This window comes from Paraglaciecola sp., from assembly GCF_051252315.1.
In the GTDB taxonomy this organism is placed as follows: Bacteria; Pseudomonadota; Gammaproteobacteria; order Enterobacterales; family Alteromonadaceae; genus Paraglaciecola.
The window spans coordinates 1-84,969 of record NZ_JBPOFP010000005.1 but is presented as its reverse complement, the minus strand read 5'-3'; the positions used below and the strand labels follow the sequence as shown (position 1 = coordinate 84,969).

General features: G+C 40.1%; 61 protein-coding genes. 43 read left to right on the top strand and 18 right to left on the bottom strand.

Annotation, left to right across the window (positions count from 1 at the left end):
- Positions 1-193: 193 nt before the first annotated feature.
- Positions 194-1,102, top strand: coding sequence for an alpha/beta hydrolase (locus tag ACSHXM_RS01825; protein WP_435687014.1), 909 nt, complete (start codon positions 194-196; stop codon positions 1,100-1,102).
- Entirely contained in the window at positions 1,102-1,752 is a 651-nt protein-coding gene (locus ACSHXM_RS01820; protein ID WP_435687016.1) for a DsbA family oxidoreductase, read from the top strand. Before ACSHXM_RS01825 ends, ACSHXM_RS01820 begins: the two co-directional genes overlap by 1 nt.
- Before the next feature lie 71 nt (positions 1,753-1,823).
- On the opposite strand, the gene ACSHXM_RS01815 is transcribed toward ACSHXM_RS01820, so the two are convergent.
- The 3 genes from ACSHXM_RS01815 to gltB all read right to left on the bottom strand — a co-directional run bounded on the left by ACSHXM_RS01815 (position 1,824) and on the right by gltB (position 9,611).
- Positions 1,824-3,500: a malectin domain-containing carbohydrate-binding protein gene (locus ACSHXM_RS01815; protein ID WP_435687013.1), complete on the bottom strand. Its 1,677-nt coding sequence runs from the start codon at positions 3,498-3,500 to the stop codon at positions 1,824-1,826.
- A 219-nt stretch (positions 3,501-3,719) separates the two neighbouring features.
- The gene (locus tag ACSHXM_RS01810; RefSeq protein WP_435687012.1) at positions 3,720-5,135 is read right to left on the bottom strand and encodes an FAD-dependent oxidoreductase; all 1,416 of its coding nucleotides are present in this window, start codon (positions 5,133-5,135) and stop codon (positions 3,720-3,722) included.
- A 9-nt stretch (positions 5,136-5,144) separates the two neighbouring features.
- The gene (gltB, locus tag ACSHXM_RS01805; RefSeq protein ID WP_435687011.1) at positions 5,145-9,611 is read right to left on the bottom strand and encodes a glutamate synthase large subunit; all 4,467 of its coding nucleotides are present in this window, start codon (positions 9,609-9,611) and stop codon (positions 5,145-5,147) included.
- A gap of 588 nt (positions 9,612-10,199) precedes the next feature.
- Here gltB and arcB point away from each other — a divergent pair.
- The 3 genes from arcB to galK all read left to right on the top strand — a co-directional run bounded on the left by arcB (position 10,200) and on the right by galK (position 14,844).
- Positions 10,200-12,545, top strand: a complete 2,346-nt coding sequence (gene arcB / locus ACSHXM_RS01800; protein WP_435687010.1) for an aerobic respiration two-component sensor histidine kinase ArcB — start codon at positions 10,200-10,202, stop codon at positions 12,543-12,545.
- Between the two features lie 79 nt (positions 12,546-12,624).
- Positions 12,625-13,674, top strand: a complete 1,050-nt coding sequence (locus tag ACSHXM_RS01795; protein ID WP_435687009.1) for a UDP-glucose--hexose-1-phosphate uridylyltransferase — start codon at positions 12,625-12,627, stop codon at positions 13,672-13,674.
- A 6-nt stretch (positions 13,675-13,680) separates the two neighbouring features.
- Positions 13,681-14,844, top strand: coding sequence for a galactokinase (galK, locus tag ACSHXM_RS01790; RefSeq protein ID WP_435687008.1), 1,164 nt, complete (start codon positions 13,681-13,683; stop codon positions 14,842-14,844).
- A 439-nt stretch (positions 14,845-15,283) separates the two neighbouring features.
- Here galK and ACSHXM_RS01785 read toward each other — a convergent pair whose 3' ends face one another.
- Entirely contained in the window at positions 15,284-16,009 is a 726-nt protein-coding gene (locus ACSHXM_RS01785; protein WP_435687007.1) for a hypothetical protein, read from the bottom strand.
- A gap of 146 nt (positions 16,010-16,155) precedes the next feature.
- On the opposite strand from ACSHXM_RS01785, the gene ACSHXM_RS01780 reads away from it, so the two are divergent.
- Entirely contained in the window at positions 16,156-16,965 is an 810-nt protein-coding gene (locus tag ACSHXM_RS01780; RefSeq protein ID WP_435687006.1) for a sialate O-acetylesterase, read from the top strand.
- A 23-nt stretch (positions 16,966-16,988) separates the two neighbouring features.
- On the opposite strand, the gene ACSHXM_RS01775 is transcribed toward ACSHXM_RS01780, so the two are convergent.
- The 3 genes from ACSHXM_RS01775 to mgtE form a co-directional block, all read right to left on the bottom strand.
- Entirely contained in the window at positions 16,989-17,339 is a 351-nt protein-coding gene (locus ACSHXM_RS01775; protein WP_435687005.1) for a hypothetical protein, read from the bottom strand.
- Positions 17,340-17,496: 157 nt separating this feature from the next.
- Entirely contained in the window at positions 17,497-18,360 is an 864-nt protein-coding gene (locus ACSHXM_RS01770) for a DMT family transporter (protein ID WP_435687004.1), read from the bottom strand.
- A gap of 1 nt (position 18,361) precedes the next feature.
- A complete protein-coding gene (mgtE, locus tag ACSHXM_RS01765; RefSeq protein WP_435687003.1) occupies positions 18,362-19,717 on the bottom strand; it encodes a magnesium transporter in 1,356 nt (451 codons plus the stop codon).
- A 333-nt stretch (positions 19,718-20,050) separates the two neighbouring features.
- On the opposite strand from mgtE, the gene ACSHXM_RS01760 reads away from it, so the two are divergent.
- Entirely contained in the window at positions 20,051-21,379 is a 1,329-nt protein-coding gene (locus tag ACSHXM_RS01760) for an HD-GYP domain-containing protein (RefSeq protein ID WP_435687002.1), read from the top strand.
- A 37-nt stretch (positions 21,380-21,416) separates the two neighbouring features.
- On the opposite strand, the gene lhgO is transcribed toward ACSHXM_RS01760, so the two are convergent.
- Complete coding sequence (lhgO, locus tag ACSHXM_RS01755; RefSeq protein ID WP_435687001.1) at positions 21,417-22,691, bottom strand: L-2-hydroxyglutarate oxidase; 1,275 nt, start codon at positions 22,689-22,691, stop codon at positions 21,417-21,419.
- A gap of 112 nt (positions 22,692-22,803) precedes the next feature.
- Between lhgO and ACSHXM_RS01750 the strand changes: the two genes are divergently transcribed.
- From ACSHXM_RS01750 to ACSHXM_RS01735, 4 genes are all read left to right on the top strand, one after another.
- Positions 22,804-24,597 carry a sulfatase-like hydrolase/transferase gene (locus ACSHXM_RS01750; protein WP_435687000.1) on the top strand — a complete coding sequence of 598 codons (1,794 nt, stop codon included), beginning with the start codon at positions 22,804-22,806 and terminating at the stop codon, positions 24,595-24,597.
- A gap of 18 nt (positions 24,598-24,615) precedes the next feature.
- Positions 24,616-26,157: a sulfatase family protein gene (locus tag ACSHXM_RS01745; RefSeq protein ID WP_435686999.1), complete on the top strand. Its 1,542-nt coding sequence runs from the start codon at positions 24,616-24,618 to the stop codon at positions 26,155-26,157.
- Positions 26,158-26,341: 184 nt separating this feature from the next.
- A complete protein-coding gene (locus ACSHXM_RS01740) occupies positions 26,342-26,926 on the top strand; it encodes a hypothetical protein (RefSeq protein WP_435686998.1) in 585 nt (194 codons plus the stop codon).
- Positions 26,927-27,152: 226 nt separating this feature from the next.
- Positions 27,153-29,357: a TonB-dependent receptor gene (locus ACSHXM_RS01735; RefSeq protein ID WP_435686997.1), complete on the top strand. Its 2,205-nt coding sequence runs from the start codon at positions 27,153-27,155 to the stop codon at positions 29,355-29,357.
- 117 nt (positions 29,358-29,474) lie between these two features.
- Here the strand turns inward: ACSHXM_RS01735 and ACSHXM_RS01730 are convergent, their stop codons facing one another.
- Positions 29,475-30,740: a hypothetical protein gene (locus ACSHXM_RS01730; protein WP_435686996.1), complete on the bottom strand. Its 1,266-nt coding sequence runs from the start codon at positions 30,738-30,740 to the stop codon at positions 29,475-29,477.
- A 211-nt stretch (positions 30,741-30,951) separates the two neighbouring features.
- Here ACSHXM_RS01730 and ACSHXM_RS01725 point away from each other — a divergent pair, with 211 nt between their 5' ends.
- The 4 genes from ACSHXM_RS01725 to ACSHXM_RS01710 all read left to right on the top strand — a co-directional run bounded on the left by ACSHXM_RS01725 (position 30,952) and on the right by ACSHXM_RS01710 (position 37,014).
- Positions 30,952-32,715, top strand: a complete 1,764-nt coding sequence (locus ACSHXM_RS01725; protein WP_435686995.1) for an aminotransferase class III-fold pyridoxal phosphate-dependent enzyme — start codon at positions 30,952-30,954, stop codon at positions 32,713-32,715.
- Between the two features lie 2 nt (positions 32,716-32,717).
- Complete coding sequence (locus tag ACSHXM_RS01720) at positions 32,718-35,426, top strand: glycosyltransferase (RefSeq protein WP_435686994.1); 2,709 nt, start codon at positions 32,718-32,720, stop codon at positions 35,424-35,426.
- A gap of 2 nt (positions 35,427-35,428) precedes the next feature.
- The gene (gene asd / locus ACSHXM_RS01715) at positions 35,429-36,316 is read left to right on the top strand and encodes an archaetidylserine decarboxylase (RefSeq protein WP_435686993.1); all 888 of its coding nucleotides are present in this window, start codon (positions 35,429-35,431) and stop codon (positions 36,314-36,316) included.
- Between the two features lie 68 nt (positions 36,317-36,384).
- Positions 36,385-37,014 (top strand): hypothetical protein, encoded by a 630-nt coding sequence (locus ACSHXM_RS01710; protein ID WP_435686992.1) that lies wholly within the window; start codon positions 36,385-36,387, stop codon positions 37,012-37,014.
- A gap of 49 nt (positions 37,015-37,063) precedes the next feature.
- Here ACSHXM_RS01710 and ACSHXM_RS01705 read toward each other — a convergent pair whose 3' ends face one another.
- On the bottom strand, positions 37,064-38,689 hold the full coding sequence (locus ACSHXM_RS01705) for a methyl-accepting chemotaxis protein (RefSeq protein WP_435686991.1): 1,626 nt from the start codon (positions 38,687-38,689) through the stop codon (positions 37,064-37,066).
- A 173-nt stretch (positions 38,690-38,862) separates the two neighbouring features.
- Between ACSHXM_RS01705 and ACSHXM_RS01700 the strand changes: the two genes are divergently transcribed.
- The 8 genes from ACSHXM_RS01700 to ACSHXM_RS01665 all read left to right on the top strand — a co-directional run bounded on the left by ACSHXM_RS01700 (position 38,863) and on the right by ACSHXM_RS01665 (position 47,281).
- Positions 38,863-39,168 (top strand): DUF1244 domain-containing protein, encoded by a 306-nt coding sequence (locus ACSHXM_RS01700; protein ID WP_435686990.1) that lies wholly within the window; start codon positions 38,863-38,865, stop codon positions 39,166-39,168.
- A 280-nt stretch (positions 39,169-39,448) separates the two neighbouring features.
- Positions 39,449-40,156 carry an ABC transporter ATP-binding protein gene (locus tag ACSHXM_RS01695; RefSeq protein ID WP_435686989.1) on the top strand — a complete coding sequence of 236 codons (708 nt, stop codon included), beginning with the start codon at positions 39,449-39,451 and terminating at the stop codon, positions 40,154-40,156.
- Between the two features lies 1 nt (position 40,157).
- On the top strand, positions 40,158-41,141 hold the full coding sequence (locus ACSHXM_RS01690; protein ID WP_435686988.1) for an HlyD family secretion protein: 984 nt from the start codon (positions 40,158-40,160) through the stop codon (positions 41,139-41,141).
- Complete coding sequence (locus ACSHXM_RS01685) at positions 41,134-42,114, top strand: HlyD family secretion protein (RefSeq protein ID WP_435686987.1); 981 nt, start codon at positions 41,134-41,136, stop codon at positions 42,112-42,114. The genes ACSHXM_RS01690 and ACSHXM_RS01685 overlap by 8 nt, the downstream gene beginning before the upstream one ends.
- Entirely contained in the window at positions 42,111-43,289 is a 1,179-nt protein-coding gene (locus ACSHXM_RS01680) for an efflux RND transporter periplasmic adaptor subunit (protein ID WP_435686986.1), read from the top strand. The genes ACSHXM_RS01685 and ACSHXM_RS01680 overlap by 4 nt, the downstream gene beginning before the upstream one ends.
- Positions 43,289-44,527 carry an ABC transporter permease gene (locus tag ACSHXM_RS01675; RefSeq protein WP_435686985.1) on the top strand — a complete coding sequence of 413 codons (1,239 nt, stop codon included), beginning with the start codon at positions 43,289-43,291 and terminating at the stop codon, positions 44,525-44,527. Before ACSHXM_RS01680 ends, ACSHXM_RS01675 begins: the two co-directional genes overlap by 1 nt.
- A gap of 82 nt (positions 44,528-44,609) precedes the next feature.
- The gene (locus tag ACSHXM_RS01670) at positions 44,610-45,080 is read left to right on the top strand and encodes a (2Fe-2S)-binding protein (RefSeq protein WP_435686984.1); all 471 of its coding nucleotides are present in this window, start codon (positions 44,610-44,612) and stop codon (positions 45,078-45,080) included.
- On the top strand, positions 45,080-47,281 hold the full coding sequence (locus ACSHXM_RS01665; RefSeq protein ID WP_435686983.1) for a molybdopterin cofactor-binding domain-containing protein: 2,202 nt from the start codon (positions 45,080-45,082) through the stop codon (positions 47,279-47,281). The genes ACSHXM_RS01670 and ACSHXM_RS01665 overlap by 1 nt, the downstream gene beginning before the upstream one ends.
- Positions 47,282-47,386: 105 nt before the next feature.
- Here the strand turns inward: ACSHXM_RS01665 and ACSHXM_RS01660 are convergent, their stop codons facing one another.
- Positions 47,387-48,235, bottom strand: a complete 849-nt coding sequence (locus ACSHXM_RS01660) for a heparin lyase I family protein (RefSeq protein WP_435686982.1) — start codon at positions 48,233-48,235, stop codon at positions 47,387-47,389.
- A 165-nt stretch (positions 48,236-48,400) separates the two neighbouring features.
- On the opposite strand from ACSHXM_RS01660, the gene ACSHXM_RS01655 reads away from it, so the two are divergent.
- Together ACSHXM_RS01655 and ACSHXM_RS01650 are read left to right on the top strand one after the other, a co-directional pair.
- The gene (locus ACSHXM_RS01655; RefSeq protein ID WP_435686981.1) at positions 48,401-48,745 is read left to right on the top strand and encodes a hypothetical protein; all 345 of its coding nucleotides are present in this window, start codon (positions 48,401-48,403) and stop codon (positions 48,743-48,745) included.
- A gap of 49 nt (positions 48,746-48,794) precedes the next feature.
- Positions 48,795-50,879, top strand: coding sequence for a multicopper oxidase domain-containing protein (locus ACSHXM_RS01650; protein WP_435686980.1), 2,085 nt, complete (start codon positions 48,795-48,797; stop codon positions 50,877-50,879).
- Between the two features lie 7 nt (positions 50,880-50,886).
- On the opposite strand, the gene ACSHXM_RS01645 is transcribed toward ACSHXM_RS01650, so the two are convergent.
- Positions 50,887-51,297 carry a cytidine deaminase gene (locus tag ACSHXM_RS01645; RefSeq protein WP_435686979.1) on the bottom strand — a complete coding sequence of 137 codons (411 nt, stop codon included), beginning with the start codon at positions 51,295-51,297 and terminating at the stop codon, positions 50,887-50,889.
- A 244-nt stretch (positions 51,298-51,541) separates the two neighbouring features.
- Between ACSHXM_RS01645 and nlpI the strand changes: the two genes are divergently transcribed.
- The 11 genes from nlpI to ACSHXM_RS01590 all read left to right on the top strand — a co-directional run bounded on the left by nlpI (position 51,542) and on the right by ACSHXM_RS01590 (position 65,109).
- On the top strand, positions 51,542-52,450 hold the full coding sequence (gene nlpI / locus ACSHXM_RS01640) for a lipoprotein NlpI (RefSeq protein ID WP_435686978.1): 909 nt from the start codon (positions 51,542-51,544) through the stop codon (positions 52,448-52,450).
- A gap of 38 nt (positions 52,451-52,488) precedes the next feature.
- Positions 52,489-53,472 carry a hypothetical protein gene (locus ACSHXM_RS01635; protein WP_435686977.1) on the top strand — a complete coding sequence of 328 codons (984 nt, stop codon included), beginning with the start codon at positions 52,489-52,491 and terminating at the stop codon, positions 53,470-53,472.
- Between the two features lie 110 nt (positions 53,473-53,582).
- The gene (gene nadA / locus ACSHXM_RS01630) at positions 53,583-54,641 is read left to right on the top strand and encodes a quinolinate synthase NadA (protein ID WP_435686976.1); all 1,059 of its coding nucleotides are present in this window, start codon (positions 53,583-53,585) and stop codon (positions 54,639-54,641) included.
- 106 nt (positions 54,642-54,747) lie between these two features.
- Entirely contained in the window at positions 54,748-55,470 is a 723-nt protein-coding gene (locus ACSHXM_RS01625) for a CPBP family intramembrane glutamic endopeptidase (protein WP_435686975.1), read from the top strand.
- On the top strand, positions 55,470-56,309 hold the full coding sequence (locus tag ACSHXM_RS01620) for a glycerophosphodiester phosphodiesterase (protein WP_435686974.1): 840 nt from the start codon (positions 55,470-55,472) through the stop codon (positions 56,307-56,309). The genes ACSHXM_RS01625 and ACSHXM_RS01620 overlap by 1 nt, the downstream gene beginning before the upstream one ends.
- Positions 56,310-56,794: 485 nt before the next feature.
- Positions 56,795-58,126: a c-type cytochrome gene (locus ACSHXM_RS01615; protein ID WP_435686973.1), complete on the top strand. Its 1,332-nt coding sequence runs from the start codon at positions 56,795-56,797 to the stop codon at positions 58,124-58,126.
- Between the two features lies 1 nt (position 58,127).
- Positions 58,128-59,534 carry a hypothetical protein gene (locus ACSHXM_RS01610; protein ID WP_435686972.1) on the top strand — a complete coding sequence of 469 codons (1,407 nt, stop codon included), beginning with the start codon at positions 58,128-58,130 and terminating at the stop codon, positions 59,532-59,534.
- A 43-nt stretch (positions 59,535-59,577) separates the two neighbouring features.
- Positions 59,578-60,510 carry a hypothetical protein gene (locus ACSHXM_RS01605; RefSeq protein ID WP_435686971.1) on the top strand — a complete coding sequence of 311 codons (933 nt, stop codon included), beginning with the start codon at positions 59,578-59,580 and terminating at the stop codon, positions 60,508-60,510.
- 114 nt (positions 60,511-60,624) lie between these two features.
- Positions 60,625-62,484 carry a hypothetical protein gene (locus tag ACSHXM_RS01600; RefSeq protein WP_435686970.1) on the top strand — a complete coding sequence of 620 codons (1,860 nt, stop codon included), beginning with the start codon at positions 60,625-60,627 and terminating at the stop codon, positions 62,482-62,484.
- An 82-nt stretch (positions 62,485-62,566) separates the two neighbouring features.
- Positions 62,567-63,526, top strand: coding sequence for a hypothetical protein (locus ACSHXM_RS01595; protein ID WP_435686969.1), 960 nt, complete (start codon positions 62,567-62,569; stop codon positions 63,524-63,526).
- Between the two features lie 233 nt (positions 63,527-63,759).
- Positions 63,760-65,109 carry a DUF6090 family protein gene (locus tag ACSHXM_RS01590; RefSeq protein WP_435686968.1) on the top strand — a complete coding sequence of 450 codons (1,350 nt, stop codon included), beginning with the start codon at positions 63,760-63,762 and terminating at the stop codon, positions 65,107-65,109.
- Positions 65,110-65,373: 264 nt separating this feature from the next.
- Here the strand turns inward: ACSHXM_RS01590 and ACSHXM_RS01585 are convergent, their stop codons facing one another.
- Genes ACSHXM_RS01585 through ACSHXM_RS01575 form a run of 3 tightly spaced genes read right to left on the bottom strand, consistent with a single transcriptional unit; the run spans position 65,374 to position 67,610 of the window.
- Positions 65,374-66,018: a cupin domain-containing protein gene (locus ACSHXM_RS01585; RefSeq protein WP_435687015.1), complete on the bottom strand. Its 645-nt coding sequence runs from the start codon at positions 66,016-66,018 to the stop codon at positions 65,374-65,376.
- 17 nt (positions 66,019-66,035) lie between these two features.
- Complete coding sequence (locus tag ACSHXM_RS01580; protein ID WP_435686967.1) at positions 66,036-66,977, bottom strand: hypothetical protein; 942 nt, start codon at positions 66,975-66,977, stop codon at positions 66,036-66,038.
- Between the two features lie 9 nt (positions 66,978-66,986).
- Positions 66,987-67,610 carry a glutathione S-transferase family protein gene (locus ACSHXM_RS01575; RefSeq protein WP_435686966.1) on the bottom strand — a complete coding sequence of 208 codons (624 nt, stop codon included), beginning with the start codon at positions 67,608-67,610 and terminating at the stop codon, positions 66,987-66,989.
- 124 nt (positions 67,611-67,734) lie between these two features.
- On the opposite strand from ACSHXM_RS01575, the gene ACSHXM_RS01570 reads away from it, so the two are divergent.
- The gene (locus ACSHXM_RS01570) at positions 67,735-68,640 is read left to right on the top strand and encodes a LysR family transcriptional regulator (protein ID WP_435686965.1); all 906 of its coding nucleotides are present in this window, start codon (positions 67,735-67,737) and stop codon (positions 68,638-68,640) included.
- Between the two features lie 82 nt (positions 68,641-68,722).
- Here the strand turns inward: ACSHXM_RS01570 and ACSHXM_RS01565 are convergent, their stop codons facing one another.
- The 3 genes from ACSHXM_RS01565 to ACSHXM_RS01555 form a co-directional block, all read right to left on the bottom strand.
- Positions 68,723-69,253 carry an NUDIX domain-containing protein gene (locus ACSHXM_RS01565; RefSeq protein ID WP_435686964.1) on the bottom strand — a complete coding sequence of 177 codons (531 nt, stop codon included), beginning with the start codon at positions 69,251-69,253 and terminating at the stop codon, positions 68,723-68,725.
- 84 nt (positions 69,254-69,337) lie between these two features.
- Positions 69,338-70,522: an AGE family epimerase/isomerase gene (locus ACSHXM_RS01560; RefSeq protein WP_435686963.1), complete on the bottom strand. Its 1,185-nt coding sequence runs from the start codon at positions 70,520-70,522 to the stop codon at positions 69,338-69,340.
- Between the two features lie 232 nt (positions 70,523-70,754).
- On the bottom strand, positions 70,755-71,750 hold the full coding sequence (locus ACSHXM_RS01555) for a LacI family DNA-binding transcriptional regulator (protein ID WP_435686962.1): 996 nt from the start codon (positions 71,748-71,750) through the stop codon (positions 70,755-70,757).
- Positions 71,751-71,971: 221 nt separating this feature from the next.
- Here ACSHXM_RS01555 and ACSHXM_RS01550 point away from each other — a divergent pair, with 221 nt between their 5' ends.
- The 6 genes from ACSHXM_RS01550 to ACSHXM_RS01525 all read left to right on the top strand — a co-directional run bounded on the left by ACSHXM_RS01550 (position 71,972) and on the right by ACSHXM_RS01525 (position 84,413).
- On the top strand, positions 71,972-73,810 hold the full coding sequence (locus ACSHXM_RS01550; RefSeq protein ID WP_435686961.1) for a sodium:solute symporter family protein: 1,839 nt from the start codon (positions 71,972-71,974) through the stop codon (positions 73,808-73,810).
- Between the two features lie 31 nt (positions 73,811-73,841).
- Complete coding sequence (locus ACSHXM_RS01545; RefSeq protein ID WP_435686960.1) at positions 73,842-75,023, top strand: glycoside hydrolase family 130 protein; 1,182 nt, start codon at positions 73,842-73,844, stop codon at positions 75,021-75,023.
- 12 nt (positions 75,024-75,035) lie between these two features.
- A complete protein-coding gene (locus ACSHXM_RS01540) occupies positions 75,036-76,259 on the top strand; it encodes an AGE family epimerase/isomerase (protein WP_435686959.1) in 1,224 nt (407 codons plus the stop codon).
- 2 nt (positions 76,260-76,261) lie between these two features.
- On the top strand, positions 76,262-77,755 hold the full coding sequence (locus ACSHXM_RS01535) for a beta-mannanase man5E (protein WP_435686958.1): 1,494 nt from the start codon (positions 76,262-76,264) through the stop codon (positions 77,753-77,755).
- Between the two features lie 218 nt (positions 77,756-77,973).
- The gene (locus ACSHXM_RS01530; RefSeq protein ID WP_435686957.1) at positions 77,974-81,222 is read left to right on the top strand and encodes a glycosyl hydrolase; all 3,249 of its coding nucleotides are present in this window, start codon (positions 77,974-77,976) and stop codon (positions 81,220-81,222) included.
- 71 nt (positions 81,223-81,293) lie between these two features.
- Positions 81,294-84,413 (top strand): TonB-dependent receptor, encoded by a 3,120-nt coding sequence (locus tag ACSHXM_RS01525; RefSeq protein ID WP_435686956.1) that lies wholly within the window; start codon positions 81,294-81,296, stop codon positions 84,411-84,413.
- Positions 84,414-84,969: the final 556 nt, after the last annotated feature.

Sequence of the window (84,969 nt, the reverse complement as noted above, 5' to 3'; positions counted from 1 at the left end):
CCATAGGGTTTCGTCAGTCAGAAGAGTATCAAGAATGGAAATCTTTACTTCATCACTTTTACGACCCTTTTCCTGATGTAGAGCATTATCGTTTAGTGGAGTTTAACCGTTAAATTCGTCAAGTTAACTAGATGTAGGTGCAGTTTTATGTTTTTGCCTGAATAATAATAAGTGCATATTTTAGGGGGATTTCATGATCAATCGAATTAAACTTTATTGGTTTGTAGCATTACTAATAAGTATTCAATTGCAAGCAAAGCCAGTTGCTTGGGAAAAGCTGCAAGGTTTAGGACAGGTAGAATATTTTGAATTAAAGAACGCCCATAAAACTAAAAACAATCTGCCGTATCATATTTTTGTACGTTTACCAGAAGAGTATCATCAAGATAAACAGCAACAGTTTCCAGTTTTATACCTTACCGATGGCGGCACTAATTTCCCTCTGTTCGCTGCTAATTATACGCATCTAAGGTGGATGGATGATATTCCTCCAATGATAGTAGTAGGGATAAGTTACGGTACTCATGACTGGAAAAAAGGAAACGATAGAAGCCATGATTTCACTGTGCCTTCGAAAGAACGAGATCATTGGGGAGGAGCGCAAGTATTTGAGCAGTTTTTTATCGATTATTTAATGCCGACTATAAATAATAAGTATAGAGTTCAGACAGATAAACAAATATTGTATGGTCAGTCTCTAGGCGGACAATTTGGTCTTTATTCAAGTATGTATGGCAAAGTACCATTTTATGGTGTGATTGCCAGTAACCCAGCCTTACATCGAAATTTGCAGTATTTTAAACAACCTTTACGGGCTCGAAAAAATAGACCCAAGGTGTTCGTGTCTTTGGCAGAATTTGACGCGAAACAATACAAAGAGCCGGCTGAAAACTGGCTCGATTTCTGGCAAAAACAACCACAAGTGTGGCCAGACAAAATATCTAGGTTGGCTGCTCATAATCACTTATCAGCCACGCCAGATGCGATACGAAATGGACTTGTGTGGTTGTTTGACGAATCCTCTAGCACCTCAGGCAATGTAACGCACATTGATAACACGCCCATTAAGAACACACCAATCAATAACAGCACAGGTAAATGATGAAAACTCAGTTAACCATTGATCTTGTATCAGATGTATCTTGTCCTTGGTGCATTATTGGTTACAAAGCTCTGGAGCAAGCTTTGCAAAATCTAGCACCCGAAATTCAAGCTAAGATTACATGGCAGCCGTTTGAGTTAAACCCCAATATGCCACCAGAAGGCCAGGAAATCGTTGAACATTTAACCCAAAAGTATTCGATAAGCGAGCAACAAGCTGAACAAAATCGACAAACTATAATACAACGAGGCGTGAGTGTAGGTTACGAATTTGGTGTCAGAGGTGGCGGCCGAATTTACAATACCTTTGACGCCCATAGGTTATTACATTGGGCTGATGAAATAGGAAAACAAACTGAGTTAAAACTTGCCTTGTTCGATTTATATTTTCAGGAAGAAGGTAATCCTAGTGATCACCAACAGCTTATAGCTGTGGTGGATAAATTGGGGTTAGATGTTGAAAAAGCGCATAGTATTTTAGCGTCAGATGCTTTCACTGAAAAGGTGAGAAAACAGCAACAACATTACCAAGCTGCAGGTATCAGTTCAGTACCTGCTGTTATCGTTAATAACAAACATTTGATCAGTGGAGGCCAACCCGCTGAGGTATTTGAGAAAGCCTTAAAACAAATAGCGCAGAACGAGTTATAGGTCTATTTAGAATATTAGAGCAACATAGGCAGCTCTAATTTAATGGGCGTTGATATTTGATCAAACACAAGTTAAGGCTCTCTATCTGATTCTGGCGTGGCAAGATCTTGTGCTTTAGATTTAGTCACATTGTTTGTTTCGTTACCGTCCCTAAATAATACAAACCTATCGATAGCGTGGTAATCAGAACGATTGGCTATTTCTATTTCATATTCTCCAGCCTTTTCGAATTCTGCAAAAATGGTGTGTCCGTCACTATCACTAGTAAAGGTTGACCATTTCCATTGGTCGATAGGAGACCCTGAACGATATACTTTAAAGTAACCTAACACCGCTTCTCCAGCTAAAGTTCTGCCAGAAGGTGTACATTTATTTTCAGGTGCGAGTTGTTTTGGACACACGATATTAGTGCCTTTTTGTCCGTAAAATTTATCAGCATGAATTTTTAAGTAACTATCGTTATGTTCGGTTGAAGGAACACCTTCTTTGGTGATTAAGTTACGCCATTGGAATTGATATTTACCAGGGTTATTGATTTTAATTCTTACGTTAATGATCTCTTTTACATTGCTAGGTTTCCAAGCGGCCTGGGCTGCTAACATATTGAGATAACCGGCTCCGGCGGCATCTCGGCCTGTTTCAAATTTCCAACCTTGTGGATGATCAGTTGATTCCATTTCAACCACTAACAAGCCATCTTTTTCAACAAACATGCCGCCATCAATTTTTATTGGAGTTTCGGAAGGCACAGGGGGAGGTGGTGGCAAGGCACAACCGTTATCGTCAATTTCTGCTCCTTCATTTGTACCTAAACATTTGTCATCGAAGTTTAAAATACTGTCTGAATCTTCATCATCCCAAGCATTTAAAAGCCGTTGGATTGAATACGCATTTATTGTGGCATTTTCAATAATGCCCTTTAAAGAAATGTTGAGTTCTCCATCACTGATTTCCACTGCTTCTTGTTGGATTGTATAAGCTGACATAAAGCCGACTTCGGCAAATATGTCTACATCATCGGCAATCAAGTTATCTTCAATGGACACGTCAAATAAACGGGCCCCGCGGCCATCTCGTGTGGTGCCGTTAAACCAAATTTCGGCAAAGTGCAGGTTAACTAAGTAACTGCCATTTGAAACTGTATGGGCTAAATCTATGTTGGCTTGAGAAAGTTCACGAGTGTATAAGCTATCGAATTCGGTGTTAGCTATGTCAGCATCCGCTGCAATATCTATCCATCCGCCTTCTTTGGCAAGATAAGCTATTCCCCCTATGTTGTTTGTTGAGTTCAATTCATATGGTGCATTCTCATGAACATAATTAACCGCTGCATAAGTTGCTAAATATTCCCCATCTTGCCTAAAAGACATATTAATTTTTTGTTCTTTATTATCCACTATGCCTGTTAGCGAAATCTCGTGGTGGCCAATGGGTAACTGAGCTAATTGGCTGGTATTAGTGGCAGTAAATTCAAAAGGAGAGGTGCTAATTGTGGCTATGTCTTCGCCGTTTAAGGTTAAGGTGGCTCTGCTTAAATCAGCTGATTTAGCTGTTATCACTAAACTTTCATTACTTCCTACTAACGCTCCTTCAGTCAAACCTGAAACCGACAGTGGTTCTATCGTTTTAGCTGGTGTTGTTGTATTAGTTTGGGGAGTAGAGGAAGAGCCGCCCCCACACGCTGATAAAAGTAAACAACTAGAGGTAAAAATAGAAAAGCTAAGTGTTTTGGGCTGAGTATTGAGCAAGATTATATTCCCTTATGACTTTGAACTAACATTAGTATTAAAATATATTAATACAATTCGAATAGGGCATTAACCTTACCAATTCGATACATAACTTCAAGTTTAAGTTAAATATAATTAGATGTTTTTGTATATAAACTACATGTTTGATAGTCAGGATCTAAAAAGGGACCTACTTTTTACAGTTAGATCCCTTTTTAATCTTCAATACAAAATGGTTTAGACGTTCAAGTAGTCCATTATGCCTTCAGCTGCTACTCGGCCTTCGTCAATGGCGGTTACCACTAAGTCAGAACCACGTACCATGTCACCACCAGAGAAAATCTGAGGGTTAGATGTTTGAAAAGCAAACTTTCCATTTCTAGGTGCACGAACACGGCCTTTTTCATCTAAGATGATACCGTAATCAGCAAACCAAGGTGCTGGACTTGGTTGGAAACCAAAAGCGATAATTACCGCATCAGCTTCAAGTACATGTTCAGAACCTTCAATCACGACTGGACGACGACGACCTTCTGCATCCGGTTGTCCCATCTCAGTTTTAACCATTTTCACACCAATCGTTTCGCCTTTGTCATTCACGGCTATGTCTAGTGGCATAAGGTTAAACTCGAAGTTAACACCTTCTTCACGAGCATTGACAACTTCACGACGAGAGCCTGGCATGCTTGCTTCATCACGACGGTAAGCACAAGTTACATCTGTGGCACCTTGACGAATCGCAGTTCGAACACAATCCATAGTGGTATCACCACCACCTAGAACGACTACCTTTTTGTCTTTCATATCAACAAAATCGGTAGGTGATTTTTCTAGTTTTAATTCACGATTAACGTTTGCGATTAAATAAGGAAGTGCTTCATACACACCCGGTGCTTTTTCGTTGTCGAAACCACCTTGCATTGGTTTGTAAGTACCCATGCCTAAGAATACGGCGTCGTACTCATCTAGCAGATCTTGGAACGGAATGTCCTTACCAATTTCAGTGTTAAGTACAAATTCAATCCCCATTTCTGCAAAGATTTCGTGACGAAGTGACATTACGTCTTTTTCTAATTTGAATGATGGAATGCCAAATGTTAATAAGCCGCCAATTTTTTCGTATTTATCAAAAACAACCGGTTTAACACCATTTCGAACAAGAATATCTGCACAACCTAAACCAGCAGGTCCGGCACCGATTATCGCTACCTTCTTGTCGGTTTTGACAACTTTAGACATATCTGGACGCCAGCCTTGTTTAAAAGCTGTGTCTGTAATGTACTTTTCAATACTACCAATTGTCACAGCACCAAAGTCGTCATTCAGAGTACATGCGCCTTCACACAAACGATCTTGTGGACAAACACGACCACATACTTCTGGCAATGTATTGGTTTTGCTTGATAACTCAGCTGCTTCAAAAATACGTCCCTCATTGGCTAGTTTTAACCACTGCGGGATATAGTTATGTACTGGGCATTTCCATTCACAATAAGGGTTACCACAATCTAAGCAACGGTCAGCTTGACCTGCTACTTGGGTGTCACTCATCGGCTGATATATTTCAGCAAATTCTTCTTTCCTGATGTGAGACGGCTTTTTTGGTGGATCAATACGTTCTACATCAACGAACTGGTATACATTATTAGACATGATACCCCCTTATTGCACTTGAACACGTAGTTCGGCAGAAGACCGACTAATGTGACCAAGTAAATTTTTAACATCACTGGTTTTAGGTTTAACCAGTCTAAACTTAGGTAAGAACTCAGCAAAGTTGCTCAAAATATTATGAGCATGCTCACTACCTGTTTCTTCGTAATGCTGGTTGATTAGACCGCGTAAGTGTTCCGTTAAAATAGCTTTGTCGCCAATTGTCATAGCTTCAACTAAATCACCGTTTACACGTTGGTCTATATCACCTTGTTCATCAAGAATATAAGCAAAACCACCTGTCATACCTGCACCAAAGTTAACACCCGTGCGGCCTAACACAGCAACGATTCCGCCAGTCATGTATTCACAACCATTGTCACCGATACCTTCAACTACAGCGATTGCACCAGAGTTACGTACGGCAAAACGTTCACCGGCTAAACCTGCTGCAAATAATTTACCGCCAGTTGCACCGTATAAACACGTATTACCAGCAATAACACTTTCATTCGATTTGAAACTTACACCTTTAGGTGGATGAATAACCAGTTTACCGCCTGCCATGCCTTTACCGACATAATCGTTGGCATCACCAGCAATGGTCATTTCTAAACCACCTGCATTCCATACCCCAAAACTTTGACCAGCTGTGCCTTTAAAGTTTAGTTTAATCGGTTGCTCGTCCATACCACGGTTGCCATGATTTTGAGCGATAAGGCCAGAAATAATCGCACCTACAGAACGGTCAGTGTTACGAATGTCGTAATTAAATACACCACCGGTTTTGTTTTCGACTGCAGACTGTAAATCAGTTAATAATTGCTGATTTAAGTCACCTTTATCAGCAGGTTCGTTGTTTTCTTGGCTACAGAATAACTTGGTATGATCGCCTTCTTCTGGTTTAGCCAATATAGGACTAAGATCCAATTTATTCTGCTTAGCAGTCACACCATCAAGTACTTTTAATAAATCGGTACGACCTATCAGGTCATCCAACTTACTTACACCTAGCGAAGCCATGATTTCACGCACTTCTTGGGCAACAAACTTAAAGTAGTTCATGACCATTTCAGGTAAACCAATAAAATGGTTGTCCCTTAGATTTTCGTCTTGTGTTGCAATACCTGTCGCACAGTTATTTAAGTGACAAATTCGTAGGTATTTACAGCCTAGTGCCACCATAGGGCCAGTACCAAAACCAAAGCTTTCAGCACCTAAAATAGCGCCTTTAACAACATCTAAGCCGGTTTTTAATCCGCCGTCTGTTTGTACGCGTACTTTATGACGTAGGCCATTACTAACAAGTGCTTGTTGAGTCTCAGCTAAGCCAAGCTCCCAAGGACTACCTGCATATTTTACAGATGTTAATGGACTTGCGCCTGTTCCGCCGTCATATCCTGAAATAGTGATTAAATCAGCATAAGCTTTTGCTACACCACAGGCGATAGTACCAACGCCTGGTTCAGATACTAGTTTCACTGAGATTAGGGCAGTTGGATTAACTTGTTTTAAGTCAAATATAAGCTGAGCCAAATCTTCGATAGAATAAATATCGTGATGTGGTGGAGGTGAAATCAGTGTGACACCTGGCACTGAGTGACGAAGTTCAGCAATGTAAGCATTGACTTTATCACCAGGCAATTGGCCACCTTCACCAGGTTTTGCACCTTGAGCGACTTTAATTTGTAGAATTTTAGCGTTAACTAAGTAATGAGGCGTCACACCAAAACGACCAGAGGCTATTTGTTTGATGTTTGAGTTTTTCTCATTACCAAAACGTTTAACGTCTTCACCACCTTCACCTGAGTTAGAGTTACCACCCAAACGGTTCATGGCTATAGCTAGCGCTTCATGTGCTTCAGGGCTTAACGCGCCAATCGACATAGCTGCAGTATCAAAACGTTTGTAAAGACTATCTGCTGATTCTACTTCATTAATAGAAATTGCATCTGATTCAGGATTTAAAGCTAATAAATCACGGAAACAAGCAATTGGACGGTCGTTGACTAATGCGCTGTATTTTTCATAATCTGAGTAATTACCACTGACTACTGCTTTTTGTAGAGTAGTGACAACGTCTGGGTTATACGAGTGGTACTCTTCACCATGTACATATTTTAACAGTCCGCCATGATTTAACGGTTTACGTTTTAACCATGCTACACGGTTTAGGTTGATTTGGTCTTGCTCGAAGTCTTCAAATCCAGCCCCTTGAATACGGCTTGGAACACCCTTAAAACAAGTTTCCATCACTGCGTCATTGATACCGACTGCTTCAAATAATTTCGAACAACGGTAGCTTGCAATGGTTGAAATACCCATTTTAGACATGATCTTATAAAGACCTTTATTAATGCCTTTGCGGTAATTCATTATAGCTTGTAATGGTGTCTGCTCGATTTGTCCCGATTCACACATCTGCTCAATAATTTCATAAGCAAGGAAAGGATAAATAGCGGTTGCACCTAAGCCTAATAAAACAGCGTAATGGTGTGGGTCGCGTACTGAAGCTGTTTCAACAACGATGTTGGCATCACAACGTAAGCCTTTGTCGACCAAGCGTTTTTGAACCGCACCTACAGCCATAGCTGCTGGAATAGGAATTAATGAAGGTTTAATACCACGGTCAGATAAGATTACAAATGCTGCACGTTTGTGGTTAACCAAATGTTCTACTTCATCACATACACGATTTAAGGCTTTTTTCAGACCTTCAGTTGGTTTGTAATTAAGCTCAACAAACTCTGCGTAGTAGTGCTGTGGGTCGTATTGACGTAATTGTTTTAGATCTGTGTATGTCATGACTGGAGAGTCAAACAATACACGGTCAGCGTAACCAGAAGTTTCGGTAAATACTGACTGCTCACGGCCAATACATGTCGCCAAAGACATAACGTGATTTTCGCGTAATGGATCGATTGGCGGGTTAGTTACCTGAGCAAATTGTTGACGGAAATAGTCGTAAATTGTTCGACTTTTGGTTGATAACACTGCCATTGGCGTGTCATCTCCCATGGAGCCCGTTGCTTCTTGGCCATCTTTAGCCAATACTTTAATAACCTGATCCATTTCTTCATAGCTAATATTATATTGCTTGAAGTATGTATTCATCGTGTCATCGTTGAACATGCGTTTGCCAATCTCAGGCGTTTCACTTTCTTCAATGGGCACTAAACGACGGATACTTTTATCTAACCACTCTTTATAAGGGTGGCGATTTTTTAAATCGTTATCAATTTCATTTGAACGCCAAATTTTACCTGTTTCAGTATCTACAGCTAACATTTCACCTGGCGCTACGCGACCTTTTTCTACAACGTCTTCAGGTGCATAATCCCAAATACCTACTTCTGAGGCTAAAGTAATTAAACCATCTTTAGTAATAACGTAACGAGCTGGGCGCAAACCGTTTCGATCTAGGTTACAAGCAGCATGGCGGCCATTTGTTAAAACGATACCTGCTGGGCCATCCCATGGTTCCATGTGCATGGAGTTAAATTCATAGAAGGCTTTTAAGTCTTCATCCATGGTTTTGTTATTTTGATAAGCGGGCGGCACTAATAAACGCATAGCACGGAATAAATCCATTCCGCCGGCTAAAAATACTTCTAACATGTTATCTAATGAAGAAGAATCTGAGCCAACTTCATTTACAAATGGTGCTGCATCGGCAAGATCGGGTAATAAAGGCGTTTTGAATTTTCCAGAACGAGCTTTAGCCCAGTCTCGGTTACCACGTATGGTGTTAATTTCACCATTATGCGCTAAAAACCTAAAAGGCTGAGCCAGAGGCCAGCGAGGTAATGTATTGGTTGAGAAACGTTGGTGGAAAACACAAATAGAAGACTTCATGTTTTCATCGGCTAAATCTAAATAGAATTTAGGTAAGTCACCAGCCATGACAAGTCCTTTATAGACAGTCACAGTATTAGACATACTCGCAATGTAAAACTCAGGATCGTTTTCAAGACGTTTTTCAATACGGCGACGAGCCATAAATAATCGACGTCCTAAATCTTCAGATCTCCAACCTAGAGGAGCGTTGATAAAAACTTGTTCAATCTGAGGTACACAGCTAGCCGCTAAATCACCTAAGATAGAATCATCTGTAGGCACAACTCGCCAACCCACTAAAGCTAGGGTTTCTTTTTGTAACTCTTCACTGATAACCTGACGTGCTTCTGCAGCTAATGTTTTGTCTGGGTTTAGGAATATCATTCCAACGCCATACTTTTTACTAAGCTTCCAGTCGTTGTCAGACGCTACTTTTTGAAAGAAAGCATCAGGTTTTTGTAATAATAGTCCACAGCCATCACCGGTTATGCCATCAGCGGCTATGCCGCCTCTATGTTGCATACGGTCAAGACCTTCAATAGCGGTGCTGACTAATTTGTGACTTGGTTCGCCTTGAGTATGGGCAATTAAACCAAAACCACAGTTATCCTTCGAATCATTAGGATGATATAAATTCATTAATGTAAACTCCTTCAACCGTCGACTGGGCGAGTGTAATTTTTGCTGCTACTTAACATCAAAGGTGCGTGTAAAAACGCGATTTGGCTTCTTGCCTAACCCGATGCTTTTTCTTCGTATTTTTTATTGGGAATGCCAGCCGACTATCGAATATTTATACTAAGCAGGTCGTGTAAAATACCGAGTATCAAATTATAAATCAAATTTCATATTAATATGAATTAAAGAAAAAACAAATTTAATATGATTTTATTGATTAAAGTCAATAAAAATCAGTATGTTAATGTGTTTTCTTGTCTTAGTTATAAGCTATGTAAAAAACTGCATTTCAACTAATAAATGTGATCAAAAGGTTAATAAATAGAGTTATTTTTGTTGTCGCGATAAGTTTAATTAGAATAATTATCCACTTTTTGTGCATAAGTAGTGTTTTTGGCTATAGCTTATTTTCTTTAAATTGACGGGAAGTTTTGATCCTAAGGACATTCTTGTTAGCATGTCGCCGCTTAAATGATTTTGGTTGTATATTAGTCAACGTAAATGGCCAGTCATATAAAAGATAATTCGACTATTTTGAGACTCTTAATTATGCCAGAAAATACTCCGTTAGATCCTTGGGTAATCCGCTTTGCAAAATTTATTATTCGTTTTGGAGCTGTAAAGGCTAGTTTGCTGTTTGTTGTTTTTACCTTGATTTTTACTTTTCTAGGGACCTACGTTTTACGTGTTTGGCTAGATGGTGGGGTGCAAACTCAAGATTTTATCGGTGCCACTATCCTGTCTTTGCTGAGTGCCCCTTGGGTGTTATGGTTTTTTAGTGAGCTAGTCAAACAATTAGAACAGTCTAGGCTCAGATTAAAAGACGCAGTAGCGCAGTTAGAAAAGCTTCGTGAAGAAGACGAGTTACTTAATCGAACTTTACAAAACAATATCAAACAATTAAATCACGAAATAGAACAACGTAAAAACGCGCAATTAGAGCGCGAGAATATGTTTACTGATCTAGAACGGGAAATCGAAGACAAGTCAGAAAAAGAACAACAAGCATTAAGGTCGTCAACACTTTTACGTTCAATCATAGATGCTTCGCCAGATCTTATCTATTATCGAAATGAAGAAGGACAATTTGCTGGCTGTAACCGCGTTGCAGAGCAAATGACCGGTAAAACCGAACAGGAATTAATGGGACTCACCCCTCACCAAGTATATGACGAAGAGTTGGCCAGCCAAGTCGTGGCCAGTGACCACGATGTACTTGAGAATAACATGAGTATTACTGAAGAACTGTGGCTACGTTTTTCAGATGGAAAATTGCGTTATTTTGAAATGCGTAAAGTACCTTTCCATAGTGCAGATAACGAGAGATTGGGTTTGCTGGCTTTTGGTCGTGATATTACCGAACGTAAACAAGCTGAAAATGCGGTAGCCAAAGCAAGTAAAGACAAAACTAAGTTTATTGCCACTATTAGTCATGAGTTACGAACACCGCTAAATGGCATCGTAGGTTTGAGTCGAATGTTGCGAGATACCAAGCTTACCAATGAGCAATTTTCTTGGGTGAGTACCATTTACGCCAGTGGTATTACCTTAGGAAATATATTTAATGACATAATTGACTTAGATCGCCTAGATAGAGATAGGTTAGAATTATCTTTAAAGACTGTATCTATTAGAGACTTCACTCAAGAGTTAGGAAGTATTATAGATTTATTGGCTAAAGATAAGGATTTAGCTTTTGAGGCGACTATCAATGATCCTTTGCCTGCATTAGTAGAGGTTGATGGTACTCGACTAAGGCAAACCTTGTGGAACTTGTTGTTTAATGCTGTGAAATTTACTCAAAAGGGTAAAGTTTCCTTAGAAGTATCAGCAGAATCAATTGATTCCCAGAACAGCATGGTGACCTTTAAAGTTTGCGATACTGGTGTTGGGATCCCTGCAGAAGATCTAGAAAAGATTTTTGCAATGTATTATCAAGTTGATTTACCAGAACATCAAAGTGCAACGGGCACAGGAATTGGCCTCGCTATTTGTCAGCAAATGGTGTCATTGATGAATGGTAAGATTAACGTTAGCAGTGTGATGGGTGAAGGCACTTGTTTTACTGTTAATTTACCCTTGGCGATTAGTCAAAAGCCATTACAGGTAGAAGAACTAAAAGTTACTGGCTTAGAAATTTTATTAGTTGAAGATATTGAGCTGAATGTGATGGTGGCGAAAGCCCTATTGGAAAAGTTGGGGCAAAATGTCGATGTAGCTATGACGGGCCAAGAAGCTATAGATAAAGCTAGGGACAAGGATTACGATCTCATTTTGTTAGACATACAATTGCCTGATATGACTGGCTTTGATGTGGCGAGAGTATTACATGATGAGAGTTTGGTTGAGCAGACAAGTATAGTTGCTCTTACTGCGAATGTTATTAAAACTCGACAAGAGTATTTAGACAATGGCATGGATGACGTAATTGCCAAACCAGTGAAAAAGAGTCGTATTATTGAAGTATTCAATAGCTTGTTTTGTGAACCAATATCTGAGCCTCACAGAACAGTTGAAGCGCCGAAAACTGGGCAATTAGAAGCTATTTTAGATTTAGAAATGTTACAGATGTTGGTGGATACCATTGGACATGAAATGGTAAGAACCAGTGTTGGTGTATTTCAGGATAATATACCTGAGTATTTAGAAATACTACAAGTCAGCCTGAGTGCTGATGAAAAAGATGAAGTCTGTTCTCAGGCTCATAAAATTAAAGGTGCGGCTGGTTCAGTTGGTTTAGCGAGAGTTCAGAAAATAGCCAATGAAATTCAGCAAGGTGATCACCCTGCTTGGTGGGAAAATGTTCACGACTGGGTTGAGCAGCTTAACGAAGCCGCGCACAAAGATTTAGAAAAGTTACACAGTTGGCTAAGCCAGCAAGATATTGACGATTAATACCCTATAAAACGACAGCTAAGTTTTGCGAAGATAAAGCAGCTGTTTTATTAATTATTTATTTTAGGTTGCACAGAAAATGTCTACATTTGACCCGATTGATCATTCACATCGTCGCCGTAATCCCCTAACAGGAGATTGGGTGTTGGTTTCTCCACACCGTGCCAAAAGGCCTTGGCAGGGCCAAGTAGAAAAACCTCAAGTCGCAGACAGTGTGGCTCATGATCCAAACTGTTACTTATGTTCGGGCAACACTCGGATAAATGGTGAAGTTAACCCTAAATATGAAGGAACCTTTGTATTTACCAACGACTTCGCAGCGTTAATGAAAGACACGCCAGAATCAGAACAATCTAATGATGATCTGTTTACCTTAGAAGCAGCAAAGGGAACCAGTCGTGTTATTTGTTTTTCGCCTGAACATAACAAAACCTTGCCTGAACTAACGTTACCAGCTTTGGAAGGTGTTATTCAGACTTGGCAGGAACAAGTGGCAGATTTATCTAAAGAATACGTGTGGGTGCAAGTGTTTGAAAATAAAGGCGCAGCCATGGGTTGTTCTAACCCACATCCTCATGGACAAGTTTGGGCAAATAACTTTGTGCCAAATGAAGTGGCAAAAGCAGAAAAGAGTCAAAAAGCTTATTTCGAAAAACATAACAGTTCTTTGTTACTAGATTACGCGCAAAAAGAATCAGCAGATGGCACACGCACAGTGGTTGAAACTGACCACTGGATTGCGGTTGTACCCTACTGGGCTGCATGGCCTTTTGAAACCTTACTTATGCCTAAGTTTGCTTGCCCAAGGTTGACAGATGTCAGCACCGAGCAAAGAGCTGACCTAGCCATAGCTTTGAAAAAATTAACTAGTCGTTATGACAATTTGTTCCAGTGTTCATTCCCCTATTCAATGGGCTGGCATGGTGCACCAAATAATTTAGATAATACGGATCATTGGCAAGTACATGCGCATTTTTATCCGCCTCTTTTACGTTCAGCTACCGTTCGCAAATTTATGGTGGGGTATGAAATGATGGCCGAACCACAACGTGACTTAACCGCAGAACAAGCCGCTGCGCGTTTACAAGAATTAAGCGATGTACATTACAATGAGTCAGCAGGAGAATAATTAATCATGGCTAATATTTCACAAACAATGCTGACTAAATTAGACGAAGTTTACACGAGTACGTTTGGTGCAGCACCTGCGCGTCATTTTCAAGCACCTGGCCGAGTAAATCTGATTGGTGAACATACTGATTATAATGATGGATTTGTTTTACCGTGTGCCATCGATTACCAAACTTTAGTGGCTGTTACCCCAAGAAACGATTCAACAGTGCGCGTAGTGGCAGCAGATTATGGCAATGAGCAAGATGAGTTTGACTTAGATACCGATATCCAAAGCCATCCAAGTCAACTTTGGAGCAACTATGTGCGTGGAGTTGTAAAACATCTCCAAATTCGTGGCCATAAGTTAAAAGGTGCGGATATTGCGATTACCGGTAATGTACCTCAAGGCGCAGGGTTAAGTTCTTCCGCTTCCCTAGAAGTGGCAATTGGTGAAACGTTCCGTCAACTGTATAACTTGTCTTTAAGCAAAGCTGATGTGGCTGTAAATGGTCAAGAAGCAGAAAATCAATTTGTAGGCTGTAATTGCGGCATCATGGACCAAATGGTGAGTTCTTGTGGTTCTGAATTGAATGCATTACTACTTGATTGTCGTTCATTAGAAACACAATTAATATCTATGCCTAAAGACTTATCAGTGATGATTATCAACTCAAACGTTAAACGTGGTTTGGTGGATAGTGAATACAATACTCGTCGTGAGCAGTGTGAAGAAGCGGCTAGTATTTTAGGCCTTAAAGCGCTGCGTGATATCAGTTTAGTTGACTTGCAAGCGAATAAAGACAAGTTATCTGAAGTGGTTTACCAACGTGCTCACCATGTAGTGTCTGAAAATGAACGCACCTTAAAAGCAGCCGATGCATTACGAGCTGGCGATGCAGCGTTATTGTCAAAACTGATGGCAGAGTCACATGCTTCAATGCGTGATGACTTTGAAATCACAGTACCTCCAATCGATTTTGTTGTGCAGACTTTGCATGACTATTTAGGTGACAAGGGCGGAGCACGTATGACTGGTGGTGGTTTTGGTGGTTGTATGGTGGCGTTAATGCCTCATGACATGGTTGATGGCGCTAAACAACTTATCGAAGATAAGTACCAAGCAGAAACCGGCTATAAAGAAACGATTTATATCTGCAGTGCTAGTGACGGCGCAGGTGAAGTGTAAAGTTTGATACTTAATGCCAATCCGCATTGGTATTAATCATGTTGTATTGATAAAAGGGGCACTGTGGTTTACGCAGTGTCCTTTTTAACTTTATGGCTCTAACAAGTTTAATCGGTAGAATATTCTCAACTAATTAGCCAAAAAAAAGCCCAGATAAAAATCTGGGCTAAAACACATACTAGGAACACACATAAAATTAAACACACGCTAAGTATGACTGTGGTTTTTTAAGTAAGTTCAATAAGTCATACAAAAAACTAAATTAAATTTTTATCATTAATTTAGACAATAAGTATCATCACTCTCATTTAACAACACGCAAAAAAAAGCCCAGATAAAATCTAGGCTAAAACACATACTAGGAATACACACATAAATCTATAACACGCTAATTATGACCAGCTGTTTTTCTATTAGTTCAAAATTTATTAAATATATTTCAAATATTTTTAACAAGCTCAATTTTAGTGTCTTGCAGACGAGTTAAATCATCATGTAATAATGAAACCCAACGCTTGAAAACACGGCGCCAAGCCCTGTTTTGAGACGCTTTATTATTACTATCTATCATGAGTGATAAATTTCCGGGAATGTTCATAGAACCTATAGAGTTTACTTCCATTCCATCTTCTATTACCGCTATTAAGTCACCGGTTTGAGAATGTGCAATAACTGCTTGGAAAGTAATGGTACCGACTCCTTTTTCATCAGTAGAAGTGCCGACCGTGCCTAGACTTGCATCTTTATAACGCTTATTGTGAGGCATAAAATCTATTAACCTAAATTCAACAGCTAATACATTATTACCGCCTTTATTTGTCGGAGATAATCCGTCGTGTTCTGCAAATATTTTTTGGGCAAAATCATCAAAATATTGGCAAATGGCATCCATCTCTTTCCATGTAGAATCGTTCCAGCTATCACGTAGAGTTTTATCTGCATTTTTATTGATAGCCATTCGATCAAACTGCATTGGGAAAAAAATAACTTTATCGAATTGATTAAAATTCGCATCTTCAGCGATTACAAACCTATCGAAGTGTGAATTTTCAATCACCTTTAACTCAGATTGTGCAATAGGTGTAACATTTAAAGGAGCATAAGATTGGGAATTTGAGCAACTAGTTAATGTGATGACGAAGGCCATTATGCATATCTTGTACATTTTTAATTTCCTTATAGATAGATCTTATATATTGCTAGAAGGTAAAAATATAAACCAAGAGTACGGCTAGCGCAATTTAATCGCTATCACTTCACCAATTTGCAGTTATTATCTTTGTCAAAATTTATACGGTTTAAAAATTATTTATGAAAAGTATTTTATTCACCTTTGCCATGTTTGCATTTTTAAGTGCCTGTAGTCTAAATAACACAACCCATCGACAGTCACAAAAATTGCCAGCCAATAAAAGTCACTACAGTGGTGAACGACAAGATTTACATGTCTATTTACTGATTGGTCAATCTAATATGGCGGGGCGGGCCCCCATAACTGCAAAGCAATTTAATGTGATTGAAAATACCTTATTACTTGATCAAGAAGGACAGTGGCAGTTGGCCACTAACCCGTTGAATAGGTTTTCGACTATTCGGAAGAATTTGTCTATGCAAAAGTTAGGGATTGGATATTCCTTCGCGAATGTTATGACCAACGAATTATCTAAAGTTGATGAAAAAATAAAGTTAGGACTGGTGGTGAATGCTAAGGGAGGCACGAGTATTACTAAATGGAAGCCAGGTCAAAAGTTTTATGATGATGCGATAAGGCGAGCCAATTTAGCCAAACAAAACGGTACCTTAAAAGGCATATTATGGCATCAAGGAGAAACTGACTTTGAAGATAAAGATTATCTTAGTAAGTTAGTTAAACTAGTTAAAAATTTAAGACGTGATTTAGCCCAACCAAATTTACCTTTTGTTGCGGGGCAAATTAATAAAACACCTTTAATCAATGAACAAATTACCCAACTGCCGAAAGAAGTGCCTTTCACTGAAGTTGTAATCTTAGAAAACCTTAAGGCAATGGATAGATGGCACTTTGATAACGATAGTATTCAAAAGCTAGGAGAAGGTTATGCTAAAGCAATACTTATACTGCAAAAGCCCCTCGGTTATTGATTGAAATTGGGAGTGTATTTTTGTTAGATACTTTTGCTGTCGATGGGAAATCCCTCTGCTTCTAACCATGCTAGTGCTTCTGGCATATCAGGAAAAACTTGGCGCAGATAATCACCCTTTTGGATAGGTGCCGTTTTTTCTAGTTGCACGGATTTTAGAACGCCAGAGCTGTATATATGGCAATCTCTTACACAGCCGTTTTTGATGAACCACTCACAGTGTTTGATAACATGTTTATCCATATCTGGGTGGCCTAATTCCCACTCTTCAAAAATAGATAAAATGGCCCATTTTCCACCAATAAGAGGTTTAACTGTTTTACGAAACTCTCTGATATAGGCGAGCATGCCTTCTTCATTCCAAGATTCATACATTCTCTGAACGACAACATTACCTACTATTTTAATATCCCAACTGCCATGTACGCTAAAAATATGTTCACCAATAAGACCTTGAGATTAGAATAAAGCTAGTTTACAAAATACGTCTAAAATTGCAATTTCGAATTGGCTAAAATTAGCATCGGCTGGTTTAACGTATACGAGAGAGTATCACTAATAGTATTCCACCAAGAATAATTACACTGGATGTGAGTATGTGTAAACTAATCGGCTCAACCACGAAAATCAAACCACCTAAAGCAGCCCAAATTGGCACAGACAATTGGCTTACCGCTGCGATACTGGCTTTTAAATCGGGTAACACTAAATACCATAGGGCGTACCCTAATCCAGAGGCAATTGCCCCTGAAATTATCGTATAAACTAACCCCGCTAAACTAATATCCAATGTACTGGTAAGGTACATAATTGTTAGAGCAATCAGAGCGACAGGGGTTAATCGTAAAAAATTACTGAAAGTATCAGCCAAAGGGGATTCGGATTGACCGCCTGCGATACTGTATAAACCCCAAGCTACGCCAGCCAAACTCATCAAAATAAAGCCAATTAAACTAGGTTGAGTTAACTCTGGATAGACAAAGTAGATAAATCCACATAAGGACAACATAATGCCCAGTTGTTCGAATCGGTTAAGGGTATTACCTGCACGCCAATTTTTAAACAGCATGGTAAATTGTACACAAGCAAATAACACCAATGCACCGGTTGCTGTGTCTAAGGTGACGTATGCATAAGAAAAACCAACCGCGTAAACTAATAAGAATAATGCGCCAGTCCAGCTGCCATAAACCTTTATTTGTTTAATTTTTGTAGGTTGTTTGATGGCCATTATAATTAGTAAGATGACAGTGGCACTGCAGATTCGGATGGCTGTAAAGAGTACCGGATCTACCTTTTCTTGATCTAGGGCTAAGCGGCAAAGTACTGAGTTGGCCGCAAAAGCAAATAAGGCAAAAAGAGTATAAACAAATGTAGTGAGTTGATGAGTAGGCAACTTATAATAACAACCAAGTTGCCGTGCCTAAAAAGGCAAAAATACCTACGACATCAGTAATTGTGGTTAAGATAACACTACCAGCCAATGCGGGGTCTATATTTAGTTTTTTCATAATCATTGGCAAGGTTGCACCGGCTAAACCTGCGGCAATCATATTGATCATCATGGCAAAAGCGATGACTGCTCCCAACATTAAATCTTGTTTCCATAACGCAATGACAGAGGCAATCAGAACAGCCCAAATCACCCCATTAAAAAATCCAATGGCGAGCTCTTTAGTGACTAAAAATCTAGCGTTACTTGAACTAACGTGACCCAAAGCCATCCCTCGAATAACTAATGTCAGAGTTTGGTTTCCAGCAACACCTCCCATACTAGGGACTATGGTGTTTAAAATCGCTAATACTGCAAGTTCACTTAAGGTCGTTTCAAATAAATCACTGACCATAGCAGCCATAAGTGCGGTAAATAAGTTAACACCTAACCATAAAGTACGTCTTTGGGTACTCTTAACAACGGGAGCGAAGGTATCTTCTTCATCGTCTAGACCGGCCATACTCATCATGGAGTGTTCGGCATCTTCACGAATAATGTCTACAACATCATCAATTGTAATTCGACCTAACAAGCGATTGTTTTCATCGACGACTGGAGCGGATAACCAATCGTAACGTTCAAAGAGGTTAGCGACTTCGCCATCTTCCATATCTGCAGGGATAGAAATGGAGTCTTTAATTAATGACTCAACAGGAGTATCTGGGGCAGCTGTGATGAGCTGCGTAATCGCTACTCCGCCCATCAAATTATTTTCATTATCGACTACATACAAAGTGTCGGTATGTTCTGGCATATCACCTTTTAAACGCAAGTAACGTAATATTACATCTACATTTATTTTTGGGCGCAAGGTGATAGTGTCGGTGTTCATGATGAAGCCAGCGGTTTCTTCTCCATAAGACAAACCTAATTCAGCTCTTTGTCTGTCTTGTTCGTCCATGGCTGAAAGTAAATCTTGAGATACCGCTTCAGGAAGACTATGCAGAGTTTCAACGAGGTCATCCGTATCCATCTCTTCGAGAGCGTCGGTGACTTTTTCTGGCAGCATATTATCGATGATGCCGTTACGTACATCTTCAGATAATTCTTCTAAAACATCACTGTATAATTCAGGCTCAATTAGCTGCCATAGATCTAAACGACTTTTAGAGCGGCTTGACTCTAACAAAAGTGCTACGTCACAAGGTTTTAGCTCTTGTAATAATCCCTTAACTTGATTTGAATCACCTTCTAATAAGGCCTCATTAATCGCATTAAGTTGACTTTTAGTACTTTTGGCTTCGAAAGTATCAGGCATGAGTGACGGGTTATTCCAATTTTAGTTACGTACCTAGAAAGCGTTTTAGCATGTTGATTTTGCACCGTTAGTTTAATCGAAGCGTGGACATTGGTCAGCAGATATTTGGTTTCTTTTTAGTTTTGCATGTCCCAGAAGTTAATTTTTTTATTAATTCAGCTTTTGATAAAGCAATCCTTATCTTAAGTTTTAGGTCTTTTGATTTAACTGGGGTTTCTGTCCATATAATTTTTCTAGTAAAAGGTGTCCCGTTCTATGCCTATTTAATTTGGCGCAAATGTCACTGATGATATAATATTCTTGCTACTTTCTTTATGGAACATATTGAATTATATGGAAGAATCCCATGAACACTTTGTCAATCACCTAGCTGAAGTCAGTAAAAATAACAAAGTTGTATTAGAACAAGATATTTATAATCAAAGAGGTGTCTTGGTTGTTAAAAAAGGTACTGAGGTTGATCGAGAATTAGCTCAAAAAATTGCTAAACATAAATTACAGAAACCTTTGGATACCTCTATATCGTTACAGGTTTCTTTAAGCCCTAAACGATCTTTAGAACTGTTTAGTCAGCGCCTTGATACCTTAAACCTTGCAAACGCTGTTCGAAAAAGTGATGTTTTTAAAGAAGCGGCTAAGACGTTTACCTTATTAACTAAATACCCTTTGGTCGCTCAAAAATTAATGGTACTTGCTGAACGCTTGCCAGATGTATTCAGTCGTTCAATAGGTGGAGCGGTGTTGGCAAAAGCATTAGCTAAAGAACTAAAACTACCGATTGACACACAAAATAACGTTTTTTTGGCCTGCATGATTTCTGAAGTGGGTTTGCTGCATATTGATCCTAAGGTTGTGAATAAAAAAGGCCAGCGTAATGCCGACGAAATTAAGTTACTCCAAGGTCATGTGGTTATCGCAAAACATTTCACCGGTTTGATCCCTAATTTTCCCAGCATAATCGGTAGGGCTGTACTAGAGCATCACGAACGAGCTGATGGTTTTGGTTACCCTTACGGTAGAAAAATTTCAAAGCTTTGCATTGAAGGACAAATATTGTCTATGGTGGATAAACTCAGTTTGATCACTCAAAGGCTCGTGCAAAATGGCCCTTATTCTTGGTCTTCTGTTGAATCCGTCTTTCAAATTCCTAGTACTGCTCATACGCCAGAAATGCAAAATGCAATGATTAGACTCATTAAATACTTGAGCTTAGACTACAAGCCAGCTTTTCCTGAGACTGCATACAAAAATATTTTGGCTAGGTGTATAGAAAAACGTAAAAGGCTCGCCTATTGGTTTAAAGAGTATTCAAAAATTTATGAGGATCATCACTTATTACTAGAAGATTCAGAAGTGATTCAGCCTATCGCACTGTTTGAGCAATTAGAATATACCGTTAAAACCTCAGGTATTTTAGTTGATCAACAAGAACATTGGTTAAAAGCCATGTATAAACAAACTGTCAATATTTGTGAAAGCGAAATTGAAGAATTTTATCTAGATCTTGAAGAGATTGAAGAACAATGCTTTTTTGTGATGCAAAAGCTGGTCACTTACAAAGAAGAACTGGTTCGGTTATTTGGTGAGGAAGAATTACCTAGTCAGTATTATGCTGGTTTAATGTTTATACTCGATCCCGACGAAAAACGACGAATAATTTAAAACCGAAATTTTAGGTTCTTAGTTTGAAAACTTTATTTTAGCTAGCTTTTATAGCTGGCATTGCCTCTATAACCTTATCAACAATGGCATCGGCAATTGGCATTGCAGAGGTGGCAGCAGGAGAAGGTGCATTGCCAACGTGTAAACTTCTCGGACTCTCTATAAAACTAAAATCATGCATTAAACTTCCATCTTTATTGACAGCTTGAGCTCGAATACCGCTGGGGTAGGAGAGTAAGTCGTTTTTTTGTATTTGTGGGCAATATTTTTGTACTTTCTTCAGATAACCCTTCACAAAAATTGAGTCTCGTTGTTCAGCTAAACCACTGCTAAGGTGTGTCTTCGCCATGGGCCAAAACCCAGTGTAGGTGAGGGTTTTCCATAGTTCAGAAAAATGAATGTCGGTTTTGTTATAGGCTTGTTTACCCAATGCAAGCACTGCATTTGGCCCCACAGTCACACTACCATCTATCATTTTTGTTAAATGTACCCCTAAAAAGGGTAAATCTGGATCCGGTATTGGATAGATTAAGTGATTAACAATTTGGTTATATTTGGCGGGCAGTTGAAAGTATTCACCGCGAAAGGGCATTAATTTAAAATCAAACTTAAGGCCTAATTTTTGGGCCAGTTCATCTGCATAAATCCCCGCGCAGTTTATTAAATAGCTTGTATTAAAAGTATGAGAAGTGTTTCCTAGTGAAATACCATCTTGTAACTCTTGAACTTCTTCTATTGGGCAATTAAATATTACCTCCCCACCTAATTCTTTAAATAATTCCAAGAGTTTAGAAGTGATTAATGTGTAGTTGGTGATCCCTGTGTCTTTTACAAAAATGGCACCTAGCCCATCTATATTGGGTTCGCGCTCCAACAGTTGGGCCTGGGTCAGTAATTCACTTTCAATGTCGTTTTGTTGGCAACGTAAATACAGGTCTTGCATACGTTTCAATTCTTTTGCATTGGTGGCGACTAATAACTTGCCACATTGATCGTAGGGCAGATTATAGTGCTGGCAAAATTTAATTGTGCGCTTTAACCCTTCTTTGCAATATTGGGCTTTCAAGCTGCCCGGCGCGTAATAGACCCCTGCATGTATGACACCAGAGTTACGGCCTGTTTGATGGCTGGCACATTGTTTTTCTTTATCCACTACCAGAATATTTTTGTTTGGATACTTTTGAGCCAGTGCGTAAGCCGTGGCCGCGCCAACTATGCCTGCGCCCACTATGATGAAGTCGTACCTTTCCAATGCCAATACTCTGCGTGTGATTAATACATCTATCCTACTGCTTTTATTTCGAATAGTCATGGCGATGTGTATGTGTCTTTACAGTATATTTACGTATATGAATCTGTAGTTTTGTATATGATTTATGTATGCTAGTTATTTAACCTACATAAAAATTGGGAAGGTGATGAAATTGGGTTTAATTATATTACGTTTAGCCATGAGTCTGATTGCCCTAATGGTAATTACATTCTCAATTCAAGCCGCACCTAGTAAGCCAACACATACAAATGTAGTCTTAGTTTTAATCGATGATATTAGTCACTATGGGGTAACAGCCTATGGTGCTGATCGCATTAATTCTTACCGTAAACGTTTTAAAGATGTGCAATTTTCAACGCCCAATATTGATCAGCTTGCTCATCAAGGTGTGTTAGTTGATAACGCTTTTGCTTACCAGTTATGTGAAAACACTCGCGTTGCAATAATGAGTGGCAAGGAAAACCGCCGAAACTACCTTCAACCTAAGTCTTTACATCATTCGGATATTACCTTCGGTGACACTTTCCAAAAAGCAGGGTACAAAACGGGGCTATTCGGCAAATGGAAACAAACTAGAGGTACACCCAATCATCTTAGTAAAGATTATTTATTCAAATTTGGTTGGGATGAGTTCACCGCATTTGATGTGGTAGGCGCAAAAAATCGATTTATCAATCCAGATTTAGTCGTCAATGGTAAGGTGACTAATTACAACAATCGAAAAGATATGGATCCACAAACGGGCCGTCGCTGGTATGGTCCCGACATAGTCAATCGTGATGCACTGAGTTTTATTGAGCGTAATAAAAATAATCCGTTCTTTTTGTACTACCCCATGATGTTAATTCACGATAAACATCAACCCACACCTGATACCTTGCCTCATTCTGTTTTCGATAATTTTCAAGAAAATAAAAAACGTAAAGTCCCAATGGAAGTCAGTGGTGATGACCATAAATTTTTACCCGACATGATCGCTTATATGGACAAGATGATAGGCAATGTGGTGAAAAAACTCGACGAACAGGGTTTACGTGAAAACACCTTAATTGTAGTGGTGGGAGATAACGGTACCAAAGAGACGTTTGAACATGTGTTTGCCGATGGTTCTCGATATCCAGGGCGTAAAGGTGGTCATGCCGACAACGGATTACACGTTCCGCTAGTGTTGAATCAACCGGGTACGATTGCTGCGGGTTTAGGTGAAAAACAAAATAATTATCAAGGCATGGTCGACATAGTAGACATTTACCCCACCATTGCAGATGCGGCCAATGTGCCCATTCCTAATCAACAAGATTTAGACGGTATTAGTTTTTGGCCGCAAGTAAGTGGAGCCAAAGGTGCCAAAACTGCAGCTCGTGAGACTATTTATCATTGGGGTAATGCCAACAATAAATACACAGATAATGAAACGTTAGTTAAGTATGCTTTTAACCAAGACTTTAAACGTTATGCTCCGAGTCAACATTTTCCAAAGGGACGTTTTTTTGATTTACGTACCGATTTACTTGAACGAGCTGGTGACTCTTTCAAGGAGTTTAGGTTTAAAGTGTTACGTTACAGTGGATTGCCAATCGACAGTTTAGATAAACAGCAAAAAGCCGCTTATGACAAATTAGGTTTGGTGCTGGAGCAGAATAAACTAGTTGAAATAGAAAATATCCAGATTAGCCCAGCCAATAACACATTAAAGCTGGGAGACAGCATTAGTTTATCAGCAGAGTTAACCCCTGCTAATACTACGCGAAACGGTGTGATATGGCATTCGAGCAACCCAAGCGTTGCCTCAATTAACAAATTTGGTGAAATCACCGCTCATAAAAAAGGGACGGCCAAAATCCATGTGTACTCATGGGCAGATGCAAAACCTTTGGCAGATGGCAAATCTGCAGAGTTTAAGACCTCAGGTGTCACCGATTCTCACACTATTACCGTTTTTTAAATATTTAAGGTTGTTAAAATGTATAAATTAAAAAAGATAAATATACTGGCAATTGCACTATCGTGTTTGTTGCCAACAGTGGTTAACGCTGCTAATCAACCCGCAGCTAGTCAGCCCAATATAGTCGTGATTATGGCTGACGATGTGGGGATTGGAGACATCAGTGCCTTGCACCGTCGTTATACAAATAAACCTGTAGTGGTGGAAACCCCTGCTATTGATTCTTTGGCAGCTCAAGGTATGTCATTTACCGATGCACATTCACCTACCGCTTTATGTGCTCCAACTCGCTATTCTGTGATGTCCGGCAATAACACTTATCGAGCTTATGCAAAATGGGGCGTATGGAGCACCTTTGCTAAAACAGCAGTGACAATGGAAGACGCTACTATTGGTCGTATTGGAAAAGAAGCTGGTTACACTACTGGTTTTGTGGGGAAATGGCACCTAGGCGGAACGTTTTTAGGTAAAGATGGCAAGGTTTACAAAGGAGCTAAAGGAGGCCCTAAATCAAAAAATATTGATTTAACTAAGTGGGTGGCGGGTAATCCCAAGGAACTTGGCTTTGATTATGATTTTACAGCGCCAACAGGTGTGCAAGGGCCAACTTACTCGGTTCATGAAAATGGTCAATGGTATAAGTTTGATAAAGCCTCAAAAATTATTTATGTAGACGAGCACTCGGCTTTGGATAAAAGTTTTGTTGCAGACAAAGGTCCTGGCATGGGTGACAGTCATTGGGATGCCACTAAACTTAATATGATGCTGGCTGACAAAGCTGCCGGATTTATTAAGCGCAGTGCAAAGGCAGACAAACCCTTTATGTTAAATTACTGGAGCCCTGCAACGCATATTCCTCATACCCCACCGAAACAAATTGATGGCGAGAAAATTCTAGGCTCTACTCCCACTCAACATCTAGACATGACTCGGGTTTTAGATTTAGAAGTTGCACGTATTATTAATGCCCTTAAAGAAGCGGGTGAATACGAAAATACCTTAATTATTTTCACTTCAGACAATGGTGGATTACCTGAAAAATCAGAAATCAAAGCCGGGCACAATTCCTCAGCTACTTATAATGGCCGAAAAAACTCACCGCTAGAAGGCGGGCACAGAGTTCCATTTATTGCTGTGTGGCCGGGTAAAATTAAACCGGGCACCAGCAGTGATTCTTTAGTAAATGGGACGGATATAGTGGCAACTATTGCTTCTGTTACACAGGTCAAACTAAATGAAAATCAAGCTAAAGATTCGTGGAACTTGTTACCAGCCTTGTTGGGAGAGTCTTTTACCGGTCGTGATTTCATGATGCAACAAGCCGGTAGTCAAAACCAACTCATGTTGCGTGAAGGGGATTGGAAGTTAATCATTCAGTCAAATAACAAAGTGACTAAGCGAGAAATCGCCGCTTTGTATAACTTAAAAGATGACCCTTCTGAGAAACGCAATTTGGTCAAAGCACCCGAACATAAAACCAGAGTGCAAACTATGTTCAAAAAGTATTGGGATATTCGAGAGTCTGGCCAGCGTACTGCCCCAGTAAACAATAAGTTCTAATCAACACAGTCTAGTTTTTATTTAGCTATTTTATCTTCAATAAAAAATCCGCCGATAGGCGGATTTTTTGTTGGTGCGCGCTGATTACTTGACGTTTACGTTTAGTTTGTTTGGTTTTGACGATGCGAATTTTTGATTATTCGCGTCTAACAAATGAATTGATAACTGAGTTTTGTCAAAATCCATGGTTTTGGATAATGTGATTTTATCTGCTAAATGCCCCAAGGTTGTTGCTAGGCTACAACAAGCTTATCAAAGCTGGTGGAAGAGTATTGAACATGCTGACGATAACTACACGCCGTTTATCATCAATCCTGAAAAACAAAATACAATAATGATCACCACCCAAAATCTCATGGGAGAACGCGTGTATTATAGCGCCCATGACAATAGGGCAGGCAAGTTAGCTACAAATGGTTACACCTATATCGATGTAGAAAAACCGGGGCGCTATAAAATTAGTTTGTACCGCTGGCCAAAAGAGCTGAATTTACCTTTGACAGCCAAAACCCAAGATTTTGTTGTTGATCCTAAAATTCATGATCGAGATTTTCCCTTCTATCATGCTAAAAGTGCAGCGTTATCAATTCAAAAAGCGAGTCTTAATCTTGGTGAAAAGAATTTTAGCGCGAAGGTTTCGCCTAAAAATCATTCCATCGATTTTATCGTCGAATTAGCAAAAGGAGAGCAGCAAATTAGAACCGAATTTGAGTTAACAAATGGTGATAAAACTTGTGCTTATTACACTTATATAGAAGCTGTTAACTAAGTTACCCCGTCTTATTTATCCGTTTTTTATAATGTGTTAATAATTAGCAAAGTTGTACGTAGGAAAATTAATTATTAATATCAGCTATCTCAAGCTAGTATAATAGCTTGAGATAGCTCTAAGATTATTGTCTTTGACCCATTCATAGGGTTTATCCAATGTTTCATATATTTAATATTGCTAGAGCTAGTCAGAGAGTGATTTCGGTAACCTATGGATAATTAACATGCGGATTTTGTTTCTTGTAACTTTGTTGTTACTTTCCTCTTCTTTAAGAGCAGATGCTTCTTTTGAAGAGTTGATGGAAATGAATTTACAGGAACTACTAGAAGTTGAAATCACCAGCCGTCGTTCGAGTGAAAAGCTTGGGAATACCCCATACTCTGTCAGTATTATTAGCCATAAAGATATTCACAAGTATAATTTAAACTCACTATACGATTTAGCCTATTTGGTACCTAACTTTTCTTTTAGACGTAGCTTTGGACGATGGCTAGAGCAGCCTGCAATGCGTGGCATTACTACGATATCGGCCACTAGTACGGTGCCTACTTCTGGTTTAATTATTGACGGTATGGGAACCAGCGGTGTGAGTATGCTGATGCCTTTGTTTGACCTTGAGCAGGTTGAAATATTAAGAGGGGCCGAAGCCGCAATGTTTGGTCGTTCTACTTTTTCAGGCGCAGTCAATTATGTATCCAAAAGACCTGAGCAAAGTAATTACACCCAAGTTAACTTTACGAAAGGAAAGTACCAACAAGATGTTATTAATCTTGTTAGTAATTATATTGTGAATGATGATGTGGCTATCCGAGTGAGTGCCAGTCATGATGCTCGAGCCAATTATGTTAACAATGCTTTAGGTTCTAATGGTGGTGGTTATGGTGCCGAGCAAACTCAATACGCAAAGTTTGCGATTAACTGGCAATACAACTCACGTTTAGAGTTATTGGGTTACGTAAGTTTTTTAGATACTGAAGACGGCCATTTGCCAGTTTATCTCCAAACGGCTAAACAAAATAATTGTTTTCTCGATACTCGCAGTCAGTACTATTGTGGCGAAGTAAATGTTCCTGACGCTTTAGGTTATAGTTTCTATCCAGAACTATGGGATTATTACTTGCGTCAGAAAGCTAAGCGAGCCCATATAGAAGCAAATTATGTCGACAATACGTATGACGTGACCTTTCGTTCTGCTTATACTCAAACAGATCTTGGTAGTAGTTTTGATGGTGATTTTTATGAGTTAGACAGTGCGTTTACTTCACAAATTAATGTTAAAACATCTAGAACCTCAGAACTTTATTCAAATTTTTACTTTGATAACTTAAGAATACTATTTGGTTTAACTTATTTTGATAGCCAAGTGGCCTCTGAGGCTGACAATTACCTTATACGCGCAAGCCAAATATTACCATTGTCTGAATCCACTACGATACAATCAGTAAAAAATTATGCAGCCTTTGGTAGTTTTGAATGGAAGTTTCGAGATACCTATAAATTTATATTTGATTTAAGGATCACAGAGGATGAGGTAACCAATAATTTAGCATTAGATTATAGCCAACAATCATGGACTAACTTTCAGCCTAAACTTACACTTTCTAAACAGTTTCCAAATAATTGGCTTGGTTATTTTTCTGTTGCTTGGGCAGATAAGCCCGGTGGATTTAATTCACGCTTAACGGATGTAAAGGCATTAAATGAAACCGAACAACAAAAGGTAAATGAGAGAATCTTTTATGATCAAGAAGGCCTTAGAAGTTATGAGATAGGGCTTAAAGGTGAGATCATATCAAACTACCTATATATAAATATTGCTGCATTTGATTATCGATGGAAAGACTTAGTATTAAGTCAGCCAATTTCATACATTGATGAAGGAAGCCAACCCATTAGAGCATCTTCATTAGCTAATGGGGGAGAGGCTACAAGTCGAGGGTTTGAAGCCGAAGTAGACGCTAGTTTTTCGAAAGAGATTAAAGCTAAACTATCTGTAGCATACGCTAGTACTGAGTTAATAAATACTTGGACACAGGCCCAAGAAATATTGACTGGTAATGGTGATGTAAGTGGAAACGAAATTCCAGGAGCGCCTAAAAAAATGGCGTCTTTGTCAGTTGATTATAGAAAAGATCTTTCCGCTAACTTGATGATGCAAGGGACTTTAATGATTGGGTATGAAGGTAAACGATGGGCCGCCGTTCATAATTTAGCTGAAATTCCATCAACCACAAGATTGAACATACGTTTCAGCTTTAGCTCAGGAAATAGTACATTATATCTATGGGGCAAAAACTTACTTGATAATGATTCTCCAGAGTCTGTGGCCCGATTTGGTGATGCAGCCACCTTTTTTGTAAAAAGAGGGTTTGCTATGACATTACCAGAACCCAAGATGTATGGACTTGGATTTAAACATCATTTTTAAGTGTTGAGCTAATGATTCTGCACCTTAGTCATTTACAATTATTGCTACTAATTGAAATTATACTAGAGCTGCGACCCGCAGCTCCGATAGCTATTAATTATGCTAATCTGATACTTGCTACTTCACATTCACTTTAATTTTTACCGGCTTAGAATAAGCGATGGTTTTTCCTTTATCTGATAGCAAATGAATTGATAACTGAGTGTTATCAAAATCCATGGTTTTGGATAATGTGATTTTATCTGCTAAATGCCCATAACCTGCTTTTAACTTAACCTGTTTACTAAAAACCGTTTTGTTACCTTTAGTGATTTCGATAAGCGCCTTAACGTCTTCATCAGTTTCATATAAATAGGTGAATTCTAAAGTGTCTCTTACTAATTTGGTGGATTTAACTATGGTTGATTCAATAAAGATATCGTCAGCCTTACCTATACGTTCTAATTGTTGTTTAGCTTCTTTATCTACATCCACATAATAATAGGAGCGAACCCAGTCGTAATATGAGGTGTTAATGGCATCGTCGGCTAATTGTTGTGGGGTGGGTAAGGGGCGACCCCAATCGTAAGTTTCAGTCAATAACTGCATGCTCATTGGTCGGCTGTAAGGTTTTTCTAACAAACTAGTGTCTACTTGAATGCGGCCTGCAAAACCGTCATTTAGGTAAAAGTCGACTTCGTTTTCGTTTTTCCACCAAGCTGCATAAGTATTAAAGTTGGTCCAGACTTCTTCACCTTTGGGTAATTTATTATTAAAGGCTTGCGTGCCATCACCTTCAGCTACGTTTGCTCCCTTGGAAAATCGAGAGCGTGATCTTTTTTCGCAGCCGCTATACCAAACGTGGGTGTTGTATTGCATACCTTGGCGAAAATTTACCCCGAAAGCTTTGTCAATAACGCCACCTACTGCTTCAACTATGTCTAATTCCATTGACCAGCCATCGTTACTGCAATCTTGGCCTAAATGATTTTTACCTTCATATGGAACGTTGCGATTAGATAACCAAAAGGTAGTAGACATGTTGATACGAGAAGCTTTAAAACGAGATTCGTAAAACCCATGATATGCAGTTTGTCCAATAGACTGGACAGCACCGCCGGCAATGGAAAACTTTTTATTTGGTTTATCCATCATCTTATTTTTTATCTGCATGTTGCCGTTTTGTACGGATACAGTTGTGGGCTCGAACATAGCGGGTGGACGCCCCTTCCAGGTGCGGTGTTTATCTAACCATTTGCGTTTATCTAATGTAGAACCATTAAATTCATCTGAATAGGCATTGTTGATAACCCAACGTTTACCTAATTCTGGTTCAGGTGGTTTTGCAAACGTTAAGGGTGAAGAGAATAGACTGAGCAATAAGGCTTTGTTAGTGAATTTCATAAGTGTATTTTATATTTGAACTTTGTTGTTTAAATATACTTTAAGTGGGTTTTATTGTGAATACTCTTTTTTGTAAAGAAAAGTAAATATGTTAGGTAGCGAGAAGTTAATTAGGGTGTTTTTTTCGCTGTCATCAAAAAGTCTAAAAACTGAAATAAATGCTTCAAAAAGCCGTGTTAGCTTGTGACAAACTTTAGTCATAACGTCTCAAATGAATTTTAACTACATTTATTACACGTTTCTTATTAGCTTAACTTGTTATCTCTTTTACAAGTTAATCGTTCGTCTGCACCTGTCTCGAGCTAAACATGGGTCTTTGCGAGGGCACAGTAAATGGTCTCGTCGTATTGCCAAACAAATTCCCTATTTTTCATATGCAGAAAAAGATTATTTTAATTCTGATGGTGCGCCAGAGTCTATTGCTAATCAAAGAAGCGTCGCTCTGCAAAAATTAAGAAAGCAAATTAAGGAATCTTCACCTAACACTTTACATAAAAATTCTGAAATTGAATCCAGTATTTCAGATGTGCAATTTACCAGTCACTATCGTGTGCCATTTCCTTATCGAGAGGTGTTAAGCCCTGAATTTAAATTAGGCTCAATGGCAGATAAAACCGAGGGTGTAAAGGTAAGAGATTTAGACGGAAATTGGCGTTATGACCTATCCGGCTCTTATGGCGTCAATGTTTTTGGTTACGACTTTTATAAAGAATGTATGGCAGCCGGCACAGAAAAAGCCAAAGAATTAGGGCCTGTTTTAGGGGCTTATCATCCGCTAATTGCTGAAAATGTGCAGATGATAAAAGCCGTGTCTGGACTAGATGAAGTGTCGTTTCATATGTCTGGTACCGAAGCCGTAATGCAAGCCGTGAGACTGGCCCGATACCACACAGGAAAAACCCATTTAGTGCGATTATGTGGAGCCTACCATGGCTGGTGGGATGGTGTTCAACCTGGCATTGGCAACGGTCGTAAAACCCATGATGTTTACACGTTAGCAGACATGAGTGACCACACTTTGCATGTATTAAATACCCGCAAAGATATTGCTTGTGTGTTGATCAATCCTCTGCAAGCTTTTCATCCAAATGCAGACTCAGCGTCAGACGTGTCCTTGGTAGCGAGTGATAGAAATACCCACTTCGATAAACAGTCTTATTCATTATGGTTAAGTCGTATTCGCGCCGTGTGTAGTAAACGTAATATTGTGCTGATATTTGACGAAGTGTTTACTGGTTTTAGGTTGAGTTACCAAGGTGCACAAGGCTTTTTCGGCATTCAAGCTGATATGGTGACATACGGTAAAACCTTAGGGGGCGGCTTTCCTGTAGGAGTGTTAGCGGGCACTCACAGTTTAATGAAACGTTTTAAACAAGATAAACCGGTAGACGTGTCGTTCGCCCGTGGCACTTTTAACTCACATCCTTATGTTCTTGGCGCAATGCATGAGTTTTTAAGCCGTATTCAACAGCCTGAATATCAGCTGATGTATCAACAATCGGAACAAGTTTGGGATGCACGAGTGGCCCGCTTTAATCAAAAGTTAACAGCAGAAAACATCCCTTTATGCATTACCAATATGCATTCGATTTTGTCGGTGATTTATACCCGCCCTAGTCGTTATAACTGGATGCTGCAATTTTATTTAAAGCAGTCGGGTGTTGAATTAAGTTGGACCGGTACTGGCCGTTTAATTATGAGTTTTGCTTTTAGCGAACAAGAATTTGATGAGGTGATTGAGTGTTTTGTTCAAGCTGCTAAACAAATGGAACAAGATGGCTGGTGGTGGCAATCACCTTCATTGACCAATAAAAGCATCAAGCGCCAGTTCTTAACAGACATGTTATCGGCTAAGTATCCTATTTTGGCAGGCGTGTTAGCTCAGCCCTTACATCAAATAAATAGTTCAGAACTGACTGAAGACGCATCTAAGTCAACCGCAGATAAATCAAATACCATTCAAAAGGCAGGGTGATCATGTTGCTAGATGATAACAATCAAATAAATAATGAATTTCGCCAATCTTTAGGAAGTGAATTTGGTCAATATCTAGATCAACAAAGCCAACGTTTTGATCGCAGAAATTGTCTTAAAATTGATTTTCATTGCCATGATCACAACAGTGATGTGCCTGACGAACTTTGGGGTCGAATTTTACGTTTACCAGAAACGTGGTTAAAAACTAAAAAGTTGGTCAAGTTATTAAAAGAAAACGGTAGCTCGGTCCTTACAGTGACTAACCACAATAATGCGCGTTCTTGCTGGGCGTTGAAAGAGCAGGGCATAGACGTACTAGTGGGCGCTGAGTTCACTTGTTTTTTTCCAGAGTACGACTTGTTTATCCATGTACTCACCTATGGATTTAGCCAGCGGCAAGAAATCGAGTTAAACGAAAAGCGTCAGAATATTTATGAGTTTTTGCGGTATGCCGCCGAACAAGATATTCCGGTGATCATGCCCCATCCTTTGTACTTTTATACCCGTAACGAAAAAATTGATTTAGGCCTTTTTGAAAAGTTGGCAGTGCTGTTTGCTCGGTTTGAAGTGTTAAATGGCCAACGGGATCTATGGCAAAGTGTATTAACCTTAAATTGGGTACAAAGTCTAACGCCAGAAAAAATAATCGCTTACGCTAAAAAACACAATTTACACCCTGCAGACTACGGTGTTGACCCACAAAAACCAAAGGTTTTAACCGGTGGTTCAGACGATCACACTGGGATATTTGCCGGTCAATGTGGTTCTTATTTGCATATTGAAAACTTAGAAGAACGTTTAAAAACCAACAAGCCATCAGAGTTAGCGTTAGAGGCAATTAAAGCAGGTAATATAGCGCCATTTGGTCAAGTAGGTGAAAACCAAAAATTAAACATAGCGCTACTCGATTACTTCTCGCAAGTGGCAACCAAAATCAAAGATCCTGGTTTGTTTCGTATTATGTTACACCGCGGGTCGACTTGGGACAAAGTCGGTTGTTTTGTGGTGAGTAATTTGTTGTTAGAAATGCAAAAACATAAAAAAACTATGAAGTTTTTTGGTTTTGTACACGACGCGCTACAAGGTAAAAAACCGAATAAACTGCTTAAGTGGCAGGTGAATAAAGATTATAAGTTTTGTATTAAACAGTTAGAGTTAATTGCAGATAGTAAAAAAGCCTCGCCCGAGGCATTTAGTAACACAGTCAACTCTGCTATCAATGAATTGTTTAATCATCTCAATAAATTGATTGCATCGAGAGTGGAAAAAGCACTTAAGGACAATGACGGGATTAAACTCGAAAAATTTTCTACCGAAGAAATTACCCGTAAATTCGAGATCCCTAGCCAGTTAACGGCTTTGTTTTTTGGTGATGGAAAACGCCAAGACAACATGAGTAACGTGCGAGTTGAAAAATTATTAGACAACTTGTCATTCCCACTATTAATCAGCTTAGTGTTAGCCGGTTCGTCATTAGCTTCTACACGTGTGCTCTATCAAAACCGACAACTACTGAATCAGTTTTCTCAGCATTTGGGGAAAAACACTCACTCGAATCGAGCCTTGTACCTAACGGATACCTTGCGAGATAAAAATGGTGTGTCTACTTCTTTGTCAGGAAAATTAAAAGAGATTCAACGAGCAGATTTGCCGGTAGATTTTTTGATTTGTGACAGTCAAGCCATGCCTGCCCCACATTTACATGTGGTGCGACCGGTTTGCGAATTCGAGTTGAAAAAATATGGTGAACAGAAAATTCGCATCCCCGATTTAATGGAAGTAGCAAGGATATTTTACGAAGGTGGTTACGACCGTATCGTGTGTTCTACTGAAGGACCAATGGCAGTGGTGTCTTTGTTTATTCAACAAATGTTTAATGTGCCCAGTTACTTTTTCATGCACACAGACTGGATTGACTTTATTAAACATACCACTGATTTAAACCAACATGAAAGGGACAGAGTCCGTCGTTGGATGCGTGCATTATACAATCGTTACGATGGTATTTTTGTACTCAATTCAGAGCATAAAGAGTGGTTGATTGGACATGAAATGGAGCTTAAACCAGAACGTATTTTCTTAACTGCTCACCATACTCAGGCGCGTGATCTAGGTGTGCACAGAATTCCAAAAGCCAGCATTATCTCTGGGGCCACAGAAGAAACACCTGTGTTGTTTATAGCCTGCCGTTTGAGTAAGGAAAAAGGCATCATGGATTTGCCCGACATAGTTCAACAAGCCAAATTACAGATCCCCGATTTAAAAATTGTGGTGGCAGGATCTGGACCGGCAGCCGAAGAGTTACAGAAAGCCTTGCCCGAAGCCGTATTTTTAGGTTGGCAGTCTAAACAGCAATTGGCGGAATTGTACTTAAGCCTAGACCTATTTGTATTCCCATCACGCTTCGATACTTTTGGAAATGTAGTGCTTGAAGCATTTGTACATGGTATGCCCACTATTGCCTATAACTGTAAAGGGCCAAAAGACATTATTCAGGATCAAAAAAATGGCTTTTTGGTGGAAAACAAAGCCGCCATGAGTGAACAGATAGTGACCTTTTTTAATAATTCATCGATGCGAAATTCTATGAGTCAACAGGCCATTCAGCGAGCTGGCGAATATCAAGCTGAGCCTATTATGGCGCAGTTCTTATCAGACATGGGTTTAGCATTGCCTGTGATGTACAACAATCAAAAGACAGTGGCTTAATTGTGGCTAGCAGTATTCAAAGTTTAACTAAACGAGAGCAGATTAATTTTTTATTAACCAATCGAATTCCAAGGCGTTACTTAACTTTTTTTATTGGTTGGTTAAGTCAAATTGAAAGCCCAATATTCACTAAAATCTTAATAAGAGTATGGCAGTTATTTGCTGATGACTTACGACTACAAGACGCTAAAAAACAACGTTTTTCTAGCTTGCGTGAATGTTTTACTCGGCAGTTAAAAGATGGCCTACGTCCAGTTGTTAAACATCCAGATACAGTGACCAGTCCTTGTGATGCGGTAATTGGTGCTTATGGAAAAGTGGATGGCACTCAGGTGTTTCAGGCAAAAGGTTTTCCTTACGACATCAGTGAGTTGATCCCAGATCCAAGATTACATCACAAATATCGAAACGGAAGTTTTGTAACTTTACGCCTAAAGTCCAGCATGTATCACAGGTTTCATGCGCCGATAGATTGCAGTGTGAGTAAGATTACGTATATCTCGGGAGATACGTGGAACGTTAATCCTGTTGCCTTAAAACGCGTAGAGAAGTTATTTTGTAAAAACGAACGGGCGGTGATTGAGTTACAACAAGACCACCCAACTAGCAGTATTACCCTAGTGCCAGTGGCAGCTATTTTGGTAGCGAGTATGAAGTTTCACTTTCTAAAAGACACCTTAGATCTCAAATACCAAGGGCCAAATCAGATCCCCTGTTACGTAGACTTAAAGAAGGGGGATGAAATGGGCTATTTCCAACATGGTTCAACCATTATTTTATTTGCCACCAGTAACTATCATTTTTGTGACGTTATACAACTGGGGGCTGAAATAAAGATGGGCCAACCACTTATGTCGGGTCATTTAAGTCGATTTTCTAAGCAGTATTGAATGGACTTATTTTGTACCACTATTACACAACTCTCATAATTTCTTATGACTAACCTATAGGCTTTACTATGACTTTTTTCGAAGAATTACAACAACAACGCTGGGATGACCACCGCTATTATCACCACAACCGAATCAACCAATTTTTACATTTGTTAAGCGCAATGTGCTTTTTAGCTAGTTATGTTTTAGTGTTTTATTATCCGGCAATTGCTGCATTGGTCGGGTGGTTGTTAGCCATGAGTTTACGTCAAACGGGCCACTTCTTTTTTGAACCACTTGATTATGACAAAGTAAACAAAGCGACACACGAATACAAAGAAAGTGTCAAAGTAGGTTATAACCTAAGACGTAAAGTGGTGTTGTTATCTATATGGGCCTTTGTGCCAATTATACTGTACATCGAACCGACGTTTTTTGGTGCTTTTACTCCCGCGGCTAGCTTTTATGAATTTATTAATAATATGGCAATAATTTGGTTATTTGTTGGTTTAGGTGCTATTGCGTTTAGAACTATTCACTTGTTTAAATTGATGGGTGTGCAATCAGGTCTAGTCTGGGCCAGTAAGATTATTACCGACCCATATCATGATATTAAGATTTACTATAAGTCGATTTATTACATCATGAAAGGTGAAATGTACGACAACATGGAAGACTGGTACGAAGAAGCGTCGTTCGAAAATAAAGCGTTATAACGTAAGCACCCGTAGACTTATCTCATATAAAGTCTACGGTGTTGTTTGATTAAACTTTGAATTGTTCTACACCATTATTGATACTATTTGCCATACTAATAATATCTTGTGAGGCGATTTTGGTTTTATTCGCCTCAGCTTTAGTCAGTTTTGCTTGCTCATTCAGCGCTTTCAAATTGTTATTAATATCGTCAGATACCACGGATTGTTGTTCAGTTGCGGCGGCAGTTTGAATGGACATGGCATTGATCGACTCAACAACTTTCAAACAATCATTCAGTAAAGTTTGCGTTTCACGAGATAACGCTACGGAGCTTGTTGCTTTACTAAATCCATCTTCGATCATAGTGACTACTTTATTCACTCCCTCCTGTACGCTTTCGATCATTTTCTGAATATTTTCGGTAGACTCTTGGGTTTTGCTGGCTAGGGCGCGGACTTCATCTGCTACTACTGCAAAACCTCTGCCTTGTTCGCCAGCCCTTGCTGCTTCAATTGCGGCATTTAAGGCAAGTAAATTGGTTTGTTCTGCCACTCCACGTATGACATCTAAAACATTGGAAATATTGGTTGATTCTTCAGCTAGAGCTTGTGCACTATTTGATGCTCCTTCTACACTACTGAATAGTGATTCAATTTGTTCAACCGATTGACCAATAACTTTCACGCCTTTTCCCGTAGACTCCATAGCTTTATTGGTTTCACTCGCGGTGTTTTGCGCTATTTTCGAAAGCTCTTTGGTTGCCTGACTCATCTCACTTACAGAATGTACGATTGTGTCAGTAGCGTCCATCTGTTGGCTCACAATATTTGCTGTGCTATCAGCAGATAAATCTAGTTGTCCGCTTGTGCTGTTAAGATGAGCTGCGTCTTGACTAATACCTAGGATTAATCCTCTGAGTGTTTCTAACACGCCATTAAATTCTTGTGCGAGTAAGCCTATTTCGTCTTTTCTGGTGACTTGTATTTTTTTGGTTAAATCGCCGCCACCGGAACGGATTTCGGTAATTCTATCGGTTAACTCTTTAACTCGAGTAAGCAATGAGCGTTGACCATAAATTACAAAAGCACCAACAACTAACATGGTTATGGCCACCGCTACCCACATAATGGCCTTGGCTCTAAAGTTTTTGTTCTTAATTTCTTCTCTTAATAAATTCGCTTTTTCAAAACTCAATTCACCTGCTTTATCATATATTGTTCTTAACGCTGAAAAGGCCTTTTTAGAAGGTCCCTTGGCCTGAACTTTGGCATGTTCATCTTGCCCCGCCAACTGTAATTCCATCGATTTCTCAGCGCTTTCTAACCAAGTTTTATATAAAGCGTCAAAATTTGACACTTGTCTTATCACATCTGGATAGTCAGACATATGATGCTTAAACTTATTAAATCTTTCTTTGGCTTGTTGGGCATTTTCTTTAAAATCAGCTTGTAATGTAGAGTTGTCTTCAGCTTGATCGAAGGTGATATTGAGCTCGGCGACTCTGGCTTGGTATAGATCACGGTCACCATTTAAAATGACATTAATCGCCTGCATAAAGTCTTTAGGAAATGTGTCTGCTCTTTTTTCCATTGCTGAGTTTAACAACGCATTTGTAATCACAATTAGAATTAAGGCGAGGGCCAAAACCATGGTTGGGATAGAGTACTTAATCGCAATGCTTAGGTCTTTCATCTGTGGTATATTCCAACTTTATTTGTTTAATTAAATATTAGTAATTTATTGATATACAGGGTTAAAACTTAGTTTAGCTTTGATTGAATCGCCACTTTTTTTTGGAAGTGAGTATTTAATATTTAGTGTTTAATCTAATTGTTTTTAATCAATTATTACTTAGGAAAAAAATCATGAACGAACAACAAAAAATACAGGCAGAAGCCGCCGCATTTAGAACTTTAGTCAAACACTTAGATGACAATAAAGACGTACAAAATATTGATTTAATGGTTTTGGCTGATTTTTGCCGTAACTGCTTGTCTAAGTGGTACATGGCAGGTGCAAAGGAACAGGGAGTGGAAATGGATTACGATCAAGCTAGACAAGCGATTTATGGCATGAGCATGCAAGAGTGGAAAGAGAAACACCAACTGCCAGCCACACCAGAGCAACTAGCTGCCTTTGATGCCAGACAAGCGAACAAAGGTTGTTCTTAGTTTCCTTCCGGTATAAATGAGCTTTATTGAGTCACTAAAACCAAGTAGCTCAACGAATAAAGTTGGTTTGCATGAGTGACCAACAGAACCTATTTGAATTTCAACCTGCCTGTGTTTAAAACCTTTTCTGTGTTGGCAAAGGTTGACTACCCATCATGATTAGAAATGTTTTGAAACATTTAACTGCATCAAATATAAATACTGTTCCTCGTACGTGATTGCTACTTTAGTCGCATACGGTTATTGTTGATTTAATTAAATTTTTATCAAAAAAACTATCATGTTAGAACTTCGCAATATCGCAAAGTCTTTTGCCAATGGGTCTGAAGTTGTTCATGCCCTAAAAGATATTTCATTGTCTATTCAAGAGAATGAATTTGTCGCCTTTATGGGCAGCTCAGGTTCGGGTAAATCGACGTTAATGAATATACTGGGCTGTTTAGATACGCCTAATTCAGGCCAATATTTGTTAAATCAGCAAGATGTGGCATCCATGGATGACGATACCTTGTCTGCTATTCGTAATAAACACATAGGGTTTATCTTTCAAACCTTCCATCTTTTACCCAAATTAAGTGCGGTAGAGAACGTCAAACTCCCCCTTCGATATGCTGATGATGTATCTGAAGAAGAAGCAGACAAGCGGGCAAATGATTTGTTAGATAAGGTGGGGTTAGAACATAGAAAAGAGCACAAACCCTTCGAAATGTCTGGCGGCCAAAGACAAAGGGTCGCGATTGCTAGAGCTTTAATAAACAAGCCCACAGTAGTTTTAGCAGATGAACCCACCGGTAACTTAGACAGTAAAACCTCGTTAGAGATTATGAGCCTGCTAACTGACTTACATAAACAAGGACAGACTATAGTTATGGTGACTCACGAAGATGACATTGCCACTTATGCCCAAAGGGTGGTGACCATGAAAGATGGCATGGTGTTGCAAGACTCACGCGAACAAGATATGAGCAAACAAAAGGTGCAAAAATAGCATGCGTAAAATTCTTTTTTGTATTGCTTTAATGACCTGCTTGTCACTACAAGCAAAATCAACTCACCATTTGACTGGAATTATCGAGTCAGCTGAAAGTCATTTAGTGATGGCTCCGAAAACTAGAAATTGGCAGGTGCAAATTCAGTGGATGGCAGAGGAGGGGACAATCGTTCAAAAAGGCGATCTCGTTACAGTGTTTGACTCTGGCGGAATTCAAACAGAACTAGAGCAAAATGAAGAGCAGTTAGTGATGGAGCGTCTTGAACTTGAGCAAATAGAAATGCGAGTTGTTCAAGCTGTGGTAGAGGCAAAAGGACGTTTAGATTTAGCAAAAATCATGGTTAATAAAACCAAGGTTAATGCGAATATTCCTGATGGGGAAATCAGTGATTACGAAAAAGGTAAACATGTGATTGCCTATGAAAAAGCGTTAGTGGAGAAAATCAAAGCAGCAGAAAACCACAAACGTAAAATTGAAGAACAAAAAGTCAGTATTGAGAAGCAAAAAATTCAGATTATTAAGCTTGAAGAAAGGATTACTTACAACCAAAGTCAATTGGCGAAAATGAGTGTGCGGTCAAAAGTAACGGGCCCCGTTTCTCATATGATGCATCCTCATTTGGGGGGCAAAATATCTAGCGGTATAAATGTTCGGGTAGGGTGGAAAATTTTAACAGTGCAGGCGCAATCGGGTTACCAAGTTAAAAGTTGGATCCACGAACTAGACGCTTCTCGAATCGCCCTCGATGGGGCAGATATTTTCTTACTGCTAGATGCCTATCCAGGTAAAAAATATAAAGGTAAGGTCATTAGTCTATCGTCTCAGTCTGAACAAAAAACGGAATGGAGTAATAGCGCCTATTATGCTGTAAAAATAGGTTTTTCCGAACCACCTAAAGACCCAATCTTTCCTGGCATGAGTGTACGAGTCGATATTCATTCACAAGAGCAATCCTTAGTTGGAGGAGTTGACCATGATTAAAAGATTGTTGCTTGGGGGGGTGTTGAGCTTTCTTGTGTTGGGCTGTCAAGAAGAGAAGACTTCTTCAACCCCTTCAAAAGTATCGAATTTAACTGCACCAGCTGAACTTATTGCCCTTGATAATGCCACTTTGGGTCCACCTTTGGTAAATAGTATGTGGCAATTCAAAATTCAAAAAATGGCAGCAGAAAATACCTTTGTGAAAGAAGGTGATGTGGTCATTGAGTTTGATACACAACGTTTGCGAAATGATCTGGTGGGACGAAAAAGTAAATTAAACGCTGAAATCAAACAGGGCGAATCTCGAGCGCTAAATGATGAAGCCAAAAAGCAGGATTTAATTCTGGCCTTGGCAGAAGCAGAAATGAATTTCGAAAAAGCTAAGCGTAGAGTCGAAATTGTCGATGTGTCTCGCTCTGCAATCGATAAAAAGCTCGAGGAAGCTAATTATAAATATCAAAATGAAAAATTAGCTCAGGCAAAACAAAAACTTGAGCACCATAAAAAATCTATGTTGGTGAATAACCAGGTGAATACAGGGAAAGTGAGAAATCTGCGGCAGCGGGTGACTAACATGACCAATGAAATTGAAAAACTAAAGGTAAAGGCACCAAAAGATGGTTTAGTCATGTACCTAGAGGATTGGAACGGCAAAAAGCCTGCTGTTGGGGAAACAGTCTATATGGGGTTAAGTTTAATCCAGCTACCATCATTAGAAAACGTTGCTCTTAAAGCTGAGTTTGCCGAACCAGATATGTCTAAGTTGAGTGTTGGCCAAGAGGTAAAAGTGATTTTTGAAGCTTTTCCTGAGACTTCGTACATGGGGGAAATTTCAACATTAGGGCAGGCGTTTTACCCTAAGTCTCCACAAAACCCTAAAGTGGTGTTTGAAGTTGAAATCCAGTTAGGTGAAGCTAGACCTAAGACAATGCGACCTGGTATGAAAGCAAAAATTGAAGTGGTGCCATCATGAAGTTCATCTTAATTATTTTTGCAGCAATTATGTTGGCGGGTTGTTCTGAGGCTCCTCAACAAACTGTACCCACTTATCAGGTAGAAGAACAAAGTTTCAATATTGAAATCCCTGCCTTTGGAGAACTTGAAGCCTCAAAAGCTGAGTTTATCAATGCACCAGGTCGCCAGCCTATGTTGATTGAATGGATGGCTGAAGAAAATTCCTCTGTTAAAAAAGGGGAAGTGGTGGCCCGATTTGATGCTGAACAGTTGTTGTTAGATAGCCGGCGCGAAGAGTTAGAAATGATGTTGCTGGATGAAGATTTACAATCTAAACAGGCTGAAAAAACTGAGCAACAAAAAGCACTTGAGTCGGATAAGGTGTTTGTAGGTAAAGAATTTGAATTTGTAGACAAATTTGCCATCGACGATTTACGTTTATATTCCAAGCTTGAAATTATTGAAACCCTATCAAATCGAGATTACTTAGGGGCTAAAGATGAATTTATCGAATGGAAAACAGATAGTATTGGTGAACAAATCCAAAGTTCAGTTGATGTCTTAGATATTCGTAAAAAAGGACATCAAGTTAAATTCCAGAGACATAAAGAGGCCCTAGCAAAACTGGAAGTAACAGCGCCATATGATGGCTTACTTGTGTATCAGAAAAACTGGCGAGGTGAAAAACCTAGTGTAGGACAAACCGTTTATCCAGGTATGGTGATTGCAAAAATTCCAAACTTGGCATTTATGCAAGCTAAAGTTTATGTACTAGATAAAAATGCTATTGACCTAGAAGCGGGGCAACCTGTGGAGATTCGACTCGAGGCTGAGCCTACTAAAGTACTGCCTGGAAAAATCAAGTCTGTGTCAGGGTTTTCACGAACCATAGAGCGCAATAATCCAATCAAATATTTTGATGTTCATGTTTCACTTGATCAAGACGGGCTCGGTTTAAAACCGGGTAATCGAGTACTAGCTAAGATTATTGCCCAAGGTGAAACTTCAAAACTTATTATTCCATTACAGGCTATTTTTAATGATAAAGGTGACAATTACGTGTACCTAAAACAAGGTTCTAAGTTTGTTCGAAGAAGTATTTCAACAGGAAGAAAAAACTTACATATGGTGGAAGTGATGACTGGACTCGAAACAGGTGACGAGATTGCCCTTAGCTCCCCGGAGGAATCTTAATGTACCAGTTTATTCCTTTGGTATTAGATGCCCTCGCCGAAATGGCGGCTCATAAGTTACGTACCTTGCTTACATTGTTGGGCATGATTTTTGGCGTGGGTGCTGTGATTGCAATGTTAAATATTGGAGAGGGGGCAGAACAACAAGCCCTGAAAATGATTGACTCCATGGGCTTGCGAAATCTAATCGTTGAAAACAAAGATTTTTCTGATGATGAATTAAAAGAAATCCGTCAAGAGTCATTAGGTTTAACTTTGGCTGATGTAGAGGCCGCTAAAGCCACTTTGCCTTTTATTGAAGATTACAGTGCTCAACGCAAAGTGAAAACACATTTGGTATACAGTGATTTGCATACAGCTGATATTTCCGTGCTTGGTGTATCTCCAAGTCAATTTAGTTTGTCTAACATGCAGGTGGAGCACGGACGAGTACTTAATATGCAAGATGAGCAAAATGTAGCTCAGGTTGCGGTACTGGGGGCTGGCGCAGCTCATACACTATTCCCAGAAGGCCAAGCTGTAGGCCAGTCTATTAAAGTGAATCACTTGTGGGTCAAAGTGGTTGGCGTGTTGAACAACCCATTTTTAGCCAAGGATGAATTCCAAGGAGTAAAAATAGGTGGCGACAGTGAGAAAGTATTTGTGCCATTAAGTACTAGCATGAAAAAGTTAAATAGCCCGTTTCTAGCCAGTGAACTTGATTCAGTCAAATTGAGCGTTGAAAAAGGTACTGACACTTTAGTTGCGGCTAAAGCGGTCACTCAGTTATTTAAATTACGCCATGGCGAAGCAGAAGACTATCAACTTATTGTGCCAGCGGCCTTGCTCGCTCAACAAAAGCAAACCCAACAAATTTTCAATATTGTCATGGCTTGTGTGGCAGGTATTTCTTTATTGGTTGGCGGTATTGGTATCATGAATATTATGTTGGCTAATGTGCTTGAAAGAACCAAAGAAATTGGTTTATTAAGAGCTGTTGGCGCCACGCAACAAAACATAAAAATGCAGTTCATCGCAGAAAGCTTCACTATATCGGTTTTAGGTGGACTTCTAGGGATCGCTTTTGGTCTAATCTTGTCTGAAATTATCGGCTTTTATTCGGGGTGGGCGGTAAGTTGGTCTTTGGTCGCAATTGTATTGTCTTTAACGATTTGTATGGCCGTTGGTATTGGTTTTGGGGTCTACCCTGCCATTAAAGCTTCACAACTTAACCCGATTGATGCTTTGCATAGTGATTAGTGCTATTTATTTAAACATGATATGTTTGTTGTTTGGCACTATTATTTAGCACGATAAGAATCCAGCTTAAAAGGAAAGTTTAATGAGTAAGTCCATTATTATTAATCAACAAGAATACCCGCTCGATGTACCTGACGACATGCCATTGTTGTGGTTTCTACGGGATAAACTTGAATTAACCGGCACCAAGTTTGGATGTGGTATGGGCTTATGTGGCGCTTGTACGATTCATGTAGATGGCACCGCTACTCGCTCTTGTGTGCTGCCAGTGTCGGCCGTTGCAGGAAAATCAATTACCACTATTGAAGGTTTGTCTGAAGAAGGTGAGCACCCATTACAACAAGCTTGGACAGAACATAAAGTGCCACAATGTGGTTACTGTCAGGCCGGGCAGATTATGAATGCGGCAAGCTTTTTAGCTACGAATAAAACGCCAAGTGGTGAAGATATTGATAATGCGATGCAAGGCAATATTTGTCGTTGTGGGACTTATCAGCGTATCAAAGCTGCCATTACCGACGCTGCCGAAGTGATGTACAAGGAGGTTAAATAATGTCTATTACCAATGAAAGTAAACAATTTAACCAAAGTAGAAGAGGGTTTCTAAAATCAAGTGGTTTTGCTGCAGGCGGTTTAGTGCTGGGCGTTACTTTACCGCAACATGTCATGGCTGAAGTTATTCATGGTGCTGATAGTAATTTTAATCCTAATGCCTTTATCCATATTGCTGAGAACGGCGATACTCTAATTTATTGTGGTCGTTGTGAAATGGGTCAAGGAATTAGTACTGCTTTACCTGCTGCGGTAGCTGATGAATTAGAAGCCGATTGGGATCGAGTTGAAGTTCGCCAAGCCGATGGCAATGAAGACTTGTATGGCCCTCAAGGTACGGGGGGATCTGCCAGTATTCGTAAAATGTATATTCCCATGCGTGAAGCCGGTGCTGCAGCAAAACTCATGTTAGTTGCCGCTGCGGCCAAGGTGTGGAATACCTCTGCCGATAACTGTGTGGCTGATAATCATTTTGTGATCAATCAAACTAACCAACAAAAACTAAGTTATGGCGAATTGGCAAGTATTGCCGCTACCATGGATGTGCCTGAAAGCCCTACTTTAAAAGAAAAATCTGACTATAAATACATAGGTAAAGACTTAGCTCGTCATAATTTAAGTGACATTATTCAAGGATCTTTGACCTACGGTGTTGACACTAAAATGCCTGGTCTTAAATATGCCGCCATTACTCATTGTCCAGTGTTAGGTGGAAAACTTAAATCTGTCGGTAATAAATCAAGCGCGCTTAAAATGGCTGGGGTGATTGATGTCATTGAAATTCCAAGATTTGAAATTCCTTTTGGTTCAATTGGTGGTGTAGCAGTAGTAGCAGACAACACGTGGACCGCGCAGCAAGCCCTTAAATTGTTAAAGATTGAATGGGATGCAGGTAAAAATGGTAATTACGACACGCAAGCCTATAAAGGGCAACTAGTTAAAAATGTCGAATCTCCAGCCAAGTTAAACAAAGAAACTGGCAATGTTGAACAAGCGTTTAAACAAGCAAATAGTGTAGTAAAAGCCACTTATACAGGTGGGCACTTATCTCACTCTCCCATGGAGCCCAACGCGAGTGTAGTTTGGGTGCAAGATGATAGTTGTGAAGTATGGGCAGCGACACAAAGTCCAAATGATATTCAAAAAGTGTTATCTCAATATTTAAAACGTGAACCTAAAGATATTTTGGTACATGTCACTATGGCTGGTGGTGCTTTTGGTCGTAAGTTTAAATGTGATTATGTTCACGAAGCGGCTGTATTGTCTCAAGCAGTTAAAGCGCCAGTACAACTGACTTGGTCTCGTGAAGAAGATATGCGAACAGGTTATTATCATTCGATCAGTGCCCAGCATATTGAAGCATCATTGGATAAAGAAGGTAATGTGACTGGTTGGCTACACCGAGCCGCTTTTCCGCCAATTGGTTCTTTGTTCAACCCAGCAGTGGATAGAGCAGGTAAAGGGGAATTAAGAGAAATTCATAATCACCCTTTTGGTATTAAAAACGTAAGAAGTGAATCGGGTGAAGCCATCGCTCACACCAGAATTGGTTGGTATCGCGCTGTATATGCCATTTTTTACGGTTTTGCTTACGGCACCTTTGCGGACGAATTGGCAATTAAAGCCAAAAAAGACACCGTTAGCATGTTAAACAACATCTATGACAACAACAAAAATAAGAAAAAGGCCGAAGAAGTTAAACGCTCAAAACGTGCTTTAGCCTTAGCAGCTGAAAAGTCTAATTGGACAGGGCGAGATGGGTTGCCTAAGAATCAAGGATTAGGCATTGCAGTGCATTATAGTTTCCAATCTTACGTGGCCATGGCTGTGCGGGTTGAAGTAAACGGTGATGATATTAAAGTGTTAGAAGTAGATGCTGTAGTGGATTGTGGCCAAGTATTAAATACCGACAGTGCGGCTGCGCAAATGGAAGGTGCCGTTGTTATGGGCATGGGCCTAGCTTTACGCACAGAAGTGGTATTTAAAGAGGGTGCTGTAGTGAATTCCAATTTCCACAACTACCCAGTGGTGCGTATTGACGAAATGCCAAAAGTGAATGTGCACTTTATCCAAGCGGGTGACAAACCCACTGGTTTAGGTGAGCCTGGACTTGGGCCTTTTGCGCCAGCATTAAGTAATGCGGTTTTCGCTGCATCGGGTAAACGATATAGAGACTTACCTTTTAAGCCGCAGGTAGTTTAATTTCGACTGTGCAAGAAAAGCGTCCTAAATATTCGATGTGATAAAAGTCTTTTTTGACTAATAGTCGAGCCGCATGATGCGGCTCGATTTATTTTTAATAACAACTTAGGGTGCTGATTTTTTCACTTGGAAGTCAGCAAATCGTATAGTGTCCTGCTCGTTTTCTAACATCTCTTTGGTTTTTAACGAGCGATAAAGTCCCCATTTAGGTCGCACAAAGTGGGCTGGTTTGGTGCCCCTCCACATGTCTATATTGTCAGACTTATAGCTCATAATGGTTTTGTTGTTAGAGAGTCGCTTGATGTTTATGTTGAGTTTTCCGTTATTGCCAAAGGTCGCTGTACACTCAGCTTCTAACCAAGTGCCTGCTATGTCTTGCCAAAGTATCTTGTCTAAAATGTCAGCTTTTAATACTGCAGCGTGCGACATGGCAAACCATTTTTGACCTTTATAAGACCTGCCAGAAAAAGTAAAAATGGGCATGCCTACACCGTCATCTACAGATTTTAATTGAAAGAAATGACTGAAGTTCTTTGATAACGACATGTTGTTTTCAAGTTTGAATTTCCAACGATAAGTTAAGGTTTCACCTTCGTAGCCTTTTAATGCTTTGATGGATTTATCATAGGCTTTGATTTCGTTTCTTTGCCTATCTGAAAACTTAACGTATTTATCTCTGTCTTTATCTAAATCTCGATGTAATAAAAATACAAAATGATGACCAACTTTATCATCAGTCTCTTCATATATATGTGGCACATCTGGATGATTTTGGGGATATAAATCTGGTGATTCGATTGATCTCTTTCCACCAAAGTTTTTGATGAGTTCGTATGCTGATAAACCTTTGTTGGGGCCATCAGATTGAAGTGTTGTGATGTGTGTTTTGGCTATTGTTACAGCGCTAAATATGCTGATTGCTAAGGTGAATAATAAAAACCTAATATATGACAAGGTTGGCAGCCTTTTTGAACGTAGTTTTTGATTTTATTGAATCAAAATGTAGCACGGCGAATTAAATCATACTACACATTACGTGCTGGCTTTAGTCAGTCATAACAGGCCTAGAAAGTTAATGAATTGACTGCATATCGTAAGGTATTACTGTAAAATAAAATAATGAAACGTTTTTTAGCTTTTTTTCTATTAATCACTTTGGCAACCAATGCTTTTTCAGCGCTGGATATATGTGCCATGGAACATGATAGTTTGGTAGTACAGGCAGAACCAATGCCATGTCATAACCCAAATCAAAGTGAAAACTCTAAGATTGAATCAAATCAATATGAACTAGAAGCAGAGCAACATTTATGTGACTGTGATAAATGTGCTCAAGATACTCAGTCCTTTGATTTATCGGTATCTGTAGCCGCCATCCCAGGTGCCATTATCGCTTCAAATGTTAACCATCAATCTTTAGCGTTTAGCCCTCAATTTCGCCCTCCCACTCAAATCTCCATTTAAAAAATTATCCGCTATTTAATAGCTATTTTTAAAATTTTTGGAGATTTCAATGAAAACAATATTCGTATTCGTTTGTATGATTTTGGCAACAAATGTATGGGCAAAAGAAGTGCATTTTGAGCTTAATGTCGATTACAAAACCGTTAACTTTACTGGAAAAAATGTCGAAGCTATGGCAATAAATAACAGTATTCCAGGGCCTCTATTAGAATTTACAGAAGGCGACACAGCCATAATAAAAGTGATAAACCATACTAATGATCAGGCTTCAATTCATTGGCATGGATTACTCTTACCACAAGATCAAGATGGCGTGCCTTATTTGACTTATTTTCCCATTGAAGCTGGAGGGGAGTTTGAATATCGATTTGACCTAAAGCATGCCGGCACATATTGGTACCACAGTCATACTCGAATTGATGAACAGAAAGGTCAATATGGAGCGGTAGTAGTTCATCCTAAACAGGGGTATTCAGAAAATTTTGACCATGATGTGGTGGTGCAATTGTCTGACTGGACCGACGAAGATCCTATCGATGTATTAAAAAACCTTAAAAAAGATGGTGATTGGTATGCCTACAAAAAAGACTCTGTCATTAGTATTAAAGGATATTTAGAAAACAGTAATCTAGATGCTTGGCTGAGCAACCGTTGGCAGCGTATGGAAGGTATGGATGTATCTGATGTTGGTTACGATGCATTCTTAGCGAATGGTCAAACTTCGTTAAATTTAGTACCTGAAGCTAAAGAGGGAGATAGGGTAAGAGTACGCTTAATCAATTCAGGGGCTTCTAGCTATTTTGATATTCAGCAAAACGCAGGCGCATTTGAAGTCGTTGCTGCTGATGGACTCGATGTACAAAAAGTCAAAGTTAACCAATTAAGAATGGGTATGGCTGAAACTTATGATTTAATTGTGACAATCCCCCAGTCTGGTGCCTATGAATTTGCTGCCAACAATATGGATGGCACAGGTGGCGTGAAAGTCACATTCGGAAAAGGTCAATCAAAGCCGTCGCCAGATCCAGTACGTCCGAATCTATTTGCCAAAATGGCCCACAGCGAGAACCATGTCGGGGATCATTCTCAACATAGTGGTTCTAATTTACACGATATGCACACTCAACAAGCCAAACAAGAAACATCCCAACAGACTGCTCATCAACACCATGCACATCATCAATTGATGAAACCTGAAGAGGTTGTGGCGGACAAATTGGATTATGCCATGCTGAAATCTCGACAAGCCGTTACATACAATGGGGAAATTCAGGAGTTTTCTTTAAGGTTAACGGGAGACATGGAAACGTATAACTGGAGTTTTAATGACACGCCTTTATCTAAAGCAGATGTGCTTAAAATTGATAAGGGAAAAGTGGTGCGCTTTCATTTTAAAAATGAATCCATGATGCATCATCCATTACATCTACATGGTCATTTTTTTAAGGTGATTTCTGGCAATGGCGAATATGACGTTTTGAAACACACAGTTGACGTACCGCCAATGGGAAATGTCACTATAGAGTTTGCTGCCAATGAAGAAAAAGCATGGTTTTTTCATTGTCACAATCTTTATCATGCTAAAACGGGTATGGCTAGAGTAGTGCGTTACAGCGACTATTCAGGTAATCCAGAGTTTGTTAAAGCCAAAATGAAGAGTAACGAAATAATGGATTCAGATTGGTACAGCAGAAGCGACTTTTCGCTTTATTCAACCCACACTGAACTGTCACTTAGATATAGCAATGCGCTGCATAGTATTGAGTTTGAAGGCGCGCAACATTTTTCAGAATATGTCGAATTGTCATTACAATATATGTACAAACAGTCGAAATGGCTGAGTTACTTTGTTGGGGCTGAACAAGTGGACGAAGAAAATGAGCTAATGTTAGGTGTGAAGTATATTTTACCTTTTAGTGTTGAATCGGCCTTTTGGATAAATAACCATGGTGAAGTCCACATGGAAGCAGACACCCATTTTCGACTAACAGAATCCCTTGCTTTAGAGTTGGGTGCTAGTACCGAAGAAAAATGGCAAGTAGCAGTTGAATTTAGACGATCACCAAACTGGTCTTTAGGCATTAATGCCAATGAAGTTAGTGGCGTGGGTATCGGATTTTCTGCGACTTTTTAGCTAAGAATTAAGGAGTATCTAGATTAAACGCCAGTGGTAATAATTCACTAATCAACAGAGTTTTTATTTCACCATTGCTTTTGGCCAAATGAACTTGTGTTTGGTCATTGGCAAATTCAGCAATTTTTTGCCTACACCCCCCACAAGGTGGGCAATATTCTTCATTTGGGCTGAGTATTAATATTTGTTTTATATGTTTATTACCAGCAGAAACCATAGCCGATATGGCCCCTGCTTCAGCACATTGACCCAATGGGTAGGCTGCGTTTTCAACATTACAACTTCCATGATACTGAGCATTTTCATCGATTATGGCAGCACCTACTCTAAAGTTTGAATAAGGTGCATGGGCATGCCGCTGAACTTGTTGTGCTAATGCTAAAAGCTGTTTCTTGTCATTCACGGAATCGTTTCGCATGTCAGTTTTTTGTAATTAGTTGACCAGTTAGTCTGCACTATTTTTACTTATTGATACAAGTTAAATTCAATTATTATTAACACAGGCCTTGAGTAACTTTACTTTTTACAGGAAATAAGCGACTCTAAGGCCAATATTTATCGCATGTTGTTGATTATTTTTATTGGGTTAAATGAACATTTTGTTTGGTGTTTAGGTCAATATAAATATTTTATTTTTAATAGGTTATTACCCTCTCTTTATTATGCAAAAACTTGTCTTCATTATTATTCTACTAAGCACTTATTTAACTGGGTGTGCGTCCAATATCGCTTCAAATCAAGGTGGTGGGCAGATGGGAAATTTGCTTTTAGCAGAACCTGCACCGATGAACCCTAGGTCCCAGTTGGCGATTGCCAGATATAGTCATATTCTTGGGCAAGCTGATTTAGAAGACGACCAACGAGCTCAATTACTTCATCAACGTGGGACTTTGTATGACAGTGTGGGATTGTCTGGATTAGCGCAATACGATTTTAATCAAGCCATAAAATTAAAACCAGATTTAGCCGAAGCCTATAATTCTATGGGCGTGCATTACACCCAGCAGATGAATTTTATTCAAGCCTATGAAGCTTTTGATGCCACACTCGATATCAATCCAGAAATGGAGTTTGCATTTTTAAATCGTGGAATAGCATTGTATTACGGTGGTCGTCCAGACTTAGCCGTTCGTGATTTGGGTGAGTTCTATAATAAAAATGCTTCTGACCCATACCGAGCGTTATGGCGATATTTGGCAGAAATTGAAATTGATCCCCTAGTGGCAAAAAAGCAACTAGCTCAACTACGTAAAAACTTGGATGATAAAAACTGGGCTACTAAGTTAGTGGATTTATATTTAGATAGGGTTACCGAAAACGAGTTATTAAGCGCCTTAATTTCTGGCGTAACTAGCCAGCAACAGTTAACTGATAGATTATGCGAAGCTTATTTTTATTTAGGTAAGTATCACTCCGAGCTTGGAAATCGAGGGGTTGCATCGAATTATTTTAAATTAGCTTTAAGTACTAATGTATTTGAATATGTTGAGCACAGATACGCTCGTTTAGAGTTAAACTTGCTACGTGATAAAAGTGACAACAATAATTCTGACGTTCCGCAAACTCAATAATAATGACCCGTTTGGTTAAAGGAGGACTGATTTGCTTTTTGGCAGTTGTTCTCCTTTTTCTTGTTACTTTTCTATTCTTTAATTCGCCCGTTAATGATCCTGTCAGTCAATTCGACAATCAAACTGAAATAAAGCCGACCCCATCCATTTCGATTGCCTTGGATTTGTGGCGACAAAAGCAATATCACTCTTCATTGGCTATGTTAGAAGAATTGAATCAACCACAAAGTGAAGCGGGTTTTTATGAATTTTATTTTAAGACTTTTGTAAACGGAACGATCAATCAAACTTTTTCTCAGCAAGCTGCTTTACCTAGTTCATGTAGCCAACAGTTATTATTTGTTGCAGGTAGCGTTAATTCCTTAACTCAAGCTGAAAAACTCAAACAAAAATTGATTAATGACCAGAGATTACAGTCTTTGCCTATTTGTGCTTATGAGTTAATTTGGTTTAACCCTGAAACAGTTCAATGTACTAACAACCAAACAACCCATCAGAGGATCAGTTGTGACTTACCCTTATTGGCACAACACGTAAAATCACTGCAATTCACTCATTTAGTTATTTTTGCAAAAGATGGCAAAGCGAATGTGCATAACGGCATCATGTACCTAGACCAACAAGATACTTATGATGTGTTTGTCCATGAATTGGCCCATTTTGCAGGTTTTGTGGATGAATATCCGTTAAGTGCAGAGCTGGCGAAACAAGTATGTCAGCAAGGCCGAGCCCCAAACTTACGATTTAGTAAGCCAAATGATAGTACTAATTTAAGCCCCGCACGTACCTGTGACAACCACCCTAATCAAGCGTACAAAAATAGTAAGCGATTGACGTTTATGGAGTATCACGACGTTGCTTACATTCCCGAGCAATACCTTACAGCTTGGCGAAATAGTTTATTGGACCAACATAACTCGCCTTCGGCTCATGTCAATTTCGCTCAATTTTACGAAGAACATAATAATGTCACTGAGAGTCAATATTGGCGAGCCAAGTACAAAATGTATTTAACCCAATAGTTCATGTTAATTTAAGGGGACAACACTTTTAAAGTGATATGTCATTTCTGTGACAGTTTGATATAATGCTCGAACCTTAGATTTTCCCCGTTAGTGTTTCTTTCAAAATTATGTCTCAGCAATTTCAAGTCGAAACTATTGATTACCCGTTTCCGGCTAAACCCGTGCCTTTAAATCAAATCGAACAACAGCGTTATGTTCAAGAAATCAAAACTCTATTGAAGCAAAAAAATGCTGTGTTAGTCGCACACTATTATACCGATCCTGAAATCCAAGCTTTGGCCGAAGAAACCGGCGGTTGTATTTCTGATTCACTTGAAATGGCGCGATTTGGACGAGATTGTGAAGCCGATACATTGATTGTGGCTGGCGTACGTTTTATGGGTGAGACGGCTAAAATTTTGAGCCCTGAAAAAACAGTACTGATGCCGACACTTGAGGCAACATGTTCTCTGGATTTAGGTTGCCCTATCGAGCAGTTTTCAGCGTTTTGTGATGCTCATCCAGATCATACAGTGGTCGTGTATGCGAATACTTCTGCGGCCGTTAAAGCGCGTGCAGATTGGGTGGTCACCTCAAGTATTGCCCTTGAAATAGTAGAACACCTCGATGCATTGGGCGAAAAGATTATTTGGGGGCCAGATCGCCATCTAGGTGCCTATATTGCCAAAGAAACAGGCGCTGATATGTTGTTATGGCAAGGTGAGTGTATTGTGCACGACGAGTTCTCTGCTAAGGCATTAAACGACATGCGCCACTTACATCCTGATGCGGGTGTGTTAGTACATCCAGAATCTCCAGCTAGTGTGGTGGCTTTAGCTGATGCAGTGGGTTCTACCACTCAGTTAATTAACGCAGCTCAGTCGTTACCTCAAGAAAAATTTATCGTAGCTACAGATCGCGGCATTTTTTATAAAATGCAACACGCGGCACCGAATAAAACTTTGTTAGAAGCACCTACCGGTGGCAATGGCGCAACTTGTAAAAGTTGTGCTCACTGTCCTTGGATGGCGATGAATGGGTTAGATGCCATCAAACAATCTTTAACCGAAACCAGTGGCCATGAGATTTTTGTAGATGATAATTTACGTGAAAAAGCTCTGATCCCACTTAATAGAATGTTAGATTTTTCAGCTCAAATGAAGATGAAAGTGGCTGGTAACGCTTAATTTATTGATTAGATTAATTCTTATTAAGTCAAAGTTAGGAGTTGCAACTACTGTCACTTTTAGGTGTTTAGTGCTTAACAGGGATATCGAGTCAAAGGATTAGGGATTGAATAATCAATTAAATATCGAGTTAGAAGACGAAAGTAATTTAGCCTCAATTGAGCAACTTATTCACAATCACCGATACGAAAAGTTGCTTTATTGGCGTTTTTATTTTGTGTCCGCTTGGCTGTTTTTGGTCACAGGTTTAATTCCTAATTATTCAGACGAATCGTTGGGATTACAAACTTTTATACGTTGGTTTTTTCTACTGTTATTACTCGGACCCACTATTTGGGCCGTTAAAGGCATGAAGTTTACTCGGGCTGAATTAGGGCTCACATTTGATGGGAGTAAAACTGCTCTAGTAGAATGTTTTTATGTGTTTTGTTTAATTGTTCCTGTTTTAGTGTTTGCAAAAATTCTCAGTCAAAATCCAGTTGAACCTTTGTTTAACTGGCTAACTGTTCGACAATATAGCTCTACTGAACGTTGGTTTTACTTACTGAGTTATCTTCCTCATACAGCTGGGCAAGAGTTTATCGCTCGTGGTGTAGGGATATTGATGGTGTCGCGCATAATGCACGATTTTAAATCTTTAAAACCCGTATTGGCTATAAGCGTGTTGTTTGCAGTTTGTCATTTGCACTTGTCTTTTAGTGTTGCAACGGGTGTTTTTGTAACTAGTGTACTATTTGGAACCTTGTATCGTCGTCATAAAACCTTGTTAGGTGTGATTTTGTTGCACTTTGCATTGGGTGTTACGGCTACTGCTTTAGGTCTTATTTAGTGAGGTTTATACGTAACCTAGTTTGTTTTGAGCTGTTTGCATTATTGGTCTTTGTGCTAATTTATAAAACGACTGCTTTACCACAACAAAATCAAGTTGGGCCGTTTGGCGGCTTAGTTTTTCTTCATAGAGGTGATGCCTCAACTTTTCCTGAAAATAGTATAGCTGCAATGCGCGCTGCTTCTGAGGCTGGCGCTCAAGCTATTGAAGTTGATGTGATGCTCAGTCAGGATAATGTACCTATGGTATTCCACGATCCATCTCTAGAGCGGACTACAAATGGACACGGCAATGTAAAAGATTTCACTGCTGAAAGTTTACAGCAACTGCGCTTAGTTAACTCTAACAATAAGAAGCTAACCGAGTGGCACATACCTAGCTTAGAAGCGGTTATGCAAGAAGCGACGAGCTTAGGCTTGATCCTAGAAATAGAACTTAAAACAGAAATACATAATCATTATGCTATGGCGCAAAAAATTGCAGCGCTGTTCGAGCGCTTTAATTATTATCAGCAGGGATTTATTTCGTCATTTGATCCTAGGTTGCTGTATTACGTTAGAAGCCTAAATCCTAAGATTAATACATCACTGGCCTTAAAAGCCCATCCTCCTTATTCGGCTTTTACTCAATATGTTTTGCAGCAACCCTTTACTGCCAAGTATTTAGGGATTTCTATGATTGAGCCTGATCACTTATTAGCAACCGAAAAGTTTATTCAGTTTTGGCTCGAGCAAAATATGTTATTAAATATCTGGGTGGTGAATAGTGATAAGTTAAAAAAGGCTTTGTTACAGCCAAATATTTCAATCACAACAGATTGTCTAATTGGTAGTTGTTAATGCGGTGGCAATATTTGCAAAGCTGTTAGTTGGCTTCTGCTAAAAACTTTTGCACCACCTATCGCAATGATTAATGGAATTGGTAAATGGTGCGTGTAGAAACCTTTCAGGATTTCGAAAGTATTGGCCTTAGTGTAATCGCCGGTGCGGTCTGAAAAATGCTTTATTAGAAATGAACATTTCGTCGCCGAGTAATCAATTATTAATTCTTCAAAATGAATCTATAAATAACTTTATAAAAAATATAATTTAACGACACTTCTTATCCAGGTCTCGGGCTAACAATATTTAAACGCCCTTAATGGCTTACTAATATTTTTTTCTTTATTGCGATTATTTGCATAACTAAGCTGTGCTTTAGACAGAATGTTAAAACAGTGTTAGTATTTTGATATATATATATAAAAAGCGTGATTCATATTTAATTTATGGCTAGTGAATTTAATTATCTCAGAAAGTTTTCTGCAGTCTTGTTGTGCGCACTTATGGCGCTCAGTAATCCTGTAATTGGCAAAGATTCAGGAAAAAGTGCTGGAAAAGCAATTCAGTCTCTCTTACAAAACTCCTCTGCTTTAGAAAAAGGCAAAAGCCAGTTTTTATTACACTGTGCCGGCTGTCATAAAAAAGATTTAAGTGGCGCTGTTGGTTTTAACCTTAAAGACGGTGAATGGGTGTATGGTGGTGAACCTGAGAAAATTTTGCAGAGTTTACAACAAGGCTTTGATAAAGCAGGAATGCCCGGTTTTGGGCCTATTCTTCCGCTAGCTGCTCAACATGCCATTGTGGCTTATATTCTGTCTAAGCGTGAAGGGTTTGAAAATCTGCAATACAAAATTTATCAGTTAGAGAGTGCTGATGATGGTGATTTTTCTGACGAAGACTTAGTGGCTTCTGGTCGGTTAAAAAAGAATCTTGCCGATTTTGAATTACCTGAAATTCCCCATTACGCTATAGTGTTTTCTGGCACTTTTTATGGGCCTAAAAATCAAAAAAGTTACCTGTACGCTGAGCGCATTAAAAACTTAAATATCAAGGTAGGCATAGATGGAAAATCCATCACGCCGGTGACTTACGGTGGTGTGCAAAAGTGGTTGTTAAATAAAGGGAAACAGCAATTAAATTTCACTTTTTATTCTGGAAATGCAAGTGCTTACTTACGTAATATTGAACTATATGTAGTGAATCAGGATGCTTCTATCAAGTTGTTCCCCGTTTCGAGTCAGGCGCACAAACAAAGTAAAAATAGTCGTTATGAGATAAAAGCCGCCGGTGAATACCTAGTGCAGCAGAAGAAAATAGTCAAACTGCCAGCTTATTCCATGGCCATTGGTTCGCCGCAAAAAGCCAACTATGCCTTTAACTCCCGTAGCTGTGCTATTAACGGTTTATGGAAGGATGACCTGTTAAATGTTGGCCCCAATATTGGTGGTAGGGGTAAAGATGGCAGTATTCCTCTAGGGGATTGGGTGTTCCATCATCCACAACAAATTAAACCTGTTGCAGAGTCCGATAATAATCAACCAAGCTGCCAATTAATTAAATACCGTATCAATGGTGCAGCCCCAGAATTTCATTTTACCGTGAACGGCTTAACGTTAATGGTGACATCTGACTTTACAAGGTCAAACCAAGGGATCTTTGTTTATCGAGTAATTGATAATCCTAGTAAATTGAAGAAGTTAACCTTTACGCTACCAAGTGCCGAAGGTTTGCTGGTTAGCAGTGAGCAAGGCCAAGTAATAGGTGAAACCCTAAGTGTTGATATTCAGGCGTATTCTAATTTTTCCATTCAATTAACTTGGGCAGGAGATAAATAAAATGATGAAACAAATAACTGCTCTTAGTTGCTTATTCTTTGTTTGCTGTAGCCAAGTTTTGGCTGCACCTCTTTATAAACCAGATGGTTATCACACCGAAACTATCGAAACACCTAGGGATGTGAGATTTCACATTACGGGGATGGATAGCGACAAAAATGGGCTGGTGTATGTGGCCACTCGATTTGGTGATGTGTGGATGCTTAAAGACAATAACTGGTCTAAATTTGCCTCTGGATTACACGAACCAACGGGTTTGTTGGTGGATGACGATGGTTCCATTTTAGTGGCACATAAGCCTCAGCTCACACGTTTAGTGGACATAGATAACGATGGTGTTGCCGAAGATTATATTCATGTGGCCAGCGGGTGGGAATTTCACAATGACTACCATGAATTTAATTTTGGCCCCGTAAAAGACAAAGCTGGCAACTTACACGGTACGCTTAACTTGGGGTTCCAAGGGGGCTGGGGTGGTTACCGTGGCTTTGCCTATAAAGTTACGCCAAAGGGCGAGTGGCTGCCTTATTCGTGGGGATTACGCTCACCAGCGGGTATTGGTATTAATCAAAAAGACGAAATATTTTTTACCGATAATCAAGGCGGATGGGTTGGCACCTCCAAAATGCATTTACTCGAAGAAGGCAAGTTCTATGGACAGCCTAGTTCGTTAATGAATGTGCCAGGTAATACTGGAAAATGGCAAGACAAATACTCAGTTGAAGATTTGGATAAGATGCGCGAAAAGCCTATTGTGCAATTTCCACATGGCGAAATTGCTAAATCACCGGGTAATCCAGAATGGGATCTCACCCAAGGACAATTTGGTCCATTTAAAGATCAAATATTTATGCCTGATTTAACCATGTCTAATATCTTCCGAGTGTTACTAGAAAAGGTAAATGGAAAGTATCAAGGGGCAGCCATAACCTTTATGAACGGTTTTCAAAGTGGCAATATTCGCGCAGAATTTGATCAAAAAGGTCAGTTGTGGATAGGCCAAACTGCACGGGGCTGGGGCGCAGAAGGCAATAAACCTTTTGGTTTACAAAAAGTGGTGTGGGACGGCACCAATCCATTTGAATTACTAAATATTAAGCTCACCAAGACAGGTTTCAGGTTGTTTTTTACCGAGGCGTTAAAGGCAGAAAGTGTTAATTTAAAGAGTTTTGCAGTACAACAATGGCATTATCATTACCATCAAAAATATGGCTCGGAAAAAGTGGATTTGGCCTCAGTCAAAATTGCTAATGTCGAATTATCCAAAGACAAAACGTATGTCGATATCACTATGCCATTGACCGCCGGTAAAATTGTGGAAATTGCTTTTGAAGGTGTGGTCAGTGCGAGTCAACGTAAGCCTTCATCCACTAAAGTCTTTTATACCCTGAACGAGATTTATAACTAATTAGTGTATTTACTTGGGCCTATGTAAAAAAGAGAACAAAACTATGAAAAATATTATCGCCTTACTCGTCCTCTTTGGAGTGGCCATGAGCCTCTCGCTAAATGTTTTTGCGGCAACGGATAAAGTTAAATTTGACCGCAAAAATGACCTTCTTTTACTTCAATATGACAGTAAACCTGACCCAGATGATATACACGCAATCGCGGCTGCGGGTAGCATTTTAGCTCACCCTGATTTTCAAGATATTGATTATTATGCCGTATCGGGTGCTTATGGAAAGCAAGGTGGTAAATTCATGCATTCTCCAGAGTTATTTACCTTGGCTTTTGGAGAGCAAAACACTAAATGGACCGATAGGCACACCGATAATAAAGGCACGGTTACTCGAGTCAAAAACAAAGCTAAGGAAGTGATTGAAGCGGGTGGTCGAGTGTGGGTGGCTGAAGCTGGACAATCGGATGTCACCGCAGATTGGATTGCCGCTTTAATTAAAGACGGTGTTTCTGCCGAAACGATTAAAAACAAAGTGATGGTGGTACAACATAGCCAGTGGAACGAGAATGAAACCACCGCTGATGACTTGGCCTACGTTAAACAGTATTCTTGGTATGTGCAGTTAGATGACGGTAATGCACCCTATGGTGAAACAAAGTGGGGCGATAGAAGTGACTACAGTACGCCAGGTTATCAAAACAAAAATAAAACCTATTTACCCGCCGCTAAAAACTCGCCCGTAGCTAAAACTAAAGCCTTATGGAATAAAGCAGATGCAGTGATTCTTCGATATTATCCAGGAGGATACACAGAGGAGTGGTCTTCTATTCATCATGGTGGCGTGGATTTTTCTGATACATCTGAAGTTTGGTTTATATTGAACATGTCAGGTTTACATACCATTGGTGAGTTTTGGAATACTTTTGTCGTCGGTCAAGAACAGGTTACGATTGATCCCAATGGTGGTGTCCTATCGAGATGAACTGATATTATATGAAACAAATAAACATACCTTACATACAATAAAAGGTAGCTTTAAGTGATATAAAGTTTTTATAATGCATTATATTTAAATATAAATTGTTAACTTTATATAATGAAATCACTTTCGCTGGTTATTCTCTTTTCTTTGACAGCTTTGTCTGTTTCTTCTACTTCTTCTGAAATTGTTAATGTTCATCTGGAACCAAACACTTCTCGTAATATTGGTGGGGTTACTCATTTTGATAGAGCACAATTCATAACGCTTCATGAAAGTTTTGGTTCGTCTGATCTAACCGCTGAAGATCGGCAATACATAGAACATGAACTTGAAGCGGAATACGGAAGAGATGGCGGTCTTGTCTCTTGGCTAGCCAGAGACATTCCCGCTGATAGTAATAATCCTGACATGCCTGATGTAGGTAAAATCAAAGAATTATTTGCCCCAAAATTCAGCGCTAAAAGTGATCAGCTTAGATATAAACCGAGTCATATGCGTAATGTTATCTTGTGTACTCACCCTGAAATCATGCATGGGCATGTACATAATAAGTCACTTGAATGGGGACCGCGCTCAGCAGAAGCAACAGCAGAATATACTGCACAAATGCTAAAGTGGGCATTTACAGATGAAAACAGGCCCCTTGCTATAGAGGTTTACAATGAACCTTTTGTTAAAGCCAAAAAGATCCCCACCACAATTGAAGAGATGAGCAAACAACACAATGTGGTGGCTAAGCGAGTTAAAGAGTTAACCCCAAATGTGATGGTGGGTGGTTATTCTGCCGCTTGGGTAGAATTTGAAAGTGGTGACTGGAACAACTGGAATAACTGGCAGAAAAAGTTCATGGATATTGCCGGTGAAAATATGGATTTTTGGTCGTATCACATTTACGACGGTGTGAATGTGATGGGAACACCAAGGTCCAGAACTGGCAGTAACTCTGAAGCGATTATGGATATTATCGACACCTATAGTCACATCAAATTCGGTGTGGCAAAGCCTCTTATGATTACTGAATACGGAAAAATTCCAGCAGGCAACATGAGTACCATGCCATACAGTGAAGAACGTTCAGCTGGCATGTTGTATTCAGCGCTAGGTCAGTTAATGACGTTTATGGATCATCCTGATCGTTTAATGCGCACGGTTCCTTTTATACTAGGTAAAGCTTCATGGACCTATAATATGACTAAGGATTATGTGCCTGGTGAAGCCAATCCTTATTTACTTTGGCGACGTTTGGCGGATGGCAAAACCTATGTCAAAACCGATTTGATGAAATTTTATTCCTTCTGGAAAGGCGTTAAAGGAGAGTGGCGTAATAGCGCAAGTAGTAACCCAGATGTGCGGGTTCACATGTTAGCAGATACCAATCGGCTAAGTGTGATCATGATGAATCTTGATTCCGCTTCCAAACAAGTCTCCTTAAAAGGTTTACAAGAAGTCAAAACAGATTCAGTTGTATTGCGCTCGTTAACTACTAATGTGGCTAAACCTATACTTGCAGAAAAAACATTAAAAAATGTGCCTGAGGTTTTTGAGTTAGGCGCCGGTGAAATAGTTATGTTCCAAGTTAACGTGAAGAACACAGTGCAAGTTAAAGATACGGTAAAAGAACATAGAGTATATGCCACAGATTACCTACAGGATATTAAGGCAGGAGAGCCGATTCAGTTTACCTTTAAGCAGGTTCCCACAGGGAAGGGTAATGCAGTACTTCGTCTTTCCCCTGCCCGTAAACTAGGCAAGCAGCCGCTACCTACAGAGATCAAAATAAACGGTACACCTTTAACACTGCCAACCAATTGGGCGGGCGATGACCAAAAAGGCAGGAGTATGTTCTATGGCATGGTCGAATTACAAGTGCCTATGCAAGCGTTGAAAGACGAGAGTGTGGTTAGCCTCACTTATCCTGATGATGGTGGCAAGATTGCCAGTGCAGTACTTCAGGTCAATCGAGTGGAAAAGTAGGGCTAATCTCTAAATGGGTGATATTAATCCTCAGTTTTTGAAACTAGTAGCGCTTATGAGTTGAATTCAAGAGAGAATAAAAATGAAAAAAATAATATTTTTAGTGTTAATAACACTCATTGCAACAAAAGCTTTTTCCAATACAGGATATGGCTATAACAATAACCGTATCGCTATAAGTGCTGACGGTAATAATCAAGCTGATCCAAATACCTGGGGCGGGCAAGTTACCGCAAAAGCACCGGCTGCAGACGCAGGCAGAACTTATACTTATAAATCCCAGTGGCAAAGAGGAGATGAAGACGACTGGAGTGCTACTCCCGCCGCGTTAGCTATGATTGCCAATGCAAATTTAGAAGGGAAGTTAGTCCATTACTCTTATAATAACTTTATTGGCTCCCCGCCACATACCAGTGCGCGAAACATTATGAAAGAAGGCGTTGACGGCGCATTGATGCGGTGGAAAAACTTTGATCCAGCCGTATTTTTTGATGTATCTGGTGACAATAATAAAGCAATCAATCACTTAGCCGAACAAATTAAAATCTCAACCGCCAAAGACCCATTGTACTTTATTGCAATGGGGCCTACCGAGTTCCTTTATCGAGCATTAGAAAAAGTAAAAGCAGCAGGGCAAGAGCAAGCAATCAATCACCTGCTTATTCTTTCGCATAGCAACTATAACGACAATCATATTAGGAGAGCTGAGCATCGAAGAATGGAGCATGTGTTCAGTGAATTTCCAATAGTTGAAAAGCAAAACTTCAAACGAATTAAAGATCAAAATTCGTCTTCTAATATAAAGAAGGGCTGGAGTTCGTCAAAAGTGAACAAACAAAAAACTTGGGTGCCATATCACTTTTTGAAAAATCATATTGACCCAGATGTTAGATTTTTATGGGACATGTTGAATGTTGATCACTTAAGTAAACCAGATATTTCCGACGCGGGTTTGGTTTGGTATTTGTTGTACAACGACCAAGATGGTAACCCAAGTAAACTAAAGGCCCAGTTCATTGATGGTATTAAACCTAACAAGTGAGCTGAGTAATAATAGGTAAGTTGAAAACTATACTGAAGCAGTCCTAACTCAATGTGAAGGTTTTAAAATTAGATTCAAACCAAGCCAGATAGTCGCGTATGAGTGAATAGTACTTAAATTCAGTTCATGCTAGATTAGTCCAAACAATGAGGGCTGAGCCTTCGATTATTCCCAATTGATTTGTTATTGAGTTACTTTGCAAAATAACACTGCCTTGGAAGGTTTATTGCCTCATGCTGATTATTCTTAGAAAAATCAAACGCACTTTTTTTTCCAATCAACAGTTTCAGAATTATTTATTGTATGCCCTCGGTGAAATTGTGCTGGTGGTGATTGGTATTCTGATAGCGCTGCAAATTAATTCATGGAACAGCAATCAAGAGCAGCAAAAAGCACTGAGTAGCTATCTAAAAATCGTCGCAAAAAATATGCGTGACGACGGGGTATTGCTAAATAATACACGCAGAAGACGAGAGGACGCGTTCGAGCAATCGGGTAAGGCTGAATGGTTTGCTTTTGATAAAACTTCTTTCTCTGTTTCTGAGATTACACAATTTAATCGAGCTTTCTCCGAGATTAAGAGATTGCATTATTTCAATGCTGACCTCAGTGGTTACGAGGCGCTGAAGAGCTCTGGTAACCTTAAACAAATGCAAGGAAAAGCGATTGAAAATTTGCTCTACTTATATTACGAAACAGCTAGGCGAATAGGACTTAAAGAGAGGAACCACAATGAGTACGTCAGGCAGCTAGATTTACAGTTGGTAACAACTTGGCCAAAAAATTTGAGCTTATTTGAAATAGCCGAACCGGATCTCCTCACTACGGAACGATTTAAGGCGCTTCAGCCTGAGTACCAGCAGTTAATAGCCGATTCAAGTATGAAAGCTCTTTTTACTCAAGCAAGATCTGTTCAACCCTTAATTCAGGATTATGAAAGGCTTAAGTACCTTGGTAGAGCCTTTATCAGGATGGTCGAAAAAGGCATGATGGAATATGATGACACTACTCTAAGCGAACTTGATGCTATTTATGATATGGGCCAAGGCGATGTTGAACCGAATTTAATTGTCGATGGCCGAGTGGGTTTGCATGCCTATGTCCCAAACGTTGGAGATTCCAATTACACCCATATAAAGGGGGCTTCAAAGGATTTGCCTTTGAACACAGGGCTTTTACCCGCAATAGAGTTAACTTCAGCTGGGCGAGTAGATAAAGCTCTGCATGTTAGTTACAGTGGTAATATTACTTGGGCGGGCTTTTGGATTTTTAGTTACGATGATTCGGGAATCTTAATGCCACTCGACTTTTCTGAATTTGACACACTTCAGCTTGAATTAAAGGGTGATGTAGGTGGTGAAACTCTTCTTATACATATAGAAGATAGTGAAGATGAAAGAGACGGTAGCGCGACAAAAGTTGAGATACAACTCACAAACGAGTGGCAGACATATGAAATTAAGCTCTCAGATTTTAAGACGGCCGATCTGAGTAAACTGACCAATGTGCTCGGATTCGTGTTCAAACAACCACAACCACTATCCTTTTCGGTGAAATCAGCGAAGTACCTAAAGCGTGAGTGACGAGTATAGTAACTGGATTGTGTATGCCAACAGTTTGTCACCTGTCAGTAAGAATTAACTGGGGGCAGGAAAATAACAGGGATCAGTGTAACGTTAAATATGTCTTAATACTGCGGGGTTTAGGTTCGTTGAAACGTATCATTTATCACTAAGTTTATCGTTCAACTCCTTAAGATATTTGGTCACGCTTTGGGCGTGAAGCCGAAGTTACTACCCCCCGACTCTGGATAACAAGCATCGATTTATTTTGATTTTTATATGCTGTTAAATATGTCCAACCTTAACCCAAATTAAGGTGTCTTCTTCAACATAGGGATTATGTGCGCTCATATGTGGTGATCTTATCCAAGTGCCCGCTGGGTATCGTCCTTGTTCATCGATAAACTCACCAGAAATAACATAAATCTCTTCACCACCCCAGTGTTGATGGGGTTTAAACTTTGTACCAGCTGGCCAAAATACTAAGGCTGTAGATTCAGATTTGTGAGCATGCAGCGGCATTACCTTCAATGCGCCATGGCCTTGCTGCCACTGGGTGTTTTGAGTGTCGATTAAAAGGTGCTGTCGATCGTCTGCTTGAAATTGATGTAGCTTAACTAAAATGGTACAGCCTTGTTGACTAAAAGGGGCATGTTTAAACCCTTCAGGATTTCGAAAATATTGGCCTTGGGTATAGTCGCCGGTGTGGTCTGAAAAAACGCCATCTAGGACTAATATTTCTTCGCCCAGTGGATGGTCGTGCTCAGAAAATGACGCGCCAGCTTCATATTTAACAATGCTGGTGGCATGGCCTTGTTCTTTGAATTCACGAGCCAAAGGTTTACGCCAAACCCCTGCTTTGGGACTGGGTTGCCAATCTAAGTCGTGGCTATTGACCACCACTCGTTCTGCAAAATTCATGTTTAGCATAGTGTCTGCTTGCATAATTATCTCTTGTTAAAATAAAAGGGCAGGGCATTAGCTGAAAAGTATGCCTGCTCTAGATTAAATTGCCATAATCGTTTTGCATCCGCATAGCGTGCTAAGTTAGGAGGATTGGGTAATATACTGGCTTTACCTGTCATGGTAAGAATATGGCTGTTTTTAAAATCGATAAACATAAGTCCAGCCTTACCGGTTCCTTGGATATTTCCTAAGGTGTTAAAAAAGTTATTGCCCACATAGTCTGGAATAGTGAGTTGGGTTGAGTTGTCTATATGAACAAACCCTGGTTCACCGCCTCGATGAGATACATCCGCGCCATTTGAGGCAAGTTCGGCTTTACTTAATATACTTTGGTTAAAATAATAGCTAGCCACAAAAAAGGTATCCGCTTGTTGGATAAGTGTCTGGATGCTTTTGTTAAATACGTTGAATTCAGTTACTTTTTGTCCTGTTGCAGTTTCGCCAGACAGATGCCTAGGGATTAAAGCTCTAGGCTGAATATATTTAGCACAGTTACCAAAAGACTGTTTAATCTCGATGCTAAAGCTAGTTTGAGTGACCTCGACAATAGTACCGGTTACGCGGTTGCGTCTTTTGTTGCTTAAGTTAATACCTAACAGGCCTAGATCTGTGCCTGATTTTAAAGGGGGCAACTGACTTCTTGGCATCTCAGAAATATTAATTTGCAAGTGCCTATCATCCATAACCTTGATTAGGGATGTTGAATGATAAAGAATATGTGCCCAAGGCTTTAATTGGCTATCTATCACACCAATAAAAACATACTGCAACTCAGCAAAAAACTCACAATGTTGTTGTGGCATAAAAGGGCGAATAAAGTTTTTTCCAACCTTATCCATCATGGATTTTTTACCCAGCCTTTGTTGTAGGGCCTGCTCGTGTTCATGGAACTGAGCAGGCCGGTGCATGCTTTTATGGTTCATCTTTTAAGCTCAAGCAGCTAAGCCGGCTTTTGTGGCTTGCATTGGAATAAAGCCGTCGAGTTGTTCAATTCTCGATAACCAAGCTTGCACTTGAGGATAGTCGGCTAAAGACACATCACCTTCGGGCGCATGGGCAATATAAGTGTAGTGCGCTATATCTGCCAAGGTAGGGCCATCACCTACTAACCAATCTTGCTTCGATAAGGTTTGATTTAATAGAGTGAGTAAATCATGGGCCAGAGATAAGGCAAATTCTTTATCTAATGGGCGACCAAATACATTGATGATCCTTGCATTACAGGGGCCAAATGCGAGTTTACCGGCAGCCAAAGAAAAGTAAGACTGAATTTGTACTTGGGTAAGTAGGTCATCTGGATACCAGTTTTTTGCCACATCATACTTGTTAGCTAAGTACAACAATATGGCGTTTGAGTCGTTTAATGTGATGTCGCCATCTTCTAATACGGGGATTTGGCCAGCGGGATTTTTGGCTAAAAATTCGGGGCTTTTGTGTTCGCCATTAGGTAAGTCTACTTGGATTAATTCTGCATCAATCTTAAGTAGAGATAATAATAATTCCACTCGGTGGGAGTGACCAGATAATGGAAAAGTATAAAGTTTGATCTTTGACATAATGTTTCCTAATTAATTGTAAAGTTTGGGTTCGCTTGAGTCAGTGAGAGTATTCTATTTGTTTATGATTTGTAGATAAATCCTGTTATTGTTGAAACATTGTCAACGTAGTGTGGTTAATCAAATGGATACCTTAGACGCCATAAAAACCGTTATTGCTGTAGTGGAGTCAGGATCCTTCACTGCTGCTAGTGAACGTTTAAACATCTCAAAGGCATTGGTGAGTAAGTACATAAACGAAATTGAACAGTCGCTGGATGTCAGGTTATTTAATCGTACTACCCGTAAAATTTCCCTCACCGAGTCAGGCTCAAACTATTACCAACATGCTTTGCAGGTATTAGAACGTTACGAATTTATGTTGGATGAAGTCGTGGGCGAGCAATCCAGCCCAAAAGGTAAGTTGCGAGTCAGTGCGCCCGTGACCTTTGGTGAAAATTGGATGGCCGAATTAATCCCAGAGTTTTGTCTGAGTTATCCTCAAATCGATTTTGAATTGGTATTGAGTAATCATCCGGTAGATATGCTTGAGGAAGGCATAGATGTCAGAGTGAAAGTAGGAAATGTGGAAGACTCTAGTTTGATTGCTAGGCGTATTAGCGCCGTGTCGCGTGTGATGTGTACCTCTCAAGCTTACCTAGATAAACATGGACAGCCGCAAACATTGCAGGATCTAATCCAGCATAAATGTATTTTGGATACTAATTTCACTAACGGAAAAGTGTGGTCGATGACTGATCCAAAAGGTCAAAAAGAAAGTGTTGAGATTAAGTCTCAGCTAGCCTGTAATAGTCCACAAGCCATTATCAATATGGCCAAAGCGGGTGGAGGCATTGCCTTTGTGAGTTTACATGCGGCAATTGAGGGGATCACCTCGGGTGAATTAGTTGAACTCTTTCCTGATCATCAGTCAGAAAATCTAGGATTGTATGTGATGTACCCTCATCGTAAACATGTATCTCGAAAAGTCCGCTGCTTTGTGGAATTTATGCAGCATAAGTTTGAAGGTAAGTGTCTTCGGGACGCATGATGTACATGTCATTACTCGAATTAAGCCAGCGCTGATGTTTAGGATAAATGGCCTTCTTATCCATAGTTCGGTTTATATAATTTTAAGAGTCAGCCAAAAAACGCTGCACTGCCAAACGTAGAGAGGTAAAGCCAATTCCAGCGGTATTGACCTGGTCTTTGTGTATCCATTTATACTCTGCGATTTCGCTTTTCTCTGCCACTAGTTTGGGCTTTGTAGGTAAATGAGTGACAAATACCGCGTCACAAGTTTGGTAGGTTATGCCTTTATAAAAGTAGCTATTACTGCCAGAGCAAAAATACTGCCAGTCGTGAATCTCCACATCTAACTCTTCTTTTAATTCTCGGCTTAGGGCTTGCTCTAAAGATTCGTTGTGATCAACAAAACCACCAGGTAAATCAAGTTTGTCTTTTTCTGGCTGTTTGGCGCGCACGGTAAATAATATTTCATCACCACAACAAATAATGGCTGCCACTGCTGCCGCTGTATTGTGAAAATACTCATACCCACAATTAGCACACAGGTACTTATGCCCGTTTTCAGAGCTAATGGTTTTACCCTTACATTCTGGGCAATGTTTAAATGTATCGTAGCTTTGTGAGTTAGTATGCATAGTGTTTTATTTTTTGAATTAAAAAGTTAATGAGGCTCACACCAGTGTACTGGATTTTTCTATAAACCGGCAGTGGCCATATGGTCAAATAACATGGGTTCTGCCCTCTAAAAAACGCTTGGCTTCTAGGCCTGTCATCATTAAGTGGTATAGGGTGCTTGATGGGGCAAAGTCTGAGATGATTTGATTGTTTTTTCCTCTTTGGTCTAAATAACTACCCGTCACACTCGTATCTAAATAATGGTTTACTAAACTTTCAATCGCTGTAACCGCATCTTGTTCATAGTCATAGCTGTCTTTTTTATCGGTATAAGACGCTTGGGTTAAAGCGGCTTTAATCCACTCAGTCATAGGCCAGCAGCGTTTTGTAGATTTGAGTACTTGTCCGTTAATACTGATTTCGTCGTACAACAAATTGCTGCTGGTATCTAAGCCATATGTGACCGCTTTTTGGTACAAAGCTTGACAGTAATTGTCTACTGGCGTGCCTGTATATAAGCTGTATTGGCGTAATAACCACACCCATTCCAACATATGACCGGGTTCGATAGTTTGGCCTTTTTCGCCTTCGGCAGGACGCCAGTCTTGATGAAAAAATTCTAATAATGCATGGTTATCTCGATCATAGAAGGTGCTTTCAAATAAACTAAAAATCTCACCGGCTTTGGCTAACCATTTTCCATCTTTAGTCACCGCATACAGAGTTAAAAATGCCTCGAACAAATGCATGTGAGGGTTTTGCCTGCGGTAATCATGTTGGTAAGAACCTTCTTGCCAACCGCCTGCTTGGCCTTTTAAATCAGTGTCTATTTGTTTAAGTAATTTGTTGGCGTAGTCGAGGGCTTTTAAATCGTTAAATACATGGTAACGCCATGCGTATGCCAGTAGAAAAAATGACACATCGTATAAGTCATGTGACTGATTAATAACTTGATTATCTTTATCTAGGATATGAGCAAAAATAACGGAATTGTCGGTTCGGGCGTAGTTAAATACGTATTTATCTAAATTGGCAATAATATCTAAACCATGATCCATCCAGCCGTTAGCTTGTGCAGCTGAAAAGACAAACATTTGTCTGGCTTGAACGCGAACACGGCGATCACAAGTTAAGTCAGCTTGGCCATTTGCTAACAGCCGTTCATAGGCTGCCCCTTCTGTATCTAAGCCATGTTTCAGCCAATGGGGAATGGCTTGGTTTTCAAGCCAATTTAAGTACTGCTCAATACACGTAGTTAGTATTTTATTTTTTTTCAGTTGAGGATTCATAAAGCATTTAGTCGTTCTAAATATAAATTAACGGGTGTACCGTTTATTTTTAATTGTTTAAAGTTGTATTTTAAACATACAGTGAACCGGTTCATTCTGTAAAGTAAATTTAGTGAATTTAGTGAATAATTTTTAAATTGGGTAACGGGAAAACAGACTAAGGCGCTGAGTTAGCACTTTGTTGGTGATAACCCATACGCTAGGGGCGGCATTGCTACTAATTGTTATACAATTAGGATTTGGGTGGGGCTACACTTTCACGGATAACAAATTCGTAGGGCAAAATGTATTCTTCGGTTTCAGGCTTCGTACCTTCAATCAGTTGTAATAATATTTCAGCGGACTTCTCGCCTATTTTTTCCGCCGGCTGAGATATAGTGGACAAAGTGGGAATGCAGTAACGGGATACCTCCATATCGTCAAAGCCAATAATCGACATATCTTCGGGCATGTTGATGCCTTTGTTTTTAAAGCCTCTTATAGCCGCAATGGCCATCTCGTCATTCATGGAAAAAACTGCGGTAGGCTTGTCCTGCATACTCGAAAACTTCTCAGCAGCACTTAGCCCTGACCAATAATTGAAGTCTCCGTCAAATACCAATTTAGAATCAAACTCGATACCGGCATCGGCTAATGCAGCTTTGTATCCATTTAAGCGATCAATATTGTGGGGATTGTCTTTTAAACCAGAAATGACCCCAATCCGTTTGTGCCCCAAACTAATCAAGTGGCCAACAGCTTTTTTAGCTGCGCCAACGTTGTCGATGCGAACGGAGTAGGAAGGTGTGCCCTCACAAGAACTAGCATATACCGCCAATATGTCTTCTTTAGGCAAAATAGCATCTTCTTTTTTGTATGGGCGCAAATTGATTATGCCATCGGCTAGTTTGGTTTCTACCATGCGTACAAACTCCCGTTCACGGACGGGGGAATCTCTAGTATCGCCAAGTAGTACACTATATCCTTTGTTTTGCGCGACTAATTCAATACCACTGATCACGCTGGCAAAAAATTGGTTGGCGATATCGGGAACTAACACCACTATGGTTTTTGACGATTTAGCGCGGAACTTTTGCGCCAGCATATTTGGCTTGTAATTAAGCTTTTTAATTGCCACTTGAATTTTCTCAAGGTTCTTTTTCGAAACCCGTTCAGGGGTGCTTAATGCCTTTGAAATAGTTCCTGTAGATAAACCAGCTTCCTTAGCTACGTCTCTTATTGTTGCCAAAATATTGCCTTAACTGATTGAAAATTATAGATAACTTAATTTTTTTCTAAAATATTTGTAAAGAAAGTGTAATTTAAACTGGTAATAAATAACAGTTATGGTTAATCTAAATAAATATGAACCGGTTCATTTTGGTTTTCACAAGAAAATTGCTCGATAAATACTTTGCTGATCAATTGTGATATTCAAATATAACTAAGCCGGATAACAGGATAATAATAATGAATTTAACCACACTCGACCTATCTATCATTGGCCTGTATTTGGTGGCGATAGTGATCTTAGGCATATGGATTTCTCGCTCCGCCAATAAAGATGTAGAAGGTTACTTCTTAGGAGGTAACAAACTCAGTTGGAAGCTACTCGGCTTGTCTAATGCTTCTGGCATGTTTGATATTAGTGGCACCATGTGGATGGTATATTTGCTGTTTATTTATGGCCTGAAGAGTGTGTATATACCTTGGTTATGGCCGAGTTTTAATCAAATATTTTTAATGGTGTTCTTGTCTATCTGGCTACGTCGATCTGGAGTCATGACGGGGGCAGAATGGATCAAATTTCGTTTTGGTGAAGGTCAAGGAGCTAAGTTAAGCCACTTTATTGTGGTGGGTTTCGCTCTGTTAAGTGTGTTGGGCTTTTTGGCTTATGGCTTTATTGGAATTGGTAAGTTTGCCGCTGTATTTATGCCTTGGGAATTATCAGCTGATCCCCGTACTAATGAGATTTATTATGGTTTGATAATGACGTTTTTAACTGCCTCCTACGTGGTGAAAGGCGGCATGGTGTCTGTGGTATTTACCGAAGTCTTGCAATTTATCATTATGACAGTAGCCTGCATTGCTATCGGTGTTATTGCTATGCAGCAAGTATCACCTGATATGTTGGCCAAAGTCACCCCAGACGGCTGGGGCAGTTTAGCCTTTGGTTGGGAATTAGGCTTAGATTGGAGCGGTATTTTAGACAGTGCTAATCAAAAAATAGTGGACGATGGTTGGTCTTTGTTCTCGGTATTTTTTATGTTGGTGTTGTTTAAGGGAATCCTACAAAGTTTAGCGGGCCCTGCACCAAACTTTGATATGCAAAGAGTCTTGTCAGCACGGACCCCTAGCGAAGCCGCAAAAATGAGTGGCTTTGTGAATCTCGTTTTATTGTTCCCTCGTTATATGATGATCACGGGCCTTACCATTTTAGCTTTAGTTTATTTCTCGTCTGATTTACAAGCTATGGGGCCTGATGTTGATTTTGAGCAAATATTACCTTTTGCTTTGGCAAACTATGTACCAGCAGGATTGTTGGGGCTTATTTTAGCCGGCTTGTTAGCCACCTTTATGTCAACCTTTGCAGCCACTACTAATGCCGCTCCGGCATACGTGGTGAATGACATTTACCGAACTTACATTAATCCCAATGCTGATGCTAAAACCTATGTGTACATGAGTTACGCAGTATCGATATTTTTCATTCTGGCAGGAACCTTGATTGGACTGTTTATTCCTTCTTTAAACGACATTGTACTTTGGTTGGTGTCGGCCCTGTATGGCGGATATACCGCATCTAACGTACTTAAATGGTACTGGTGGCGCTTCACTGGGATGGGATATTTTGCAGGCATGGCAGCTGGAATACTGGCAGCTATTCCTATGATGTTTACTGATATTTCGCCACTTTATGCGTTCCCCGCCATGTTTGCTTTATGCCTGACAGCTTGTGTAGTGGTGAGCTTAATGGGTAAACCAGACGACATGCAGGTATTAAAAAACTTCTACCTGAAAACTCGCCCTTGGGGAGTGTGGAAACCTGTGTTACGTGAACTACAGAAAGATCACCCTGAAGTCACCGCTAATCAAGATCTGAAAAAAGATTTTAGCAATATATTAGTGGGCTTAGTGTGGCATACCAGTTTGACCGCTGCGCCTATCTTTATGGTCATAGAAGATTGGTCGAGCATGACCATAGCCTGCGCCATTGCCATTGTTTGTTCTTGGTTTTTAAAGAAAAATTGGTGGAACAAACTATCTGATTACCCTGCTGACTTAGCGCAGATTACACCTAAGGCTTAGCAGCCAAAAATATTGAATGAGAGAAGTTATTATGTCTTTAACCGCAACTGAATTTGAAACTAGAATGAACCGGTTAACCCAAGCTCAATCTGAGTTGCTTACCCAAGTAAATCAACCAGAACCCTTAAGCAATGGCGTGTATACCCGTTGGCAAAATCCAATCGTTACTAGCGAACATATCCCGCTAAGCTGGCGTTATGATTTAAACCCAGCCACTAACCCAAATTTAATGGAACGCATCGCGGTTAACGCCACGCTCAATTCTGGAGCCATGTTGTTTAATGGTAAATATGTGCTGGTGGTAAGAGTTGAAGGGGTGGATAGAAAGTCTTATTTTGCGGTGTGCGAAAGTGACAATGGTGTGGACAATTTCACTTTTTGGGATAGGCCCATCACTATGCCTGAGACTGACAATCCAGACACTAACGTATATGACATGCGTTTAACCAAACACCAAGACGGCTACATCTATGGTTTGTTTTGTACCGAGCGTAAAGACTTAGCTCATCCAAATAATACCTCTGCGGCAGAAGCTCAATGTGGTATCGCGCGTACTAAAGATTTAGTCAATTGGGAGCGCCTACCGGACCTTATCACCTACTCAGGACAGCAAAGAAATGTGGTGCTACATCCTGAATTTGTGGATGGGCAATACGCCTTATACACTCGCCCTCAAGATGGATTTATATCCGTTGGTGGTGGTGGCGGCATTGGTTGGGGGCTCACTGAGTCCATGGAAAATGCTGAAGTAAAACAAGAGGTGATTATTGATCAAAAGGCCTATCACACTATTAACGAGGTGAAAAATGGCCAAGGCCCTGCGCCGATTAAAACAGCTCAAGGCTGGTTGCATTTAGCTCATGGTGTGCGCAACACCGCTGCCGGTTTACGTTACGTGTTATATGCTTTTTTGACTGACTTAGATAAACCATGGCAGATCACCCACAAGCCGGCTGGACATTTGATTGCCCCTGAAGGCGCTGAAAGAGTGGGCGATGTATCTAACGTGACGTTTTCAAATGGTTGGATTGCCAATAGTAAAGGTGAATTATTTATCTACTATGCCTCGTCCGACACCCGTATGCATGTGGCGACAACCAGCGTAGAAACCCTAGTTGACTACTGCATCAATACCCCGAGTGACGGCCTTAGATCGGCAACATCGGTACAAGCCATTAACGATCTTATTTCCCGTAATAAGGACGTAAGTTAAGGTTTATATGTGATGAAGCAGTTTAATCATTTTGATCCAGAAGGGGTGTTAGACGAGTTAAAGTCTATTACACACTGGTGGCAAACAAACACTATCGATAAACAATACGGTGGTTTTGTGGGAGAAGTTTGTTCAGACGGAGTGCCACAACAGTATGCTGATAAAGGGATTATATTAAATAGTCGTATTTTGTGGTTTTTCAGTGAGTTAGCCGTTTTTTATGGCGTAGAAACAGAACAAGGGCAAAATGCTTTGCAAACAGCCCAGCGAAGTTACACGTACATAATAGAGCATTTTGACGATCACGAGTTTGGTGGTGCGCTTTGGAAACTCAGTTATACCGGCGATAGTTTGAACGATAAAAAACAAACTTATGCTCAGTGTTTTTGTATTTATGCCTTTAGTGCGTTTTATATTGCTACTCAAAACGAACAAGCATTAACCAAAGCATTGGAATATTTTGATCTAGTAGAACAACATGCTAGAGATAAGCAGCTTGGTGGTTATATCGAGGCTTACCAGCGAGACTGGCAGCCTATTGAAGACTTTCGCTTAAGCGATAAGGACATGAATACACCCAAGTCCATGAATACCCATTTGCATGTATTAGAGGCTTATGCGGCTTTGTATCGTGTTGCTCCGAGTACTAAAACGGAAGAGGCATTGAGACACATTTTAGATATGTTTGAACAGCATATCTTGGATCATAAAACAGGTCATCTAAAGTTGTTTTTTACTCAGGACTGGCAAGATCAATCGGATAGCCTTTCTTTTGGCCACGACATAGAAGCCAGTTGGTTGATTTGGGAAGCAGTGGAAATATTGGGGGATGACAAACTCATCCAAAAATGGAAACCTTTTATCGTACATATGGCAATGATATGCAGCATAGAAGCCATAGGTGAGCGCGGACAAGTGTGCGAAGAACTTGATAAAAATACTCAACATAAAAATCAAGATAGTTATTGGTGGGTACAAGCAGAAGCATTAGTGGGCCTGTTAAATACTTATCACCTAACCGGTGACAAATATCTATTTACCTTGTGCGAAAATATTTGGCAGTTCATCCAGCGATTCCAAAAAGATTCTACTGCCGGAGAGTGGCATTGGTTGGCCAGGGTTGAAGGCCATGAAAATCAGAATAGTTACAAGGCAGGCTTTTGGAAAGCGCCTTATCATAATGGGCGGGCGATGATGGAAGTGATTAAATTGTTCGATAAGATACAGGCGGAATGAAAATGAAATGGTATTTTCCGCTGCTTATCTGCTGTCTAATGAGTTGCAGTGCCTTTGACAGTGCGAAATTTATAGAACCAGAACTAGAACATTTCATTAGTCGAAACGGTCATCAGTTATTTGATGGGGATAAACCTTTTCGTTTTGCCGGAATTCACGCCCCTGAATTGCACCGCATTGAGGATGACGCAAAAGGAAAATGCAAAGCAGACCCCCGAGGCTGGGGACAATACTTTAAGTGGCCAACAGCGGCTGAGCAAGAAAACTGGATAAAAGCGCTGGTACGCACTGGGCATAAAGCCATGCGTATTTATGTACTGTCGGTAGAACATCCTGCTGATGGGGCTTGTGATAGGCAAACTCATATTTTGAAACCGTTGCAAACGGGCGGTATGCCAAGATTAAACGAACAAGCCATGGTGGTTTACGATCGCATGATTGCGTTGGCATCCAAGCATAATCTCCGCTTAATTTTGCCCTTTATTGACCACTGGCAGTGGTGGGGAGGGCGAGAACAACTGGCTGCGTTTTATGGCCAACATCAAGCTGAATTTTATAATGTTAAGTCAAAAACCTACCATGCATACCTCGACATTATTCGCCAAGTGGTGACTAGAAAAAACACCATTACCGGTCGTTATTATTATCAAGAAAAAGCCATTATGGCCTGGGAAACAGGCAACGAATTAAAGTTAAGTACGTCCGAGTTTGTGGCTCATACCGCAGCATATATTAAAAGCTTAGCGCCTGAGCAATTAGTGGTAGATGGGACATATTTAAATCTTTTACCTAGTTCGGTAGATGATCCGAATGTGGACATTATTAGCAATCATTTTTATACCAAGAACAACAATAACAAGCCGCAAACCATTAAAGACGATCTTAAATTTATTAATGGTAAAAAAGCATACATGGTTGGGGAGTTTGGTTTGGCTCCGGCTTCTGAGTTAAAGGAAATAATGCAAACCGCTGTATATCACGAGCATAACGGAGCACAAGCGATAGGCGCTTTTATTTGGGGCTTTAGAGGGCACAGAGAAACAGGTGGCTTTTACTGGCATAGTGAGGCAAATGGCTCACACTACAGCTACCACTTACCGGGTTTTAAGGACGGAGATGCCAACCAAGAGTTACAGGTAGTGTCGATTGTGAGAAGGGCTCAAGCACAAATGCAAGGCCTAGATTCTATCCAGCCTCTGCCTATTCCAGAACCGCCTAAATTGCATCCGGTTCATCGTGATTTGGCGATTAACTGGCTAGGATCACCTACTGGTCAGTTTTATCGAGTTGAGCGTAAACTAGTTGATGATAAATTTTGGCTTGTGATCGCGGAACATGTATCTGATGGTAAAAATAAATTTGATCCGATAGTTGATGACTTATTCATTGATACTAAGCCCAATAAGGCTGGAAACTATGAATATAGAGTAATTGCCATTAACGAATCAGGTGAATCAGAGCCATCTAATATCCAAATAGTCGATTTAACAAATTAATACACTTTTTGTTAAATCTTTGTAAGAAAAAGGTTGAATTTGTCATAACGATAGATTAACTTAGTTGCTAGAAAGTAAACCGGTTCACTTTTGTATTTTATGTGGTTCCGGTTTTTTAATAAAAACAAAATGAACCGGTTCATATTTTCTAAAGTATTCAGTGTTTTTATACTAAGAAAAGTATCAGCCTAATAATCAATAGAGGTATAGGGGGACGAATGAAGACTCCAGATAAAACAAATTTCACCAAGTTAGCTAAGTGGATGGCCACAGGGTTATTCGCTAGTAGTATGGTTGGCTGTGGTGTCGAAGAATCCACACTCAATACTGAAACCGCCGTGTATACACCCGAAACCCGTCCTCTAGGCGTGGTAGCTCAAGATAATGTAGAAGTGCAACCGGGAGAATCGGTGACACTTACTTCTCGTTTGGTCGGAACTACTAGTGGCCAAACTCTACGTTGGGAGCAGATCTCTGGTGGTGATATTAGTTTATCTGCCACCACAGGTGACTCAATTTCTTTTGTCACGCCGGCCAATGTTGCGGCTGATTTAATAGAGTTTGAAGTGATAGCAGTAGATGCCAATGGCGACGTGGTTCGTGATGAAAATAATCAGGTGATTGCAGATTCTATGACAGTCACGGTTATTGACCCTTCTTTATCTATCACTTTAGATGTAACCGATGGTGAGTTAGTCGGCGCTGTGATTGCTGATGCCAGTAACGATCATTATGTGGCTGGAGCGAACGGAGATACTCATACTGCAGATATGGAGCCGGGGCATAAAATTGTTTATAACATTGATGACAAACAAGGCTTCTTTACCTTGTATGTACGTTACCTGATCCCGTCTGATTACGGCGGTAAAGTAGGTAATATCAAAGTCAATGGGGTAAGTAATTTAGTTGAATTGGATGCCACTGGACAATGGACCGAACTAAGAGTTGGTGCGGTTAAATTGGTCGCTGGTGAAAATATTATTGAAGTTGGGGGTGGTTGGAACTATTACCGAGTCGATGAGATATCTCTTATTCCTGCCATTCCGCCTGCTAAACCCCTTGCGGTAGAAGCGTCCTTGGTGAATGAAAATGCCAGTGGACCGGCAAAATCCTTAATGAAGTTTTTGTCTGAGCACTATGCAACTCGTACTATTTCTGGTCAGACAGAGTTTCCTAATGGTTCTGGTGCATTTAATGAATTGTTCCAAGCCAATCGTGTGATTGAAGCAACCGGTGACGATGCTCCTGGTATAGTGGCATTTGACTACATGCGTTATTCACCGAATAGAGGTGATACTTCGGGCACATTAACCGAAGACATGATTAAACATTATCAAGAAAACAACATCATATTGTCTCCTCTTTGGCACTGGGTTGCCCCCGCTGGTAATACAGATTCGTCGAAAGGTTTTTATACTTCAGATACCGACTTCGATTTGGCTGCGGCACTTGCCGATACAGACTCTGCTGAGTATCAAGCCTTAGTGAGTGACATGGACGTGATTGCAGCAGAGCTTAAAAAGTTCGCTGACAAAGAAATCCCACTTTTATGGCGTCCTTTACACGAAGCTGATGGTGCTTGGTTCTGGTGGGGCGCTGCCGGTGCAGATGCACAAGTTGCCCTATGGAAATTAATGTATGACAGATATACCAATCATCATGGTTTGAACAACTTGATTTGGGTGTATACCCATTCAGAGCGCTTGGTTGAAGAGTTTTATCCGGGCGACGAGTATGTGGATATCGTGGGTTATGATGGTTACGACAGTAACAATGACCAAAATCCATTTATTAACCAATTCAAACGTTTAAAGCGCAGATTTGATGGCAAAAAGATTCTGGCCTTAACCGAAACTGGCACTATCCCTGATGTGAAACTTATGCACGACAATGCCGTGTTTTGGTCTTACTTTGTAACTTGGAATGGTGACTTTAGTGACGAGTATGGTCCAGCGAATTTAGATGCCAGTATCATTGATATGCACTACGACTATGAGGGCGTGCTTAACCGAGATGAAATCCCAGGCTCACAACCACCAGTTGGCCCAGGCGTATTAGAAGACTTTGACGGTACTGGAAATTATGTTTTACAAGCCGATTGGAGTGCTGAGCGAGCAATGAATGCAGGGGCTGCATTTGTCACCACTGAACAGTGGGCAGCCACTGGTACAAGTGCTTTATCTGCCACTATTGATTTGATGAGCATTACCGATTGGGGCGATTTCCCAAGTGTGGTGATACAGAACTATCCAGAAAATGGCTTAGACGTATCTAGTGCAACTGGCTTTAACATTAGTGTTAATGCTCAGACTGCCGGAGCTGGCGTCACCGCTAAACTTTGGGTCAAACACGGTACCGATGCAAGTTGGGTTGACGCTGGCGCAGTGGCAATCACTGATGGGGGCGTACATTTATCTATCGATGTAACTGAATACGACCTGTTAGCTGGGTATGGCATCCAGTTTGAAGGCTTTGACTTAGCTGAAACTGCGGCATCCTTCTTTATTGACCACGTAAGCTTGACCCAAGAAGACGGGGCAATGGTTGTGGTAGATAACTTTGAACAAGTACCAGAAGGTTTCCATGCCCAGTGGGATTGGGGCACGACACCTGGACTTGGCATCACGACCGAGTGGTCAGTGGACAGTGCTAAATCATTGGTGTTCAGTAAAGACTTATCTGCCAAAACAGATTGGGGGGATTTCCCAAGTACAGTGATTCAAGTTTACCCAGCGGAAGTGGGCATTGATGTGGCAGGTAAGGCGACTTTCTCCTTAAATGCTCACGCCGTAGGTGCCGGAGACAGTGTGACTGCTAAGTTGTTTGTTAAACATGGTAGCGACTGGAGTTGGGTGGATGCAGGTGGTCAAGCCATTGGCGCAGACGGTATTGCATTGTCTATTGATGTTACCGAATACGATTGGTTAGCAGGATTCGGTGTGCAGTTTGAAGGCTTTGATACCACCTCAACACAAGCAAAATTCTTTATCGACAATGTGGCTATTGATGATGCCAACCTCTACAACTTTGAACAAATAGGTTCTTGGGAAGGCCAAGCGGATTGGTCACCAACTTCTGGTGCAACTGTGTCTGAAAGTTGGGGCGTAAACGGTAGTAAATCCATTTTGTTCAATATGGACATGTCAGCTAAAGCAGACTGGGGTGATTTCCCTAGCACCGTTTTGCAAAACTACCCTGAAGTAAATATCAAAGACGTAAGCACTATGCGCTTAACCGCCAATGCCGTTGACGCAGGAACCGGTGTAACAGCTAAATTGTTCATCAAACATGGCGATGACTGGTCATGGGTAGATGCGGGAGCTGTAGTCATTACCGATGATGGTGTTGAGTTAAGTATTGATGTCTCTGGTTATGATTTCTTAGCTGGATGGGGCGTGCAGTTTGAAGGGTTTGATACCAGTTCAACAGACGCAAAATTCTACGTCGACAAGATAGTGTTTGAGTAATAGCAGTTGGGCTTTAGAACCGCTAAAGCCCGTTTCTCAACGCTTATTGAAAAGATTTTAGGATATTAGAAATGAAAAATAATAATCAAATGTTTAGTAAAAGTGTCATTGCACTATCTGTGGTTTCGGCTTTGTTTAGCATCACAGGTTCGGTGGCCGTTGCGCAAGAAAGTGCGGCCTTAGCTCAAGAAACTGCGGCCAACAACGAGCAAGACGTAGAAGTGATTCAAGTACGTGGTTTACGAGGCTCGGTGATTAAGTCGATTGCTGAAAAACGATTCGCTGATGGCGTGCAAGATTCAATCACGGCTACAGATATCGGCAAATTGCCAGATACCACAATTGCTGATTCGTTACAGCGTATAACTGGTGTGCAAATTAATCGCTCTGGTGGTGAAGGTTCGTCAGTGAACATTCGTGGTATTAATCAAGTTGGAACCACTTTAAACGGCGAACAAATGTTAACGGCTAGTGGTATCACCACAGTACAGCCAAACTTTACCGATATTCCGTCTACCATGATTTCTGGTGTTGATGTGATGAAATCAACTCAGGCTAAAGTTTTGTCTCAAGGTATGTCTGGTGTGATCAATCTAAAAACTTATCGTCCTTTTGATTTAGACGATGGTTTTACTGTGAATGCTAAAGCTGAAGTCACAGATGGTTCTATGGGGCCTGAGCAAGACGAAACTGTCTCAGCTTTTATTGGTTACAACCAAGACGATAAATTTGGTTTTAGCTTAAATATTTCTAAATCAAATAAAAACCTAGCAGATTACATGAATGGTTCAGCTGGATTTGATTGGGGTTTTATTGCTAATGAAAGTGCCAGTTTTGCTGGTGGAAATCCTGTTGATGCGTCTTACGATGGTGACACCGATGACGTATTTTATTCTTTTCAAGGGCATTTGGCATCTAATCAATTTGTAGAGCGTGACAGAACTGGGGTGAACGGTTCTGCTCAATGGCAAATTACGGATGGTTTACAACTTAAAGGTGATTTCTTCTACACCAAGATGGATCAACTGAATAAACAAGCGGGTTTCATTGCCTCACAAGCTTGGCAGTCAACGGTTGGTTGGTATACACCCGATATGCAAGGTGGGTTAACCGCCCACGAAAACTTGCAACGAATTGATGACGTGCCCACCGAAATGGCCGGCAATTTTTATTCTTTCAACTCCGGCGTGTTGCAAGCTAGGCGAACTATGGTTCACTCAGAAGCTAACGCATATGAAGCAGAAGCACTGAATACCAATTTAGAATTAAGCTACGAAGCTGACGATTTTTCTGTGACTGCCCGTTGGGTGCACGGCGAAGCCAAAAATGACAATGCATTAAGCGTAGTGGATGCGTATGCCAACAGCGGTTCACAAGTGGGCGCAACCTTTAAAGGGGCTGGTGGTGTGCCAGTTAGTGATGTAAACCCTTGGGGCTACGACGGTCAAAGTGCCATTTTGCCTGATGGCAGTGTGGTGGATAGTGTATCTATGATCCCTATTGGCATTGGTTATGATGCTAGTGGTGATCAAACTTGGAACTTACCTTTAGTTAATAACATTGATGGTGAAGAAGTACTGGAAGTTTTTGGTAGTAATATTAATCGTTATTCGGCTACCTCAACCAACTTAACCGGTGCTAACCGAGAAGCTGATATGGATGTGGTGCGTATTGATGGAAATTATTTCTTAGAATATGCCGACCTTGAATCTGTTGATTTTGGGGTACGTGTCGCGAAAAGAGATGTCATGCAGCAATCTTGGATTGGTGGTGTAGCTAGAACCAATCAGTATGGCGATGCTTATTTGTCTCGCTGGAAAGATTCAGCTTCACAAGCTCCTGACACAGGCGAGTCGTTTATTGAACCAATCTCGTTTGCTGAGTTAGATCGTTTAGGCATGATCACTCAGGTTAGTGATTTTCAAGGCGCAACTGGGTTAGGTTCATTGTACATGGTGGATCCAGAAGCTATGGCAGACCCACTAGCTTGGCATAATCAAGTGTATGGTCAGAATATTCAGTCACCTAACGGTGCTAATTCTTATGACTTGCAAGAAACCATTACCAGCGCTTTTTTACAAGCTAACTTAAATGGTGAATTGTTTGATATGTCGTACAAGGCCAATGTAGGTGTGCGTTACATGCAAACCGAGCTAGACATCAATCAGTCTGAATTGGGTACGAGCGGAAGCGCCACCTATAACGGTGTGAATTATCTATTAAAAGGTTCGTTAGGCATGTTGCCGCCAGCGGCTTCGAAAATTAACACAGTACGCGACTACAACGATGTATTGCCTGCCGTTAACTTTGCATTAAACCTGACCGATGACCAAGTATTACGTTTTGCTTATAACAAAACCGTGACGAGTCATAATACTAATCAGTTAGGTGGTGGTATTAATATCACCCGTATATTGGCTTGTAACTTACAGGAGCCAGATGGCACTTCGGTATTTTGTGCTACTCAAGCCAATCAACAAGGCAATCCATATCTAGAGCCGTGGCGCTCAACTAACTTAGATCTATCGTACGAATGGTACTTTAGTGAAACGGGCATGTTTAGTGTGGCTGCGTTTATGATTGATATCGAAACCTTCATCGCCAATACCACCATACGTTTACCGTTAGCCGATAGTGATGGGCAGGTGCGTGGTTATAATCCTGCTACGGGTGAATTTGAAGGAACTACGCCTACATCGACCCCAGGTAATGGAGAAGGTGGCACAGTTGAAGGCATTGAAGTGTCTTATCAACAAGAGTTGGGTGAGTTAATTGAAGGTTTGGATGGTTACGGTATTACTACAAACTATACCTATTCACCTAGTACCAGTGGTGACATGGATTATTATGGGGCTGAAACCCCTATGTATGATAATTCAGAACACCAAGCTAACTTTGCCTTGTGGTATGACAAAGATGGTTTACAAGCGCGTATAGCGGCTAACTATCGTAGTGAAACCTTTCAAGGTGTTAGGAATGTCGACCCGTACTATTTTGCTTCTTACTTAAAACCAACAACTTATGTTGATGCATCCGTTAGTTATGACTTCGGTGATAACTTCACAGTGTTGTTGCAAGGCACCAACTTGACCGAAGAAAGCCGAACCCGTTACTTCCAATGGGAAGATATGGTAGACAAAAAGTATTACAACGAACGCCGCGTGACGCTGGGTATTCAATACAGAATGTAGTGAATAATAGAGTTTGAGTGTGATAAGAAAGGCCAAGTCCAATCAGGACTTGGCTTTTTTTGTATAAATCGCATATTTGACGGGTTTTAGCTTGATTCATGGGGATGATTTCCATAACATACGCGGCGCTTAGAAAGTTAGCCCACTTTTTGAGTAGCGTTTGTATTAACAAACCACGCGCACGCCTTGCGCCGAGTTAGGTTTACTTGCTCATTATAAATTAGGCTCACAAATTAAACGTTTTACGAAGAGGTGGGTTAAATCGTTATTTTTAGGAGCACGGCTCCGCAACGATTTAACATCGAGTCATGGATGGCGAGATTGGGTGCATATCATCATGGATGTGTATTTGACCAAGTAACCGTTTTATAAAGTACAACTTGCTGATGGTTTTTTATTGCCTTTAGTAACGCGCACGCCTTGCGCCGAGTTAGGTTAACTTACTCACTATAAATTAGGCTCACAATTTAAAAGTTTTACGGAGAGGTGGCTGAGTGGCTGAAGGCGCACGCCTGGAAAGTGTGTTTAGGGTTAAACCTAACGAGGGTTCGAATCC

Bases quoted from the DNA above. Each gene is read 5' to 3' on its own strand.
- ACSHXM_RS01810 (WP_435687012.1), bottom strand. From the start codon at position 5,135: ATGTCTAATAATGTATACCAGTTCGTTGATGTAGAACGTATTGATCCA.
- ACSHXM_RS01775 (WP_435687005.1), bottom strand. From the start codon at position 17,339: ATGTATGAATCTTGGAATGAAGAAGGCATGCTCGCCTATATCAGAGAG.
- ACSHXM_RS01530 (WP_435686957.1), top strand. From the start codon at position 77,974: ATGAAGACTCCAGATAAAACAAATTTCACCAAGTTAGCTAAGTGGATG.
- ACSHXM_RS01610 (WP_435686972.1), top strand. From the start codon at position 58,128: ATGATGAAACAAATAACTGCTCTTAGTTGCTTATTCTTTGTTTGCTGT.
- ACSHXM_RS01690 (WP_435686988.1), top strand. From the start codon at position 40,158: ATGCGTAAAATTCTTTTTTGTATTGCTTTAATGACCTGCTTGTCACTA.
- ACSHXM_RS01725 (WP_435686995.1), top strand. From the start codon at position 30,952: ATGAATTTTAACTACATTTATTACACGTTTCTTATTAGCTTAACTTGT.
- ACSHXM_RS01650 (WP_435686980.1), top strand. From the start codon at position 48,795: ATGAAAACAATATTCGTATTCGTTTGTATGATTTTGGCAACAAATGTA.
- ACSHXM_RS01545 (WP_435686960.1), top strand. From the start codon at position 73,842: ATGTCTTTAACCGCAACTGAATTTGAAACTAGAATGAACCGGTTAACC.
- ACSHXM_RS01680 (WP_435686986.1), top strand. From the start codon at position 42,111: ATGAAGTTCATCTTAATTATTTTTGCAGCAATTATGTTGGCGGGTTGT.
- nadA (WP_435686976.1), top strand. From the start codon at position 53,583: ATGTCTCAGCAATTTCAAGTCGAAACTATTGATTACCCGTTTCCGGCT.
- ACSHXM_RS01685 (WP_435686987.1), top strand. From the start codon at position 41,134: ATGATTAAAAGATTGTTGCTTGGGGGGGTGTTGAGCTTTCTTGTGTTG.
- ACSHXM_RS01720 (WP_435686994.1), top strand. From the start codon at position 32,718: ATGTTGCTAGATGATAACAATCAAATAAATAATGAATTTCGCCAATCT.
- ACSHXM_RS01590 (WP_435686968.1), top strand. From the start codon at position 63,760: ATGCTGATTATTCTTAGAAAAATCAAACGCACTTTTTTTTCCAATCAA.
- ACSHXM_RS01745 (WP_435686999.1), top strand. From the start codon at position 24,616: ATGTATAAATTAAAAAAGATAAATATACTGGCAATTGCACTATCGTGT.
- ACSHXM_RS01740 (WP_435686998.1), top strand. From the start codon at position 26,342: ATGGTTTTGGATAATGTGATTTTATCTGCTAAATGCCCCAAGGTTGTT.
- mgtE (WP_435687003.1), bottom strand. From the start codon at position 19,717: ATGCCTGATACTTTCGAAGCCAAAAGTACTAAAAGTCAACTTAATGCG.
- arcB (WP_435687010.1), top strand. From the start codon at position 10,200: ATGCCAGAAAATACTCCGTTAGATCCTTGGGTAATCCGCTTTGCAAAA.
- gltB (WP_435687011.1), bottom strand. From the start codon at position 9,611: ATGAATTTATATCATCCTAATGATTCGAAGGATAACTGTGGTTTTGGT.
- ACSHXM_RS01710 (WP_435686992.1), top strand. From the start codon at position 36,385: ATGACTTTTTTCGAAGAATTACAACAACAACGCTGGGATGACCACCGC.
- ACSHXM_RS01575 (WP_435686966.1), bottom strand. From the start codon at position 67,610: ATGTCAAAGATCAAACTTTATACTTTTCCATTATCTGGTCACTCCCAC.
- ACSHXM_RS01700 (WP_435686990.1), top strand. From the start codon at position 38,863: ATGAACGAACAACAAAAAATACAGGCAGAAGCCGCCGCATTTAGAACT.
- ACSHXM_RS01730 (WP_435686996.1), bottom strand. From the start codon at position 30,740: ATGAAATTCACTAACAAAGCCTTATTGCTCAGTCTATTCTCTTCACCC.
- ACSHXM_RS01655 (WP_435686981.1), top strand. From the start codon at position 48,401: ATGAAACGTTTTTTAGCTTTTTTTCTATTAATCACTTTGGCAACCAAT.
- galK (WP_435687008.1), top strand. From the start codon at position 13,681: ATGGCTAATATTTCACAAACAATGCTGACTAAATTAGACGAAGTTTAC.
- ACSHXM_RS01735 (WP_435686997.1), top strand. From the start codon at position 27,153: ATGCGGATTTTGTTTCTTGTAACTTTGTTGTTACTTTCCTCTTCTTTA.
- ACSHXM_RS01565 (WP_435686964.1), bottom strand. From the start codon at position 69,253: ATGCATACTAACTCACAAAGCTACGATACATTTAAACATTGCCCAGAA.
- ACSHXM_RS01820 (WP_435687016.1), top strand. From the start codon at position 1,102: ATGAAAACTCAGTTAACCATTGATCTTGTATCAGATGTATCTTGTCCT.
- ACSHXM_RS01615 (WP_435686973.1), top strand. From the start codon at position 56,795: ATGGCGCTCAGTAATCCTGTAATTGGCAAAGATTCAGGAAAAAGTGCT.
- ACSHXM_RS01585 (WP_435687015.1), bottom strand. From the start codon at position 66,018: ATGCTAAACATGAATTTTGCAGAACGAGTGGTGGTCAATAGCCACGAC.
- ACSHXM_RS01535 (WP_435686958.1), top strand. From the start codon at position 76,262: ATGAAATGGTATTTTCCGCTGCTTATCTGCTGTCTAATGAGTTGCAGT.
- ACSHXM_RS01550 (WP_435686961.1), top strand. From the start codon at position 71,972: ATGAATTTAACCACACTCGACCTATCTATCATTGGCCTGTATTTGGTG.
- ACSHXM_RS01665 (WP_435686983.1), top strand. From the start codon at position 45,080: ATGTCTATTACCAATGAAAGTAAACAATTTAACCAAAGTAGAAGAGGG.
- ACSHXM_RS01675 (WP_435686985.1), top strand. From the start codon at position 43,289: ATGTACCAGTTTATTCCTTTGGTATTAGATGCCCTCGCCGAAATGGCG.
- ACSHXM_RS01600 (WP_435686970.1), top strand. From the start codon at position 60,625: ATGAAATCACTTTCGCTGGTTATTCTCTTTTCTTTGACAGCTTTGTCT.
- lhgO (WP_435687001.1), bottom strand. From the start codon at position 22,691: ATGACTATTCGAAATAAAAGCAGTAGGATAGATGTATTAATCACACGC.
- ACSHXM_RS01780 (WP_435687006.1), top strand. From the start codon at position 16,156: ATGAAAAGTATTTTATTCACCTTTGCCATGTTTGCATTTTTAAGTGCC.
- ACSHXM_RS01605 (WP_435686971.1), top strand. From the start codon at position 59,578: ATGAAAAATATTATCGCCTTACTCGTCCTCTTTGGAGTGGCCATGAGC.
- ACSHXM_RS01825 (WP_435687014.1), top strand. From the start codon at position 194: ATGATCAATCGAATTAAACTTTATTGGTTTGTAGCATTACTAATAAGT.
- nlpI (WP_435686978.1), top strand. From the start codon at position 51,542: ATGCAAAAACTTGTCTTCATTATTATTCTACTAAGCACTTATTTAACT.
- ACSHXM_RS01540 (WP_435686959.1), top strand. From the start codon at position 75,036: ATGAAGCAGTTTAATCATTTTGATCCAGAAGGGGTGTTAGACGAGTTA.
- ACSHXM_RS01795 (WP_435687009.1), top strand. From the start codon at position 12,625: ATGTCTACATTTGACCCGATTGATCATTCACATCGTCGCCGTAATCCC.
- ACSHXM_RS01670 (WP_435686984.1), top strand. From the start codon at position 44,610: ATGAGTAAGTCCATTATTATTAATCAACAAGAATACCCGCTCGATGTA.
- ACSHXM_RS01785 (WP_435687007.1), bottom strand. From the start codon at position 16,009: ATGTACAAGATATGCATAATGGCCTTCGTCATCACATTAACTAGTTGC.
- ACSHXM_RS01760 (WP_435687002.1), top strand. From the start codon at position 20,051: ATGGAAGAATCCCATGAACACTTTGTCAATCACCTAGCTGAAGTCAGT.
- ACSHXM_RS01570 (WP_435686965.1), top strand. From the start codon at position 67,735: ATGGATACCTTAGACGCCATAAAAACCGTTATTGCTGTAGTGGAGTCA.
- ACSHXM_RS01645 (WP_435686979.1), bottom strand. From the start codon at position 51,297: ATGCGAAACGATTCCGTGAATGACAAGAAACAGCTTTTAGCATTAGCA.
- ACSHXM_RS01580 (WP_435686967.1), bottom strand. From the start codon at position 66,977: ATGAACCATAAAAGCATGCACCGGCCTGCTCAGTTCCATGAACACGAG.
- ACSHXM_RS01560 (WP_435686963.1), bottom strand. From the start codon at position 70,522: ATGAATCCTCAACTGAAAAAAAATAAAATACTAACTACGTGTATTGAG.
- ACSHXM_RS01525 (WP_435686956.1), top strand. From the start codon at position 81,294: ATGAAAAATAATAATCAAATGTTTAGTAAAAGTGTCATTGCACTATCT.
- ACSHXM_RS01705 (WP_435686991.1), bottom strand. From the start codon at position 38,689: ATGAAAGACCTAAGCATTGCGATTAAGTACTCTATCCCAACCATGGTT.
- ACSHXM_RS01595 (WP_435686969.1), top strand. From the start codon at position 62,567: ATGAAAAAAATAATATTTTTAGTGTTAATAACACTCATTGCAACAAAA.
- ACSHXM_RS01695 (WP_435686989.1), top strand. From the start codon at position 39,449: ATGTTAGAACTTCGCAATATCGCAAAGTCTTTTGCCAATGGGTCTGAA.